A 115,343-nucleotide genomic window follows, 5' to 3' on the forward strand; every position below is an offset into this window, starting at 1 on the left:
TCACTTGAAAAACACCTATTAAGGTTAAAAACTCACCCAAAAATCCTGAAGTTCCAGGGAGACCGACATTTGCCATCGTGAAGATTAAGAAAACAACAGCATATTTGGGCATATTATTCACTAAACCACCAAATGCTGAAATTTCACGCGTATGCAAGCGATCATAGATCACCCCAACACAAAGGAATAAAGCTGCGGAAACAATTCCGTGCGATAGCATCTGATAAATAGCCCCTTGTATTGCCTGTTCATTCGCAGCAAAAATACCCATCGTTACATATCCCATATGCGCTATTGAGGAATATGCAATAAGTTTTTTGATGTCACTTTGAACAAGTGCAACCAATGAGGTATAAATAATTGCAATAAGCGATAATGTGAAAACAAAAGGGGCAAAATCTGCTGAAGCAATAGGAAACATAGGTAAAGAAAAACGAAGAAAACCATACCCACCTAATTTGAGTAAGACACCAGCTAAAATAACAGAACCTGCTGTCGGTGCTTCCACGTGAGCATCAGGGAGCCAAGTATGAACTGGCCACATCGGCATTTTAACAGCAAAAGAAGCAAAAAATGCAAGCCATAACCATATTTGCATATGGGCAGGAAACTGATAATTGAGTAAAGTTGGTATATCAAGTGTTCCTGCCTGCCAATACATAGCCATAAGTGCAACCAGCATAAGCACTGAACCAAGTAAAGTGTATAAGAAAAACTTGATACTTGCATAAACACGACGTGAACCACCCCACACCCCTATAATGATAAACATTGGAATGAGGCTACCTTCAAAAAAAACATAAAATAATATTGCGTCAAGAGCACAAAAGACTCCAATAATGGCAACTTCAAGAAGAAGAAAAGCAATCATATAAGCTTTTAATCTCTCTTTAACATTCTCCCAACTTGCTAAAATACAAAAAGGCAAAAGAAAAGCTGAGAGAACAACAAAAAGAATAGAAATACCATCAACTCCCATATGATAGCTAATACCATCCCCTAGCCAACTGAATTTTTCAACCATTTGAAAATTCGGGTTTCTAGAATCAAATCCTACCCAAATAATTAAAGAAATAATAAAAACAAATATCGTCGTAAAAAGTGCAACATTGCGTATATTATGGCGCGCAGCTTCACCATCATCTTTGATAAATAAAATAAGCAGTACACCCACTAGTGGCAAAAATGTAACCGTAGAAAGAATAGGCCAATCGGTCATTAGTTCACGCCCCCGATCATCATCCATGTAATCAGCAATGCAATACCTATCAGCATCGCAAATGCATAGTGGTAAAGATAGCCTGTTTGCATCCGAACAACTCTATTTGTAATATCAACAACACGCGCTGCGATACCATTAGGACCTAGACCATCAATAATTTTACCATCTCCAACTTTCCAAAGAAAAGAACCAATCTTAAAGATAGAACGAACAAACAAAAAATTATATAATTGATCAAAATACCATTTTTGGTAAAGAAATTGATATACTCCTGGCATAACACGAGCCATTTTCTTGGGAAGAGATGGAAAAGAAATATAAAACAAATAGGCAAACATAAACCCAAAAACCATTGCTATAAATGGCGACCACTTTACCCAATTAAAAACATGGTGGGCATCATGAAGAATATGATTGTGGCTGCTTATAAACAATGCTCCCTTCCAAAAAGTATCATATAAGTCACCAAAAAAATAAGGTTGAAAAATAACACCAGCAAATATCGCCCCAAAAGATAAAATAAATAGTGGCATTAACATAATTGGCGGTGATTCATGCACATGATGCATAACATCAACTGTAGCTCGTGGTTTACCATGAAATGTCATAAAGATAAGCCGCCATGAATAAAAACTTGTTAAAAACGCTGCAAAAACAAGAAGATAGAAAGCATATCCTGAAGCAATATTATGCGATGCAAAAGCAGATTCTATAATCGCATCCTTAGAGAAAAAACCAGCTGTCCCCAAAACTGTTCCTGGAATTCCAACCCCTGTCAAGGCAATGGTACCGACCATCATCATCCAATAAGTTATCTTTATATGTTTGCGTAACCCGCCCATTTTTCGCATATCTTGTTCATCGGAGACAGCATGAATGACAGAACCTGCACCAAGAAATAATAAGGCTTTAAAAAAAGCATGGGTAAAAAGATGAAAAACAGCTGCTCCATAAGCTCCAACACCAAGGGCGACAAACATATACCCGAGTTGTGAACATGTAGAATAAGCAATAACACGTTTAATATCATTCTGCACCAATCCTACAGTTGCTGCAAAAAACGCAGTTGTGGCTCCAATAATAACAATCACTGTCAAAGCAATCGAAGAGAGTTCAAAAATTGGTGACATACGCGCAACCATAAAAACACCAGCTGTGACCATTGTAGCAGCATGAATAAGAGCTGATACAGGCGTTGGTCCTTCCATAGCATCAGGCAGCCAAGTATGTAAAAGAAATTGTGCTGATTTTCCCATCGCACCAATAAATAATAAAAGACATGTAACAGTAATTGCTGCTTGTCCATCAAGCTGCCAACCTAAAAATGTCATATTTTGTATAAAGCTATTGTCTGCGGCTTTTGCAAAAATAGAAGCAAAATCAACCGATTGGAATAAAACAAAAACACTAAATATTCCTAAGAGAAAACCAAAGTCTCCAACACGATTGACCACAAAAGCTTTCATTGCAGCTTTATTCGCAGAATCTCTCTGAAACCAAAAACCAATAAGCAAATAAGAAGCAAGTCCTACACCTTCCCAGCCAAAAAACATCTGGATCAAATTATTGGATGTCACCAACATCAGCATCATAAATGTAAAGAGAGAAAGATAAGAAAAAAAACGCGACCTTGAAGGGTCATGATGCATATAACCAATTGAATAAATATGCACTAATGCCGAAACACTGTTTACCACAATAAGCATAACAGCTGTTAATGTATCAATATGAAGAGCCCAGTCAAAGCTTAAATCACCAATGGTAAGCCAATGTAATACGAATACATCAATCGCTAAAGTATAACCAAGTGCAAGATTGAAAAATGCTATCCACGACAATATGGCAACAATCACCATAAAGCTACATGTTATCAACTCGCTTGCACGTTCTCCTATGGTTTTTCCACCTAATGCTGCAATTAAAAAACCCAAAAGCGGAAGAAAGACAATCGTATAATACATCACGGGTTAGCCTTTCATTACGTTAACATCTTCAACCGCAATGGAACCACGATTACGGAAAAAAACGACAAGAATTGCTAAACCAATAGCAGCTTCAGCAGCTGCGACGGTTAAGACAAATAAAGCAAATATCTGACCAACGAGATCATGAAGAAATGCCGAAAATGCGACAAAATTTATATTAACGGAGAGTAATATAAGCTCAATAGACATCAAAATGATAATCACATTTTTTCTGTTGAGAAAAATTCCAGCAATACCAATTGTAAACATCAAAGCAGAAACAGTAAGATAATGCGCAATATCGATATACATAACCATAGCCCCCTTAAATACCTTTACCTGATTCAACTTGCTTGATTTCAATAGCACTTTCTACTGTTCTAGAAACTTGCTCTGCGATGGATTGTCGTTTAACTCCCGATCTATGACAAAGTGTTAAAACAATAGCACCAATCATTGCAACTAATAAAATTATTCCAGCAATTTGAAAATAGAAAACATAATCCGTATAGAGAATATCTCCTAATGCTTGTGTATTTGTTCGCTGCCCTAAATCTGGCATTGGCTGTGTAACATGCGTTTTAAGAACTGGAGAAAAATGGCTACTCACAAAAACAACAATCAATTCTACAGCGATAATAACGCCAATAAGAGCTCCAATAGGCGCATATCGAAGAGCGCCACTCTTTAACTCAGCAAAATCAACATCGAGCATCATAACGACAAATAAAAATAAAACAGCGACAGCTCCAACATAAACAACAAGCAGAATCAGTCCCAAAAACTCTGCTCCTGCAAGCAAAAACAAAGCTGCAGCATTAAAAAATGCCAATATTAAAAATAAAACAGAATGTACAGGATTGCGTGCTGTAATAACAATCACTGCACTTGTTAGCATAATAAAAGCAAACAAATAGAAAAATGCCGCCGCTAGATCTGTTAGCATGGGCTTCTCCTTAATTATTTAAATAATTGGTACAAACTTCATACCAGATTACAATTTATCGGAAAAATTATCCGATACCTCAAATGATACACTTAACGGTAAGGTGCATCCATCAATATATTACGAGCAATTTCTCGCTCCCAGCGATCTCCATTGCTTAAAAGCTTTTCTTTATCATAATACAGTTCTTCTCGCGTTTCTGTGGCAAATTCAAAATTTGGCCCTTCTACAATAGCTTCAACTGGACAAGCTTCTTGACAAAAACCACAGTAAATACACTTAACCATATCTATATCATAACGGACAGTCCTCCGTGTACCATCATTACGCCTCGGTCCTGCTTCAATGGTAATTGCTTGTGCAGGGCAAATTGCTTCACATAATTTACAAGCAATGCAGCGTTCTTCACCATTTGGGTAACGACGAAGTGCATGTTCTCCACGGAAACGCTCAGAAACAAAACCCTTCTCATAAGGATAATTAATCGTAGGCTTTGGTGCAAAAAATTGACGCATAGCTAAGAAAAAAGCACTCATAAACTCTAAGAGAAGAAGTGACTTTGCTGCCTGAAAAAAAACTGACATCATAAAAACTCCTCTTAAGAAAAACCACTATACTTTAAAAAAGCAGCAGTTATGACAACCATTGCTAACGAGAGAGGAAGAAAAACCTTCCAACCAAGCCGCATGAGTTGATCATAACGATAACGTGGAACAAAAGCTTTGACCATAGCGAACCCAAAAAATACAAAACAAACTTTTAGAACAAACCAAATGATACCGGGAACCCAATTAAGCCACCAAACATCTAAAGGAGGGAGCCAACCGCCTAAAAATAAAATGGTTGTTAATGCGCACATTAAAACAATAGCAACATATTCACCAAGAAAGAAGAGCATATATGGCGTTGAAGAATATTCAACCATATGACCAGCAACAAGCTCAGATTCTGCTTCCACTAAATCAAAGGGAGGACGGTTTGTTTCTGCGAGCGCAGAAATAAAAAAGATAATAAACATTGGAAAAAGAATGAGCCAATTCCAATCGAGAAAACTATTAAAAGGAAGACCTAGAGTTGTACCAAGTCCATGATTTTGTTTAAGAACAATGGTTGTGAGATCCAACGAACCACTTACTAAAATAACAGTCACAAGAACAAAACCAATAGAAACTTCATAAGAAACCATTTGTGCTGCTGAACGAAGAGCTCCTAAGAAAGGATATTTTGAATTTGATGCCCATCCCCCCATAATAACACCATAAACTTCAAGAGATGAAATGGCTAAGATATAAAGCAATCCAACATTAATCTTTGCAACTTCCCATCCCTCATTGACAGGGATAACAGCCCAAGTTGATAAAGCAAGTGTTGCTGAAACAAAAGGAGCTAAAAGAAAAACCCCCTTATTTGCACCTGCTGGGATAATAGGTTCTTTCACAACAAATTTAATTAAATCTGCAAAAGACTGTAGTAATCCCCACGGACCAACAACATTGGGACCACGTCGCAATTGTACAGCAGCCCAAATCTTTCTATCTGCATAGAGAAGATAAGCAACTAAAATCAACAGAACGACCAAAAGAAGAAGCGTTTTTCCAACGACAATAAGTAATGGCAACAGCCAAGTCATAAAGAAATCATACATCATTATTCCTTTTCCTTTGCCCTTACTCTACAGCTTGCATAGCACGGCTTTTTGCAAGAGATGAACATTCAGCCATAACGGCAGAAGCACGTGCTATCGGATTTGTCAAATAAAAGTCTTTAACCATAGAAGTAAATGCTTGACTTTCTAGGGAAACCATTTTTGAACCAAGCGCCTTAAGACCACTTATATCAGAAGGCATTATATCATCAATGGCACAAAGATGTGGGTAATCATTAAATAAGCATTGTCTTAATTGAGAAAGAGAATCAAAGGGGAGTCTTTGTCCTAAAACATCCGATAAGGCACGCAAAATAGCCCAATCTTCTTTTGCTTCACCTGGAGCAAAACCAGCCCGATTTGTCATTTGAACACGCCCTTCTGTATTCACATAAAGTCCTGATTTTTCAGTATAAGTTGATGCAGGTAAAATAACATCAGCCGCATGCGCACCATTATCACCATGGCTACCAATATAAATTTTAAACGCTTTTATATTGGTCAATTCCACTTCATCAGCACCAAGCAAAAATAAAACTTCACAGGTTTTAAGAATATTTGCAACCCCAAGCTTAGAAGTAAAGCCTATATCTAACCCTCCAACGATTGACGCTGCATTATGAAGAATCCCAAATCCATTCCATTCTTCACTAAGAGCACCAATATTATCCGCTAATTTAGCAAGGTTTTTTAAAACAGATAACCCTTCATTTCCGCAAATCGCCCCCTCTCCGATAAGAATAAGAGGTCTCTTTGCTTTTTTTAAAACATTAAAAAAAGCATCCTCTCCACCAATAAGTGTATTTAAAGCATCACCCCCAGATCCAAGATAAGAATAAGGATAACGTAAATCCACTTCCTCTCCAATGAGCGCAACAGGAAAATTTCCCATCCGTTGGCGTTTTAAAATACGCGCATTTAAAACAGCAGCTTCATGGCGTGGATTAGAGCCCACAATGAGCAATGCATCAGCTTGTTCAATCCCCGCAATTGTAGGATTAAAAATATAACTCGAACGTCCAAACTCTGGCGACAAAGCAACTCCTTTTTGACGACAATCAAAAAGCTTTGAACCCAACGAGATCAGTAATGCTTTAAGGGCATACATTTCTTCAACAGAGGCAAGATCCCCTGCAATTGCCCCTATTTTTTCTGGCAAGGTTTTAGAAACCACCATTTTAATCTTTTCAAAAGCTTCTACCCAACTTACAGGCTGAAGTTTTCCATCTTTGCGTACATATGGTCTATCAAGACGCTGAGTTCGTAACCCATCCCAAATAAAACGCGTCTTATCAGAGATCCATTCCTCATTTACATCTTCATTCGTACGCGGCATGATCCGCATCACTTCACGGCCGCGGCTATCAATACGGATCGCACTGCCAAGCGCATCCATAACATCAATCGATTCTGTTTTAATCAACTCCCAAGGACGTGCATGAAATGCATAAGGCTTTGAAGTTAAAGCTCCTACTGGACAAAGATCAATAACATTGCCCTGTAACTCAGATGTCATAGCTTTTTCAAGATATGTCGTAATTTCAGCATCTTCACCACGACCGATCAATCCAAGCTCAGAAATACCTGCTACTTCTGTTGTAAAACGGACACAACGTGTACAATGAATGCAGCGTGTCATAACCGTTTTGACAAGAGGACCAATATATTTATCTTCTACAGCACGCTTATTTTCTGTATAGCGAGAACAATCACGTCCATAGAGCATTGCTTGATCTTGAAGATCACATTCTCCTCCCTGATCACAGACAGGACAATCCAAAGGATGATTGATGAGAAGGAACTCCATCACACCTTCACGGGCTTTCTTTACCATCTCTGTATTGGTAAAAATTTCTGGTGCTTCACCATTAGGCCCTGCACGCAAATCACGAACCCCCATCGCACAAGAAGCCTGAGGTTTTGGAGGTCCTCCCTTAACCTCAACCAAGCACATGCGACAATTTCCAGCAATTGATAAAGTTTCATGAAAACAAAAACGTGGTACTTCAGCACCAGCTGCCTCCGCTGCCTGAAGCAACGTATAGTAATCAGGGACTTCAATCTCTTTACCATCAACTTTGATATTTATCATCACTCATCCAGCCTGCGGATAATCCACTTAAACTTGCATTTCATTGCTCTTAAAACAAAAATCTCTATCCAACCGCTTCCAAAGCAATATTTTTCCTTTGCACAACATTTCGTGTATAATCATCAATTCTACGCTCAATTTCTGGGCGAAAATTTCGTATCAATCCCTGTATAGGCCATGCTGCTGCATCACCAAGAGCGCAGATAGTATGACCTTCAACCTGTTTAGACACTTCAAACAAAAGATCAATTTCACGTTTTTGAGCTCTTCCCTCAACCATACGCCCTAAAAGACGCATCATCCACCCCGTACCCTCACGACATGGCGTACACTGACCACAACTTTCATGTTTGAAAAAAGCTACTATACGCCAAATTGCCCTGATAATATCCGTTGATTTATCCATAACAATAACACCACCGGTACCAAAAGAAGACCCGACATCGCGCATCCCATCAAAATCCATGATCGCATCAACCATATCCTCTCCACGAACAACTGGACAAGAAGCACCACCTGGAATAACTGCCAAAAGATTATTCCAACCTCCACGAATACCACCGGTATGTTTTTCAATTAACTCACGAAAAGAAACACCAAGAGCTTCTTCAAATGTACAAGGTGCATTCACATGCCCAGAAACCATAAACAATTTCGTTCCAACATTATTTGCACGTCCAATTGATGAAAACCAGGAAGCACCCCGACGCAAAATCGTTGGAACAACGGCAATAGATTCTACATTATTAACAGTCGTTGGACATCCATAAATTCCCATATTTGCAGGGAATGGTGGTTTAAGCCGAGGTTGTCCCTTTTTTCCCTCAAGACTCTCAAGAAGAGCCGTTTCTTCACCACAAATATAAGCACCCGCACCATGATGAATAATAATATCACATGCATGACCATATTTTGTTTTTTTACCTAGTAAACCGGCACTATAACACTCATCAACAGCCGCTTGCAGTGCTTCACGCTCACGAATATATTCACCGCGAATATAAATAAAAGCAACATTTGCTCCCATGGCAAAAGTAGCAATTGCACATCCTTCAATGAGAGTATGGGGATCATGGCGTAAAATATCACGGTCTTTACATGTCCCAGGCTCTGATTCATCAGCATTTACAACCAAATAATGAGGACGACCATCACTTTGTTTGGGCATAAATGACCATTTCATTCCTGTAGGAAAACCAGCACCACCACGCCCACGTAAACCTGACGCTTTCACTTCATCGATGATCCAATCACGACCTTTATCAATAATCTCTTTCAGACCACTCCAATGCCCACGCAACATCGCAGCCTTTAACGATTTGTCTTTTAAACCATAAATATTGGTGAAGATACGATCTTTATCAGCGAGCATACCCCACCTTTTTCTCTATTACCCGTAGCATTTTTAGCTTTTCCTCAAATGCAATTTTTTTAAATTTCTTAAAAACTTTCTACTTTTAATTAAACATTGTTATAATGTGGATAAAATAATGAAATATCTTTTCAAAAAAATATCTCACTCACCCCCCATTCCTTTATGATCCTTTTTTCTTTGAAGATTTGAGAGATTTCCTTTTTTCTTCATCCTCAAGAAGAGAGGTTAAACCACTAATCGGCTCCGATGATTGACGACTGTTTTGTGGACCAACCGCTATTTCAGAACCTTTTCCCGCTTCAAATGCATCAATAATTTCTTCAAGACGCTCAGCTGTAAGATCTTCATAAGTATCCTTGAAAATCATAACCATGGGAGCATTAACACAAGCGCCAAGACACTCTACCTCTTCCCATGATAATGTTCCATCCGGATTAGTAACGAAAGGATCATGATGAATTTTTTTCTGACAAACTTTAATCAATTCATCAGATCCACGTAACATACAGGGAGTTGTACCACACACTTGAATATGTGCTTTTGTCCCTACAGGTTTAAGTTGAAACTGAGTATAAAAAGTTGCAACCTCTAGAACTCGAATATAAGCCATAGAAAGAATTTGGGCAATATGCTCAATTGCAGCACGCGTAACCCAACCATCTTGCTCTTGTGCACGCATGAGTAATGGAATAACAGCAGACTGCTCGCGCCCTACAGGATATTTCTCTATGGTATTCTTCACCCATATCTGATTTTCCTTTGTAAAAGAAAACTCTGCGGGCTGTGAGATATCATCTGCAAGACGGCGCACGGACATTAGCGATCAACCTCCCCAAAAACAATATCAATTGAACCCAAAATAGCGGTAGCATCCGCCAACATATGCCCTCTGGTTAAAAAGTCCATAGCCTGAAGATGAGCAAACCCAGGAGCACGCAACTTGACACGATAAGGCTTATTGGTTCCATCAGAAACAAGATAAACTCCAAACTCACCCTTTGGAGCTTCCACAGCAGCATATACCTCACCAGGAGGCGTATGAAAACCTTCTGTATAAAGTTTAAAATGATGAATAAGCGCTTCCATCGAACTTTTCATTTCGCTTCGCTTTGGGGGTACAATTTTACGATCTAAACTCGAAACTGGTCCATTTTTTTCAGTACTAAGCAAACGATTCACGCATTGGCGCATAATTTTTGCTGATTGCCGCATCTCTTCCATACGAATCAAATAACGGTCATAACAATCACTATTCTTACCTACAGGAATATCAAATTCCATTTCATCATAACACTCATAAGGTTGGCTCTTACGCAAATCCCATGCTACACCGGCTCCACGAATCATAACCCCAGAAAAACCACGCGCCCAAGCCTCATCAATACTCACCACACCAATATCTACATTACGCTGTTTGAAAATCCGATTTGGTGTTATAAGTGCATCCAGTTTACCCAGAGCAACAAGAAACGGATCAATAAAATTACCAATATCCTCAATTAAGGATTCTGGTAAGTCTTGATGCACACCACCGGGGCGAAAATAATTGGCATGAAGACGTGCCCCGCACGCACGTTCATAAAAAATCATCAATCTTTCACGTTGTTCAAATCCCCAAAGTGGTGGAGTCAAAGCACCAACATCCATCGCCTGTGTCGTTACGTTAAGCAAATGATTAAGAATACGTCCAATTTCAGAAAACAAAACACGTATTAATTGCCCTCGCTTTGGAACTTTAACCCCTAATAATTTTTCAATAGCAAGTACAAAAGCATGCTCTTGGTTCATAGGAGCAACATAATCTAAACGATCCAGATAAGGGCCAGCTTGAAGATAGGTTTTTGTTTCCATTAATTTTTCGGTACCGCGATGCAATAATCCAATATGCGGATCTACACGCTCAACAACTTCACCGTCCAATTCCAAAACCATGCGCAAAACCCCATGCGCTGCAGGATGCTGCGGTCCAAAATTGATATTAAAGTTCCGAACATTGACCTCAGCCACAATCAACCCCTTGCTTTTCTAAAAAACTTGATATCAAACGTTAACAAAAACTCTCATTATACCTAAAACTGGTATTTTTAAAGACCCACACCCTAACCTAAAGATTTATCAGCCCCCATATCATTTCTTGACATCTCCTTTTTCATCACATGGCAAAACATATTGTGCTCCTTCCCAAGGAGAAAGAAAGTCGAAACTGCGCATCTCTTGTCGCAAAACAACAGGCTCATAAATCACTCTCTTTGCTTCATTATCATAACGACATTCAACAAATCCAGTTACGGGAAAATCTTTACGTAAAGGATGCCCTTCAAATCCATAATCCGTTAAAATCCGCCTTAAATCGGGATGCCCTGAAAATAAAACCCCGTACATATCGTACGTCTCACGCTCATACCACTCTGCTCCAGGATAAATAGAACACGCAGAAGCAACAGGAGTATTTTCATCTGTACGAACCTTAACACGTAAACGTAAATTCTCACGAGGAGACAATAATTGATAAGAGACATCAAAACGCTTATCGCGAGATGGGTAATCAACTCCACTAATATCCGTAATATTAATAAACTGACAGCGAGAATCATCACGAACAAACATTAACACATCTGTAATTGCATCAAGACGCGATATAATCGTTAATTCACCAAATGCAAGAATGGTTTCTTCAAGCTTATCGCCTAATTTGTCTTTCAAATAGGTAGAAAGTTCAACCAATGATTCATTCATCATAATAATGAACCCCCTATCGCTCTATGGAACCCGTACGACGGATTTTTTTCTGCAGCAATAATATACCGTACAGCAACGCTTCCGCTGTAGGAGGACACCCTGGAACATAAATATCCACAGGCACAATACGATCACACCCACGTACAACTGAATAAGAATAATGGTAATATCCACCACCGTTTGCACACGATCCCATAGAGATCACATAACGCGGCTCCGGCATTTGATCATAGACTTTTCTTAGAGCTGGTGCCATCTTATTTGTTAGAGTACCTGCAACTACCATCACATCTGATTGGCGGGGCGAAGCGCGTGGGGCATACCCAAAGCGCTCATTATCGTAGTGGGGCATGGAACACTGCATCATTTCAACAGCACAACAAGCTAAGCCAAAACTCATCCACATGAGAGAACCAGTGCGCGCCCAAGTAATCAAAGAATCGGCTGAGGTAACTAAAAAACCCTTATCTGATAATTCTGCATTAATATCACAAAAAAACTTATCATCTGATCCTATCAATTCACCGGTATTGGGATCGATGATTCCTTTTGGTTTTGGAGCTGTAATCGTTGAATTATTAGATATTAATTCCATTCAAGCGCTCCTTTTTTCCATTCATATATAAATCCAATAGTCAAAATCGCTAAAAACACAATCATAGACCAAAAGCCAAATATACCTATCGATTCGAATGAAACGGCCCAAGGAAAAAGAAAAGCAACTTCAAGATCAAAAATGATAAACAAAATTGAAACCAAATAGAAACGAATATCAAACTTCATGCGTGCATCACTAAATGAATTAAATCCACATTCATAAGCCGATAACTTTTCAGGATCGGGAGAACGGTATGCTACAATGTACGGTGTAATCAACAAAACCCCAGCAATAACTGCTGAGACAATAATAAAAATCAAAACTGGTAGATAAGAGCTCAATAAATAAGCCATAACCCTCTTCCATCGTAACAAAATACCTGAACTTAACACAATGACTCAATATTGCGAGGTCAAACAGATAAATTCAAATAATCGCTCTATTCATTCTACTCATAATGCTTAAAAGGTATACAGAGCGATACTTTTCTTATCGGCATAGGTAACGCAGAGCAACGAAAGACGCAAGCCCTATTCTTATAAACCATGTAAAAAGGAAGAAAAAACATATCCCCCAAAAAGTAGACACTTCACTACCTAATCCATAGCACATGAATATCTTAAAAAGAAATCCCATAAGGAAACAAGAAATGGCGCGAGTGACGGGGCTCGAACCCGCGACCTCCGGCGTGACAGGCCAGCACTCTAACCAACTGAGCTACACCCGCGCATTCTTTACACCAACTTATTCTTGGTACAAGCGGTCGTGTAAGGGGTTCACACGTTTATGTCAAGAAGGATTATGCATTTTTTTAAAAAATTATCAAATACCATCTTTATTCTTGCGTTTAGAAAATTTTTTCCTTAAAGAGGGCCCATCCAATTGCTGATCATTGCATTGGGCGATTAGCTCAGCTGGTAGAGCGCCTCGTTTACACCGAGGATGTCGGGAGTTCGAGTCTCTCATCGCCCACCATATGCTTTCACCTTTTATGTAACTTATTTATTTTTCATATGTTTTTTAGGGTTAGGGGAGCTAGAATAAAGGTGAGGGAATAGGATTTTGCAACATGCCTCTCAATTATTGCGAATCAGAACTTCTTTTCTAGGTATTTTTTATGAGAACTTTAGAATAAAAAATCTTACGATATTTCTCTTTTCCTAAATTAAGAGGAAAACTAGTATCATAATTTTTGGCTTTATTTTTTCTACTATAATGATGACTACCTAGAAGAAGATCATTTAAAATTTCTTGCCATTGAAGATTCGTTCCTGATGTTAAGAGGCTCTCCTGTGCTAAGCTTGTATCACCATTATGATGAGTTTTTAAAAATCTAATTCTATTAGGAATATCAAACATAAATCTTCCTTAACTCTTCGTGAGCCACTTTTTAAAGTGTGAGAAGCTATTTTCTATGGCATCGATGAAACGGGACAAATCCATTACAAAGATAAAGATAATGAAGGTAATCCACCTCATAATGCCTGACATCATCTTTAAGCCTTGATAGGTTTCTATCATCTCGTGAAGCAGCCGTCGTTCTGTTTCCGAAAGGTTTTTTCCCCGCTTACTTTGATTGCTACTCATTTTGCCACCCACATAAGCGTGCTCCCTGTTGAGTATGCTTTAAAATATCTCTTGCTAAATTGGGACTGAGAGCGTTCAGATCTTGCTTGTCTAAATAAATGGGCAACCAACCAACACAAGAAACAGACCTATTGGCCGCACATCCAACGAGACAAAGCAGCACGCACACCAGCATCACTTTTTTGATTAATTTCATTTTCTACCTCAAGGCGTGTTCTCGCTTTCTTTAATGCTGTCTCTGTTTGTTTTTGCCGCTCGCTTTTCTTGCCAAGCTGAAAAGCTTTGCCTAAAATCATAAAAAAAAACGGCTAAAGCCGCTAACAGAAGAGACAGATTTCTTTACGGATAAGGTTACGGATTGCCTCTCCGGTACCACCACGAGTTCTTTGATCTTTTGAAAAGTTTCCATTGTTTCCACCATTGTTGTTTGTGTTTTTTGTTTTTTCTAAATCATCAATCGCCTTGCGTACCCAGTTACGCCATTGTTGCTTGCCAATCGATTTTGATTGCATTTGCACCGGCTTTTGAACGCCAGTAGTCACGAAATTTTGCCATTTCGACTTTGATACGCTCTGGAGGCAAGCCCTCTGCAAGTGCAAAATCATAATTGGGTTCAAAATCAGCAGGCAATCGACAACCTCGATCAGTGTTAACCTGCTTGGCTTTTTTCGGAACGTTTTCTTGCTCGTGAATGGGAGGTGGGGGTTCTGATGATGTTGTGTTTTGTTCTGATTGGCTTTGGAGGGTATCAACCTCTGTTGGCTCTTGAACCAAATCGTTTGTTTCTAAATTTTCAGAATTAATTTCTTTTTTGCTAAAACGATAGTTTTAGTTTTTTTATATATATTCTTATTCTGGTTCTTTATAGCTTGATTTTGCTTGCGCACCTTTTTACCAGCTTCACTACGAACTTGCGATATGTTGTCTTTTTTATCAGCAAAATCGTTCAGCTCTTCTTCAACGCGCGTATTCCACAATCCATTATCTGTCTCAACAAGTTTATCATTCCTCATTAGTATTCAACAATAGCTGCAAATTTTTTCTGCGAACAATAACAAATGCGTGCAAGCGTTTGAAAGTCTGTTTTAAGTGGTTCTTTTTTTCATACATGCAAACGAGAAGGGTTATATAAACGCCCCGTTGTTCAAGTGTCATTCCATTTGTACCACTTATCCAGTCATACAAATAAAATCTTACCCATGGCATACCATTAGACATGTGTACCCCCCCCTTCTTTCATTAAATATAAAATTGCCAAAGCATCTGCTTCATTATCATCTTTAGGCGCGCGCCCTTTTGCACAAACCGCTTTAATCATTTCTCCTTTTGAAGCATTACCCTTCCCTGTTGTCGCTTTCTTAATCGTACCAACTGGAATACCTTCGTACGGTATCTGATGATGTTCACACCAAGCCGTTAAAGTTGCTAGAAAGCCACCGTAAACATGCGCTGCATCAGTCCCCACATGCCGGCGTACTTCTTCAAAATACACCGCGTCAATTTCATCAACAGACCTCTTTAGTTCAGAAAGCCACTTCTTAAAGCGCAGATAACGCATACCACCGCCTTCAAAACGGCGTGATTGAAAATGTTCTGTATCGCTTGTTATGTGACCATCAGCACCGCATATAGCCCAGCCAGTCTTGCTACCTAGATCAAGACAGAGAATCGTGTTAGTCATTTTAATGTTCCATTAGTTATTTTTTAAATGAGGGGGGGAAATGTTAACGATATTTGAATACTTTTCTACAATATCTCTCGCTGCTATTGCTATTCATGCTAGTGTTTCAGTTTGGACAGATATGAAAACGCAAACAACAATCTCTAGGGCCTAAATTACAAATTAATTATACAAAAACGCTAGCAAATGTACCTTACGATTCAAATGAAAATCCCACATTCAAAGTAGATTTAACCTTCTACAATCCCACAAAACAAGCAATTAAGATAAATAATATCTGGCTAGATCCCCAAAATCCGTTTCAATTTGTTGAAGCTCTCTATCCCAGTCCAAATCACAAAATTATTAAAGAACAAAGCGTCAATATCCCTATAAAACCTAAACACATCAATTTAATAGATCCTCAGTTAAAACCGGAACCAGAGAGTACATTTGACCTGTTTAATGTAGAGAGTAAGAAGGAACTTACAATTTTATTGACTATTCAAGCTATGCAACCAGATATAGTAACTCCTATAAATATTATTGTAGAACATACTTTCTCTAACTATCCCAATAAAACACTTAAAGCTTTTTATTGCATTGGCTTTTTTCGTTTTTCAGAGACGCAAAGATTGAATTTTTGGGCTAAGATATCCAAGACAGAACGCACTCTATATCGTTCCCTCACTCGCGATGAATAAAAGATTAAGTAAAGAGTTATACACTAAAAACAAGCTGTAAGGTCTAAGTCTTTAGTTATCTTATTTTCTTCTCCTATCTGTTATTGTACCAATGAAAAAATACAATAATATTCAAAACCATAATCGATATGGACAGTAATGATATTGCTAAACCGTAATCCATCTTTATTTCCTTTCTTCATATTGAGGTTGTACCATCTTATTTTGTTCACACGGCTTTTCACTCAAACTGAAACCGTTGACAAAAGAAGACGTTGGAGGTGATTGTTTATTCCATAACGCTTCGAGAAGATATGCAACGGCTCCCCTTGAAAGAACACCATATTTTCCCAACGCCATACTGTTGATATTTGTTGACGCCTAACCGTTCTGCCATTTCTTTCAGAGTTAAATTCAGATTTTTACGTAACTGTTTTACTGCTATTTTTCCCATAAAAAATAATATGCATTATGACTACTTAAAAGTCAAGTCGAAATGCATACCGATTATATGCAATATGAATATATTAAGGAGATAAAAATGCTTAGTAACACGATAGACCAATCTGCTAGATTAATAAAAGCGCGTTTAGCGCGTGGTTTTAGGAGTGCAAAAGAAGCAGCTAGATATTTTGGCTGGAACTACTCTAGCTATATACAGCACGAACAAGGATTAAGAGGAATATCACGGGCATCTGCAAAATATGCAAAAGCATTTAGAATTAGTGAAGGGTGGTTATTAACCGGAGAGGGAGACGGTCCCTCCTTTCCAATCCCCGCGACAAAACAAACCGTTGATGAGCAAATTATTAATCTACTACAAAAAACAACTCAGCCAGATAAAGAAACAATTCTTCACCTTTTAAATCGCCTGCATGCAAAAGAAAAAAAATAAAAGCTTTTTTCTTTCATTACTAAATGTAGAAACCAGCTGCATAATTTTGTTATCTAATTCTATATCACTTTTTATTGTTTTCATAACCATTCACTTTCTCCTTTCATGAGAATCGTCATTTAGAAAAAATCTTCTTACAAGATTTTTATATCGTTAAAAATAAAATATACATAATGCATATTTTATTGTTGATATGTATGCATTATGCGTATTGTATATATTCCATAAACCACGCACAAACAATTACCAAGAGGTGTTAGGGAGGAGAAATTATGGAAAATCCAATTCTTATAAATTCTGATGAAATTTTATTAGTTACCTACGATGATGATCAAAACATTGCAGAGTCTGGACCACTTGATGAAAGCCAAATTCTAAGCATTGTTGATGAGGGAGATGATGCAATCCAAATCTTTCGTATAAATCCTTCTGAGAATAGTTGTGAAGACATTTCTGAAGATATCGCGGAATTTTATCTTAGAGAAAGTGAAGAACAGTGTTTCAACGAAAACATATCTCACGACTTTATTTTACACAGCACAGCATACGGTTTTTTTTAGACGATATAAAACAGCGTGAATATGACGATGCAATGTACGGTTCTTACGAACAACAACACCGTTTGCGTACTTGTGATGTGCTTTAAATTCTGAAGGGCGCATTTAAAAGCGCCCCTTTCATTCATCAAGTCCCGTCAATATGAGGTTCGTAATGGAAAAGCCTATTGCTATCCAACAAAATACAATCAAACACGAAACCGTTCAAACGGTCAACGCACGTGAATTGCATGCATTTTTGGAAGTTAATTCCAATTTTAGAGATTGGATTAAAAATCGTATTAAAGAATATAATTTCCAAGAAAATCAAGATTTTATAATTTTCGCTAAAATTTTAGCGAAATCCTTAAGAGGGCGTCCAAGCATGGAATACCACCTTACCTTAGACATGGCAAAAAAACTTTCCATGTTAGAGCGTAACGAAAAAGGTAAAGAAGCCCGTCAATATTTCATTGAATGCGAGCGGCGTGTAAAACAATTCCCTCAATTAAATCTTGCAAACGCTCTAGAAAATCCTCTCTTTGTGAAAAAACTGCTTTTAGAAAGCGTCACACAATTAGAGACCTTAAAAAGTGAAGTGGTACCCTTAAACCAAAAGCAGCTGCACTTGAAAGTTTACAGCGCCATGATGGGCTCTTTGGTCTTACAGAAGCCGCGAAAATACTCGAGATGCAACCAAAACAGTTCATTCAATTTTTACAGAAAAAAGGTTGGGTTTACCGGCGTGCAGCAGGTGGAAATTTACTTCCTTATCAAGACAAAATCCAAAAGCAACTGATGGACTGTCCAACCATCACACTTCCAAACCGCCAGTGGAATAGAAAAAGTCATTCCTTGCGCAAAAATCACAGCAAAAGGAATTGGTGTGCTGTCTCAAGAGCTTAAAAGACAAAGCATGCATTAAGAGGAGGTTATCATGATAAAAAAGAAATACGAATTTACTGATGAGACAACTTGGATATACGGAAATAAGTTAACTTATCGTATCCGTGCATTGAGAGATTTTGCTTATATCAAAGCTGGTACCTTAGGTGATTTTATTGAAAAGGAAAGAAACTTATCACATGATGGCAATTGCTGAATATATGATAATAATGCTGCTGTTTATGATGATGCTGTAGTTTATGACAATGCAGAGTTTTTTGGGAATGCTAAGATTTTTGGTGATCACTCATATAAAAGTATAGAAAAACAACATATTCTTGATGCTGTAGACAGAAGGCGTGATACTCCCGCAGCAGCAAGACACTTTTTAACTTCTCTAAACGGTCTTTTTAATTGGGCGGTTAATAATGCCCTTTTAAATAGAAATCCTGCCTTTAATATAAAAGCACCAAAATCTTTGAACAGAGAGGGATTACTGCCATGGCTAGAAGAGGACATAGACAGATATTATCACCATTGCTCCCATGGTACACATGAACGTGTATGGATTGACGTCCTTTTGTATACCGGCTTGCGTCGTGGTGATACAGTTCGTATCGGCTGGAAAGATGTCAAAGATAATATCATCCATCTTAAAACAGAAAAGAGCCAATTTAAAACAGACGTTTTTTTACCAATTTTACCTGAATTAGCAGAAATTCTTAAAATTGGTCCTATTGGTAATGAAACATTCATCTGCGGAAAAAATGGAAATAAACTCGTAAAAGAAAGTTTTGGCAATCTATTTCGTAAGGCGTATAATGCGGCGGGTATTAAAAAATCAGCGCATGGATTGCGAAAATTAGCGGCCACCCGCGCAGCTAATACCGATGCTACGGTTTCACAAATGAAAGCGCTTTTTTTGGCTGGACAGAAGATAAAATGGCATCCCTTTATACCAAAACAGCCGATAGTAAACGCCTTGCAATAGAAGCAATTAAAAAACTTCAAAAAAACTAAGGCAATGGATAGCAACTACAAATAAAGCAAAGCATTAGAAAATTATGAATAAAATCAAATAGTTGTTTGATTATCATCAGAAACTAGAGGAGAAATAGGTGGTTGTGCTTGTTGCATTGTTTGCCATAAATTATAGTTTGTTTGCATATCTAACCAAAATTTTGCTTTACTAAAACCAGCCAACTCTAATTTAACTGCAAGCTCGGTACTCATAGAAGCATGTCCGTTAATCACTCTTGAGAGAGAAGCTCTTGTCATATGGAGGTGATCAGCTAATTTTTGTATTGATAGCCCCATTTCTTCCAAAAAAGCTACTTTTAGAACTTCGCCTGGATGTGCAGGATTATGCATCATTTGTTTTTGCTCCTTTCATCAATGGTAGTCTTGATAATCAACAAGCTCCACATCTGTTCCTATAAAGCGAAAAGTAACACGCCAATTTCCATTCACCCATATGGAATAGTATTCTGTAAGTTCACCTTTAAGAGGATGCATTTTAAAGGCAGGTGCTTTCAACATTTCAGGCGTCGTAGCACTTGTTAAAGCTGTCAAGATAACGCGTAATTTTCTACGTGATCTGGTCGAATCGCTTTTGTGGAACCTGTTGTATAAAATAATTTTAAGCCCTTATGTTTGAAACTCACAATTGCCATTACCGCCCCTTATCGTATATCATAACTATACGATTAATAAAAAATAAGAGTCAAGCAGCCTGCTAGTAAATCCAGTTATCTAGATAAAATGATTGAGAATAAACTATAAAAGGTTTGGGATAGACAGAAAAACAAGCTAATAAAATCAATAACCATAAAATTCCCTAACCTTTATATAACTTATTGATTTTATATAAACACAGCATCCTCCCCATCACAGCTTAAAGTACTTTTAGGCTGGATAGAAAACAGCATGGCATCATTTTATACACAAAATTTTATACACAAACAACCAATAAAAAACGGCAATAGCATTAATAAAAAACATGAAAAGACTCAGGGGGGAGACATAAAATAAATTAATAGAATGAAAGGAAAACTCTTGAATACTTCTATCTATTAATTTTCTTAAATATGGTGATCCCGACAGGATTCGAACCTGTGACCCACGGCTTAGAAGGCCGTTGCTCTATCCAGCTGAGCTACGGGACCAAACACCCAACTGATTATTTTCCCAATCTAAAATAGCATCTCTAACTTAATGTGTCCAAGATTGCTGCCGATTACTGCGAAAATTATCAGAATAAGAAACGGCACGCCGAATCGACATATGTGTTTTTTCTACACGATAAGGGATAGCATTCTTGCGTGCAAAAGCAATGGCTTCTTCCTTTCTATTAAATTGGATTCTTACCTGACTATTCATATCAGATGTCGCTGTGTAACCCATAAGAGGCTCTAGCATTTTTGCTTTTATCGGCTCATACTGTAGAATCCAAAAGCCTGTATTCCCCTTACCTGACTGCATAGCTGTTTTAGCAGGACTATAAATACGTGCGACCATGCCTCTTCCCTTCAGATTATACAATATTTTAATGATTGCTTTTCACCACACGTACCCAATTGGTTCATCCTCATACACCTCATCAAATATGGTCGGAGCGATAGGATTCGAACCTACGACCCCCTGATCCCAAATCAGGTGCGCTACCAGACTGCGCTACGCTCCGCTATCTAACATCTATTTGATGCACATTTCCTAAAATTTTCACAATAGAAGTGCAAGAGAAAAAACGTACTTTTTTTCAATTTTGTTGCATTTCTTTACAAAGAAGAATGTTTTTAAATTTTTTTCTCCTCAATAACACATTTATTCGCAAAAATAGAATCCGTACAAAAATCTAACCGATGTAAAAAATAATGCACCTCTTATAAGGGTTTCATAATTTTATTCTGCTTTAAGGAAACTATCCACTGTATCAGAACACATTCTACAGATAGAGTTTAAAAAACGACTTAGATATTACAAAAAAATTTCCTAAAGAAAATATAATATTTCCACTGTACTTACTATAAAATCCATCTCTATTAAGCATTTTTCTCCCTTTTCTATTCTTCCAAAGATGAAAAAACTCTCGCTTTTCCTATAATTCAAGTCCATAAACAATAAACATTTTTTCAAATGCAAAAATATATAGCTTGTAAAAGTGATGAAAAAAATACTCATCCAATAAAATCTCAAAGCCATTTCTTGCACGCATGAAAAAGTAAAAATAATATCCTTTACTTTTAACAGATATTAAAAGCAGAAAACTTAAATGACGTGTCCTTCCTTATATTCAAACAATAATAAAAGGAAGAACATGTAAAGCCATGATAAGAAGTATTTACGTTTTTTTTCTATTCAAAACTTCGGCAATCACAGCACGCGTTATTTTTCTTTTTCTTTGTAACGCCAATTGATCAACAGAATCAATAACATGTTTCAATGAAAATAAAGAACGTTCACAACGGCTGATAAGATAATAAACTGTATCTGGATGTACAATAAGCTGTCTATCGGAAAAAAGCTTAAAGGCAACAGCTGTTAACAATGCATCATCAGGCTGATTAATTTCAACTAACATCACCGAATTAAGACGACTTTTTAGATCATTTAACTTTAGATTCCAAGTAGAAGGGAGTGTTCGTGCCGTCATCAATAAAGTAGCTTGTCGCGCATCAACATTTGTTTGCTTAACACTGTTAATTAAATGAAAAAGTTCTGTTTCACTAATTTCACCAGAATCAATATCCTCTATTAAAAATGATCTACCTAAAGAAGCCATAGCAACAGCTTGATCAATTTTATTATGCTGAATCCTAAATGCATTTGCTTTTTGCAGCCATATACTCGAAAAGTGCGTTTTTCCAGCTCCTTCTTTTCCAACCAAAACGGCAATAGGTAAGCGCCAATTGGGCCAATGATCAATAAGCTGAAAAGCCATACGATTGCTATCCGTCACGACTAAATCATCAAATTGAAAAATCGGTTCATAAGGAAAATTTAAAGATAATTGCGTTTCTCGCCCATTCATTTTAGCGGCTCCGACTTTCCACTTCGCGAATACATCTGAGAACTAAGATAAGTATGTAGGGCAAAACGAACTAAAACACCCACAGCCGCCGCTGCAGGAACAGCAACAAGCATACCAGTAAAACCAAAGAGTGAAGAAAAAGCAAAAAGCGAAAACATCAACCACACGGGATGTAATCCCACTGATGAACCAACAAGTTTTGGTTGAAGAATATAACCTTCAATAAACTGACCAATTAAAAAAAGTACCATCACAATAATGATTCCCCCCCAATTATTGGGATAAAACTGGACCCATGCAATCCCAACAGAAAGGAGAAAACCACTCATTGTTCCGATATAAGGAATAAAGCTAATAAGGCCAATAAACATACCAACCAAAAGACCAAAATTGAGCCCTGCAATCGTTAAACCAATAGCATAATAGCCCCCCAATATGAGGCAAACGGTTCCTTGTCCACGAACAAAGCCTGCTATAGCTCTGTCCATTTCATGAAAAATACTTCGAACGGTTTCAAGATGATCACGTGGTATTAACGAATCAATTGCTGTCACCATACGTGGCCAATCTAATAACATATAAAATGTTACCACAGGTGCCACAACAAATAGACTAACGATATTAACGATAGACTTTCCTGATTTCAAAAGTGAATTCAAAAGAGATGTAATAAAATCAGAACCTTCTCCTAAAAGCCCTTTAATATTACTCCGTAATTCATTTGGATCACTTCCAAAATAGTGCCTTATCCAATCAAAATCATGTTCAACAAAAAAGGTTTGAATACGATTAATATAAACAGGTAAGCCATCACTCACAAATTGCTGTATTTGCGAACTAATAATAGGAATCAGAATAACTAAAGCAGCAACAAAGATAATAACAATAAATAAGGTAATGAGGACAGTACCAAAAACACGACGAATACCAAACTTTTCAAGCAATTGAACAATGGGATTAAGAAAATAAGCCAACACAATTCCTGCTACAAAAGGAAGCAAAATTGATCCAAAAACGAACATAAAAAGAATAAAAAAAATCAGCGCTCCCAGCCAAAAAAAGATTTGTCTTTTCATATTATTCGGCAAAGGTAATTGCGTATATGCAGGCACATAAGTCTTATAACGGTTACGGGATGTGTTCTCACTCCCTTTCTTTTTCATAAGTTCCCACGAAGACTGTCCATGATTATCTGATATCTTGCTCATAAAATATCCTAAAAAAAATTCTTCACAAAAATTATAAACATCTTCAAAATAAGGTACAAGTAAAGTTGCTTATTTTCTTTCCAATATCTCTTGCAGAGAAAATTCTATCATGGCATTGAATAATATTAAAACCTGATTTTCCACTAAAGGAAGGCTCCAATGAGCAATCAAGATCTTACAAATAATAATCTTACCTACGCAAAAGCCGGTGTAAACATCGATATGGGTAATGCTATGGTAGAAAAAATTAAACCCTTTATACGTGCGACAAAACGAGCCGGAGCAGATGCAGAAATTGGTGGTTTTGGTGGCCTTTTTGATTTAAAAGCAGCCGGGTTTGCAGATCCTATCTTAGTCGCAGCCAATGATGGAGTGGGAACAAAACTAAAAATTGCCATTGAAGGTGGACACCATAATACTGTTGGTATTGATCTGGTCGCTATGTGTGTCAATGATTTACTTGTACAAGGGGCGGAACCTCTTTTTTTTCTGGATTATTTTGCAACTGGAAAACTTGATCCTGAACAAGGTGCGGCAATTGTTTCTGGCATTGCAGAAGGATGTAAACAAGCCGGTGCTGCTCTTATTGGGGGAGAAACCGCAGAAATGCCAGGCATGTATGCAGAAGGTGATTATGATCTAGCAGGTTTTGCTGTAGGCGCATGTGAACGCAGCATGCTGCTCCCTTCAAAAGACTTGACAGAAGGCGATATTATCCTAGGTCTAAGCGCCTCTGGAATTCATTCCAACGGCTTTTCACTTGTTCGACGAATCATTCAACAAAGTCATCTCAAATGGAATGACCCTGCCCCTTTTGCCCCCCAAAACAGCCTTGGTACAGCACTCCTGACACCAACACGCATTTACGTGAAATCGCTTCTTCCCATCATGCGAGAATACAAAGGAATTAAAGCTCTAGCGCATATTACGGGTGGAGGCTTTCCTGAAAATATTCCACGTGTCATTCCCTCTTCTCTTTGCGCTGAAATTAATCTTTCTAATATCAATGTTCCCTCCGTATTTTCATGGATTGCCAAACAAGGTAAAATAGAAGAAACAGAAATGTTACGAACATTCAATTGTGGTATTGGCATGATCATTATTGTAGCACAGCATACCGTTGAAACAATTACGCAAGCTCTTGAAAAAAATGGAGAGACTGTGACACCTCTTGGCACTTTAACAAAACGCGAAGATCAAAATAAGGGAATACTTTATAAAGGGGTACTGCATTTATGAAAAAACAAATCGTCGTTTTCATATCTGGTAATGGGTCCAATATGGTCGCCCTTGCCCAAGCAAGCCAACAAAAGGGATATCCTGCTGAAATCGTCGCAGTTATTTGCGATAATCCACGCGCAAATGGTATTGAAAAAGCACAAAATCATAACTTACCTATTCATATTATTGATCGTAAAATCTACAACACAAAAGAAGAGCATGAAGAAGGTATTTTCACGATTTTAGATCAATATAAACCGGATTTTCTCTGCTTTGCGGGGTATATGCGCCTTATCTCATCGCGTTTTGTAAAACTTTATGAGGGACGAATTTTAAATATTCATCCTTCTCTTTTACCTTCATTTAAAGGCTTAAACACACATGAAAGAGTTTTACAAGCAGGCGTAAAAATTACAGGTTGCACTATTCATCTTGTTACAGAAGACATGGATGCTGGAAAAATCCTTGCCCAAGCAGCTGTTCCGGTCTATCCTGATGATACCTCTGAGTGCTTAGCGCAAAGAGTTCTTAAAGCAGAGCATAAACTCTATCCAGAAGCCTTAAAAGCATTTATTGAAGGAAAGAGTGGTATAGCTGATACGCAACAACAACTCTTATCCTTTTAAGGATATTAGCGATCTATAACATTTTTTAACGTTGTAAATAGAGTTTATCTTTAGATCTATAATAAAAAACTTTAAAGTTTACCAGGTGAAGTCTATTTCTTCATAAATTCTTGCGTAGAATGTGCAATCTTCTTTGAGTTTTATTTAAATTTCCAAATCGTTCTTCTTGATTTCGTTTTCTGGACATTACCATGCGCTCTCTATTGATCAAAATACTCTCTATTTTTCTTAAAAAATCTTAAAACATCAATTTTTTTATTGCATCTATTTTTGTGTCATGATGAAAGTGTTTCTTTAACTGTTAGAGCTAACTGTTTGAGTGTAAAAGGTTTAGATAAAAAACCAAAAACAGCATCTTTGGGAAGATTCTTAGCAAAAGCATCTTTTGCATATCCAGAAACGAAAAGAAACTTGATATCAGGATAGTTTTTACGGACTTCCTTCAATAAAGTGGGCCCATCCATTTCTGGCATCACCACATCGGAAACAATAATATCAACAATGCCTTTTTTTTCCTCAAGAATAGAAAGGGCTTCCACCCCACTTGCCGCCTCTAAAACTGTATATCCTCTCATTTGAAGAGCTCTTACCCCCCCCATTCTGACCGCATCCTCATCTTCAACCAATAAAACAGTCGCAGATCCTGTTAAGTCTATATCTTTCTCTTCCTCTTTTTCAATATTTTGAGAAATTTCTCCTTTTATATCTGGGATATAACGGGGTAGAAAAATATGAAATGTTGCTCCTTCTCCCTCTTTACTTTCACAATAAATATACCCACCACTCTGCTTGATTATTCCATAAACCATGGATAAACCAAGGCCTGTTCCTTTTCCAACTTCTTTGGTTGTAAAAAAAGGCTCAAACATTTTTTCTTGTATAGCAGCAGATATCCCAGTTCCTGTATCTGAAATAGTCAATTGCACATATTCACCAATTGCTAAACCAAAATGATTAAATTCAGCACTTTGTTGTTTTGTAACATTGTTTGTAGCAATCGTAACAATACCTCCATCAAACATGGCATCACGCGCATTAATAATCAAATTCATAATCACACGCTGGAAAGATGCCTGATCGACTTCAACGCTCCACAAATCTCTTCCATGGATAATTTTTAGCTGAATATTATTCCCTAAAAGTGGTAAAATCAGATTGCGAATATCTGATAAAAACTCTGTAAAATCAACTTCTTCAGGTCTAAGTGTTTGCTTTCTAGAAAAAGCGAGTAATTGTTGGACAAGAGCAGCTGCACGATTAGCATTATTTTTAATATTGATCAGATCAGCATGAGCAGGATCAGAGCTACGATGCGTATTTAAAAGAAGATCACATGACATTAAAATTGCTGTCAAAACATTATTAAAATCATGAGCAATGCCGCCTGCCAATTGTCCAACAGCTTGCATCTTCTGACTTTGCATCATTTTATCTTCAAGTGTTTTTTGTTCTGTTGTTTCAATGACAGAGATAATAACTAAATCTTGTAGAGTATCACCATGATAGGGTGGTATAGACATCACATGGAGGCGTAAATGGCGTTCTTCATTCTTTTCTAGAACCGTTTCCAAAGAAACAAAATAATTTTTATTGGTCGCAATTTTTTGAAAGGCACGCTCTAACTGTATACAATCACGACGAGAAATAATATCATAAAAATTGATAGTCTTATCCATAGATTCCGTAAGTGATGAAAAAGCATTATTCATGTGAATCAATTGCCCCTCCTGATTTACCACAGCTATTGCAAAAGGACTCGCATCAAAATATTCTTCTAATATGCTAGGTAATTTTGATTGATCATCCTCTTCTTTTTTTATTTGTTGTGGAATAATCACAATACGATAAACGGCTTCCTCCTCTAAGAGAGAAGAAGCAGAAATAAAACAATGAAATATTTTCTCTCCTATCGTCTGTGAATTTAAACATAATGAAAATCTATAAGGTAAAGAGTAACCTGAGTTTTGATATCTGTTGGTTTGTAAACAAATATCACTCCATGAACTCTTAGCGCCAACGCTCTCAAATAATGGATCAAAATGATATTGACCAACCGAAAAATTTGCTAAATCAATAGAGAACCATTCAGCAAAAACCGCATTGGCATAAAGAAGTGTACCTTGTGTATTAATGGATATAAAACCAACAGGAGCTTGATCTAAGTGATTAATCGCCTCTTGAAGGTTAGAGAAAAAAACTTCTCGGGTTTGTTGTAAATGCGAAATATCGCTAATGCGCCAAAATAAAAGCTTTTTTTTCTGTTTTGTAATAGGTTGAACAGAGATGTTATACCAAACAGATTTTTTTTGTGTAGAATCGGTAAAAATTGGTTGCTCTACTCTTAACTCTTCTTGTGCTGAAAGATTATTACAGGCTGCAACTTTTAGGCGATAGGAAAGTGCACCAGCTCCTGGAAGATCAGCAATAACCCTATAACAAGACCCTTCAGGCTTATAGGTTAGAATTTTTTGATAGTTTTGATTAGAATAATAAACAAAACCAGAAAGATCAGAGATTACAACTGCATCATCGCCCTTATTAAAGATGTTAAAATCAAAATCCTCATGCTGCCACGATGCGTGGTACCTTAAAATTCCCATTCCACTTAAAATGAGTGTTGCAACACCGATCGTTGCTAGAATCAAAAAAGATGCTACCACAGCCTTTTGCAAATAACTTTGTGGATAAAAAAAGTCTAAAATGCCCACAGTGAAAAGGAAAACGAAGATAAAAATAATACCTAAAATCACAACTCTCCGACGCACAGAAAACGAAGACGCTGATCTTTCATTATTCTCAAAATCTTTATCCATCTCTCTTTGCCTTAGATTTAACTGTTTCTTATATCAAGAAACTTCCTTTATATTCATTGTTATAAAATATATACTATGATATCATCTTTCTAAGGAAGCTCACTTAATGTTAAAAAGTTTATTTCTTGTCTTTAAGTGGATCTTTTAAGGGTGTGTTTATAAATTTATCTCAATAAAAAACGGTAGTTTACATACCATAATGGGAGAAAATCTATGGTTATCTGGTTATCAGACCAAATAGGTGTATCTGCTGCAAACATAACGATAAGTTTTTTGTTTTTTATAATAACAATCATAGCTCTTATGGTAATTATATTGTTTTTACGCCGTTTAAATATGAGAAGGTTCAACACTAATAGAAAAAAAAGTCTATCACGGTTAGCATTATGTGAATCAATTTCTATAGATCGAACACGCCGCCTTGTTTTAGTCCGTTGTGATAATAAAGAACATTTACTCCTTATTGGTGGATTAACAGATATGGTTGTAGAATCCGATATTACCAGCACATCCAGAACAGAAAAGAGAGAAATCCCCCCCCATCCTATTCCCTCTCTTACAGAAGGAAACGATACGCCAGATAAAGTCTCCTCTTCTTTTACGAATCAAGCAGTAAAAGATTCAGCCATCACAGCCGAAATTGAAGGGAGGCAAGAGCCATCTTTGTTTATTCCCACCACTCCAAAATAAAATATACAATTTGATTACTCACGTAACTTCATTCGTTTATCGTTCTCATGATTTTAATCATCAATCATCACGATAAACTTTTTCACGTCGTTCGTGACGCTCTTGTGCTTCCAGTGACAAAACGGCAATCGGCCGAGCCTCAAGACGCTTTATACTAATAGGCTCGCCTGTTTCTTCACAAAAACCATATGTCCCATTATCAATTCGCTCCAAGGCAGCATCTATTTTTGCAATAAGTTTCCTTTGACGATCACGAGCACGTAATTCAATTGTACGATCAGTTTCACAAGATGCCCGATCAGTTAAATCTGGTTGACCAACATTCTCTTCTTGCAAATTTTCCAAAGTCTCACGCGCTTCTTTTAAGATATCATTTTTCCAAGAAACCAATTTAGCTCGAAAATACGCCTTCTGACGTTCATTCATAAAAGGCTCATCTTCACTAGGGCGATATTGACCATCAATCTCTTCGCTCATGCAATAAAAAAAACCTCCACATCTGCTCTGTGGGGTCTATATATTGTGCAATACTCCTCAACACAAGAGTAAAATGTTTTTTCATAACAATCTACAAATATGTTCAAATGCTCTTATTTTATCTTGATTATTTTTTTGTCTAAGTTTGGACTTTTGATCAAAGATCATCCCAAAATCATCTTTCTCATTTATTGAGAAACCTCAAAAGAAGAAAAATTAAAGTTCAGAACCATCCCCCCTCCTCCTTCTTCAGTGCACTAAATTTAAATGGAATACCAATGAATCATTTCATCCATGCAAAAAAAATAAAAATCTTTATAAAGGCAAAGTGTGATATCCACGCTTCAAATACATCAAAGCATCTTTTTCTTGACTACGATTGATTGCAACAACTTCACCAATCAATACACAATGGGTTGCATGTTCATGCCAACAAATTAAACGACAGTCAAAAGATGCTAAAGCATCTGAAAGACTAGGTGCCCCTGTTTGCAAAGTTCTCCATTGAGCCATATCAAAACGCTCATTTTGTGTAACATTGCAACGCCTCGAAAAAATATCTGCTAATGGACGATGTTTTCCTGCCAAGCTATTAACACAAAAAATTCCATTCTCCATAAACACATGATTCTTCATATTATGGCGCATGAGACAAACAAGAAGAGTTGGAGGATCATCTGATAAAGAGCAACACGCTGAAACAGTCACCCCACGCTTTCCTTTAATGCCATCTGTTGTCACAATATGCACAGCGCCTGCAAAATGGCTCATAGCATCTCGATATTCTTGCGAAGAAACGGTAATATTATCTTGAAGTTCAGGCTTCAAACATGTTTTATGATTCGACATATCTTTCACTTATCAAACTTTAAAATTTCAAGCGATCTTTGTATAAAAAAATCTATAATACGTATTTTTCTTTTTCGTCATAACACAAAAGATATTTGTGTATACACAGCGACATGATAAAACAGCCAATCAAGGAGATTTTTATGCCCCATTCTCATCTCATTTCACCTTCGCTCTTGGCGTCTGATTTTTCTAAACTTGGGCAAGAAATATTAGATGTTGTTGATGCTGGTGCAGATTGGCTCCATCTCGATATTATGGATGGACACTTTGTTCCTAATATCACCTTTGGCCCTGAAATCGTCAAGGCTCTGCGTCCATTAACTAAAGCAATATTTGATGTCCACTTGATGATTAAACCGGTTGATCCTTATTTGGAAGCTTTTGCAAAAGCGGGTGCAGATATTATAACCATTCATGCTGAAGCAAGTCCCCATATTCATCGTTCACTCCAAACAATCAAAGCAATGGGTAAAAAAGCAGGAGTTGCACTCAATCCAAGCACTCCTGAACATGTCCTTGAATATTTGCTTGATCAATTAGATCTCATCCTCATCATGACAGTCAATCCCGGCTTTGGTGGACAAAATTTTATTCCAGAAATAAAAGATAAAATTAAGCGCGTTAAAAGTATGATTGCAAACCGCCCTATTGATCTTGAAGTTGATGGTGGTATCACCGTTGATACAATTGGAATAACTGCAAAAGCTGGTGCAAATGTATTTGTCGCAGGCTCTGCAATTTATAAAAACGGAAACAAAGAGCTTTACAAAACACGCATGAGTGCATTACGCCAAGCCGCACTTCTCTCACAATAAGGAAAAAATAATGATCGCACGTTATTCCCGCCCTGAAATGGTAGCAATTTGGTCCCCCGAAACGAAATATCGTATTTGGTTTGAAATTGAAGCCCATGCCTGTGATGCTCTTGCTCAACTGGGAGTTATTCCGAAAGAAGCCGCTAAAGTCATTTGGGAAAAAGGAGCGTCCGCTGAATTTGATGTCAATCGTATTGATGAAATTGAAGCCATTACCAAACATGATGTTATTGCTTTTTTAACCCACCTTGCTGAATTCATTGGACCCGAAGCACGTTTTATCCACCAAGGCATGACATCATCTGATGTTCTTGATACAACGCTGAGCATTCAATTGATGCGTGCGAGTGATATTTTGCTCAAGGATATAGACCAACTTCTTGAAGCCTTAAAAAGACGTGCTTTTGAACATAAAGAAACCATTACTATTGGGCGAAGTCATGGCATTCATGCTGAACCAACAACATTTGGAGTCAAATTCGCTCTCGCATACGCTGAATTTTTCCGTTGTCGCAAACGCCTTCTTGCAGCACGCGAAGAAATTTCTACTTGTGCGATTTCAGGCGCTGTAGGAACTTTTGCTAATATCGATCCACGCGTTGAAGAATACGTTGCAAAAGCCTTGAGAATGCGTGCTGAACCCGTTTCCACCCAAGTTATACCACGGGATCGTCATGCGATGTTTTTTGCAACACTTGGTGTTATTGCGTCCTCTATTGAAAGGTTAGCAATAGAAATACGTCATTTACAGCGAACAGAAGTTCTCGAAGCAGAGGAACATTTCTCACCAGGGCAAAAAGGCTCATCAGCAATGCCACATAAACGCAATCCAGTTTTAACAGAAAATTTAACGGGATTAGCCCGTATGGTCAGAGCATTTGCACTCCCTGCTATGGAAAATGTAGCACTTTGGCATGAACGCGATATTTCTCATTCATCTGTTGAGCGTTACATTGGCCCTGATGCAACGATTACACTTGATTTTGCTCTTTCTCGCCTCACATCCGTCATTGAAAATTTAATTGTCTATCCAGAAAATATGCAAAAAAATCTCAATAAATTCCGAGGTCTTGTTCACTCACAACGAGTACTTTTAGCACTCACACAAGCAGGAATCAGCCGCGAAGATTCGTATCGGATTGTACAACGAAATGCGATGAAGGTTTGGGAACAAGGAAAAGATTTTTTAGAAGAACTGCTCAACGACAAAGATGTTAGCAAAGCTTTAAGTGAGGCAGAGCTTCGAGAAAAATTTGATCTTTCTTACCACACCAAACATATCAACACGATTTTTAAACGTGTTTTTGAACAGCAGGAGAACAACATGGAAAGCCCAAATCTATTCCCTCTATGATCAAAAAAACTATTGTAACAAAGAAAATAATAATTCATGAAAGCAAATCAACTCGATATTCTTATTATTCCTGGCTACAAAGGATCTGGTCCTGATCATTGGCAAACACGTTGGGAAAAAAAACTGTCGACAGCCCGCCGTATAGAACAAGCCCATTGGTCAAAACCTGTTTGTGACGAGTGGGTTAATGAAGTTAAAACCGCCATTGCACAAGCTCAAAGGCCCGTTATGATTATTGCTCATTCATTAGGCGTTCCTACCGCACTTCAAGCAACTGTACAAAATGCAGAAAAAATTTGTGGCGCTTTCTTTGTGGCGCCTCCCGATGTCGCTAATGAAAAAATACGTCCCAAACATTTAATGACATTTGGCCCTTATCATCGTCAAAAGTTACCTTTTCCTTCTATTATCATAGCAAGCCGCAACGATGAATTTTGTCAATTTTCAGTAGCAGAAAAAATCGCCCATGACTGGGGTTCACTCCTTGTTGATGCTGGCTATTCTGGCCATATTAACGCCGAATCTGGACACGGACCTTGGCCAGAAGGGCTTATGGTTCTTTCTCAATTTCTTGCAAAAATCTGATCCAAAACTTGCAGAAATTTGATCTCAAAAAAGGTATCCTTTTTCTCATTGCTCTGTATCTCTCTCTTTGAGTCGATATACTATGACAAAAATTATAAAAATATCATAGCAATATCATTGAGAATTTCGATCAATTAGGATACTATCACTTAACTAATGTTATTAAAAACCTCTCAAGATAAATAGAGAATTATAATGAATCGTCGCCACCGTATTTATGAAGGCAAGGCTAAAATTTTATATGAAGGGCCTGAACCAGGGACTTATATTCAGTTTTTTAAAGATGACGCCACGGCCTTTAATGCAAAAAAACATGAAATTATTGACGGAAAAGGGGTTTTAAACAACCGAATTTCGGAACATATCTTTAGCCATCTTGGACGTTTGGGAATCCCAACACATTTCATCAAACGCATAAATATGCGCGAACAGCTTATTAAAGCGGTGGAAATTATTCCATTGGAAGTTGTTGTTCGCAATGTCGCGGCTGGCTCTCTTGCAAAACGTTTAGGACTAGAAGAAGGGACCCCACTTCCGCAGTCTATCATTGAGTTCTACTATAAAAATGATTCTCTCGATGATCCAATGGTGACAGAAGAACATATCACTGCTTTTGGGTGGGCTGTCCCACAAGAGCTAGAAGATATCATGCAACTTTCAATTCGTATTAATGATTTTCTTTCTGGGCTTTTTGCCGGTGTCAATATCCAGTTAATTGATTTTAAAATGGAGTTTGGCCGCCTGTGGCAAGATGAAACAATGCGCATTGTTCTTGCTGATGAAATTTCACCTGATTCTGCACGACTATGGGATATGCAAACACGAGAAAAGATGGATAAAGACCGTTTTCGTCGTGATATGGGAGGACTTATTAATGCCTATCAAGAGGTTGCCAAACGCCTTGGTATTATGAATGAAAATGAACCAACACGGCCAAGTGGTCCTGTCTTGGTAAAATAAGAAAACGAATCAAGATAAAATAATTACTCCCTTCTATCAATACACCTCTCTTCAAAGAAAAGGTTCTTTTAAAAACAGGAAACAAAAAATGAAAGCACGCATTACAGTTACTTTAAAAGAAAGCGTCCTTGATCCACAAGGAGAAGCAATCGTCGGTGCTTTAAAAAGTTTAGCTTTCGAAGGTATTCACTCCATTCGTCAAGGAAAAGTTTTTGATATTGTTCTTGATGATCAGCCCTCTGAAATAGCAAAGAAAAAACTTGAGAAGACGTGTGAAGAATTACTCGCAAATACTGTCATTGAAAATTATACTATCGAACTTCTTTAAGTAGAACACCCATGAAAACTGCCATCATTCAACTTCCTGGATTAAATCGCGACCGAGATATGATTGCAGCATTGCATCATATAACAGGAGTTGAGCCGTTAAAAATTTGGCAAACAGAAACAACAATTCCAGATGTAGATGTTATTATTATTCCAGGTGGTTTTTCTTATGGCGACTATTTGCGATGTGGGGCTATTGGAGCGCGAACCCCCGTCTTAAAAGCTCTTCGTGAAAAAGCACAAAAAGGGATTACGATAATAGGTGTTTGTAATGGATTTCAAATTTTGTTGGAAGCTGGATTATTACCGGGAACTTTAATGCGTAACGCTTCCTTAAAGTTTGTTTGTCGTAAAGTCAAACTTGAAGTCGTTAACGCCAAGACAAAGTTTTCTCGATATTATTTTAAAGGACAAATTATTCGTTGTCCTGTTGCCCACCACGATGGAAATTACTTTGCTGATAGCGAAACATTAAAACAGATGGAAGATAATGAACAAATTGTTTTTCGCTATACAGAAAATACAAATCCTAACGGTTCGATAAAGGACATTGCTGGTATCGTCAATAAGGCTGGTAATATTCTTGGTATGATGCCTCATCCTGAAAACTTTATTGAACCTGCTCATGGAGGGATTGACGGTCGTTTACTTTTTCAAAGTGCTTTAGAATTAGTCAATAGGTGATGCTAAAAAATCCTTGTGCTCGATAACTTAAAAAAACAAACGTCTATATCCTTTCTCGTGTTGTAAACTTATAAACAGAAATTCTATACAAATAACAATGGATATTATTCTCTCAAAACATAATTATTTAAGATTGTTTTTGGTTTTGAAACCCATCCAACCTAACGAACGAGATCTTCAGCTTATAGATGAATATTTTTTATTAAACCACATAGTTTTCCATAATCTAAGCTGCTAGATTAAAAAAATTAAAATGCTAAATTTCGATTAATTTGACGGGTAAATACTCATGAATCCTTGTAATAACATTATAATTACACCAAAGCTCATTGCACAACACGGCTTAAAAGAGGATGAATATCAACGTATCCTGACATTAATCGGAAGAGAACCAACATTTACTGAACTGGGAATTTTTTCTGCAATGTGGAACGAGCATTGTTCCTATAAATCCTCTAAGAAATGGCTCAAAACGCTTCCCACAGAAGGAAAGTGTGTTATTCAAGGTCCTGGTGAAAATGCTGGTGTTGTTGATATTGGTGAGGGGCAATGTGTTGTTTTCAAAATGGAAAGTCATAATCATCCTTCTTATATCGAACCTTATCAAGGGGCTGCGACAGGCGTTGGTGGTATTTTACGTGATGTCTTTACAATGGGTGCCCGTCCTGTTGCTGCGATGAATGCATTGCGTTTTGGTGCTCCTGATCACCCTCGAACACGCCATCTTGTCTCTGGTGTTGTGTCTGGAATAGGTGGTTACAGCAATTCTTTTGGTGTTCCAACAGTTGGTGGAGAAGTCAATTTTGATGAGCGCTATAATGGCAATATCCTCGTTAACGCTTTTGTTGCCGGTATTGCAAAGACAGATGCTCTTTTTTATTCCAAAGCACAAGGAATCGGACTCCCTGTTGTTTATCTTGGTGCAAAAACAGGGCGCGATGGTGTTGGTGGAGCAACAATGGCTTCTGCTGAATTTGATGATTCAATCAGTGAAAAACGCCCAACCGTTCAAGTTGGTGATCCTTTTACAGAAAAATGTCTTCTTGAAGCATGTTTAGAGCTCATGGAACTTGGAGCCGTGGTTGCTATTCAGGACATGGGGGCCGCAGGTCTCACCTCTTCTGCCGTTGAAATGGGTGCAAAGGGAAATCTAGGCATACAGCTTAATCTCGATAAAGTTCCCGTTCGTGAAGAAAACATGACAGCCTATGAAATGATGCTTTCTGAAAGTCAAGAGCGCATGCTCATGGTCCTTAAACCAGAGCTAGAAAAACAAGCAGCAGCAATTTTTCATAAGTGGGGGCTTCATTTTTCCATTATAGGAAAAACCACTGATGATTTACGTTTCCGTGTATTTCATCAAGGAGAAGAAGTTGTTAATCTTCCCATCAAAGAACTTGGTGATGAAGCACCTGTTTATGATCGTCCTTGGAGTGAACCTGCAAAAAAAACACCTCTGAAAGCAGAAGACGTCAAAAAAGTTGAGAATCTTGGTGATGTGCTTTTGACTTTATTGAATTCTGCTAATCAAAGTTCACGACGATGGGTTTATGAACAATATGATACGCTTATCCAAGGAAATAGCCTTATTTGTCCAGGAAGTAACGCAGGCGTTATCCGCGTCAGTAATAAGAGTAAACGAGCTCTTGCTTTTTCTTCTGACGTAACACCGCGCTATTGTGAAGCAGACCCTTATGAGGGAGGAAAACAAGCTGTTGCAGAATGCTGGAGAAATATTAGCACGACAGGTGCAACACCACTAGCTGCGACAGATAATCTCAATTTTGGAAACCCTGAAAAATCTGAAATCATGGGACAACTCGTTTTTGCAATTAAAGGCATCGGAGAAGCTTGCAGAATCCTCGACTTCCCTATCGTTTCAGGCAATGTTTCTCTTTACAACGAAACAAATGGAGAAGCTATTCTTCCTACCCCCACAATTGCTGGTGTAGGCCTTCTAAGTGATTGGTCAAAAATGGTAACAATAAGTGGTATGCAAAATGGAGATAGTATCATTTTAGTGGGAGATTGCGGCTCTCATTTAGGACAATCAATCTATGCACGTGACATTTTAAATATTGATGCAGGAGCCCCTCCCCCTGTAGATTTACAACTTGAAAAAAAGCATGGTCAATTTGTCCGCGATGTCATTCATAACGGTTTTATTCATGCCGCTCATGACATTTCTGATGGAGGACTAGCGATTGCGCTTGCAGAAATGGTCATTAAAGCAGGTAAAGGAATCAAGGTAAAATTAAGCAATAAATCTCCCCACCATGCAGAACTTTTTGGAGAAGACCAAGGGCGTTATCTTTTAGCCGTCAAGCCTGATGCTCTCAACAGTCTTAAAGAGCATGCACAAAACCATGCCGTTTCTTTAATAGAGCTAGGTCACGTTGAGGGAGATTCCCTTAATATAGATGAGATATTCACACTTTCAGTAAAAAATCTTACACAAGCTTATGAAAACTGGTTTCCACAGTTTATGGGTGAAGCGTAAAAAATTATTCTTTCTCTTAAAACAACTCTTGCAAAAAATGAACGACATAGGAGAATAACGATGGCAATGAGTGCCCATACAATTGAAAAGCTTATTCTTGAAGGTATTCCTGATGCTACTGTAACAATTCGTGATCTTGCTGGAGATGGGGAACATTATGCTGCAGAAGTTATTTCTGAAAGTTTTCGTGGTAAAACCCGTGTTCAGCAACATAAAATGGTCTATGATGCCCTTAAAGGTAATATGGGAAATGAACTTCACGCCTTAATGTTACAAACAAATATCCCAAAATAATCTAAAATTTCTTCTTGCATTCATTCATTCAATAAGATTAAAAAATAGTACTAACATTATGCACTTATAAAAATCTGAAATATTGAGGGATAAAAATGACCACTATTCGTGATTTTATTGACAACGAAATTAAAGCAAACGACGTCATTTTATTCATGAAAGGAACACCTGATGCTCCACAATGTGGTTTTTCAGGGCAGGTTGTTCAAATCCTTAACTATTTAGGATTAAATTATAAAGGGATTAATATTCTGACTTCCGACGAATTGCGTCAAGAGATCAAAGACTATTCGAATTGGCCAACAATTCCACAGCTTTATATCAAAGGTGAATTTATCGGAGGCTGTGATATTGTTAAAGAAATGTTTCAAAACAATGAGTTACAGAAAATTTTGAAAGAAAAGAATATTCCTTGTAATCAGTCATAGGTATCTTTCATTTTATTCAGACTCTTAAAAAGAGCTGTTTTCAGAAGAAATTTTTTTATTTCAAGGATGCCATATGTCATATTCAGTTGATGAACAAACGCATAGTGATGCGATTAGAAAAAAAATTGGTTATAAAGAATTTGTTATTCTAATTGCTTCACTCATGGCTATTAACGCTATAGCTGTAGATATCATGTTACCAGCTATGCCCAATATTTTAGAAGGTTTAAATGTTCTCAACGAGAATGATCAACATTATATCATTTCGAGTTATCTTATTAGTTATGGTATTGCTCAAATATTTTTTGGTCCAATAAGCGATCGATATGGGCGACGTAAACTTATGCTTATTGGGCTTGCTTTTTATTCATTTACAGCGATTGGTTGTGCCTTTGTAACTGATTTTTCTCTCTTACTTATTTTGCGTGTCTTGCAAGGCATTGGAGGAGCCTCTATGCGCGTTCTTACAGTTTCTGTCGTCCGTGATCTTTACAGTGGTCGTAAAATGGCAGAAGTCATGTCTATTGTTATGATGGTTTTTCTTGTTGCGCCAATGGTTGGTCCCGCAACAGGACAAATCATTTTACTGCTCGGGCACTGGCAATTTATTTTTGTTTTCATGGCAATGATTAGTTTTGGGTTGATGATTTGGATTCTATTTCGCTTGCCTGAAACACTCCATGAACAACGCCCTCTTTCCTTTTTTTCAGTCAGACATAACTTATGGATTGTTGTGACAAATCGTACAACACTTTGCTACACACTCGCAACGTCCATCATTTTAGGCTGCATTTTTATTGCTGTTAATACATCACAACAAACCTATGAAGGAATTTATAATTTAGGCTTTTGGTTTCCGATAGTATTTGCCATCGGTGCTGCATTTCAGGCTTTTTCATCATTCATGAATTCTCAACTTGTCGGACGTCTTGGAATGCGGCGTATTGCCCATACGATGCTTTTGCTCTTTTGTGCCACTTCATGCATTTGGTTTATTGGATCTATCTTAGCAGGTGGCGTTCTCCCTTTTCCTTTTTATATGACGTTATATTGTATATTAATGTTTACCTGCGGTGGTATTATGGCCAATTTCAATACACTTGCTCTCGAATCTGTGGGAGAAATTGCTGGTACAGCCTCTTCTGTCTCCGGCTTCCTCCAAACATCTATCGGTGCAGGACTGAGCTTTTTTATAGCCCAACAATTTAATGAAACAACCATTCCAAACTCAGCAGGATTTTTCTTTCTCAGTCTCGTTGCTATCCTTCTTGTCTTATGGGCTGAACGTGGTCATCTCTTTAGGCAATATCATCATAATCCTAACGAATAATCATGCTTAAGAGAAAATTAATAAAATCTTTCTTGAACAAGAAAGATACGCCTTTCACACAAAACAGAATGCCTCCAAATAGGACCCCCTTGATTTAAATATTTGTATATTTTTATTTATAGATAATACACTTCTCAAAGCATCAAATCATTTCACGACAGCCTTTATGAATGATATAAACTTTCTATCATTCTCACACTTATGAAGCGTGTAAACCTATTGCATTTATATTTCAGTTCCCAATCTTACAACAGCTCTTTGTACTTGAAACAAGTCATAAAAAAATTTAATACTTTTCTTTATAAATTTCTATTTACAATAATACCAATTCATTTATGGTGTACAAACAAATCATTTTGATTGTTTCAACATCAAGAAGGTTTAAATAACAAAACCTATAGATATTAGAGCCTCTTATTTGAGATAAGAATAATATTATTATAAATTAATATATTATCATATAATAAAAACATTCTATTATTTAATTGGTAAATTTTCCTGATTTTGGAAATCCTTTTGGAACCAGACGTCCGACACCCGCACGTGTTCCCATCCATTCAATGAGATCACCAGCTTGACGGTTAAAGATTCGTTCAGCGGTATCCTGCCAACTTAAGCCTTCTGATAAATTAAAAGTCTTGGCATCAACAATACCACCCTCTTTGTAACGTTGTAAACGAACCCCTTTACCACGATTCATTTCCGGTATTTGTTCAATAGAAAAAATAAGCATTTTGCGGTTTTCACCAACCACGGCAACATGATCACCATTGACCGAAACACAAAGCTTTACCTTATCAGAAGACTTCACATTCATCACTTGCTTTCCTTTTCGTGTATTGGCAATCACTTCTGTAGCAGGAACAATAAAGCCATTGCCCTGAGAGGAAACTAAGAGCAATTTTTCTTCTGCATGATGCACAAAAGCTGTAAGAACATCATGCTCATCATCCATATCAACGACAAGACGAATGGGCTCACCATGTCCTCGTCCTCCAGGCAAACTATTTACACCAAGCGCAAAAAACTTTCCACCAGTACTTATCAGCACAATCTTATCAGTCGTAAATGCAGGAAATGCTAACTTTAAACGGTCTCCTTCTTTAAAAGAAAGCGCTTTATAGTCGTTCAAATGTCCCTTCAAAGCACGCATCCATCCCTTTTCAGAAATAACAACAGTCACCGGTTCTTTTTCGATCATTGCTTGTTGAATATCGTCAAGATCATGTCTTGGCGCTTCTTCAAATGTCGTACGCCTTTTCCCTAAGAGCGTTTCAGGACCAAAAGTATTGCGAACTTTTTTAATTTCTTCTGAAATCATTTTCCATTGTTTTATAGGAGAACTTAACAAATTCTGTAGTTTTTCTTTTTCAACCTTTAAATTTTCAAATTCTTTACGAATTTCAAATTCCTCAAGCTTACGTAGAGAGCGCAAACGCATATTAAGAATAGCTTCAGCTTGATTTTCTGTTAATTCAAAACGCTTAATCAACTCCTTTTTCGGCTCATCTTCTTCACGAATAATCTGAATGACCTCATCGAGATTCAAATAGGCAATAAGATAGCCATGAAGAGTTTCCAATCGGCCATCAATTTGATCAAGCCGATAGTGAGAACGTCGAATGAGTACTTCTTGACGATGTGCAAGCCATTGTTGCAAACTTTCTCGCAACGAGAGAACATTGGGTCTTTTTCCCAAAGATAGAACATTAAGATTAAGAGGAAACCTTACTTCAAAATCAGTCAATTTAAAAAGGGATTCCATAAGAAGTTCAGGATCAACCGACCGATTTTTAGGAACAAGCACAATGCGGATATCTTCTGCTGATTCATCTTGAATATCCTCAAGCATTGGTAAGCGTCGCGCAAGCAACAATTCCGCAGTTTTTTCAATAAGACGTGACTTTTGAATTTGATAGGGAATTTCAGTTACAACAATCACATAAGAACCACGGCTACCAGTTTCCTGATGCCAACGTGAACGTAATCGAAAAAAACCCCGCCCTATACGATAAGATTCCTCAATACTCTTTTTAGCTTCAACCAAAATACCACCGGTTGGGAAATCAGGTCCCAGTACAAATTGATTTAAATCCTCATCACGCGTATCCGGATGCGCAATCAAATGCAGCGCCGCATCACAGAGCTCAGCAACATTGTGAGGAGGAATAGATGTTGCCATACCAACAGCAATACCTGAAGAACCATTGGCTAAAAGATTAGGAAAAGCACCTGGTAGAACAACAGGCTCTTCATCTTCTTCATTATAGGTCAAACGAAAATCAATAGCATTTTCATTAATTCCCTCAAGCAACAATGCAGCTACTTCAGTCATGCGTGCTTCGGTATAACGCATAGCCGCAGCATTATCACCATCAATATTACCAAAGTTGCCTTGTCCATCAACCAACGGATAACGAACCGCAAAACTTTGAGCCAAACGCACCAAAGCATCATAAATAGAAGCATCTCCATGAGGATGAAATTTTCCCATGACATCACCAACAATCCGCGCACATTTCGCATAAGATTGTCCAGGGTTCAGTTTGAGAAGACGCATCGCATGAACAATCCGACGATGGACAGGTTTCAATCCATCACGCACATCAGGCAATGCACGATGCGTAATCGTAGAAAGTGCATAAGCTAAATAGCGTTCCTGTAAAGCAGAACGTAATTCTATTGGCTCAATATGTTCATCATCAAAAGGTAAATTCATTTTATCAGACATAATGTTAGAACAAAAATTCCCACAATAATAAGAAATTATCGTGTAGGATTTATTTAATGAAAACTTTTATGAGTAAACTTTTTTATTAAAAGTCAACAACATAAAAATAAACGTTGTAATTAGAACATGAACAGAAAATTATATCAATTTGAAAAATTTATACATATCTCTTCCCTCTTGTTCTAAACAATATATGAAAATATTTTCATTGTTAAGGAAAGCAACAAGTCTTTTTAAATAAATAAAAATCTAAAAAACTGTGCTATTATTACTAAGCAAACTGGAGTTACGATATAACTTTTCAAAACGATGTGAAATAAAATTTTATCATTTTTTCGACAACAACAATTTCTTCCAAAAAATATTTTGCACACAGATTATTCTCAACAAAAATCTTATCGAAAGCTTTACTAAATCCAATGATATAATTTAACGGCTATAAAGAGCTATTCCATCCTTTTAGGGCTAACAAAAGCACCTTTTAAAAATCATCTTTTAATATAAAGGTGGATTGTATAACAACTTCATCCCGTTTTTCTATGAAAAACTTAAAAAATATTCAAAGCTTATAGAGTGCTTAAGATTAAGTTAATAAGAAGCTAAAATGCATTATTTTCATAAACACAAAGAGAGATAATTATCTTTTATAATCTTGTAAAAACTTCAACAAAATACAGATAAGGTATTGATATATAAAGATAATTTATTCATTTACAACTTAAAATAAAATCCCAAGTATTCTAAAGTTTTCTCATTTCCAATTTATTCATAATAAATCAATCACAATCACTTTCCTGTTTATCACAAAGGAAGGAGCGACTATCTAAGAAAGGAACCAAATACTGAGACCCTTTGCATACAAAAACCACCAGCAATATAAAAACCTAGAAAGGAAAATGACGAACTTATCCTTTATGAATAAAGATGGCAATGGCTTTTATATCATTCATGAGGTTTTCAATTATATTCTTTACGAGCGAGCATCATAACACAAGATCGACTACATTGAGAGATATTTTTTATAAAAAATGCCTCTTGAAGGATTAATATAATAGCATTTTTTACCTCTCTAAGTCCATAAACAACAGATATTCTCTTGAGATGCATCAAAGTTTTGCACTACTGAGAAAGAGACGACAACAATCTATAAATCGATTTTATGAATTATTTTTGTGAGGAGGAGCCATGCGGATTCCTAAATCACGTAATTGTATAGAAGAAACATCAGATGGCGCACTCATCAAAAGATCAAGTGCCTGTTGATTCATAGGAAATAAAGCAACTTCACGTAAATTTTTAACACCTTGCAACAGCATAATGATGCGGTCAATTCCCGCAGCCATACCGCCGTGAGGTGGAGCTCCATAATGGAATGCGCGATAAAGACCACCAAAACGATCTTTCACAACTTCCTTAGAAAGTCCTACAAGTTCAAAAACTTTAATCATCATTTCAGGTAAGTGATTACGAATTCCACCGGATGCAATCTCATAACCATTACAAACAAGATCATATTGAAAAGCTTTAAGCGTAAGAGGATCTTGACACTCAAGAGCATTTTCTCCTCCTTGAGGCATAGAAAAAGGATTATGGGCAAAATCAAGCTTTTTCTCATCTTCATTCCACTCAAAAAATGGAAAATCAACAATCCACGCTAAAGAAAAACTCTCTCTATCAACAAGGTTTAATTCTTCTCCTACCCGTGTGCGAGCTGCTCCAGCAAAAGATGCAAATTTTTTGGGATCTCCAGCTACAAAAAAACAAGCATCACCACTTTCAAGTCCAAGTTGCACACGAAGCGCTTCAGTTCGCTGTTCACCAATATTTTTGGCAATAGGCCCTGCTCCTTCATATTTTCCTTCCTCTTCACGCCAGAAAATATAACCGAGCCCTGGTTGCCCCTCACCTTGTGCCCATACATTCATACGATCACAAAAAGCACGGCTTCCACCCGTTTTAGCCGGAATAGCCCACACTTGTGCATTTTCATCATTCGCTAAAATCTGAGCAAAAACTTTGAAACTAGAATTGTAAAAATGCTGAGAAACATCTTCCATAATAATCGGATTACGCAAATCAGGTTTATCAGAACCGTATTTCCGCATTGCTTCATCATAAGAAATGCGAGGAAAGTTTTGTGTCACTGTTTTTCCATTTGCAAATTCTTCAAAAATAGAACGCATAATAGATTCCATAGTTGTTAAAACATCTTCCTGCTCAACAAAACTCATTTCAACATCTAATTGATAAAATTCACCAGGAAGACGGTCAGCCCGTGGATCCTCATCTCTAAAACATGGTGCAATTTGAAAATAACGATCAAAACCTGACATCATCAACAACTGTTTATATTGTTGTGGTGCTTGCGGTAGTGCATAAAATTTTCCCTGATGAACACGACTTGGAACCAAAAAATCACGTGCACCTTCCGGCGATGAGGCTGTCAAAAGCGGTGTTGTGAATTCCGTAAAACCATTATTTTGCATAGCCCGTCTCATAGCCGCAATAATTTCAGTCCGACGCATGATATTTTTGTGCATAGTCTCCCGACGCAAATCAAGAAAACGATATTTTAATCGGATATCTTCTGGATAATCAGGCTCACCAAAAACCGGTAAAGGAAGCTCTTCAGATTTTGAAAGAATTTCTACCTCTTGTGCAAAAATTTCAATCTCACCTGTTGGAAGCGTTGCATTAATAACCTCATCAGACCGTGCGCATACCTCCCCATCTACACGAATAACCCATTCAGAACGCACTTTTTCAATAACTTTAAAAGCCGGAGAAGCTGGATCCGCAACAATTTGTGTGATTCCAAAATGATCACGTAAATCCACAAAAAGAATTCCTCCATGATCACGAACACGATGAACCCATCCCGAAAGACGAACTTGTGTTCCTACATCACATCTACGAAGGGTCGCACAATGATGACTACGATAACGGTGCATGTTTTTTTGCCTTTGATTATAATATTCACATGCGTTACAAACGCTTTTTAATAACCATTTGTCAAGATATGAGAATAAAAACGCGAAAATAAAGTCAATAAAAGACAAATTTAAATTTATTGAATTATAATAGAATGATGAATCTTATTACACAAACAACAGATCTTGAAATTGCACTTAACACTCTACGTACCTCTGACTTTGTAACAGTTGATACTGAGTTTATCCGCGAAACAACTTTTTGGCCTCAACTGTGTTTAATTCAGCTCGCATCACCAGATGTTACAGTTCTCATTGATCCCATAGCGCCAGATATTGATTTACAACCCTTTTTTGACCTTATGATCAATAAAAAAGTTGTCAAAGTTTTTCATGCTGCTCGCCAAGATATTGAAACAATTTATCATCTTGGAGGTGTTATTCCTTCCCCTCTCTTCGACACACAAATAGCAGGATCAATTTGTGGATTTGGTGATTCTATCTCCTATGATCAAATTGTACAACGCTGCACAGGACATCATCTTGATAAATCCTCCCGCTTTACAGACTGGAGTTGTCGCCCGCTGTCTGAAAAACAACTGCTCTATGCCCTTGCTGATGTCACTCATCTAAGAGATGTTTACCTCCTCTTAAAAAAGAGGTTAGAAAAAAATCAACGTGTTCACTGGATGGACGATGAAATAACAGTCCTTTTGAATCCTAAAACCTATGATATGCCAGAAGATGAAGCATGGGAAAAGGTGAAAGGAAAAGTTAAAAAACCGCGTGAACTTGCTGTATTACAAAAAATAGCAGCTTGGCGTGAACGTGAAGCACGAAAATACAATATGCCCCGTCGCCATATCATGAAAGATGAATGTCTTATAGAAATAGCAACCCAACAACCAAAAGATGAAACTGCATTAAAACGATTGCGCAGTCTTAATAAAAATTGGGATAAACGCTCAATTGCACAATCATTAATTAAAGCTATCCATGAAGGTTTAGAGGTCGACCTTTCTACTTTACCTCCCATCCCCAAACATAGTCCACTCAATGATACGACAGCCGCTGTTATTGATCTGCTTAAAGTATTATTAAAACTTGTTGCAAACGAAAACAGTATTGCCCCTAAAATTATTGCAACATCTAATGATTTAGAAAAAATTGCTAATGGAGGAACGAAGAAAAATATCCCCGCTATGAATGGTTGGCGCTATGAAATATTTGGTCAAAAAGCCGAACAACTCCTAAAGGGGCAGATAGGTTTTTACTTTAATGATGGAAAAATAAGCACAAAACAGCTTTAATGGGCATTTCCCCCACATTCTAAGATTTCTATAAAATCTCCTAAAGAGGGCCCTATTCTATATTACGATGAGCGGAAACTCAAAAGAGAAAAATTTGTAATCGTACTTTATGAAATCAATTTTATTTGAAATAATATAAAAGAACTTTTGAGTAAATTTGAAATATTCTCATTTAAAAAATCCTTTACGCTCCTTATTATCTACATCGACTGGTATGCTCATAGGATAACACAAATAGAATAAATAAAATCTGCTGCTGACAAATTTAAAAACTTAAATAATAAACGCTTGCTAAAGAGGACAGCTTAATCTTTGTCAGATCAATCAAATAACAACCTTATTTAAAAAAAATCTAAAAAACACAAAGCTTTTCATAAAAGTTTTAAAAAGAAAAATTCTTAATCAAAATTGCAATCCAATAATTAAAAATGAGTGAGCATAAAAAACTTAAAATACCTAATCTTTTAAGATCTAAAACGAGAATAAATTAGGAGAAAAAATCAAGAAACTTCAAAAGCAAGAGGTTGATTTATTATTTTTGATAACTTCTTTAATCGTCCAAGAGGACGTTCTCCTAATAATCCAGCATAATTTTTTGGAATCTGCAAAACAATATGATCTTCTTTTTTAAGCCACAATAAATGAGGTAAAATCCCTGCAACAGAAGCGCTAAACAGATGAGCAATACGCATGGTTTCACCAAGAATACGTGCTTTCTCAATGAGATTTTGCTTTGCTAATTGAAAAATAGGAAGAGATTCTTTATCAATCAGTACACTGGTATTGCGAAAAAAAACAGCAAGCGCTGCATAAAGGCGCCCTTCATGAGAAATTCCCGGGTAAGACCCTAATGCTATCTGATTGGCTGCTTCATTACCCCGATAATCTGGATGTATACGCCAACCAATATCAGCAAGAAGACAAGCCGCTTGACGATAACGGCATTCATTCTCAGTTTCTGAAATTCCAAAAACATCAAAGGCATTCGTCGTAAAATTAATAAGCTCTTCTGCTTGTTTTGGGGAACGTGCCCGTAAAATAGCCATTTCTGTACAGGCAGCAATGAGAGGGTCTGAAAGTCGAATCGCCTGTGGCAAGCGTGAATAAAGAAAACCTTCACGAACGCCAGCACCAGAAAAGATTATCTTTTCAAACTCCATACACTGAATGAGTTCAATAAGGACAATTGCCCCATACGATAAAAGTTTCCGACGATTCTGTGAAACCGCCGCAATCCCCCTCATATTATCAATATTGCCGCTTGCTACAAAACGTAAAAAACTCTCCATTTCCATGGCATCAACTTCATAGCCATGCATAACAGGGAGTCGATAATGTTTCATTGCCATATGGAGTTTCGCCAAATTACGCCATGTCCCCCCTACTGCATAAAAATGACGTGCCATACCTTTACACGGACGTGAGACAGAAGATTTATAAAATTGCTCATGTACAATTTTTGCAGCAACAGCACTATCATTATTTGACATATACTGTAGTCGTAAACCACCCAATGGAAGCGTTATCCCTTCACCGACATCAGAATGATCAATATCAATAAGTTCTAGACTTCCACCCCCAAGATCTCCAGAAATACCCTTTGGCTGATAAAAAGTAGAAACAACCCCATAGGCTGAATACATCGCTTCTTCACTTCCTGAAAGCAGATATATTTTATTTTGTATAATATCTTCAGCACTTTGAATAAACGTGACACCATTTTTTGCATCTCGTGCTGCTGCTGTTGCTAAAGTATAGACCTCATCAGCTCCAATTTGTCGACAAAGCGTACGAAATCGCTTGAGCGTTTGCAACGCCAATTTCATCGCTTTTTCTTCTAAAAATCCCGTTCTTGCTACACCATGACCGAGACCACAAAGGATCTTTTCATTAAACAAAACCGTTGGTGAGCGAACAAGCCCCTCATAAATAACCAACCGAACAGAATTTGATCCAATGTCAATAACAGCAACAGGCTTACGCCCTTTTAACCGGCCTTGAGCATCTCTATATGTCATTGGATTTCAGTCTTTATAGATTTCAGCTCGTTGCCGGTGCAATGCAACCAAGCGTGAAATGGAAGATTCAAAAGACTCATTCTCCCCCGCGAAACCTGTATTGGCCATAAAATACTCCTGCGCATTAAACGGACTTTCACCTCTCTGCGGTGTGATACGTTTTGATGTTCCATCCTTGAGTATATCAAAGCTTTGTTGATTATCAATGAGATTAGCCACCATAATTTGTAAAAGAATCTGCCGCCGCACTATTTTATTAAAAACAGGAACCAATATTTCAACACGGTAGTTTAGATTACGAGGCATCATATCAGCAGAGCCTAAGTAAACAAGTGCATTTTCGTTAGGCAAATCTTGACCATTCCCAAAACAAAAAATACGACTATGTTCAAGAAAACGCCCAACGATTGATTTTACACGAATATTATCCGAAATTCCTGGAATACGAGGACGTAAACAACATATCCCCCGCACAACCAAATCAATCTGTACCCCTGCTTGACTAGCTCGATATAAAGCATCAATAATTTCAGGATCAACCAATGCATTTACTTTCATCCAAATAGCAGCAAACTTTCCTTGTTGGGCATGAGCAATTTCTTCTTCAATATGTTGAAGAATACGACCACGCAAAGTTAAGGGTGAAAACGCAATCTTCATTGTTTCATGTGGACGCTCATATTGCGCAATATAATTGAACAATAACACAACATCATGAGCGATATCATCGTTCGTGGAAAAAAAAGAAAGATCTGTATAAGTTTTAGCATTAACGGGATGATAATTTCCTGTTCCAAGATGAACATAAGAACAAAGACGTTTTCCTTCACGTCTCACAACCAGAGACATCTTGGCATGTGTTTTTAAGGTAATAAAACCAAAAATAACTTGAACTCCAGCACATTCAAGATCCCGTGCCCAACGAATATTTGCTTCCTCATCAAAACGTGCTTTAAGTTCTACCAAAGCAGTCACAGACTTTCCCCGTTTAGCAGCTTCAATCAAAGCACTAACAATTGGGCTATCATTTGATGTGCGATAAAGTGTTTGTTTGATTTCCACAACATCAGGATCGTGGGCAGCTTGACGTAAAAATTGGACAACAACATCAAATGTTTCATAAGGGTGGTGAATCACAATATCATTTTCACGAATAGCCGCAAAACAATCCCCATTATGTTTACGAAGAGATTCCGGAACACGAGGAATATAGGGGATAAATTTGAGCTCATCACGGGGAATAGAAACAATTTCTGAAACCATATTAAGTGCCAAAAGCCCATCAAGAACATGAATACAGTTATCAGGAACAGCAAGACAATTCGCTATAAATTGGCGTAAATTCTCTGGCATTTTTGCGTCAAATTCAACACGAATAACCTGCCCACGCCGCCGCCTTTTAAGTGCCTTTTCAAAAAAATGAACAAGATCCTCCGCTTCTTCTTCTACTTCAATATCGCTATCACGAATCACTCTAAATATACCAATTTCATTAATCTCATAGTGAGGAAATAGATATTTGATAAAAAGATAAATAACATCTTCAGATGCAATAAAACGAAAATCATGCCCTTCTTCTTGAGGAAGAAGAATAAAACGCCTCAAAAGCTTTGAAATGGGCAATAAAACTGTACATGTGTATTGATCTGCCTCTTCGGACAATTGAAACGCAAGACAAAGCCCTAAATTAGGGATAAAGGGAAAAGGATGTGTGGAATCAACAGGCAAAGGTTTTAAAACAGGCAAAATTGTATCAAGAAAATATTTTTCAAGCCATGATTTTTCAATTTCTGAAAGATCATCAGAACAAATAATTTCAATATTATTCTTTTTTAATTCACCACGTAAAACATTCAATTCCTGTAATTGATGAGCCTGCAACTGTGAAGTCTCAGCTAACACAACATCAAGTTGTTCCTGTGGAGTATACCCATCTGCACTGCACGCTGTAATATGAGCACGAATTTGAGCTACAAGACCAGCAACACGAACCATAAAAAACTCATCAAGATTTGTTGCTGAAATCGAAAGAAATTGTAAGCGTTCTAATAAAGGATGTTTCGAATTAGCCGCTTCCATCAAAACACGATTATTAAATTGTAGCCATGAAAACTCTCGATTAATAAACCGCACCGGATTTTTCATTGTTATATCCGATATAGAAATTTTATCTACCACCCTCTGTTCCATATATGCTCATTAATCTTATTTTATACTTTCTAAAATCCTTGATAAAATACCGCACATAACACTCTATAATATGTTATCATTTTCATAATACATCAATGTCTCATTTTTATTATTATGTTTCCATTTAATATTTAAAAATACTTAGAAACAAGTTACATACGCAAAGTGCTAAACACATGACAATTATTCTATATAGCATAAAAGAAGAGCACTTTTCCTTAAAAAGAATCTTGCATTATTATAAGCATTATTACAAACTCACGCTTGTAAAATAGAAGAGCCTTATCATAGCTGATGAAACAATTTATTCTGGAGTTTATACACCATGGCTGATCATAACATCCCCCATTTCCAAAATGATCTTGGATATAAAATAATTGAAATTGGTGTGAAAGAATTTATGTGTGTAGGGGCGACACAACCATTCGATCATCCCCATATCTTTATCGATATGGGAGCAGCAGATGAGAAAATCTGCCCTTATTGCTCAACCCTTTATCGTTATGTTTCTTCACTCTCCTACGATCAAACAAACCCAACAGGATGTCTATATCATCCAGAAGATCTAGTATAATGCGTTATCGGGCTTTTGACCACTCTTTTAGTTTTGCTTATTTAATATGAAATCATTTGTGGAGAAATCACCCATCATCGTTGGAGGAGGAATTGCTGGTTTAAGCACTGCTTTAGCACTTGCTCATAAAGGAATTGCAAGCACCATTCTCGAAAAGTGTAAGCAACTTGAAACGATAGGTGCTGGTATTCAACTCACTCCAAATGCAACGTCTATTTTTGCTCACTGGAACCTTCTTAACAAACTCACTGAAGTCGCAATAATCCCAGATTTTCTTGCGTTAAAAGATGGAATATCTTTAAAAACACGTCTACATGCTCATCTTATCAATCTAACAGAAAAATATTGGAAAGCCCCTTATATGACCATTCATCGTGCGGCTTTACAAAAAATTTTATATAATGCAGTAATTGAAAACCCTCTCATTAAATACAAAGCAGGCGAAACAATCATATCTTCTACCCACTCTGCAACCAACATTAAAATAACGACAATAAAAGCAGATACAGCAACAAAACAGCTTTATTCAACGCCCCTCCTGATCGGGTGTGATGGCGTTTGGTCAACATTACGGCAACAATCTCCTTTTCATGAAAAAGCAAATTTTAGTGGCTTTATTGCTTGGCGTGCAACAATAGCATCTGATAATCTTCCCCAAAACTTTCGTTCTTCGTTGCAAAATACGAAGACAATCACAGCGTGGATGGGCCCCAACAATCATCTTGTTGTCTATCCCCTTCAGTCATCAGAAAAAATTTTTAATTTTGTTGCCATCACGAATGGAGAAAGTTCAAAAGAAGGATGGGCCCATAAAGGAGATAAAGAAAAACTCAAATCTCTTTTTAAAGGTTGGAATTCAAAAATATTACAAATCTTTGATCATATTGATGAATGGAGATATTGGCCGCTCTTTCACATGAAACGAAATCGTTTTCTAGGCTTAGAGAGACAAGTATTTGTTGGCGATTGTGCGCATGCAGCTTTACCTTTTGCAGCGCAAGGGGCTGCTATGGCAATCGAAGATGCTGCAACATTAGCAGAAGTACTTTCATTGAAAGATCTTTCATTAACAAAAGCACTTTTGCTTTACGAAGCAACACGTATCCCCCGCATCACAGCAGTCAAAAAACGTGGAGATTTTAATATGTTAGCTTATCATGCAATCGGCCCCATAGCAATAGCCCGTAATCTCATGATGAAAATTCGTACACCTGAGAGCATTATGTCAAGCCTCCATTGGCTTTATATGTATGATGCGATGAATTCCATAAAAAGTAATGATAAAAATTTATAAAATTCTTTCAATACTTTGAATATTACCAAAGAAAGAGACTTTTTGACTTTATGACACTAAAAGTCCATCATAATTTACCCAAATAAAAGCAAGATCTTTCGAAATCACCTATCTGATTTTTAAAGCTCAACTTTCAACTTTTCCAAAAGCAAAAAAATTCCCCCAATAGCCTCTATCTTTAATCTCATTTTAACTCAATTCCACATCGACAATACCCTGAATTAATTTCATAGCATTTGCAACATGTGAATTGACCTTATATCGCTTTGGAAGTGCAATTTCCACTTCTCGCAATCCATCTTCTTGAATTAAAATAAGCCCAACCTCTCCATGTCCCCCAAGCTTTAAATTTTGTTCAATTTGTGGAAGCATATCAACTGTTTTTATAAAAAGACGCATCATTTTATGCTGCTGTAATGCTTCCTTTTCCAAAGACTGAATTGTCTCAATTCGCAAACTAATCCCTTCAGAGCGATTTTCTGCGCTCACCGTAATAATAAAAGATTTTCCAGGTTCTAACATCTCCTCATAATCCGAAAGTACTTCAGAAAAGAGAATAGCCTCATATTGTCCACTTGTATCAGAAAAATGAATAATTCCCATTTTTTTACCAGACTTTGTTTTACGTATACTTTTTGCTACAACGGTTCCAGCAAGCCGTGCAGCCGTTGCTCCTCCTTTAACAGCATTGGCAAAATTACTCCAAGTCTGAACACGTTTTTTGGTGAGAATAGCTTGATATTCATCCAATGGATGAGCAGAAAAGTAAAAGCCTATTGCTTGAAATTCTCTATAAAGTTTCTCAGCTAACAACCAAGGAGTCGTTTGGGATAAAATTAATGGTTCTTTTAATCCGCCTTCCATTCCAAATATATCAAACTGCCCACTAGAATTATCATCGAGAATACGAAGTGCCCGCGCATGAAGTGTTCCAAGATTGGCTAATAAAACCTCACGTGTAATATTAAAGCAATCAAAAGCACCAGCACAAACTAAACTTTCCATTGCACGCTTATTAACAATACGAAGATCAACACGTGCACAAAAATCTTCCAAATCCTTAAAAATCTTATTTCCACGACAAGTGACGATATGATCGACAACTGTTTCTCCCACCCCTTTAATGGCAGCAAGAGAATAATAAATACAATTATCAGCAACCTCAAAAATACGATGAGATGTTTGTATAGAAGGTGCAATAACTTCAATACCCAGCCTTAATGCCTCACGCCGAAAATCATTGAGCTTATCGGTATTCATCATATCATGCGTCATTGAAGCAGCTAAAAACTCAACGGGATAATTGGCTTTCATATAAGCTGTTTGATAAGAAACAATTGCATAAGCAGCAGCATGCGATTTATTAAATCCATAATCAGCAAATTTCGCTAAAAGATCAAAGATAATATCAGCTTGCTCTTTATCAACTCCACCAGCAACGGCTCCATTGACAAAACGTGTACGCTGTTTTTGCATTTCTGCATGAATTTTTTTTCCCATAGCACGACGTAATAAATCAGCTTCTCCAAGCGAATAACCAGCCAGCACCTGAGCAATCTGCATCACCTGTTCTTGATAAACTATAACACCTTGTGTTTCTTTAATCAGATGATCTATTTTAGGATGAATAGAAGCAATTTCCTCTTCCCCGTGTTTGCGTGCATTATAGGTTGGAATATTCTCCATGGGACCAGGACGATAAAGCGCAACCAGCGCAATAATATCTTCAATACAATCTGGCTTCATTCCAATCAGCGCTTTGCGCATGCCAGAACTTTCCACCTGAAACACACCAACCGTTTCACCCCTCGCCATCATAGCATAGGTTTCTTCATCATTCAGAGGGATATTTGACAAATCTATTTTGATCCCTTGTCTAGCAACAAAGTCAACGGCCATTTTTAAAACAGTAAGCGTTTTTAACCCAAGAAAATCAAACTTTACCAGCCCTGCCTGTTCAACATATTTCATGTTAAATTGTGTAACAGGCATATCAGAACGAGGATCACGATACATTGGGACAAGCTCCCAAAGCGGACGATCTCCGATAACAATCCCTGCAGCATGAGTGGAAGCGTGACGATAAAGTCCCTCCAACTGAAGTGCTATATCTAATGCGCGTCCAATGAGCGGATCTTTTTTCTTTTCCTCTTCAAATTTAGGTTCATCCTTAATCGCATCCGCTAATTCTACCTGACTTCCTGGCGTTGCAGGAATTAATTTTGTAAGATAGTCTACCTGACGATAAGGAACTTCTAAAACACGCCCTACATCACGTAAAACTGCACGGGCTTGCAACTTACCAAAGGTAATAATTTGAGCAACTTGATCACGTCCATATTTTTTTTGAACATATTGAATAACTTCTTCACGCCGCTCTTGACAAAAATCGATATCAAAATCTGGCATCGAAATACGATCTGGATTGAGAAAACGTTCAAAGAGAAGAGAAAAACGCAATGGATCAACATCGGTAATCGTCAATGCATAAGCAACAAGTGAACCAGCACCAGAACCCCGCCCTGGACCAACAGGAATATCATGAATCTTCGCCCATTTTATGAAATCTGAAACGATAAGAAAATATCCAGAAAATTGCATACGCGTAATAACTGAGACCTCATAATCAAGCCTCTGTTCATAATCTGCGATCGTATACCCTTCAGCCAATCCAATTGTTTCAAGTCGCATCTTCAAACCACTTTTAGCTTGATTTAATAACTCACTATCTTCTGCTTCTAAAGTAACTTCTGAACTAGCAGATTGTTCTATAAAACGAGGCAATATCGGTTTTCGAAGAGGCGTGGCAATATGACAACGCAATGCAATTTCAACACTATTTTCTAAAGCTTCTGGAAGATCAGAAAACAGTGCAACCATTTCATCTTGTGATTTCAAATAATGATCTGGGGTTACCCGTTTGCGATCTGGATTAGAGACGATTTGTCCTTCTGAAACAGCCATTAACGCATCATGGGCTTCATACCCTTCCCTATTCAGAAAAAAAGCTTCATTCGTTGCAACAAGAGGAACTTCATGCGCATAGGCTAATTCAATAAGATCTGCTTCTACCCCTTTGTCATAAGAGCCATGCCGTTGTAATTCCACATAAAGACGGTCAGAAAAAGTTTTTTTCAAATAAATTAAGCGCTCAACAGCGCGTTCTTTTTTTTCTTCTGCCAAGGAAAGATTAATAGGTCCTCCCTTACCGCCCGTTAAAGCGATTATGCCTTCACTGTGTGCCGCCAACCAATCAGCTTTAATATGAGGAGGATCAGTATCACATTTATCAAGATAAGCACGGCTTACAAGACGAACCAAATGAGCATAACCGGTTTTACTAGCAGCCAACAGAACGATCGAACAAAAATCAAAAGCATTCTGTCCTTTAACCAAACGTGAATGATTATTTTCATCACAAAAATCAATGGTAAGCTGACAACCAATAATAGGTTGAATCCCATGAGAAAGACAATACTGCGAAAATTCCAAAGCCCCAAATAAATTATTGGTATCACTAATAGCAACCGCTGGAGCATGATCTGAAATCGCCTGTTGAATAATTTGCGGGATTTTTAAAGCCCCTTCAAGCAAAGAATAAGCTGAATGCACTCTTAAATGAATAAAGCGAGGAAGAGAATTTTTGTCTTTTTGCAGTTTATTTTTATCTTTGATCACTCTCACAATTTCCTATTACAAACTAAATGCAAAACAGCACCCCTTAAAGAAAAAATTTCACATTAACATAACGTTAAAGCTATAAATTTATCATCCCACATAGGAAAACATCCCAATTTTACTGATCTTTATAAGAGAGTTCCATCAAGAAAAGACCTCTATTCACAGCAAATAAACGCCTAAAATAAAAAGAAGAAAAATATACCTCATATAAGCCCTTTAATTTTAGTATTCTTTTATTGTATTTCTCATTAAATATTCATTTTTCTTCCTAACACTCAATAAAGTTAATAAAACAATTTTCTCTTTATGAATTTATCCCCAAAAAAGCTCTTCTAAAGGTCTAGAAAAAACAAAAAGAGCAGGTTAAATTTCCTCATGCCTCCAAGTCTTCTTACCCCTCTTTTTAATTCTATTCGAACCCTTTCTGGTATTACACCTAAAGTCTATGGCTTACTGACAAAACTTTTAAATATTAATCCAACACAACGTGAAGCAACCCTTATTGATCTTCTTCAATTGATGCCCCATTCTGTTATAGACCGCAGAATGCGTCCCAGCATTGCTCATGCAAAAGAAGGAGAGACTGTTACGCTAGAAATTGTCATTGATCAACACCAGCCTCCACCCCGTGGTCATAATCGAATTCCCTATCGTGTTATTGCCCATGATCAAACAGGAAAAATAAATTTAGTCTTTTTTCATGCTCAGCCTCTTTGGCTCAAAAAACAACTCTCTGAAGGAAAAAAAGTCATTGTATCAGGAAAAGTTGAATGGTTTAATGGGCAACTTTCAATGGCCCATCCCGACCATATAATCCCGAGCGAACAATCAAATCAGATTCCTCTCATTGAACCTGTTTACCCCTCTACCGCCGGACTCGCCCCAAAGACGTTAAGACGTGCTATACAAAACGCTCTCGATTTTATTCCTCTTCTTCCAGAATGGATAGATGAAAATGTTAAAAAACAGCAAAATTTTTCTTCCTTTTCTGTTGCTTTACGCCGTATCCATGCCCCTATTAATCCCGATGATCTAGCTCTAGAAAGTACAGCACGTAAACGTCTTGCCTATGATGAACTCCTCGCTTGCCAATTGGCGCTAGGTCTTGTGCGTTTGAAAACCAAATCTCTTGTTGGAATTCCTCGACCATCAAAGGAAATTTATACGAAAAAATTGCTTAATGTTCTCCCCTTTCAGCTCACAAAGGGACAGATAAAAGCAGTGGAAGACATTGCCAATGATCTTTCTTCACCAGAACCGATGCTAAGATTACTTCAAGGCGATGTAGGCGCAGGAAAAACAGTCGTGGCACTGATGGCAATGGCACAAATTGCTGAAAATTCAGGGCAATCAGCTTTAATGGCCCCCACAGAAGTGCTTGCTCGGCAACATTTTGCCACCATTGCCCCTCTTGCCGAAAAGATAGGCTTACAAACAACACTTTTAACAGGACGAGAAAAAGGAAAATTGCGGACAAATATTTTGAATGATATTTTGTCAGGTCAAGTTTCTATTGTCATTGGAACCCATGCTCTTATACAAGACAGCGTTACTTATAACAATCTCGCCTTAACCATTATCGATGAACAACACCGTTTTGGTGTGCATCAACGTATTGCCCTTACAGAAAAAGGCAATAAACCGGATATGCTGGTCATGACCGCCACGCCCATTCCCCGCACACTTGTCTTAACAGCTTTTGGTGACATGGATGTATCCAAAATTACAGAAAAACCAATGGGACGACAACCCATTACAACAGCAATGCTTTCTTTAAAACGTATGCATGAACTTATAGAACGAATCGCAATTGCACTCGAAAAAGAAGAAAAACTCTATTGGATTTGTCCTTTAGTGGAGGAATCGACAGCTCTTGATCTCACTTCAATTGAAAATCGTTTTGCGTTTCTTCATGAGCGCTTTGGAGCACGTGTTGGGATGATCCATGGTAAAATGTCTACAGCAGAAAAAGAAGCAGCTATGGCATCTTTTAAATGCGGAAATACACGTATTTTAGTTGCAACGACCGTCATTGAAGTAGGCGTGGATATTCCAGATGCTTCGATTATTATCATCGAACATGCAGAACATTTTGGCCTTTCACAATTGCACCAATTGCGTGGACGTGTAGGACGAGGCGATAAAAAATCTTCCTGTATTTTGCTCTATAAAGATCCACTCACCAAAACAGCGGCAAAACGCCTGAATATTATCCGCAATACAGAAGATGGTTTTGAAATTGCCGAAGAAGATTGGCGCTTGCGAGGCGAAGGAGAACTTTTAGGAACAAAACAATCTGGAGTTCCTGAATTTCATATAGCAAATCTTGCTGTTCACAGTGATCTTTTGTCAATAGCAAGAAAGGACGCACGCTTATTTTTACAACGTGATCCTCATCTTTCTTCTGAGCAAGGACAAGCTTTACGGTTACTCCTTTATCTTTTCGGACACAACAACGCTACACGCCTCTTACGAGCAGGATAATGATAGAAAAGAACCTTTGGTAAAAAATAAAAATACTTCCCATGCAAATAGGCTACTCTTTCTTAGGATCATTCATAAATGATCTAACACACTCCCTACAGCATTTATGCTTCATGAAAGAATCAAAAATCAACAGCAGCATCTTCTCTCACAATCTGGATGACTCTTGCATTAAAGGAAGAGAAGCATAATATGTCCTTTTGAACTTCGTCTTCATACATCTAATCCATTTTTTGATCGTTTAAGAAAATATTTTTTATTCTTTTATTAAGGATTTGGAATGAAAAATCCTATCTTTGGTATTTTCTTTCAACTGAGAAAAATGGAAGAAGAAATTATCATTATAAATCAATTTATTACACATGATTATTTTCTTAAAGTTCAGAAATATACAATCTATTTTTATTCAACGGTGACTGATTTTGCTAAATTACGCGGTTGATCAACATCTGTTCCTAATAAAACAGCCGTATGATAAGCGATTAACTGAATGGGGAGCGCATAAATAATAGGAGCAATAAATTCTGGAACAACGGGCAAAGTAATCGTTGATAAAGTCTTAAGAGAAGCTGATTCTGCTCCTTTTTTATCGGTTATCAAAATAATACGACCATTGCGCGCTCCTACTTCTTGCATATTAGACAAAGTTTTTTCAAACCAGCGATCATAAGGAGCTACAACAATAACGGGGATTGTCTCATCCACCAGTGCAATTGGTCCATGCTTCAACTCTCCCGCCGCATAACCTTCAGCATGAATATAAGAAAGCTCTTTCAGTTTAAGGGCTCCCTCCAAAGCAATCGGATAAGAAGTTCCACGTCCCAGATAAAGAACACTTTTTGCATTCACCAAATCACGACAAAGAGCTTCAATTTTTCCTTCTAATTTTAAGACCTCATTTAAAATACGAGGAACTTCTGCCAATTGTTGAACCAGTTTCTGTTCCATTTGAACCGTGAGAGAGCCACGTTGTTTAGCGGCGCTAAGTGCGAGTGAAGCAAGTGTTGCCAATTGACAGGTAAAAGCTTTTGTTGAAGCAACACCAATTTCTGGTCCGGCTAGTGTTGGGAAAATAAAATCAGCCTCTCTTGCCATTGTGGATTGCTCAACATTCACAATTGTTGCTGTTTTTACACCCCGCTCACGACAATAACGTAAAGAAGCTAATGTATCTGCTGTTTCACCAGATTGAGAAACAAACAGCGATAACGCATCAGAGGTTATAGGAGGCTCACGATAACGAAACTCCGAAGCAACATCATTGTCAACACTTAAAGCGGCGTATTTTTCAAACCAATAGCGTGCAACTAAAGTTGAATAATAAGCCGTTCCACAACTCGCAAAAAGCAGTTGATGAATATTTTTCCAATCAATCAAATTTTCAAAAGATCGAACGGTATAATTTCCAAGATCAAGATAATGCGCCAAATTATGAGAAATCACTTCAGGTTGTTCAAACATTTCCTTGTGCATAAAATGACGATGATTACCCTTAGAAATCAATAAAGCCCCTTCAAGTAATGTTGTCATAGAACGTTTTACCGGTTGATTGTCTCCATCATAAATTGTGACGCCTTCTCGTGTGAGAACAGCCCAATCTCCATCTTCCAAATAGCTAATATGATCAACGAATGGAGCCAAAGAAATAGCATCTGATCCCACAAAAAATTCATCTTTTCCATAACCAATTGCCAACGGTGGACCAGACCGAGCCGCAATCATAAGGTTATCTTCACCTTCGAAAATAAGAGCAAGTGCAAAAGCCCCCTGCAGCCTTTTCCAACTGGTACACATAGCTTCTTGCGGAGAAAGACCACTTTTTAATGCACGCGTTATTAAATGTGCAATAACTTCCGTATCCGTCTCTGTTTCAAAGATATAACCATCTTCGATGAGTTCTTTTTGCAATTCTACAAAATTTTCAATAATACCATTATGCACAACCGCAAGCTTTTCGGTTATATGGGGATGTGCATTGCGTTCAACAGCAACGCCATGTGTTGCCCAACGGGTATGCCCAATCCCTAAATTTCCCTTCAGGGGTGTTTTTTTTAATTTTTCTTCTAAATGAACAAGCTTACCCTCAGCACGTACACGATAAAGATGCCCATTATAAACTGTTGCCACCCCAGATGAATCATACCCTCTGTATTCAAGACGTTTTAACCCCTCAAGCAAAGAAGATGCAACACAGCTCTTTCCAAGAATTCCAATAATTCCACACATTCAAAAGCTCCAACCCATATATCTTAAGGATTTAAATCTCATAAAACAATCTAACAGCCTTTATTTAAACGATAAATAATAAAATAATTTAAACATGGAGTACGGCAATCTTTAAGAATAATGCTCCTCTCCATCGTTAGATCGTACAAAACAAAGAAATAAACTGAAAATGGTCACTTTTTCTGTTTGTTTTTTGACAAGTTGTTCTCTAACAAACGCGCCCGAAATTTTGTTGCATAGCCTTCTTTTATAACCTGTCGTGCACGCCCAAAAGCCATACTGTTCATAGAAATATTTTCAGTAATAACACTTCCTGAAGCAACATAAGAACCATCCCCTATCACCAATGGAGAAACAAGCGCCGTATTAGACCCAACAAAAGCATGATCACCAATCGTAGTTTTATATTTGTTAAATCCGTCATAATTGCATGTAATCGTACCGGCCCCAATATTAGTATGTTCACCAATTTCGGCATCACCAATATAACTTAAATGATTAATTTTAGAAAATTCTCCTACCTTAGCTTGTTTGATTTCACAAAAATTTCCAATCTTTACGGATTTAGCCAACTCTGTTCCAGGACGCAAACGTGCATAGGGACCAATCTGTGCATCTTGACCCACCACAGCACCTTCGAGATAACTAAATGCATGAATCACAGCACCAGATTGTACTTTCACGCCCAATCCAAAATAAACATTTGGTTCTATAACCACCCCCGGTTCAATTTCTGTATCATAAGAAAAATAGACTGTTTCTGGTTTTAAGAGTATAACACCTGATAACATTAAATCACGCGCTTTACGTTTTTGCCACAAAGAATCAGCCTCAGAAAGCTCAAAACCGTTGTTAATTCCTACAATATTTTCAAAAGGAACTTCAACAACACGTACATCTAATCCTTCACGGGAAGCAAGAGAAGCAATATCGGTTAAGTAATATTCCTTTTTCATATTGTTATTATCAACCTTCTCTAAAAGAGGAAGTGCATGTTTTCCACGTATAGCGAGTATTCCCCCATTGCAAAAAGAAATCTTTTTTTCTTCATTGCTCGCATCTTTTTCTTCAACAATTGCGATCAATTGACCATTTTTCTCGAGAAGGCGCCCATAACCTGTTGGATCTTGAGTATGAAAACCTGCAAAAACAACATCTGCTCCATCAGCAAGCTGTGCACGCATTTGACGCAAAGAATCTTGCTGAATGAGAGGCGTATCCCCAAAAACAATGAGAATATCATCCACTCCCTTTTGCAAAGCTAAACGAGCTGATAAAACAGCATGCGCCGTTCCTAAACGCTCTTTTTGCTCAAAAATCATCACATCTTTTACAAATGACTGAACAATATGTACAACCTCTTGAGCACCAAATCCCACAATGACAGCCAATTGTGAAGATCCTGCCAATTCTATTTGTTTTAGAACATGGCATATAAGAGGCAATCCAGCAATTTTATGAAGCACCTTAGGGAGAGACGACTTCATACGCGTTCCCTCACCTGCAGCAAGAACAATAGAAAGACAACTTCTAACCATAAAAACACATAAAACTAACGAGAAAATCCAAAAAAGTTCATAATATCGTAGAAACGAATATCTTCAACATAACTCAATGAAGGGTAATGTTCTAAAAGCCAAAACGAAAGGTCCTGCATAGAGCCTGTTAAAAACAAAATTCCAGTAAGAATAAGAAAAACACCAATAATTTTTTCAACTTTCCCTAAATGAATACGAAAAGCTGCTAAAAACCGCATAAAACGACTGGAAAATAAAGCAGCCAATACAAAAGGAACAGCAAGACCTAATGCATAAACTGCTAATAGAATAGCGCCCTCACCAACAGTTTCTTTTGTTCCAGCAAGCGTTATAATAGGCCCTAAAATGGGGCCAATACACGGTGTCCAACCAAAGGCAAAAGCTAACCCAATAACATAAGCTCCTAAAGGACCAGCAGGTGTTTTATGAGTCTGAAAACGCGCTTCACGAAATAAAAACGAAATTTTGAAAAGCCCTAAAAAATTTAAACCAAAAATAATAATGATTACCCCAGCAGCAAGTGCAAACCAATCACGATAATAACCAATGAATTTACCAATTGTACTTGCACTAGCACCTAAAGCAACAAAAACAGTGGTAAACCCAAGAACAAAAGCGATAACAGAAGACAATAAAGCCCACCGTATAAAGACTTTCTCATCACGTTTTTCTGACCGAAAATCATCAATACCAATCCCGGCCATATAGCATAAGTAAGGAGGAACTAATGGCAAAACACATGGCGACAAAAAAGAGAGAGCCCCCGCAAAAAATACACCAACTGTTGAAATTTCAATCAAAACGCACACCCCATCTTTCATCACGGTTTAGTTCTATGAACAACGATCAATCTATATCTTCATCAATTCGTTGCATATTTTGTTCATTCGCCACCACGCTTATATCTTCATCATGACCAGAAACGACAGAAAAAACCTTTTGATAAATTTTATCTTTATTTTTAGCAATGGCAATATACTCTCCCTCGGCTAATACGAGTGAAACATAAGCCCCAACTGTTTCATAAACAATATCACCAGAATCATTAGCAAGAGACCAACTTGTATCTGCAAGCGCTTCTCCTCCTTCTTGTCGTACCAGTTTTAATACAATTTGAGCGGCCTGATGTTCAAGAGTAACTTCCGTTATTTTACCAGCCTCTACTTGAATATCCGAACGCACCGTCGCATTAATGGAGCCATAATGAGAAGCAACATGGTAGCGGCCAGCTTTTAAACGCACAACAGATTGAGGTTTAACGTTTGATAAAATTATCCCCGTATCATCATTTTCTTTTTCATCCTCATAGATCGTGAAACGTAATTCCTTTCTATTGATTTCACCATTGAGCAGTGTCGCATTTAAAATAAGTCCACCTGCCTCAAGATAAAAACTTTTCACAAGACTCTGCCCATTTTCTAGACGAATATAGCGCACAGCACTCATATGACCAAATGAAACATGAACAAGGTAGCTTCCTGATTCGAGATCAAAACGCGCACTTCCCCCCTTATAGCTTGCCACTAATGGTAATTTATTATCAATCCCTAAAATAGGGGCATAAACCCGCCACACAAGCCCTTTTTCAATATCTTGACGGCTATTTGTTAATCGAGCATTCAAAATGAGTTGTGCTTGAGATGCTAAACTCTCTTTTTCCTGCTCTTGGGGCTTTAGAATGAAACTCCGTGATGGTCCCTGCTGCTGATCTACTCCTTCTTCACAAAAAGCATAGTGGCTCCAGATCAATAAAGTAAGCACCACGCATAACCGCACACATCGGTGCACTGTTTTTATAAGATTAGCCATTTTTACATTGTTGACCAACATGATATTTTTTTCAAGAAACAATATAACAAAGTCCCCACTCTCAAATTGAAAAACTTACACCACAACCACATGATGAAACAGCATTGGGATTATGAATCTGAAAAGACTGCCCCATAAGATCATCAACAAAATCAATCTCAGCTCCTTCCATGAAGGGAATCGATAGTGAATCAATAAGTACAATTGCCCCATCTTTTTTGAAAACGAGGTCATCTTTACCCATTTCAGAAACCAAATCATATTTATAAGAAAAACCAGAACACCCCCCTCCTTCAACAGAAATACGTAAGGCTATTTTATCGGGTTCACGCAAAAGTATCTGTACAATTTGCTGAGCAGCAGCATCTGAAATTTTCACATTCATTTTATATATCCTTGCATTAAACCACCAAGAAAGAGTATCTCACACTATTAAAGAGAAAATTTATTCATCATAAACCACTCTCAATTTTAAGATGATAATGGACAGCTTGCAATGGATATAGGCACGATCAACTTCAATTACCAATCTCGAGCGCTCTACAGTGCTCACCCGCAAACAAGCCGTGGCCGATTATTCCATGAAATGATGAGCTCTACACGTTCACCCTTTCAACGAGATAGAGATCGTATTATCCATTCTAATGCATTTCGACGTCTTAAACATAAAACGCAAGTTTTTATTGCAGATGAAAGCGATCATTATCGTACCCGCCTTACCCATTCCATAGAGGTTTCCCAAATTGCACGAACCCTTGCTCGGGCTCTGTATCTTGATGAAGATCTTGCCGAAGCCATTGCTCTTGTACATGATTTTGGGCACACACCCTTTGGCCATGCAGGAGAAGAAGCTCTCAATGAAGCCATGGCTCATTATGGCGGCTTCGACCATAATGCACAAGCCTTACGTATTGTTACAAAACTAGAACAGCGCTATGCAAATTTTGATGGACTTAACCTTACATGGGAAACCCTCGAAGGACTTGTAAAGCATAACGGGCCTCTTTTAGGTCCTCACGCGAAGAATAAAGAAGTTCCCACCGACATTTTACAATACAATGCAAAGCAAGATCTTGCACTCGATTGTTTTGCAGGACTAGAAGCGCAATGTGCTGCGATTGCAGATGATATCGCATACAATGCCCATGATATTGATGATGGTTTACGATCGCAATTTTTAACCCTCGATCAATTTGAACAAGTTTCACTAACAGCAGCCATCTTAAAAGATATAACCGATGAGCATCCCCATCTCGACCAAGCACGACGCAGTTACACACTTGTACGAAGACAAATCACAACCATGGTCGAAGATGTTATCAAACAATCACATAAAAACTTAGCACGCATCAAACCAACCAGTATAAACGATATTTACCAAGCAAAACAAACTATTGTTACCTTTTCACCATCAATGACCGTTTACGAAAAAGAACTAAAAAACTTTCTTTTTAAAAATCTTTATTATCACGAACAAGTTCTTAGTCGTCGCAATACAGCAAAATGCATTGTACAAAAATTATTCAATTGTTATTATGAAAATCCAAATACAATGCCTGAAAGTTGGTGCAAAAAAACAGTGCACTTAAAAAATCAAGAGTTAGCACGTCTGATTGCTGACTTTCTTTCAGGGATGACTGATCATTATGCTTTACGTGAATATCACCGTTTATTTGACCATACAGATCATTTCGTTTAATGGCTTTTAGCATCATTATGGAAGCTCAATATGAACATCTTTAAAAACTTCGAAAAAAAAATTAAAAAATCAATTGAATTATCTGATATAAAAGAAAAAAGTAGAGAAGATCTAGATTTAACAAAAATCACCGTTGATCCCCCACGTGATCCCTCCCATGGTCATTTATCAACCAATGCTGCTATGGTGCTTGCAAAATCTATTGGGATGGGGCCCCGCGCTCTTGCCGATAAAATCATAGAACTGCTTAAAAATGATTCCTCTATCGAGAATATTGATGTTGCCGGTCCTGGTTTTATCAACATCAAGCTTACAAAATTATTTTGGCAAGATGCTGTAAAATCCATGCTTGAATTAGGTCTTTCTTATGGTCGCATCCCTATAGGACAAGGAAAACGTGTCAATGTTGAATATGTCTCAGCAAATCCGACGGGCCCTATGCATGTAGGACACTGTCGCGGAGCTGTTGTTGGGGATGTTCTCTCTAATTTGCTACAATTTACGGGCTATAACATCACGAAAGAATATTATATCAATGATGCTGGTCAACAAATCGAAGTCCTCGCTCACTCCGTACTGTTGCGCTATCGTGAAGCTCTTGGACAAAAAATTAATGAAATTCCAGAGGGGCTCTATCCTGGAGAGTACTTGATACCATTAGGTCAATCATTGGCTCAAGAGTTTGGTGATCAACTCCTCATCATGGATAAAGATAAAGCCTTATCTATTGTGAAAGAACAGGCAATTCAGGCAATGATGTTCATGATTCGCGAAGATTTGGCGGCTCTTAATATTTATCATGATATCTTTTTTTCTGAGCGAATGCTTTACGCAGATAATGCCCGCGCTATTCGTAACACCATTAACGACCTCACTTTAAATGGTTATATCTATAAAGGAAAACTCCCCCCTCCCAAAGGACAAAATATAGAAGATTGGGAACCAAGCGAACAAACTTTGTTTCGTTCAACAAATGTTGGTGATGACCAAGACCGTGTTTTGATTAAATCCGATGGTTCTTACACTTATTTTGCTGCTGATGTTGCTTATTTTCGGGATAAATTTAATCGTCATTTTGATGAAATGATTTATATTTTAGGTGCAGACCATGCTGGCTATGTAAAGCGACTAGAAGCCATGGCAAAAGCAATTTCTGGGGATAAAGCCAGACTAAGTGTTTTCTTATGTCAATTGGTAAAACTCTTTCGCAATGGTCAACCTGTGCGCATGTCAAAAAGAGCAGGATCATTTGTCACTCTAAGAGATGTTGTTGAGGAAGTTGGTCGTGATCCAGTGCGTTTTATGATGTTATACCGCAAATGCGAAGCTCCTCTTGATTTTGATTTTGCAAAAGTAACAGAACAATCAAAAGATAACCCTATCTTTTACGTACAATATGCAAGTGCACGTTGTCACTCAGTCTTTCGTCAAGCACAAGAAGTGCTTCATATTGAGAGTTTTTCAGAGGACATATTGATCCCCCATCTTCATCGACTAACAGATGACAATGAAATATTATTAATACGCAAACTTTCTGAATATCCGCGTATCATTGAACAAGCGGTCATTCATAAAGAACCCCATCGATTAGCGTTTTATCTTTATGATCTTGCCTCCTGCTTTCACACACATTGGAATAAAGGGAGCGAAAATCTCAATTTACGCTTTATTCAGCCTAATGATAAAGAGTTATCCTTTGCAAGATTGGGCTTGATACAAGCTGTTATCAATATTTTATCATCAGGACTTAGCATCATAGGAGTCGAGGCCCCAATAGAAATGCGTTGAAAAAGTTCTATAAATACATACAATAGATACTTTATTGGTAAACTTTTTCATGTATCCTTGCATGAGAGGGGGAAAATTTATAATTTTAATATAACAAATCAAAATTAACCATTGATTGCACGTGAGTGCAAATCATTATGTGAGAAAAGCTATGAGCGATAACGATCGCAAAAATCCGCACGAAACAAAACACGATCATGAACACCATGATCCTTTAGAAAGACTTACGCGCATTTTTAATCCGACCAAACAAAGCGGAAACCAAAATGAGCACTCTTCTTTACAGACAGATCGCTCGACATCTCATTCCAAAACATCATCCCCTGATGATGATTTTGATTTGTCTTTCCTAGAAGAAGAACTTGAAAATAATTTAACACACGACTTACCGTTTGATGATCAAAAAAAGCAATGGAACTTGCATGCAACCAGCGACGCAAGAGCCTCAGATATTGCACAAACTGATTCTTTCAACCATTCAAAACAAAATAATTTATCTGAAGAAAAATATTCTTCACCGACCAGTCATGATGAAGAACAAATTTTAGACGCGCTTTCTCCATTACCAATCCAAAAGAATCACCAAAAGAATCAATTGTCTCAACAGAAAAAAACAGCAACAAGTGCTCATTCTTTTTTTGAAAAAAGAAATTTTATCTCACAATCAGAATCAGAAAATTTCTTTTTTAATGAATCTGAAAGACTCGAAAATAAGAAAGATGAGACAGAAACTGTTGAAAGAACCAATCGTTTTTCACAAACGACCTCACAACAACCTGAGACTTCGAATGTACAAAAAACTTATGATGATAATCAAAACTTCTATGATCCTTCCAGAAACCATCCCTATAACATTTCAGCGGATCAAGAAAATTTACCCCAAAAAAATTATACGGATGTTTCCTCTTCTCCGGAAGCAAATAAGTCTTTTTCATCTTCTAACCTTGTGTCAGAAAGACAAAACACAGCAAAAAATCAGACAACAAGTGGCTTCTCCTCCCCTTTGGATTCAACACACGTTGACAGACAATCTTATTTAGAGGGATCTTCACAAGAAGATCATACAAACAATTATCCCCATTTTTTTGAAGAAAATCCTTCACAACAAGAAGCTTACAGTGAAAAAGTTCCAACATATAATGAAGCTCAAACCCAATACATCAATAAGCCTGAAAATGTCTCTAACCCAAACAGAGAAATTTCATATAACCAAAATAATTTAGACGAGTTTTTTTCCTCATCAAAACCTCTTAATACAAAACAAACAGAGAGCTTTTTTGCCCATAACTATACACACAGAGATACTCCCCCACCCAATGTTGATACTTATAAATTTTCGGAAGAAATCGTAGAAAAAACTGGTCCTATTATGGTTCCAGAAGTCCCGTATGAAGCCCCAGAATATGATGTACCAACAGGTGGTTTGGAAGAAGAATTTGCAGATGTACTCAATGTAGGACATGTTCCAACAGATAATTTTTCTCAAAAACAACAGAAAAATGAAACTTTCAACGAAGTTTTTCATCAAACTATGCAAAATTCAAAAGAAGGGATTTATATAAATTCTAAAGAGCAAAATGCCGACTATTTTTCTGATGCCAATATCGAATATAATTCTCCCTCTTTGAGTGAGAATTCACTATACACAGGGTCAGATGGAATCCCTACGCCTCCATCAGCACCTCCTCCCCTTAAAAGTTCTATTTTGAGTAAAGTTTTCATCAAAGGTATTTTTCTTCTTATTTTAGTAGCCATTGGGTTTACTGGTTATTATTATTTTTTCATGTCATCACAGAAAAATGAAGAAAGGGTCATTATCCACGCTGATAATACACCTTTTAAATTCAAACCAGAAACAACTGAAACGAAAAATGATGTTGCCCATAATTTAGATGTCTATAAACAAACAACTGGGCAGAATGACAAACAAGAAAATACACAACAATTTCTTATCGATAGCTCTGAGCAACCTGATAACTTAGAGGGATTAAATCCAGAAGAGTCTCCAAATGTTTCATCATCTTCTTCGACTAAATCTGATGTTGAGGATGCAGTCACTGAAGCTATCCATCATACTATTCCAACGCAAGAAGTAAAAACCGTTATTGTCAATCAAGATGGTACAATTACACTGGCTCCTGTACATCAAACAGAGAGTAAAACTGCTGCTCAATCCATTGATCAAATTCCTGACGATCTTCAAGAGTCATCCGCTGTTTTGTCGCATAATTCCGATAAAAAAGACCAAGAAAGTGATTATGATCTCAAAAATAATATTGATAAAATAATCGCTGAAAATACTTCTGATGCGAATATTGAGAATATTGAAGAAAAATTTATCCCAATTCCTTCCCATGCAGAGAGAAATGCAGAAGTCGAAACGCACACCGCCACTCGCCCCACATCAGAAAATAGAGTTTTACCACAAAATTCAGAGAGTTATTATGTACAACTTTCCTCTCAACCAACGCATGAGTTAGCTAGAGATTCTTTGAAAAATATGAAATCCAAATTTGGATTCATTATCGGGTCTCGTCCTTTAAATATTCAGTCGGCTTTTATACCAGGAAAAGGAACCTATTACCGTGTCCGTATTCAAACGCAGAACCGTGATGAAGCTATAATCCTTTGTGAAACCATTAAAAATTCTGGTGGAAATTGCTTCGTAACACGCTAAACCAATCATGTAACGGTTGTTAAAACCGTTACATGATTTATTTCAATGATTTATCAGAAACTTCAGAAATTAAAATCATCTCCATCTTTTTGGTTTATGTATTTACCTCAACTTTATTCTTTAATCTGCATCAATTTTCGCCTTATTTAAAAGATTATGTTTCAAAAAAAATCACTGCGTACTCTTATAGGTATAAGGTACAGGAGGGGTTGAATTTAAATCTTTTTGAGGCGTTGTTATGCTCTGACTTGTTTGTGGAGTATTATAATGTGAACTATGTTCAGGAGGTCTTGCAAAAAAAGATCCTAAAAAACCAAAAACAAACCAAATAATAACCAGAGCAAGAAGAATAGCAAAAATACCCTTAGCGATTGAAACACGCTGTTCATGATCTTTTCTTTCTTCAGCCATACGTTCTTCATATGTGTGATAATTTTTATCAATCATAGTGGATTCCTTTTCTCAATCCCCTTAACCTTAAAATTTTTAGAAAATATGCATATATGAAATCATTCAGATACTTATTTTGAGAAAACGATAAAGAAAGATAAAGGTTCCAGATACCTTTATTAAAGTGAGGAAAGAGAACCGAGAATAGAATTAAAATATCTACCATAACCTTTGAACGCTATAATAAAACCCTTTGCGTTCTACAATAAAACATTGACACAAAGGATTTGCTAATAATAGAGTTATGAGCGAAATATCTCGTTATTTTTATTAAATAAAAAATAAAACAGTCTCAAAAGGTTTTTCTTATGAAATCTCCCATATCATCACTTCCCTTTACAATAGAAAAGAACCCATCACCTCTATCAGAAAAAAAACGTGAAGAAATTTTAAAAAGTCCCGGTTTTGGTCAATTCTTTACAGACCATATGTGCACTATTCAGTGGACAGAAGACAAAGGCTGGCATAACGCCGTTATTTCTCAATACAAAGCTTTAGAAATTAACCCTGCAAGTACCGTTTTGCATTATGGACAGGAGATTTTTGAGGGTTTAAAAGCATATCGTGCAAAAGATGGACGCATCTTGCTCTTCCGTCCTGATGCTAATGCACAAAGATTTATAGAGTCAGCACACCGGTTAGCGATGCCAGAATTACCAAAAGATATTTTTCTGGATGCCGTTCATCAATTAGTAAAAATTGATCAAAAGTGGGTTTCTGATCATCCTAACGTAAGCCTCTACATTCGTCCATTTATGTTTGGTAATGAAAACTTTTTGGGCGTTCGCCCTTCTCAAGAATATCTTTTTTGTATCATAGCCTCTCCAGTTGAATCCTATTTCAAAGGAGAGGAAAAGTCTGTCAGCGTCTGGATTGAAACAGAGTATAGTCGTGCAGGTCCAGGAGGAACAGGTGCTGCTAAATGTGGTGGAAACTATGCAGCCAGCTTACTTGCACAAAAAAGTGCGATTGAAAACAATTGTAGCCAAGTGCTCTTCCTTGATATGGTTGAACATACATGGATTGAAGAACTTGGCGGTATGAATGTCTGCTTTATTATGGACAATAATACACTCGTAACCCCTCCCCTTAATGGAACAATCCTTCCGGGAATAACACGTCATTCAATTTTACAGTTGGCTAAACAAATGGGATTAACGATAGAAGAGCGTCCTTATTCTTTTGCATCGCTTCAAGAAGATGTAAAGAGTGGACAACTTAAAGAAGTTTTTGCTTGTGGTACAGCTGCCGTTGTCACATCAATCGGCCGTTTTAGATATAAAGGAGGAGAATTTATTATTGGAAATGAAACAGTTGGAGAAGTCACAAAGCAACTTCAAGCACAATTGGTTGGTCTTCAAAAAGGAAATATAGAAGATAAAAATGGCTGGGTTTATTCTGTCCAGCTCTCATAATAAGACGATATTCTCATATCTATAAAGGCTTCCATGAAGATATATCGGCCTTCATGGAAGTGTTCGTGCTAAAAGTAATCTCTCTATTTTTTAGGGATGACAAAAAGGAAAACATTAATCAAATTTCGAATGATCTCTATGCTTTGCTTTAATATTGCGAACTGTCCCCGTATGAGAACGCATTACAAGAGTTTCCGTTTGAATGTAGCGAGGCGTGAATTTAACACCAGACAGCATGTTACCATCTGTCACCCCTGTCGCTGAGAACAAAACGTCACCCTTTGCCATTTCTTCCATTGTATAAACCTTATTGGGATCACTAATCCCCATTTTGGCTGCACGAGCAATTTTCTCTTCTGTATCAAGCAACAAACGACCTTGCATCTGTCCTCCAATGCAGCGTAAAGCAGCAGACGCTAAAACACCCTCTGGAGCACCACCAATTCCCATATAAATATCAATACCTGTTTCTTCTGGATCAGTTGTATCAATAACAGCAGCAACATCTCCATCACCAATCAAGCGAATCGATGCCCCTGTCTTTCGCACTTGCTCAATCAGTTTTTCATGACGAGGCCTATCCATAATACAAACAGTAATCTGATTAACAGCCACACCTTTAGCCTTTGCAAGAGCATGAATATTATCGGTAGGACAAGCATCTATATCCACCAATCCCTTTGGATAACCAGGACCAATAGCAATTTTGTTCATATAAACATCAGGAGCATAAAGGAGGTTACCTTTTTCAGCAATAGCAATCACTGCCAAAGAATTGGCAAGATTTTTAGCACAAAGTGTTGTTCCTTCCAATGGATCAAGTGCAATATCGATCGCCAGTCCATTTTGAAGACCTACTTTTTCTCCAATATAAAGCATGGGCGCTTCATCCCGCTCACCTTCGCCAATCACCACTGTACCCTCAATAGGCAATCGATTAAGTTCCTGCCGCATTGCATCTACAGCAGCTTGATCGGCTGCCTTTTCATCGCCACGTCCGCGCCAGCGCGCAGCAGCAACAGCAGCACGTTCAGTGACACGTACCAATTCAAGTGTCAAAATACGATCAAGTCCATTTAAAGTCTTCTGAGTTGTGGGCATATGAAAAAATCCTACCGAATAAATACCAGAAAAAATATGAGTTCTTAATTAAGCTCTAAAAATAAAGCTTTTGACAAAGATGAAAACTTTCCACAAGAGATAAAAATATTCCAGCTTGTCTTATCAAGATAAGTTATCAATTCTCTGCCATACGTTCAATACGAATGAATTGAGATTTTGCAACAAGATGTCCATCTTTTTCAATTTCTGCAAGTGCCTGTCGTACATTCACTTCTGTTGTTTCATGTGTGATTAAAATAATCGTTTTTTCAATCTGATTTTCTATAAAAGGTCTTTGAACAATCGACTCTAGCGAAATATGATTATCAGCCATATGCCTTGCAACCGCGGCAAAAACACCAGCACGATCATGAACATTTAAACGTATAAAATAGCCCCCTGCATGATGTGAAATGCGTGCTTTTTTATGAGGAGAAAGCTTTAAAGCTGGACGTCTTAAAACAGGTGCATAGTGAAAACCAGAACGTGCTTTTGCTATATCAGCCAAATCACCAATAACAGCTGATGCTGTTGCCATTCCTCCAGCGCCAGGACCAGAAAATAATAATTCACCTAATAAATCACTTTGAATAGAAAGAGCATTGGTTACACCATTGATCTGTGCAATCATTGAGGATGTTGGGACCATTGTTGGGTGAACGCGTTGCTCTATTCCAGAATCCGTTTTTAAAGCAACCCCTAAAAGCTTAATTCTATATCCCAATTCATCAGCCGCCCGAATATCAATTTGCGAAATATTATGAATTCCTTCAACATAAACATCATCCAACGAAACAGCTGTTCCAAATGCCAAGCTTGTTAACAAAGCTAATTTATGAGCGGTATCATTTCCCTCAATATCAAAAGTTGGATCTGCTTCAGCATACCCCAATCTTTGTGCATCTGCTAAACAATCTTTGAATGAAAGGCCTTCTGTAAACATGCGTGTTAATATATAATTACAGGTTCCATTGAGAATACCATAAATCCGCGATATATGATTGCTGACAAGCGATTCTCTCATCGCTTTAATGACAGGGATTCCCCCTGCGACAGCTGCTTCAAAATGAAGAAAAACGCCTTTTTGTTCTGCAATTATAGCTAGCTCTACCCCATATCGAGCGAGAAGAGCTTTATTGGCTGTTACAACATGATGTCCTGCCTCAAGCGCACTCTTAACAGCAGTATATACAATATCCAATTCACCACCAATTAACTCGACAAAAACATCAATCTCGTCAAAGGCAGCCATCTCCACAGGTGAATCAAACCATCTCATATTACTGAGATCAACTCCACGATCACGGCCTTTATCGCGCGCACTAACAGCAACAACTTTGATGGATCGCCCACACTGACAAGCCAAACTATTCGCTTTTTCACATAGAGCTCGAACAACTGAGGTACCAACCGTACCAAGTCCCGCAATACCAACTTTTAAAGCTTCTGCCATTATCTAACCATTGATCCTTATCCATATTGAAAATATCGTTTAAATGATGTGCCAATCAATACAAAGAATACTGGCAATACAAAGAATACTGGCAACAAAAAGAATATTGATATCCATCAGGACAAAAGAAATCCCCTGCTCCCTCCATACTTTTTTCTAATAGCATTATCCCCGCTTGTTCAATCAAAATTCCTAAAAATACAAATATTTATTTTCTTTTAAAATTTTAAAACCTTTATAAAAGATCTAATTCAAAATGAAAATCTACAAAATTGATAAATGCAAATTACCGTAAAAAAAATTGCTTTGTTTTTAAAAAGTAAAAGCCTTCTCATAAAAACTAATCTCTATCAACAAGGGATAGAAAAAATCTCTCAAAAAATAATCAATAATACGCAAAAGAATATCGAATATTTGGTAAAAAATACAAACATATCTCTTCCAAATCAACAAGTATTAAACAAAAAACATTCTTTCATAGGATACGTAAAGAGAATGGACAAAATATAAAGTGGATTATTAAATAATAATGCATTCCTTCCTACCATTATATAGCTTGAATTGTCGTTCTTTAATGTAAAGAGCTTAACATTCTTCTGTATAAAAATAGAACATTACATTAAATGTAAAAAACAAAAACTCATTTGTGTACAGCATAATTCTGAAAAATTATAAATATGGAGAATAAATTTGCAAAGTTTAAATATTTTACCTTAACTTATTGCCAATTTTTTTAAAAACGAACAAATTGCAATGACAAAAAACTCCATAAATCCTTTACCTGCACTGATTCATTTTCAAATAAAGAACTTTCTAAAGATGTGAGAGAACAAATAAAAATCCTTTAAATTTTTCACATCCATGTAAAGGTATAGTTGAGAAAAATAATTTTTAAAATATTTCTAAAAATTTCCTCAATATTTTTTATTTTTATCATACATATTTTCTTCTTGTGAAATTGAAAGAAATCTACAGCTTATGATTTGAAAAAACTTTTGTATGATTCGCACTCTTTGTTAACTTACTCATAAATATTTCTTTCTCTTTCATAAATTATATAAACTTTGCTTTATGATAAGCTTAAATAAGCAGCCTTCTGTATAAAGGCTCTCTCAAGTAAGTTAAAGGATATTCACATGTACAAGCATGAGACAAAAATGAGTAAAATACGTAAAAAATAAATATCTTTAAAATGCTTTTATGATCATTTTTATATAGGCATCAAACTGAAAGTAAACAACAAATATCATTCACTAAATATGATGTTCGCAGCAAAATTTTTTATCCATCATGATAACTCTATATTTTTTCTATAAAAAAACTTAGAAAATAAAATGATTTAAACAAAAGTCATTTAAAAATTATTCAATAAAACACATTTTTTTCAAAAAAAATGACACAGAGGGCTTGCGAAGTAAAAAGATCCTCTCTATAAGCCTCATCATTGGTTTGCGCCCATCGTCTAGCGGTTAGGACATCGCCCTTTCACGGCGGAAACAGGGGTTCGATTCCCCTTGGGCGTACCAATTTTTCTTTTCTTCTGTGTAAGATATTGATTTTACTTATGTTTTAAATATCATGGATCATAAATAAAAATCAAGGAACAGACTTTTAAAGAGGTCTTTTCTTAGAAAAGGTGTAAAAGTCATCTGATGATTCATTTGTCGTTTTTCCTCATAGAAAGAAGTCTAGTGTAGTCCTTAGTATCAATTAAAAAATTAATAAAATATAAGTTAGAGGATTTCTCTAGTGATACGGTGATTTTGTAAGCGGTATTTGTACGTATGCTATTAATTTTTAAATAAAAACCAACCACACCCTTTATATATTTCTTTCAACTTTTAAAACTGAAATTGATTACCAAGAAAGCATTTTAGATGAATCATCCCTCATTACAGGGCTTTTTATATCACATTAAATTTTTATAAACAAACAGTCCGTAATTTTAGATTAAATGGCGATATAAAAATAGATGCTTACTCACGAAAAAAACTCAAGAAACCCTCATTGAGAATACAATCAACTTATCAAAACGTTAAATAGGAAATTTGATGATAAAAATATATATCCCTATTCCCCAGAAACATCCTTAATTTATTAATTAAATTATGCTTTTTTCAGTTACACAATGATAATAGATTTGCAAACACATCACTTCTTTTCAAAAATTAAACTCTTCAATAAAGTTTTATACTCTATTGATCATATATTCCCTCCCCCACACACATTTACATGCCCCTTTGCCCCTTGTTTTTACTTTTCATTATAAACCTGAAAGTGCTATAAGGTAATATCACTTAAAAGAAAAAGGACTTCTAATGGCAAAGATCAAAGTAGAAAATCCCGTTGTTGAACTCGATGGGGATGAAATGACCCGTATCATCTGGAAATATATCAAAGATAAATTAATCCATCCCTATCTCGACATTGATCTCAAATATTATGATCTTTCCGTCGAAAACCGTGATGCAACCAATGATCAGGTAACGATTGATTCTGCCAATGCTATCAAAAAATATGGGGTTGGTATAAAATGTGCAACCATCACACCTGATGAAGCACGTGTTAAAGAATTTAACTTAAAAAAAATGTGGAAATCACCCAATGGCACTATCCGCAATATTTTAGGAGGCGTTATTTTTCGCGAACCCATTATCTGTAAAAATGTCCCTCGCCTTGTTCCTAACTGGACAAAGCCAATTATTATCGGACGTCACGCTTTTGGTGATCAATATAAAGCAACAGATTTTAAATTTCCAGGCAAAGGGAAACTAAGTATTAAATTTGTTGGTGATGATGATCAAGTTATTGAGCATGATGTTTTTGATGCCCCAAGTGCAGGGGTTGCCATGGCAATGTATAATCTTGATGAGTCAATTCGTGATTTTGCCCGTGCAGCTTTTAATTATGGACTACAGCGGAATGTTCCGGTTTATCTTTCAACAAAAAATACCATCCTAAAAACTTACGATGGTCGTTTTAAAGATATCTTTCAAGAAATATTTGATACGGAATTTAAAAATGAATTTGAAAACCGTAAATTGTATTACGAACACCGTCTCATTGATGATATGGTAGCTTCGGCACTTAAATGGTCAGGCGGCTATGTCTGGGCATGTAAAAACTATGATGGTGATGTTCAGTCTGATATTGTTGCCCAAGGTTTTGGTTCTCTTGGTCTTATGACTTCCGTTCTCATGACACCGGACGGTAAAATTGTTGAAGCAGAGGCCGCACACGGCACCGTAACACGCCACTACCGTCAATATCAAAAGAATGAAGAAACATCAACAAATTCTATTGCATCTATTTTTGCATGGACTCGTGGACTAGCGCATCGGGCCAAACTGGATAACAATAATAAATTAAAAAACTTTGCCACAACATTGGAAGAAGTTTGTATTAAAACCGTTGAAGAAGGTTTTATGACGAAAGATCTCGCGCTTTTGATTGGACCTAAACAAAAATGGCTTTCTACAACAGGTTTTCTCGACAAAATTGATGAAAATCTCAAAAAAGCAATGGACAATTAAGCAATAATTTAATTAAAATTCAAAGCTCTAAATAGAGCTTTGAATTTTTCTTGGTGAATTTAAAGAACTGCCTTATAAATAAAAAGAAAATAAACTTTTATTAAATAGCAAAAACAGTGAAAAAACAAAGCTGGTCTACGCTTCTATTGAGTAAAAATGGTCCTTGCTTTTTAACGTTTACAGGCGGAGTTGTGCTGCACGCCACCAACGTTTATATCGTTATTACTATTTTACCCTCCCTTATGAATCATATTGGCAATGAAATATATTATTCTTGGGTTGCTACTGTCTTCATTACAGCTTCTCTCGTAGGAACTTCCCTTGCAACAAAAATATTAGGAAAACTAGGTCCCCGTAACGCTTATGTTATCTCTGGAGTTATCTTTACCCTAGGGACTTTCCTGTGCAGCATTTCTTCATCTATGCCATTATTTTTAATAGGACGCTTTATTCAAGGATTTGGAAGTGGTTCTTTGTTATCCCTATCCTATTCCATGGTGCGTATTTTTTTTAATCCATCTTTATGGTCACACGCATTAAGTGTTATTTCTGGAATGTGGGGAATATCAACCTTATTAGGACCAGCGATCGGAGGGCTTTCTATATATTATGGCCTATGGAGAGCATCCTTTTGGATCATTGGTGTATTTGCTATATTCTTCTCACTCATCGCCTTTAAATTTTTACCAAAAAAGAATGAAAGTGATATTCCAACATCCCCTTTTCCTCTTCTCCAGCTTTTCATACTCACCTTATTGATTTTTATCATTTCGGTTGGAGGGGCTATGGAGTCAACAATGGCAAAAATCTGCGGGCTCGTTATCGGACTTAGTCTTCTCTTTGTTCTAGCAAGAATCGAATCATCTAATCTTCACCCTATGTTGCCGCATAAATCCTTTTCCTTTTCTTCTGAAATTTTTCCTGTTTACGCATTGATCCTCGTTATGACAACAGTCGTCTATAGTATAGAACTTTATTTTCCACTTTTTCTTCAAGAGCTTCATGGGCAAGCTCCACTTATTGCTGGTTATATAGCAGCACTCATGAGCCTAGGGTGGACATGTGGAGCCCTTTCAAGTGCTGGTATCTCCGCAAGAAAAATTCGCAACATCATTGTATACTCCCCCTTATTAAAACTGTTAGGCATCACTATTCTTTTATGGCTTATTCCAACAGAAGTTTCCACAGTTGAATATATTTTTATTATTTGCTTAGCACTATTTTCTATTGGGGTCAGTGCAGGTATAGCGTGGCCACATTTACTCACAAGGATATTACAATGTGCAAATGATGAAGATGCTCTGCGTGCAAGTGAATCCCTTACCTTTGTGCAACTATTTTCAGCGGCCTTAAGTGCAACTCTAGCAGGAGTCATCACTAATCTTGCAGGCCTCTTTAATCCTGGAGGAACAATAGGAATGATCTTAGCAGCAAAAACACTTCTTATCGTGCTTATGGGGCTTTTATTTTGTTTTGCTATTCCATTAGCGTTGCGCATTTCCTACTGCATATTTAAAAATCCAACAGGACATTCTAATAATAACTAAAAATAAATATAAAAATTTCTTCTTTACTTAAAAAAATATTAAGAACGCTTCTCCATAAACCATGAGATGCAAAAAACCATTAATCCGCAAAAAGTTAGAATACTTCCTAAAATGGCTGTATATTCATAACTATAGCCCAATTTTAAAACCAATGCTCCAGCTTCTGCACCAAGAGCGTTGGCAATATTAAAAGCAGACTGCATTAATGCTCCTGCCAAAATCTGTCCCTGTAGTGCAACATCCATAATTTTTGTTTGTATAGAAGGCATAGCCGCAAAAGAAGTCCCAACCAAAAAGCATCCTATTGCAGCTGTTAACGGAGCATAAGATAAAAAGAAAAAAACAAAAAAAACAAATACGCTCCAAAGCATAGAAAAAAATATCATCGGCGAAATGCCTATTTTAGTAGCCAATTTAGGCCCCAAGAGATTTCCTAACACCATCCCCAATCCAACTAAGGGCATGATAAAGGGTATCCACTCAAGTGAAAAACCAGAAATATGCATTAATGTTGACTTAATATAAGTAAAAACAGAAAATAATCCTGACGCTCCCACCGAAACCATTGTTAAAAGAAGCCACACCTGCTTTTGCTTTAATGCACCCATTTCGTGTAAAGGGCTCGTTCTTTTACTCCTTAAATCGCAAGGCAAAAAATTCCAAATAAGAAAACAACATAATAAAGCAATCATACCCACAAGGATGAAAGCAATCTGCCAACCAATAAGTTGACCAATCCAAGTTGCACTTGGTGCTCCTAAAACGGTTGCAATAGTTAAGCCAAGCATAACAGACCCAACAGCTTTAGAACGTTCATTCATTTTCACCATTGAAGAGGCAACCATAGCCGCAAGTCCGAAATAGATTCCATGAGGAAGACCACTGAGAAAGCGTAATACGACTAACATGCTAAAATCAGAAAAAAAAGTGCTCGCAATATTTGCTAAGGCATAAAAAAACATCAACCCTATCAAAACAGTTTTACGTGAAAATTGAGCAGTTGCAACAGCCAAAAGAGGAGCTCCAATCACAACACCTAATGCATAAGCAGAAATATATTGACCCGCAGTAGGAATATCAACATATGAACTTCGTGCCATCTCTGGAAGAAGCCCCATTGCAACAAACTCTGCAGTCCCAATAGAAAAACTCCCTACTGCAAGAGCTAAAATTGCTAAATGACGTATTTTCGAATCAATTTCCAACGCAAGAATATTTTGTTTATGAGAATCGATCATATCATCATTTCTGGATAAGATTTTTTGGATAAGATTTTTTGCTGTAGATATCTGTAATACGTAAAACTAAAAATTCAAAATATTGTTACATGCATGCTAAATCGTCCCCAACAAAGTTTTAAAAACATTTTGACATATAAGCATTTTATGAAATTTTTAGTAAGATTCTTTAATTAAAGATCTTTTAAAAACCTAACGGTTATAGATATATTCAACTATTTTTATGAGACCAGCCAGATAATAAACCCAAGATAATAAACTATGTCTCCTTTTTTCAGCAGTTTCAATTTTACCCTAAATCTTTATTTAGAATGATGTAGCACACGCTATAAACAATTCTAAAATTTATCGAAGAATACATTCCAAACAGATGAGCAATATCTCATCATTATCTTGATACAAATATAAAAACCTCTGCCTAATTTATTATTTCTTCGTTTTTATGACCTAAATCCCCCCCTCCAAATTGATAAGCTATAATTTCAACGCATATGCCATCTTATTATGGGTTATTATAGAATCTTTTAAAAATTCTCATGATAATCGTGCTTGATTTCTCCATTGATTAAATAATCCTATTCTCGAGATATTTATCCCTATCTCATCTTATAGATAAATAGCATAAGATCTTTTTTGATCTAATTCACTATCTGTAAATTTGAAATATCCATATAATATATTATGATTTTTTATATAAATATAATATTACTTTAATTTTCTAAGAATTTATCTTTCCTTTTGCATGTAATATATTCTTTACCTTAATCAATAAAAGAATACAAAAGAACTCATAAAAATACAATTTTCATACTTCTTTAAGAGTTCGCTAACGCCTCATTAACATTGTTGTTTTAAACACTCATCAGAAACAGAAATAAACTGTTTTTCTCCGGATCAGGTAGCGCGTACCGGAGTAACAGTTTCTGTTTTGCATGATAATTACAAAAAGAATATATGCCCCGTAAAATAATACCTTTACGTTTTAAGATAGTGCAATTTTATATTTTGGGAAGATATTTCTAATTTTATTTTTTGAGTAAAATTTGTAAGTAAAAAATAAAACACTATATTGAGATGAATGTTTTAGCGTCCTTGTGCCCATAGAGCACGCGTTTCAGCGCAAAAATCAGCATAACAGCCCTCTTCAATGGCATCACGAATTCCTTGCATCAATTGTTGGTAATAAAAAAGATTATTCCAGGTCAACAACATACCACCAAGAGATTCACCAGATTTGATCAAATGATGTAAATAAGCGCAACTATAATCATTTGCTGCTGGACAAAGTGACTGTGGATCAAGAGGATGGGGATCTTCTGCATAACGCGCATTCCGTAAATTAATTCTACCAAAGCGTGTAAAAGCTAAACCATGACGTCCTGCACGTGTTGGCATAACACAATCAAACATATCAATACCACGCGCAACACTTTGTAAAATATCATCAGGTGTCCCTACTCCCATAAGATAGCGCGGTTTATCCTCTGGCAAAATCGGACAAGTCGTATCCAACACTGCTGTCATAACATTCTGCGGCTCACCAACAGCAAGACCTCCAATCGCGTACCCTTTTAAATCCATTTCTTTTAATGCTTGAGCAGAACGTTCACGCAGTTCCATATTATCACCCCCTTGAACAATCCCAAACAATGCTTTATCTGGCTGTTTCCCAAAAGCTGTTTTACAACGTTGTGCCCACCGCAATGAAAGTTCCATAGCTTCTTCCATCTCTTTTTCACTTGCGGGTAAAGCAATACATTGATCCAACTGCATCTGAATATCCGCATCAAGAAGTCCTTGAATTTCGATAGAACGCTCTGGACTCATTTCATAGTAGGCTCCATTAACATAAGAGCGAAAAATCACACCTTGTTCGTTAATTTTACGGATGCCCGCCAATGACATAACCTGAAAACCACCAGAATCGGTTAAAATAGGTCCATTCCAGCGCGAAAATTTATGTAATCCCCCCAAACGGGCAACACGTTCAGCTCCTGGACGCAACATTAAATGATAAGTATTCCCCAAAATAATATCCGCCCCAAGATCACGTACTTGATCCATATACATAGCCTTAATGGTTCCTGCCGTCCCCACAGGCATAAAAGCAGGTGTGCGAACACACCCACGTCCAGTAATAATTTCGCCTCGACGAGCACATCCATCTTGAGCAATTTTTCTATAATGAAATGTCTTTATCATCACTCTTATTTTCTTGATTTGATTTCATCAATACATACTTCTATAGAAAGAAAAAATATCTCCCTTACGAGCATTGCCATAAATTTTTATGAATTAATTTTTGATTCGCTTAAACCAGTATAAAAAGATAAACGAGATAAAAGAATATTTACTATCAAGAAACCACCATAATAAAGAAATAATCTAGCTCCAGAAAAATAATAAATATCGATACTTAACGTACCAAACCTTAATAGAACTATGAAATTACTATCTCAATAATCTCATCTTTACGTACTTTCATAAGCGATGTTTTTGTAAGAATAGAAAAAATTTTAATCACATTTACTTTCGATATTTTTACTTTGAAAGATAATTTTTTACATATTATACAACATATTAATTTATAAAGATAATTTACTTTTTACATATTGTAATGAAAGGCCCAAATAGCGTAAGTTTCTCTTATTTCAAACCTATACCATATTGAATTACCCAAAATCATTTACTTATACGTTATAAACGACTAGGCCATGTGGAATGAAACTGTACAAGAAAAGACTAAAAAATACTTCTTGTGAGACTCTCAAGTGCCAAAAGCTGTCTCAACCTTAGGGTCTAGCACTGTGGTCTAATGGCGCCAGTTTGCTCTTTTATTAAACTATTAAGCATAAAAATGGTGTAGCTTAATGAATTTTATATGATTCATAGGGGTTTTACCGTGAGACCATTCAAGAAATGAACTTGGATGTGCTAAGAGATGTTTTTTTAAAACAAAAGCGTAAATATGCAACACAAGTGTAACAGTTTAAAGCATTTCTCCATAAAAAACGAAAGCGTAAGGCCATGCATAATCTTTATCATTTAAAAGATACTGCCTTAAATGATTTTGAAAAAGTAAATCTGAATTAAAAAGGAAATGGTAAGATTAATTTTTGTGTTTGCTTTTACGTCTTTATGTTCTTTCCAAATTAGGTCATCTTCCTATTTTAGAGATTACGCCAATAAGGATATACACAATACGCTCATACTTTCACCTTGTATATGAACACTGAAACAGCCAAGCTCTTATCCATCACAATATATATTTCAAACATGCTGCTGCATTAGGATTAGATTTTTCTATACAAACAGCAACAAAAGCACGTTCTTTTTTCAGAACAGGAGCAAAACCATTAGGAGACCAGCAATTGATCGAAGAGGAGTGTTGTTTTTTTTATAAAACACTTTGCCCCCCCCTAAAACAACTGGCTTTGCATTTTTTATCCTGACAGCTTTTTGTACAAATCCTTGGCGCCAATTCTTGTAGATCAGATTGAAAGAAATAATGGAGAGTTCTTAGCTTAAAAATGCAAAAGAAAAGCATGATACTACAAAAAAAATTCACATACCCTTATTGATCAGAAAAGAGTATTTTCTTTCAGACAGTTTATAATTGAAACGCATATGATTTATACTATTCTGCATCAGCAGCAATAACAGCTTTGGTAATTGTATCAGGATCATCGACAACAGGTTCACCGCGCTTAATTTTATCAACATTTTCCATACCCTCAACGACTTTCCCCCATATGGAATATTGACGATCAAGCCACGGAGCATCTGCAAAACAAATAAAAAACTGCGAATTAGCGGAATTTGGATTCTGACTCCGCGCCATAGAAACTGTACCACGCTTATGAGAAAGATTTGAAAACTCTGCGGCTAAATCTGGTTTTTCTGAACCACCCATCCCCGCACGTGATAAATTAAATTTTTCACCATCCTTCTTTCCAAACTGCACATCACCAGTCTGCGCCATAAAACCATCAATAACGCGATGGAAAATAACATTATCATAAGCACCTTCACGAACAAGTTCTTTAATACGTGTAACATGGCCAGGCGCTAAACCAGCAAAAAGTTCAATAACAACTCTGCCTTTCGTCGTGTCAAGAATTAAGATATTTTCTGGATTTTTATTCTCAACCATATGAAAACTCCTTTGATTTATCTTTCAATTTGTAAAGTAGCAGCATGAATAACATCAGGATTTGTTACAGATCCATTATTACTTGCAGTCCCTTTTTTAATTTTATCAACAATATCCATCCCCTGTATGACTTCTCCAACAATCGTATATTGACCATTTAAAAAAGGAGCATCATCAAAACAAATGAAGAATTGAGAATTAGCAGAATTTTGATCTTGTGAACGAGCCATCCCAACAGTACCGCGCTTAAACGACTGCTTTGAAAATTCAGCCGGTATATTGGGATAACTTGAACCTCCCATACCAACGCGTTTCAGATCAAAACTTTTACTGCCTTTTTTTCCAAACTTTACATCACCAGTTTGTGCCATAAAGCCAGGAATAACGCGATGAAACACAACATTATTATAAGCTCCCTCTTCTGCTAGTTTTTTGATTTGCTCAACATGTTTTGGCGCCAAATCAGGACGCAGACGAATAAAAACATCACCGTCTTTGAGAGATAAAACAAGCAGGCTTGCATCATTTGCTGGGTTTGCTGAGCTAAAATTATCAGCAACAGCGCGCAATGAAAAAAAACAAAATACACATATCAAAACGGCAAAGAATCTACGAGACACAATTATTCACCCTTATAAAGACTGGAATTTCAAACGTAAAGCTTGTGCAATATTGAGCGGAACAAATGGTGTCACATCCCCTCCCATAGAGGCAACTTGACGGACCAATGTAGATGTTATCGCACGTCCAGAAACGCTTGCCGGCAAAAAAACAGTTTGCAATTCAGGGGCCATAACAGCATTCATCCCTGCCATTTGCATTTCATAATCAAGATCAGTACCATCACGCAACCCACGAATGAGAAATGAAGCACCAACTTCACGCGCCTTTTCAATGAGAAGGTTATCAAATGAAAGAACCTGCAACCGATCAGAATCTGTACCAAACAAATCTTTCCCTACCTGCGTAATAAAACCAACGCGCTCTTCAAAACTAAAAAGTGTTTTTTTGCTCGCCTGTAATCCTATAGCAACGACCACCTTATCAGCTAACACAAAACACCCTTTCAAAATATCAAGATGACCGTTTGTAAGAGGATCAAAAGAACCTGCATAAAAAGCAATTTTCATAGATTGTACTCCACCCTCTTCAAAATTACTTTTCTTCGCTCATATCAACTGTATCAGAATGATTCTCACTTTCATCCTCTAATGAGCGCGTTTCATCTTCAGGTTCAGAAATACGCTCAACCGATACGACTCTTTCACCTTCAGCTGTATTAAAAATTGTCACCCCCTTAGTTGAGCGCCCTGCCATACGAATTCCCTCAACAGGGACGCGAATTAGCTGTCCCCCATCTGATACCAACATAATTTGATCTTGCGCCTTCACCGGAAAAGCCGCTACTAATTTACCAATTTCAGCAGTTTTAGATGGATCTGTTGCACGAATTCCTTTTCCACCACGTCCCGAAATCCGGAACTCATAAGAAGAAGAGCGTTTACCATAACCAAACTCACTCACGGTTAACAGCATCTGTTCGCGTGCATGGAGTTCTGTGTAGCGCTCCTCTGTTAACTCTGTCTCAGTACCCCCATCTTCTTCATCAAGAATGACAATATCTTCAATATCAGCATCTGAACCAGCAGCACGGCGTTCATTTATCACACGTTTAATATATGTAGAACGCTCAATGGACGTCGCTTCAACATGCTCTAAAATTGTCATCGAAATAACTTTATCGCCTTTAGCCAAATTGATACCACGAACCCCTACAGAATTACGCCCCGCAAAGACACGAACATCCACAACTGGAAAACGAATACATTGCCCATTCGCTGTTGTGAGAACCACATCATCATGTTCTGTACAGGTTTCAACAGAAAGAATTTCATCTTCTTCATCAAGTTTCATGGCAATTTTACCATTACGATTAACTTGAATAAAATCTGATAACTTATTACGGCGCACAGTCCCACGTGTTGTCGCAAACATGATATCCAGCGCACTCCAGCTTTCTTCATCTTCAGGCAAAGGCATAATAGTTGTAATACGCTCACCTTGTTGTAAGGGAAGCATATTGATCAAAGCCCGCCCACGCGATTGTGGTGTCCCCAGTGGTAGTCGCCAAACTTTTTCCTTATAAACAATCCCACGTGATGAAAAGAAAAGAACTGGAGTATGTGTATTAGCGACAAATAAACGTGTTACAAAATCCTCATCTTTCGTCGACATACCAGAACGCCCCTTACCGCCACGACGCTGTGCACGATAGGTATTAAGAGGGACGCGCTTAATATAACCACTATGGCTCACCGTTACCACCATATCCTCTGGTGCGATCAGATCTTCACTCTCCATCTCAGCGCTACCAAAACCAAAGACGGTACGTCGCGGCGTTGCAAATTCCTCACGAAGAGCACTCAACTCGTCTTTAACAATACCCATAATGCGTACACGCGATGCCAAAATATCAAGATAATCAGCAATATCCACGCCAATTTTATTCAATTCATCAGCAATTTCATCACGCCCAAGGGCTGTCAACCGTTGCAAACGCAATTCTAAAATAGCACGCGCCTGCTCTTCAGAAAGATTATAAGTACTATCCTCATGAATAATATGACGAGGATCATCAATAAGTTTAATCAAAGGTGCTACATCCGCAGCAGGCCAGCGTCGCTCCATTAATTGTGTACGTGCTGTCTGTGGATCAGGTGCTTTCCGAATAAGCGCTATGATTTCATCAATATTAGCAACCGCAAGGGCAAGACCAACCAAAACATGGGCCCGTTCACGGGCTTTACGCAAAAGATATTTTGTTCGCCGACTAACAACCTCTTCACGGAAAGAAACAAATGCACGAAGCATATCAAGCAACGTCATTTGTTCAGGTTTTCCCCCATTCAACGCAACCATATTACAACCAAAAGAAGTTTGCAGCGGCGTATAACGATATAATTGGTTTAAAACAATTTCCGCAACAACATCTTTCTTCAACTCAATAACAACACGATATCCATCACGATCAGATTCGTCACGCAAATCAGAAATTCCTTCAATGCGTTTATCGCGCACCAATTCGGCCATTTTTTCAATCATTGTTGCTTTGTTAACTTGATAAGGAATTTCACTCACAATAATTGCCTGTCGACCACTGCGAATTTCTTCAATATCAACTTTAGCACGCATAATAATCGAGCCACGCCCTGTTTCATAAGCTGAACGGACACCAGAATGCCCGAGGATAATTCCCCCTGTAGGGAAATCTGGACCAGGAATAATTTCAATTATTTGATCAAGTGTGATATTGGGATTATCAATTAGGGCGATACAACCATTAACAACTTCGCCAAGATTATGGGGTGGAATATTGGTTGCCATTCCCACAGCAATGCCCCCTGACCCGTTAACCAAAAGATTAGGGAAGCGCGCTGGTAAAACAACCGGTTCACATTCACGCCCATCATAATTATCCTGAAAATCAACCGTATCTTTATCAATATCAGCTAAAAGCGCTTCTGAGACTTTTTCTAAACGACACTCAGTATAGCGCATTGCCGCTGGTGGATCACCATCAACAGAACCAAAATTCCCCTGACCATCGATCAACGGATTTCTCAAGGAGAAGTCCTGTGCCATACGCACCAAAGCATCATAAATAGAAGCGTCACCATGGGGATGGAATTTTCCCATAACCTCCCCAACAACACCAGCAGACTTACGATACGGCTTATTAAAAACAAGCCCCATCTCATTCATAGCATGAAGGATACGTCGATGAACAGGTTTAAGACCATCACGGACATCAGGGAGTGCACGTGAAACAATGACACTCATCGCATAATCGAGATAAGAACGTTGCATTTCATCAATTATGCTGATTGGTTCAATACCAGTCAGCACATCACGTTCTGGTTGTGGAGTAAGATCAGTCACAATTTCAAAACTTTCAAAAAAGAATCATTTTACTTTGTTTATATCGAAAAATACACCCAAATGCTAATCTCTCTCCCATAACAAAGGAGAAATTTAACAATATTTTTCAAGATGTTATTAATTCCTAATAAAAATTATCAATAACAATAAACAGCTTCCACTTCGCTAAACTTCAAAAATCTGAAACAAACAAACCATAAAGAACGTGTAATACTGTCTTGTAAAGACTCTTAGAAAGGTACATCGTCATCTAATTTATGAGAAAAACTTTCTCCCACTTTGCTATCAGTTTGACCAAAAGTATTTTTCTGATTTGCGTTAGTATCTGTAAAACCCCCACTGTAACTGCCTCCTTGACCGGCACCTTGCTCCCCACCAGCTCCCCCACGCCCATCAAGCATTTGTAATTCCCCACGGTATTTTTGCAAAACAACCTCTGTTGTATAACGATCATTTCCATTTTGATCTTGCCATTTCCGTGTCTGTAACTGCCCCTCGATATAAATTTTACTGCCTTTTTTTAAATATTGCTCTGCAATTTTGATAAGATTCTCATTAAAAATAACAATATTATGCCACTCGGTGCGTTCTTTTCGTTCATTTGTATTCCGATCACGCCAACTTTCCGAAGTAGCAATACGCAAATTTGCCACTTGATCTCCAGAATTCAAACGGCGGATTTCGGGATCTGACCCGAGATTACCAATCAAAATAACTTTATTAAGGCTACCAGCCATCGCATAAACTCCAAAATTTTAATTCGTAAAACACTGTTATAGAACAGTTATAACCATCTTGACCTTCAATTTACACGTTTGCAATTGACCTTCAATATGGATATTGCTACCCTTTCCCAACATTGGATCCAATGTAATTATAACAAAATATGATAACAACGCATAGTTTATTCCATCAATAGAGAATAAAAAGCTGCTCATTTGTGTTTTCTTTTCATAAAACTTATACTTTCTTTTTGCGTTAAGGCAGTTAAGCACGTTTTAATTCTAAAAAAACAGTTTTATGCCATTTCAGAGGCTTAATTTCTGTCACATATGCCAAGGATAAAAGATGACTCATCAAAAATATATCTCCATTCGCGGTGCACGTGAGCATAACCTTAAAAATATTGATCTTGATCTGCCTCGTGATAAACTCATTGTTGTAACAGGACTTTCTGGATCAGGAAAATCATCTTTAGCTTTTGATACAATTTACGCTGAAGGACAACGCCGCTATGTCGAAAGCCTTTCGGCTTATGCACGCCAATTTCTCGAAGTCATGCAAAAACCAGACGTCGATCGCATAGATGGCCTTTCTCCAGCTATCTCCATTGAACAAAAAACCACCAGCCGCAACCCGCGCTCAACAGTCGGTACCGTCACTGAAATCTACGACCATATGCGTCTCCTCTTTGCTCGTATTGGTATTCCCCATTCCCCTGCTACAGGACTTCCTATTGAAAGCCAGACAGTAACCCAAATGGTTGATCAAATTATGTCCTTACCAGAAGGAACACGAATTTTTATTATGGCCCCCTTGGTGCGAGGTCGAAAGGGAGAGTATAAAAAAGAGCTAAGGGAACTTTTAAGAAAAGGATTTCAGCGCGCTAAAGTTGATGGAGAATTCTATGAAATCTCTGATATTCCACCTCTTGATAAAAAATATAAACATGACATCGATGTTGTGGTAGACCGCATTGTTGTACAAAATGATATCACCTCTCGCTTGGCTGATAGTATAGAAACCTGTTTACAGCTAGCAAATGGACTTGTCATTGCTGAAATGGCGGACCAACCCTTAGCACAAAAAGAAACGACAAAAGAAGCTGCTTATAAATCAAAAAACGACACACACAAACGGCTTCTTTTTTCAGAAAAATTTTCCTGCCCTGTATCAGGTTTTTCTATCCCTGAAATTGAACCACGACTCTTTTCATTCAATAATCCTTTTGGAGCCTGTCCTCTCTGCGATGGACTGGGAATCAAAAAGGCAATGGATCCTCAAAAAATTGTACCAAATAAAAATCTTACCTTAAAAGGCGGAGCCATTGCTCCTTGGGCTAAATCAGATTCACTTTATTATAGCCAAACCTTAGAAGCATTAGGAAAAGCTTACGATTTCAAACTCACAAATCAGTGGTGTGAACTCTCTAATGAAGCACAACAGGCTATTCTCTACGGTACAAAAAGAAATGAAATTTCTTTTATCTATAAAAATAATTCTGGTTCGCATAAAACGACCCAACCTTTTGAAGGAATCATCCCTAATATGGAGAGACGCTGGAAAGAAACCGATTCTGCTTGGTCTCGAGAAGAAATCGAACGTTATATGTCTTCTTCGCCCTGCCCAGCTTGTCACGGTTATCGTTTAAAACCAGAGGCACTTGCTGTAAAAATCAACGGAATGCATATTGGGCAAATATCAGATCTTTCTATTCTAAAAGCAGATGATTGGTTTGCCAATGTTCATCAATATCTCACAGAAAAACAACGTAATATCGCCGTACGTATTTTAAAAGAAATTCGCGAACGTTTGGCTTTTTTAAATCATGTAGGATTGGAATATCTTACCTTGTCTCGAAATTCAGGAACGCTTTCAGGTGGAGAAAGCCAACGCATTCGGTTGGCATCTCAAATTGGTTCTGGTCTTACAGGCGTTCTTTATATTTTAGATGAACCATCCATCGGTTTACACCAACGCGATAATGAACGTCTTTTGGAAATGCTATGCCATTTACGCGATCTTGGTAATACAGTTATTGTTGTTGAACATGATGAAGATGCCATTCGCGCAGCAGACCATGTTGTTGATATGGGCCCTGCGGCAGGGGTTCATGGTGGTAAAATCATAGCGCAAGGGACACCACAAGAAGTTATAGAGAATCCAACCTCTCTCACAGGCCAATATCTTTCAGGGAAAATGGCTGTTAGACTGCCGACAGAGCGACGCAAAATATCAAAATTGAAAACCCTTAAAGTCATTGGCGCCAAAGGCAATAACCTTAAGAATATCAGTGCAAATATCCCTCTTGGAACTTTCACATGCATAACCGGTGTTTCTGGAGGAGGAAAATCAACATTTCTTATTGAAACGCTTTTCAAAGCAGCATCACATCAGATCATGGGTAGTCATCATAGCCCTGCCTGCTATGATAAAATTGAAGGATTAGAATTTCTTGATAAAGTCATTGATATCAACCAGTCCCCTATTGGACGCACCCCACGCTCTAATCCCGCAACCTATACAGGCGCTTTTACACCGATTCGTGACTGGTTTGCCGAACTCCCAGAATCAAAAGCTCGTGGTTATAAAGCAGGGCGTTTTTCATTTAATGTTAAAGGAGGACGCTGTGAAGCTTGTCAAGGTGATGGAGTCATCAAAATTGAAATGCACTTTTTACCGGATGTCTATGTAACTTGTGATGTCTGTAAAGGAAAACGTTATAATAGAGAAACACTAGAAATAAAATTCAAAGGGCAATCTATCGCCGATATTTTAGATATGACAATCGAAAAGGCTGAGGAATTTTTCCAGGCTGTTCCCGCTATTCATAATAAAATGGAAACCCTCATGAAAGTAGGATTGGATTACATAAAAGTGGGACAGCAAGCAACCACACTTTCTGGTGGGGAAGCACAACGTGTAAAACTTGCAAAAGAGCTTTCACGCAAAACAACGGGACGTACACTTTATATTTTGGATGAACCGACAACAGGTTTACATTTTCATGATATTTCTAAACTTCTTGAAGTGCTTCATGAACTGGTCGAGCAAGGCAATACTGTCATCGTCATTGAACATAACCTTGATGTTATCAAAACAGCCGACTGGATTATTGATTTAGGACCAGAAGGTGGAGATCGTGGGGGGGAAATCGTTGCTATTGGGCGTCCTGAAGACATTATTAAGGTTCCCGCTTCTTATACGGGAAAATTTCTAAAAGATGTTTTACAGCGCCAATCTCTCTACAGTTCCAACTCTTAAAAAGGTTTAGTCTTAAAGGTTTAGTCTTAAAGGACTTACCTTGTAAGATACAGTATACGAACAAAGACGGTGTTTTTATTGTTGCCTGTAAATTAAATCTCATTCCAGTGCTGCGGTATGTTTAAAACAAGGGCTGAAACGATTTTTCGCGCTTTATAAGCTATTTTATCTTTCGTATTGCCTAATAAGAGAACGTGCGCATAATTGCGTATCTTTCCTCTATTTGTTTATATCTGAAATGACTAGATAGCCTAATTTTAGAAAAATACAAATTTTAAAGGTATAAAAAGTTTTCCTCTTTTCCATCTGCTTTTAATTCATCTTGATCTTGACGATTTTCAAAAGCATCTACAGCAAGATCTTATCAGAAAGGCTGCACATTGCTTCACACTTTTATTTATCGCGTTCCTTAACGGGATTCATTCCTCACGAAGGGACAGAATGTCCCAAACGGAATAATTGGCGTTGCCAATTCCAGACACTTGTTTTTAAAGAGATATTTCTACAATGCTTTAAAGCCCATTTCACGACATCCCCTGTAAATACTATTTTGATACATCGATTATTATACAGCAGCATCTTTAACTTATTGGCGGAAAAAATCGCCGCTATCATGATATTTAACTAATACTTACAGCTTCCCATTGCTATTCAGAAGCCCTTGCATTTAATATGCTATCCATTATAGGTATTTTATTTCCCTCTTAACCGTTTTTATCCACGCACTCGTATGGCTTATGATATACACTTAAATAATATACAAAAATATTGTTTTAATTGCTTGAGAATAAAAAGATCTAAAGTGAAAAAATCTCATGCTATTAGAGTTTCTTATTCGATATGAGAAACATTTAATTATCCTTATAAATCAAGGTATTAATAAATAAAAAAAGAAACATAACACTCTTATTATATTATTTTAATTCTGTACAAAGAATTGTAATTTTTTCCAAAAAAACAATATTTCACTTCATTGTACAAGAAACTCTCCTCCTAGAGCATAGACTATAATTATTTTCGAGTTTTTGTGTACAAAGTATCTGTTGGACATCTTAGAGTTGTCAATATAATGTGATGCGGTCTAAAAAGACAAAATAACGTTGGAGATAATTTCAGCATGAAAAAAATTGAAGCCATTATAAAACCTTTCAAACTTGATGAAGTAAAAGAAGCGCTTCAAAAAATTGGACTACACGGTATTACAGTAACAGAAGCGAAAGGTTTTGGCCATCAAAGAGAACATACAGAACTTTATCGTGGTACGAAATATGTTGTTGACTTTCTACCTAAAGTAAAGATTGAGATTGTTGTATCCGATGAAAAACTGGAACAAACTGTTGATGCAATACGCAAAGCAGCGCAAACAAAACATATAGGAGATGGAAAGATATTTGTTTTTTCCATTGATGATGCCATTCGTATAGGCACTGACGAAACTGGGATCGATGCTCTTTAATAAACAACGAAAAATTCGCCTTTTATCACCCTCAACGCCATATTAAGGAAATTGAATATGACAACCGCATCAAATATTATCAAACAGATTGCAGACAACGAAATCCGTTTTGTTGATTTACGTTTTACTGATCCACGAGGAAAATTGCATCACATTACAATGGATATCGCAGAGATCAGCGAAGATACCTTTAGTGATGGTGTTATGTTTGATGGTTCTTCAATTGCTGGTTGGAAAACAATTAATGAATCTGATATGGTTTTAATGCCTGATCCCAAAACAGCACATATTGATCCTTTTTTTGCTCAATCCACTTTGGTCATATTTTGTGATATCCTTGACCCTGTCTCTGGTGAGTTTTATCGTAGAGATCCTCGTTCTATCGCCAAAAGGGCTGAGGTTTATATGAAATCTTTAGGTATTGGAGATACAATCAATATAGGACCAGAAGCAGAGTTTTTTATCTTTGATGATGTGCGCTATAAAACGGATCCTTACAACACAGGATTTAAACTCGATTCAAGTGAACTTCCTTCCAATGATGATACAGAATATGAAACAGGCAATCTAGGACATCGTCCACGAATGAAGGGAGGCTATCTTCCTGTTCCACCGGTTGATTCCTGCCAAGATATGCGTTCTGAAATGCTCACAGCACTCAAAGATATGGGCGTGCAGGTTGAAAAACACCATCATGAAGTCGCAGCGGGTCAACATGAATTGGGGATTCGTTTTGATACGCTTGTTCGCGAGGCTGATAAGATGCAAATTTTTAAATATGTTGTGCATCAAATAGCAAACAGTTATGGAAAAACAGCAACTTTTATGCCAAAGCCCATTTTTGGTGATAATGGCTCAGGAATGCATGTCCATATGTCCATTTGGAAAGATGGAAAACCCATCTTTGCGGGAAATGAATATGCCGGACTCTCAGAAACCTGTTTATTTTTTATCGGTGGTGTTATTAAGCATGCAAAAGCAATTAATGCTTTTACCAATCCATCCACAAACTCCTATAAGCGTTTGGTTCCTGGTTATGAAGCTCCTGTCCTTCTTGCCTATTCGGCACGTAATCGTTCTGCATCTTGCCGTATTCCAATGAGTTCTTCGCCAAATTCAAAACGCGTAGAAGTTCGTTTTCCAGACCCAACAGCAAATCCCTATTTAGCATTTGCAGCCCTCTTAATGGCTGGTCTTGATGGCATAAAAAACAAAATTCACCCTGGACATGCTATGGATAAAGATCTTTATGATCTTCCCTTAAAAGAACTCAAAGAAATCCCTACCGTTTCAGGAAGTCTGCGTGAAGCACTTGAAGCGCTCGACAAAGATCGTAGCTTCCTTAAAGCTGGCGATGTTTTTGATGATGATCAGATTGATTCCTTTATTCAAGTAAAGATGCAAGAAGTCTTACGTTACGAAACAACGCCTCATCCTGTTGAATTTGATATGTACTATTCTGTTTAAACAATAAATACGCATTATCTTGATTTTTAAAATGGAGGCGAAAGCCTCCATTTTTGTGGATATCCGTCTTGTGCAAGAGTGCAAAAGACTTTTTGCTTATCTACTTTTCCTTTATAATCATTTTGAATCTCTTCAAATTAATTAACAAGGTTTCTAATGCCGCGAATTTGTTTTCTCATTTCTATTCTTTTATGCATTGTCCTTATCCCATCAACAACTCTAGCGCATACAATTAGAAACCAAAAACTCATAACCCTTGAACTTGAAAAAGCAACATCTGCTTATAGTAAAGCACTTAAAAATGCCGATGCAGATGCCATTTTAAACGCTATTCCCCCCAAAATTATTAACAGCTTAACAGCTAAAAAAAATCTTAGTCAATCGCAATTTCAACAAATCATGAAAAGCCAAATTGAACAGTTGGCAGAAAATTATAAGATTGAAAGTATCCATATTGATCAAAAACAAAAACGTGAAGGTAAACTTGATAATGGCATTCCTTATTTTGTTATCCCCGTAGAGCTTGTAACCACAACAAATGCTGGAAAAAAATGTTCTATTCAAACTGAAATTATTGCCCTACTTCATGATAACCAATGGTATTTTATCCGAGGTAATGACGAAGCAATCGTAAATATAATTGATGAAGTGTTTCCTGGACTTGAAAAAGTAAAAATCAATCCTCTAAAAATTACAAAAATACAATGATCGAAGAGAATATATATAAATAAAGGCTTTAACCTTATAAGCAAGTTGTAACGATTGTAACAGCTGCATTAAATTCAATTTTTTTATGAGCACGGCGTACCATTGTCTCTTTATCCATTCCCCACTGTTTCATCATCCAATCTTCATCTAAATGAGCAATAGACCAAGCATGATCCGCATCAATTTTTCCCACAGCGACCGCAAGAGCAATAAGAGCAGATCCCGTTAAAGTTGTCATCACATGGAGTGCTGCAAGCATATAAGGAGACTCAACGCTACGTAAATAATGACTCACGGCTTGAAGTGCTTCTGGTGATTGTTCCACATGCATTAGCCCTTCTGTCAAATAAAAGCGTGCTCCTAGTTTTTCTTCTGCCCAATCCAATAAAGGATCCCATTGTTTACATTGCCGTTGTACCAACTCTTTAGGAGTTTGTGCACGATAAAAGATCATATCACAAGCAACAAAACGCAATAAATCCTCAAAAACAGCCTGCATATCATCAGCAATACCATCAATAACAGTATTAACAAGACGCGTCATCGGCATTATTGCTGGATTAACAACATTCTTTTGGCTCTCAAATTCCTGAGCAATGAATTCAGCAAACGCTTGCGTTGGCACAAGAAAATGACGCTTTGCGGGCGTTTTAACGGGACGTTCATCTAATAAGATCGCAAATCCTCCCTCCTCACAAGCAATCTTTACTTCTCTATAAAATCGTTTAGGATGTGGTTGGCATGAAAGATTTTGACTCTTCTGGACAGAACTATTTTTATTCGAAGGTCTATCAAAATGATTCAAAATTTCACGCATATTGTTTTACCTCTGACATTTCAAAAAAATGACTTGTTTTCAAAGCTCTATATATCTGATTTAAGATTTAAATTTATCTCTTTCTCTATCTTACAAGAAAAAAATCTTACTAATCCAAACTGATTTTAAAATATATCCTTTATTGAACACACAAGACAATAATGATTGCCTTTCATATATTCAATACAATCACAACTATAAAACAATTTTTAAAAGTATTTATCTTAATTAAAAAGCTAAATATATTGAATTTTATGGCAAAAATGTTCACGCTTTATCACTGTGCTCATTATCCACCCACAATAGCATTATTGATATGAACAGTTCAAAAACGCTGCTCATCCCCAAAATGATAGAGCAGTACGGTTTACTATCATCCGCCTTCGCTTAACCATTTTAATCATTCTCTAACATATCCAATAAATACCCCCTGCGTAGAATTTTTTCTGTTCAATGTCTACCCTAAACGACCATGTTTTATGGCATGATAGGATAATAACAAGACTAAATTGTATCGTAAATTTTCTTTCACATATACATATATTTTATAAAATACTAAATTAATTAGTTTATTGTGCTTGATATACTCTACATATTGCACTAGTTTAAATTTATTCGCATAATTAAAAGAATAGAGATCGTGCAATCTGAAAATAATATTTTTATATATACACTTGGCCCTGCAGATACTAACTGTGCAGCTGCAGCAAAATGGTGGCTTGATAATCACAATCAAAATATTTTATCCACTGACTTAAGATCCCGTATTATCTTATACGCAACACTTGAAGAGGCATTCAATGAACTTTCTCAGAAAAAAGATGGATATCTCCTGAGCTGTGCTGCTTACCCCAATTTGCATACACTCATATTTACGCGTTTAGATGATATGCAATTATTTGACAGTTTTATTATGCCTACCCACTCTATGGTTTTAGCTAAACGCAATAACTCTGATAAAATTAAAACCGTAGCTACTCATCCTGCCCCTCAATCTTTGGTAGCGAATCAATACGACAAAATATTTGCCAACAGCAATGCTGATGCGGCCGTTCTTTGTAAAGCTGAAAAAGCAGATGCTTGTATCACAACATCAGTTGCGGCAAACCGCTATAAGCTAAATATTGTGGAAAATTTTTGACAAGTGCCAATGGCCTTTTTGCTCCACTCGCTAAAGTCAGCTAATCATGAAACAATCTGAAGCACTTCTTTCCATTGTTAACTTGGTTGACAAATTCCGTATACGCCAAAAACTAGATGGTAGCATTAAGAAACCAACTTCAGCAGATATTAATATGATCAATGAATTGATCACTCTGCTGAACCACCATGTAGATATTATTGACGGATTATCTTCAGAACTTTTAGCTACCACTTCTGATGATCTTCATCAGTGGATGCTTAGTGGTTTAACTATCCCTCCTAAATTTGATAACACTTTAGCTGCTTTTAAAGCACCATTACCAGATGCTCCTTTGTTTTTCTTGGCTCCAATGCGTACAACTAATGGCTCCGCTCCAGAAGGATTCCGGCTGGAATTAATTACAGGATATCGTCATGAAACGGCCTATCTTGCAGACGCCTCAAAATATACAAATAATTATGTATCACCTTTTCAATGTATAAAAATGGGAATAGCATCAAAGGGTTTTTTAGAAGGCAATTGCATTGTTTTATTCCCAGAATCTGTAGCGACTGCTAAGAAAATTGATAAGCAAGCATTTGCTTTGTTTTTTTTCAGCAAATTCTTTGATATTTACAATAAGCAGACAATTGTGGAAGCTGAACGTTTACTCGGTCAAGATAGTAAATTCCTGTTTGGTCAATTGCATAGCCGTAACTTATCTAAAGAAGACATTTACGATATTCGCTGTTTGTGGGGCTATTATCATGACTATGCACATCATATCGGCCCGCGTCCATTGGATAAGAATCTATATATAAAATTAAATTGGTTCACAGGCCTTCTAGAAGAAACTAAAGTTGATTTAATTACAGTGCGTATTATGCTACAAAAGCATCCAAAATTTTGGAAAGAAATAACAGAGTTTGTCCTATTAGAACGCATATTTCGTTATCCAAAAGATTCTGATCAACATATGACTTTCGATGCTGGTACAGGTATCTTGCTTTTTGAAATATTCATGCGTAACAAAGCATTGATTGAAACCAATGAAGGTTATCTTCAATTTGATTTGAAACGTCTTGAAGAAGTAATAACATTGATGATCGAAGATATAGAAGCGCTTGAAGCATTTGATGATGACGCTTATTTGGTAGGAGCTAAGAATTATATCCAAAATAATCTTGGAAAACCGGAAACCTCACAGTTACGATTTAATTTTTCAACATCAAACTATGCACAGCGCGTTATTGGGGGATTAAATCGTTGAATTTCTTAAAAGGACGGTTATTCTTATTTACCTTTGCCATTCTCGCATTGTTTTCCATAAGTTGGTTATTATCTAAGAATTTGGTGAGCAATATACCAGTAATGCATGCGGTTGGACTGAGGTTGTGTGCAACTGCCACCGCTTTATGGTTGATTGCAGTCTTTCGTGAAAAAACTGTTTTCAGATCTCTATCATTGCTTTCCATGATACCTTCTTTTTTTATTCTATCTGTATTAGGATTCTCGTTATATTTTGTATGCAGCTTTGGTGCATTAAAATCACTCAAAGCCAGTGATTTAACCATGGTTTTAGCAACCATTCCAGGGATTACCTATATATTGGGTACACTGACGAATAGCCTTATGTTTTCGTGGTTCAAGTTTATCGGCATGATCATTGTCAGTGTAGCGGCTATAACATTCAATATAAACAGTATAGAGGGTGCATATTACAGTTTAACAGGAATAACTCTTGCTTTAACAGCAGCGCTTTCTTACTCTACTTATGGCTTATTGTCTAAACGTTACCTTAAAAATTTACCTTTGCTCACCTCACTGGCTTGGATCACAACAATTTCTGCAGCATCGTTTATACCATTATTCATTTTTGATCCTGCCCCACTCTTATATCTTCAGTTAGAAGATATATTTAAGATATTGATTTTAGGAACTGTTTGTTCGGCACCAGTTTACGTATTGTATCAAAAAGTTTTAGCCGAGGGAGGCGTATTATACGCCAACACTATCGGCGTATTATCTCCTTTTGCAGTGGTTACATGTGAATGGATAATAGGCTCGAGCACTTCTTTCAATATTATCAAAATAATTGCTATGATGATGGCTGTTATAGGGATGACACTCTTATTCATAGATGCATCAAAGGTATCTGGATGGCAACGAAAACACCGTTCCCAAAATTCCAAATTTAATGAGGAAACAAAGTGAAAAAACTCGCATTAGTTTGCCAGCGCAATGCAAAACTACCATTTATATTTGAAGCTGCAAAAGCAGCTAATATCGAATTAGTAATGATCTATGATACCGCTGAAAGTGCTCCTACTCAACGACCTACAGCAGTTACTTCAACTTGGCAACTTCCTGTTTTTGATAATCCAGAAGCAGCTCTAGACACTTTTTCAGCCGAAGTAAAAGAACGCAATATTTCTGGGGTCATAACCCTTCGCGAAGAAGCCATCCTATGGACAGCTTTGGCTGCAAAAAAAATCAATACTCCAAGTATTGAACCAGAAGTAGCAGCATTAACCCGCAACAAATATCTTATGCGTCAAGCTTTTGCTAAAGCAGGGCTTAGAACACCAAAATTTTTTTATATAGATAATCCAGAAGACCTTTCACAAGCACATTCCTTGGAGTATCCGCTAGTCATTAAACCCGTCTCTGGATGGGCTAGTACAGGCGTAATGTTAGCTAAAAATTCCGCCGAACTTCCTGATCTCGTCAAAGCAGTATGGAATGTTCAGCATAAAGACATGGCACGTTTTAACGATACAAAGAAGCCTTTAGGCTTAGTAGTAGAACAGTATTTGCCAGGAAAAGAGTTCGTCGTAGAATGCTTTGTTGATACAGCAGGTGTACATGTTCTAGCCGTTGGTGACAAAGGACAACCTGAAGGACCATGGTTTGAAGAAACAATTTATCGTCAACGCCGTGATATAGAAGAACCTCTAATTCTTGCTTTATGTGAAGTTGCATGCTCTGGAGTAAAAGCTCTTGGTATAAATATGGGGGCAGCCCATGTAGAGCTACGCCTAGATGTCAATAACTTGCCTTATATCATTGAGATCGGTGCTCGTATAGGTGGATCTGGTGTCTCCCATTTTATTGTAGAGCAAGGTACAGGAATTTCATTTGCAAAACTCTGTATGAATGCCGCTTTAGCTGAACCAAATCCAAACCTTCCCGATATATTCCCAGCTAAAAAAGTTGCTGCAAATTATATTATTCCTCTTTGTGGTCATGGGCGCTTTTGTGGATTTTCAGGTCTAAATAAGGTTGCACAACATCCTCAAACCGCTAGAACTATAATTTTCTTTGAAACCGATCATTTTTCACTACCTCCACCAGCATTTGGGGGATATCCTGGTTTTATTTTCTCTGTTCATGCCTCAGATCAAGAAGCACGCGATTACCACAAATGGCTTGATGACACCTTAAACATCATATGGAAAACCGATATTTAAATAACCTGGATAGAGATATTTCTACTTACTCTTAATGTTGATATGAATCTTATCAATACAGGCAAAATCACAATGCACTTTCCTAAAATTTTGCAAAAGCCTTCTCCTTAAAGAAGATGTTGAATTTTATAGTGATAATTGATCCATAACTTTGCACACTCTCCATCTTTAAAAGAGGTATTTACACACACACTCACATGTTTTTAAAATGCTTCTTACAGTCTATAAAGCGAAGTGGAAATATGAAGTTGTGTATTTTACGCATGACCCTTCTTTGCTTAACGGCAAAAGCTCCCAATTAAAAATCAATATCCTCCTTCATGTTATACTTGATATTCACCTCCTCAAACAACGGTGTTTTACAGCATAATAGGATAACAGTGCTGCTATTTAAAAAGCCGATGACGAATGATCTCATATATTTGTAACCCAAAAAAAGCACAAACAGATAAAAAAATAAAATCAAAGTGATCCTTTTATATTTATCAAAATACATGGATTATTTTGAAAAAAGATTTATTAAAAATGATAACGCAATCCACCAGAAAAACGAACGCCAGAAAAACCAGCCTTGGTTAGCTTATGCTGATAGCTAAAATCACTGTAAAGTGTAACTTTAGAAGAAAATTGTGCATTAATCCCCAAACCTGTTTCTAAAGAAGAACCAAAAGCCCCTAACTGGAAAACATCTTTTAGATGAACAAATTGTTTTTCACCAAAACGATGGGTAAGATGAATATTGCCATTTAAAGAAATAATACGATCTTTTTCATATGCCGTAAATGTTTTACTTAAATACCCTCCAATACGCATCAACCATTGATCTGCTTTTTTCATCTCAACATCAATCCCATCAATATCACAAAACTTATCAAATTGAAGATATTGATAAACAAGCTGAATCTGCGGATCAAAAAAAAGACCTTCCTGTCCTATCATAAACACTTTACCAGCAGACAACGAAACGCTCAGAGAATTTGCTTTTAATGTCGCCGTCTTACCCCATGAATGAGTAAGTACATCACCCTTAAACAAACCATAAGATAAAAGACCATCTCCATAAAAACCCGTATTGTGTTTCATACTACCGTATGCCGTAAATGTCCATTTATTAAACGGACTCTTTTGACTTTGTTCCACGTTACGAGGTTGTAAGGAAAGCTTTCCATAAGCCCCCATAATCCCAAAAGATATCGTACTATATGCCCTCTCTATTGTTTTGAGTAAAATATCTGTTTCTATAGCGTTATAATCAACATTTCCATCGTACCCATATTCAATGAGAGACAAATCTGAGACATAACGATAACTCCCCCCATAAGCATGAACAGATAAAGAAAAATTATCTTTAACTTTTAATAACTTACCAGAAATAGACCGCATAGCTTGCAACTGCTTTTGTTGATTACTAATACCCATCATCCCCACATGAAACAAAGCATTTTGTAACAGAAGATAGGTTGGAACTTGTGGAACCACTTCTCTGATCTTTAACTCAGAATGAGGGATAACAGACATCCCTAAAGCAGGCTGAATATATTTACTTTCAAGGCGAAAATCCCAAAAGTCACCCTTTCCTTCAACCAATCTTTGAGAAGCTTGTGCTTGTCCAAAAGAAGAAGCTGGACCATAGCCATTAAGATAATATTGATAAGGCAACCCCTCTAATGCGATATAAGCACGATTTAACTGAAAAGAATCTTCAGCTGCTTTTCCAGAAACCTGAATAAGTGAAACACTATGAACATTTTCACCGGTCGCTATTTCCCCCTGATTTTCTGCAATAAATTGCACATAAACTGTCGTTTTTCCAGAAACATCACCATGTATTAAAAGGCGATCAGTCTTTTTATTATCAAGCAACCCATCACGCCTGAGATAGGTATTAAGATAAATATCCGCACTATCTTGCGCACTATAAACTTCTTTCTCTCCCTTCCCAATATGAAGTGTCTGATATTCGTGAAACATTGGTGTTTCAAAAGCGATGAAACTATCCGAAAGTTTTACAAATGAAATAAATGAACTGGTAAGGTTTGAAACTTGCGAATCTATCTCTCTTCTTCTTGTCAAAAACCATTTTGATCCTCTTGTTAAATAAAGCTCAGCAATAGAATCATCGGTAACACGAGTGCTTCCCATCAATGAAGAAGAATCAGCTAAAATCGCGACAGTCCCTCCTTTTTCAACTGTTAATAATAAATCACCAGAAATTTTAGTATCTTCTGTTACAGCAATATAACTCCGACTATTATTATTATAAATCGCTGTTCCAGCTGGAGTTTCAAAAACCGTCTTTTTCAAAAAAACGAGTCCCTGTTCATACGCATGATTCTCCCCTCCCATTTCAAAATGCATACCATGATTGTTCCCTATTGCCTCAATAGTTGAATCTTCAATATTAATCCGCGAAATTAAAATATTTTCTTCCCCACCGACAGCAGATTGTGTGTTAAAATCTTGTCCAACTGTTAAAACATGCATATTCGTAGAAACAATATTCGTATTTTTTAAATAAACAGAACCCTGCTGTTTTACATTCAAAGCTGTATACGTAACTCTTTCATTTGTATTTTCTCTATGTTTTGTTTTTTGACGTTTTGAAGTAATGGTAACACTATCTAAAGTTGCACGCCCACCTCTCTCGACATAAAGCGCAGCGGCATCATTTACATCAATAAATCCACCTTTCATCTGAATACCTGCATTAGTACTAATGAAAAGAGCGCTCTCTTGACCAATACCCTGACCTTCCACTTTAATTTTTGTATTCATTAACGTAACAGATGCCCCTACTTTCTCTGCATAAGCAGCGACCTGAGAAGCTTCAATTATTCCACGATTAACTTCAATTATTCCATGATCAGCTTTAAGACCTACTGACACATTTTTAAAAGCTGAATCGCTCAAGACAATTTTTCCTCCTCTTGATACAACAGCACCATAAATATCTTCTATACCTGCAGTACCTTCAATCTCTATACGCATTGCCTGAATAACTGTATTTGGCTCCTGTACTCCTATAGCGGCAGGAAAAGCGAAAGAGCTTCCCTCCGCATTTTTTTGTTTAACAGCTGCCGTAAACTTATATATTTTATCACTAATTGTATGCTTTACACCATCACTGCATTCATAAGGTAATTTGTTTTCGTCACATGACAGTGATACAAATGAGCGAGAATGTGCCTCAATATTTATATTTAACAAAAAAGAAAAAATAACTGCCGTAAAAACACACGAATACAAGCGATTGTTAGATACTTTGATTATCATTGCTTTTCAAAACTTTCTTTTTTTCAACAAAAACAAAAAATGCTGACAAAAAATAAACTGTAAAAATTAAATACAATAAGAATAAAATAAACAAATTTATTTTGTTGTTTTTTCTGATAAATGACAGAGTCTAATAGTATGTTTTGTATTTTATGTAAAGAAAGAACAAAAAAATTAAAAATATCATTGAAGATGAAAGTCTTTTTAAAGACCCATACCACAAATGCTGAAAGCTAAAATACAAAGCACCAGGAAATTGATCTCAAAAAAAAACGCAAAGAAATACGAATTTTAAAGAAATATAATATTCAATTTATCTTATTTCTAAAAATAAAAATATCACACAATGAGATACAGTAAAATTTATAATCGCATGATTTCTTCAACCACAACAAAAAACCAAGAAAACTTTCCCTGAAATGTAAGCGAATGTACACAATTTCTACATTAAAGTTGCAGATATCTAGCAAAAAAATTAAATTAACAAACAAAGGTTTTCTTAATGCCGTATTATCAATGAGTTGAATGAATTAATAAAAAACTTTAGAAGATATGATTTAAAAAAGATCATAAAATAAAAAGCTATTTACATCAAAATCACTTGCATAACATTTTAGATCACCAGCTAAGAACTAAAATGCAGTAAAATATTTGTTCTCCTAAAGTTGAAAAACATCAAAATTAGCTTTATGAAAGCAATCTGGTCATTATCGTTAAAGTAGCTGTATTAACAAAGCTATTTTTTGCCACTTTTTATATCAAATAAATTTCTAAATGTTCCCCAATATTATCATCTGATAATAACACTATTGCAAATCTCAGATTTTATGAATTGGAGGTGAAAAAGAACTGTATTTCTCCCCTTTTCTCCTATAATATTTTTATTCAATTATTGCTTTAAAGATAAATATTTCACTTTTTCAAAGTTTTTTTTATTTGCTGTTTCTTTTTATCATTCTCAAGTCGTAACATCAAATCTTGCTCTTGCTTTGTCGAATTAGTTACACCAAAAGTATCATTATCCATCACCTGCTGATAACCTGCTATCATTAAATTGACTAAAAATGAATCACTTCGTGGCGCTGGTGAAAAATAGATTCCTTTTGAATCTTGCAATTTGTAGCGATAACCTGCTTTAGTCATGCACTCATAAATTGCTGCAAACTCACTTGCACGTGAATCCATATTTTCAGAAGAAGCATAGATTGGTTTCCAGCCACATTTTGATAGCGCTTGTTGGACCATAGACTTATTGACGCCTGGGCTTTTCCCATAATTCTAGCGTCGATGAAGGAGGTTTGTTAACACATCCAGCAGAGTTTAATAAAACTACAGCACTTAATAATTTTAATATTTTTTTCAATTCCCCCTCCTTTAATATTTACAATAAAAAGGCTGATAAGTCTGCCAATATTTTTCTCGTACGCAGGACAACTCTGAAGAGCATATAGACCATACATTGAAAAAGCAACCGCACCCCCTCCTGCGAGAATAAAAAAATATGAGGATTATTGATTACAGCAACCTCAACTTAAGGCTGACATTCGGGTTGTTCTTTGTTCTCTTCACAATGAGGACTATTCAAACGCCTCTCTACACTTCGCTGAGGAATAACAGCATTAGACTGACAAATGGGAAGATTTTCATATTTTTCACACCACTTAACCCTTCCCAATTTATCCTGAAAACCTGCTTGTATCATGCATGCATTCACAGACTCCTCTGTATTGAATTTCTCATCGGTACTTACTTCTGTATCAAGACGACCATCCAGATGCTGCATTCCGCACTCCAACAGAGCTTTTTTGATCTCAAGTTGATCTGCACCAGCCTTTCCCCATGTATCTACAGCCGTTTGAGAAGGCTGTTCTGGGTAACACCCAGCCATAACAAATAAGGCTATCCCGCTTAATAATTTTAAAATTTGCTTCACTTTCCTATCCTTGAATAAATTTAATATACAAAAACAATCTCTAAATTATTTCACATGCTGTTTTTTCATTTTCAAAATAATGACGTACATTATCACTTTTTATTATCGCTTATCTTTTCCAATGATTATTCTAAATGGCATTGTATCAAAAATACAGCAAAATTACTACTAAAATCATATCCTATAACGTTATATTTAAATATTATTTTCAATATTTTGATTACAATTGAAATAGATATTTTTATAAATGTTGTCCTACATTTGTATACCTCATGGATAAACAGCATTAAAGTGATTAGAGGAAACAACCCTACATGAGTATGAGAACACATGGCTGTGGAGATTGTTTCCATCAACAGTAAAATTTAAGGATAGCATTCATATTGTTCTAGATGCTTTTTACAAAACGGGCTGTTTAAGCGCCTCTTGACACTTCCTGTGGAATGATAGCGTCAGGACGACAAATCGGAAGGTTTTCTTCTTTAAAAGGATAACATCATCCTCCTGCTCTCGAAAGTTCCTCATGTTTATAGCGAATTTATAGCGAAAACCTGATTGAACCATGCAAGCATAAATTGTTGCTTTTGCATTAATGCTTACCTTTCTATTTTCTGAATCCTCATCATAAGGAGTTGGCATGCCACATTCTAAAAGGGCTTTTCCTACTTCAGTAAAATCTGCTCCGGACGTACATATACCCTGGAGAAGGCTTAAAAAAATTACACCCAGCTATAATAAACAAGACTATCACACTTAATAATTTTAAGATGTACTTCATTTCTTGCTCCTTGGTTTAATTGAATCAATTTGTATACGGTGAGATGAACCATAGAACGAAATACACACATCACTTCCATGACCATAACAAGCATGAACAGTAGGATAAGTCGTAAATATTCTCCATGCCTCGTTCCAGGGACCGCTGCCAGAAGGGATCTTATCAAAAGTAGCGGGATTTTTGCCAAACACAATACCAACAAAGTCATCTGCGTGGTTTTCCAAGCCAACAGAGGTTTGCTTGCCATCACTTAAATAATCAAGCGTATTCGCCATCGATTGAGCATTATAAGCAGGACCAAAAAGATTGATACTCGTGTTACCTGCTATGCCGTGAATACCACGTTTTTCAAAATCAAGCATCCCCTTTTTGCCTGCTGTCATGCTACCACGGCTGTGCGCATCAATATTTAACCCGTCATTGTCATAGGGAAACAAGATGTGCACTACAAGGTCAAGTTCACTGTCTGTGTAGACAAAGGAGCATAATCACAGATGATTTGATTTATATTTTGGCTATGATTCCACTCAAGAATATCTGCACAAATCTGTTTGCTTTCACCCACTTCAACAAGAGAATCTGTATAAATCTCTTCTGCCATTTTGAGAGTAATATAAGTGTTATATAGTTGAAATAATAAGGAAAAAATTATCACAATGAACCGTGAAAAAACAAGTGTCAAAAGCGAAGATTTGAAGGTAATTGTTGGCTTTTTTTCTTTTGTATCAAGGCTGTACATTATAGTAACGAAACATTGTTTACTTATAAAATAAACATTGTGATTGCAGTTTCTATCATGATTGGCTGTTTCGTCAATCATTTTTAATTTTTCAGAAACTAGATTAAGGAGAGCCAAATCTTGTAAATCAACGCGTACCTCTGCTGCCTCTCACTTCTTTCAAATCATCAGATATTCTTCCGCATACGGCATAGTTAATATATTTCTCTCTTTGAAATAGCACTTGGAATGCCCTATGAACTGATATTGTACGAAACGAAGTGAACGATAACTGCAATTTAAATGTACTGTTTATGATTAAAGAGAAAATATTTTTAATTTAACATTCTTTTTCAAAAAGATGTGGGCTTTCAATAATAAGCTTTTCTCGCGCTTTTTGTAACTGTTTAATGATTTCATCAATTTTTGATGGAGAATAAAGATATTCTTCGTTATTCAACAAATGCAACCTCTCCTTCCCTTCATATAAACATTGTATCTGAGATTGTAGTATTCTAATTTCTTGAAAGAAAAGACGTCCAGTTTCCTTAAAACCATTGTTAAGTGAAAAAAGTTGATCGGAAATGGAAAGCAAAATTTGTTTTAAAAAGCGCTCATTTTCTTGGCGTTTACGATATTCTAAAATAAGAGCATGGCTTATTTCATCTAATTGTTTTTTTGTAGAATCAATTTGACGCAATAAATTTGGTTTTTCCCCCATATCACCTTTTCTCACCTTCACAAGCATAGCATGAATTTCTAACAACTTAATTGCGGAATGAGATAAATAATCAACAATTGCAGGGGTATTGACATAGCTTTTCCGCGCAATCATCATAAATCCACCAAATAATAGCTTTTTACACCTCATCTCGCTATTTCGTTTTATTTTACAAAGCCATTCTAAAGAAAGTGCTAAAAAATATTCCTCCAATACATTATTTGATAGTTACCGCTCCTCTTTTTTTGCTATCGACCTGGAATCCGTGGAGAGAGAAAACGTAAAGGCGTATAAAGAATAAGATGTGTCGTTTTCTCTAATACACTGCTACTATCAGCAAGAAGCGCCTGACTAGGTGATAACTCTGTACCCTGCATAATTGTTGAAGCCAAAGACCCCTCTCGAGAAAGAGCCATCAACGTCGGTGAAGAAGCAAAAACATCATGCGTTCCACCATCAACATGAGAGAAATCAAGAACAGCTATGCCATTTTTACGTAACATTTCAATGTCAGAACCATCTCCCACCCGATGATGTCCACCGGTAAGACGTCCTGAAACAGCGAGTGCTTTATCCGCACGAGATACTAAAATGGCGGTTGGTTGAGGTAGTTTTTTAATATCATTAAGTTGGCGTTCAAATACATCAATATCAATGTCTGGCGCTGCCATTAAAAGACTTGTAATATGACGAATAGGTTCATATTTTCCCTGTAATGCTAGGGTCCTAAATGCCTCCATGATAACGAAGTTACCCATAGAATGGGCAATAACAGAAATTTGATCCGCCTTGGTTTTACTGATAAGTGTTAAAAGCTCTATGAGTCCATCCCGAGCAAAATTGGCGCTATCACGATCATAAATATAAAGAGGGACAGATCCAGCAGAAGGCCACGAATAATGCACAGTAACAACATCTAAAGAATAATCATATGTAAACTGAGCAGTACGAAATGTGCCATCTGCAAAATTGTTATTATAACCATGGATAAAAAGAAAAATTTCTCTTTTTCCTTTTGGTTTTTTTTCTAAAGCAGCATTTAATTGTTGTTTAAACTGTTCTTTATTATCATATTTTTGCAATGAGACTGCTGCAAAATACTTATCATGGGTAGGTTTATACGCATTTATTTCAACAAGTCCCTTTACATGTTGCTGAGGAATTCCGACATCAACGCGATTATAATGTACTTTATTCGATCGCTCTGAGCCATAAGGCTGAGCGTAATTATTTTGCATCATACGACTTGTTGCAACATACACCGGAACAATAGCTTTCGGAAGAATTGGTTTGCTTTCAACTTCCTTTTGCACTGCAATCATAGATGGGGTTGCATGTACCCCATGCCACAGGACGGCACGGGAATCACTACATGCTGATAATAAAGCAATACAAATAAGAAGTGTAAAATATCTTAGAATCACTCTACTTCTCACAGTAACTCTACCCCACCTATAAAAAATATAACGCTTTAAATGTACAAATAAAGTAATAAAAGATGAACAAACTATGAAGAAAACACCAAAAATAACACACAAAGAAATATTTCTCTATAATGGGAAAAAGTTTTCTATAATTTGCATAGACCACCTCTCTATATAACTTCTTCTCGTTACAGAGAAATTAATCGCCGATGGTGCGGTCGAGAAGACTCGAACTTCCACGGGTTGCCCCACAGCGACCTCAACGCTGCGCGTCTACCAATTCCGCCACGACCGCACGTGGTTAAGCAAAAAGTTCTGGCTTTCAGCCTTTAACAAATCACAAAGAAAGGTACAAGACAATTTTCTCTTTCCCATAATTTATTTTATTCAAACGATTTATAACTTAATAAAGATTACACGAAATATGGGCGTTACGATGATTTTTGAACCATCATCATAAAATGAGCTTGTGCAGTTTGATCTTTTTCATAATAACCATGAAATTTTTTTGTAATTGTTGTGGATCCCTGCTTTTGGATTCCTCTCATAGCCATACACATGTGCTCAGCTTCGATCAATACGGCTACACCACGAGGTTTCAGGTGCATTTCTAAAGCATGAGCCACTTGTGCTGTCATCGTTTCTTGTGTTTGTAAACGATGAGAAAAAATATCTACAATACGCGCAATCTTTGAAAGACCAACAATTTTTGCATCAGGAAGATAGGCTATGTGCGCTTTTCCAATAATCGGAATCATATGATGTTCACAATGCGAATAAAAAGGAATATTTTTTACGATTATCGATTCATTGTATCCTGAAACCTCTTCAAAAACCGTTCCTAAGGTTTCTTCAACTGATTGGTGATAACCATTAAAAAGCTCGCGATATGCCTTGGCTATACGTTTTGGGGTCTCTAAAAGCCCTTCTCTCCTTGGATTTTCCCCTACCCATAAGAGTAATGTACGAACCGCTTCTTCCACCTCTTCAATATTCGGACGCTTTTCTTCAGATAAAAAAGAATCTTTTGCGTCTTCTTTAACAACATTACGCATTCAAAAACTCCAACCTTACTCTATACAAAAACATTTGCAACAGACCTATTTCATTTTGTATAATCTCTATATAAGCGAATTAAAAGTTTAAACAATCACGTCTCTCAAAATTTCAGGCAATAGCGCATGAGTGGCAATATCTATAGTGATAAAATACTTGAATATGCTGCACATATAAGCAGAATTGGGCGTCTTAATAATCCTGATGCAACATCAAAAAGATATGCACATCCTTGCGGCTCAACAATCACTGTAGATTTAAAAGTGAAAGATCATATCGTGATAGATTTTGCTCATGAAATACATGCATGTGTTATAGGGCAAGCCTCAGCGTCACTTTTAGCATCTCATATCATCGGACAAACAACACAAGATCTTAAAATATTACGTAAAGTTATCTATCAAATGCTAAAGCAGAATGGACCTTCTCCTCAAGCTCCCTTTGAGGATTTTTCTTGCTTAGAGCCCATTAAAAACTATAAAATACGTCATGCTGCAACACTACTACCCTTTGATGCAACGATAGACTGCATTCAACAAATTGAAGAAGAAAGAAGAACATAAATGCTCAAATCACAGTTTCGACAAAAAAAAATAACTCGAAATTACACAGGGACTTGGCAAAAAACACCTGGACGATTACTGGGCATTTTTTTAATACGTTTCTATCAAATAACACTTTCGAGTCTTATAGGCAACCAGTGTCGCCATGCCCCAACTTGTTCAGAATATATATATGAAGCAATCGCACGCCATGGGCTTTGGGCTGGTACATGGATGGGTCTCTTTCGTGTCATACGTTGTGGTCCCTTTGGAACAGATGGCTTTGATCCAGTACCTCCTTCGCTTGGAAATTCTTGCTGTTTTTATAAACCTTGGCATTACTGGAAAATTTCTGAAAAACACAACAAATAATCCTTTTCTTTTTTCGTATGTATTGATAAAAAAATTAATCTATAAGCTTTTTGTTCAGTTTTCACGAAACCATCCGCAATCGTTGGCGGAATTGGATTAAAAGGGTGTTTTTATGTCTTGCTCTATTTCTCTTTCTTTTCCCGATGGTTCAAAACGTAATTACCCTGCCGAAATGACGGGCTTGGAATTAGCAGAATCCATTTCTAAATCACTCGCAAAAAAAGCAGTCGCCTATAGTCTTGATGGCATCATGCGAGATCTATCAGATCCATTAGGACAATCTGGTCAAATAGAGATTATTACCCGAGAAGATTCACGGGCTCTTGAGCTCATAAGGCATGATTGCGCCCATGTCCTTGCTGAAGCAGTGCAAGAACTCTTTCCTGAAACGCAAGTGACAATAGGTCCTGTGATTGAGAATGGTTTCTATTATGATTTTGCGCGCCAACAACCTTTTACGTTAGATGACCTCAGCGACATTGAAAAGAAAATGCGTGAAATTATTCAACGCAATGAACCTTTTAGAAAAGAAATTTGGTCTCGTGAAAAAGCAAGACAAGTTTTTTTTGAGAAAAAGGAATTTTATAAAGTTGAAGTTATTGACAGCATCCCTGACAATCAAGATTTAAAAATCTATTATCAAGGAAAGTGGTTTGATCTTTGTCGCGGACCGCACATGCAGTCTACAGGGCAAATTGGAAATGCTTTCAAATTAATGAAAGTCGCAGGCGCTTACTGGCGTGGCGATGCCAATAATCCAATGCTTACGAGAATTTATGGAACAGCATTTGCAAATGAAAATGACTTAAAAGCCTATCTTCATATGCTAGAAGAAGCTGAAAAACGTGATCATCGCCGCTTGGGACGTGAAATGAACTTATTTCATTTCCAAGAAGAAGGGCCTGGAATGATTTTTTGGCACCAAAAGGGCTGGAAAATGTTCCAAAATTTGATCAATTATATGCGTAGACGCCTTGATGATCACCAATATGCCGAAGTAAATGCACCACAAGTTCTCGATAGATCACTTTGGGAAGTATCGGGGCATTGGGGCTGGTATAAGGAAAACATGTTCAAAGCAATTCCAGCAGCAGAAGATTCAGACCATGGGAATGTTTATGCCCTTAAACCAATGAATTGTCCTGGTCATGTGCAAATTTTTAAACATGGTTTAAAATCTTATCGTGATTTACCTATTAGACTTGCTGAATTTGGTCTTGTTCATCGTTATGAGCCTTCCGGATCTTTGCATGGTCTTATGCGTGTGCGTGGTTTTACACAAGATGATGCACATATTTTTTGTACTGATGAACAATTAGCTGATGAATGTCTCAATATTAATGATCTTATTTTATCAACTTATGCTGATTTTGGTTTTAAAGAAATCAGTCTTAAGCTTTCAACACGTCCAGAAAAACGAGTTGGATCTGATGCATTATGGGACCATGCAGAAACTATCATGCAATCTGTCCTTAAAACAATTGAAACAAAATTTGCGGGACAAATCAAAACAAGTATCCTTCCAGGTGAGGGAGCCTTTTATGGTCCCAAATTTGAATATACATTAAAGGATGCTATCGGTCGTGAATGGCAATGTGGAACAACACAAATAGACTTTAATCTTCCTGAACGTTTTGGTGCATTCTATATTGATAAAGATTCAGAAAAACGCCAACCTGTTATGATCCATCGCGCCATTTTT

86 protein-coding genes, 6 tRNA genes and 9 pseudogenes (2 of these 101 only partly in view) are annotated in these 115,343 nt (G+C 37.0%); 42 read left to right on the forward strand and 59 right to left on the reverse strand.

Features of this window, described 5'->3' with window-relative positions:
• The 14 genes from PVV59_RS01800 to PVV59_RS01865 form a co-directional block, all read right to left on the reverse strand.
• A protein-coding gene (locus PVV59_RS01800; protein ID WP_273754342.1) for an NADH-quinone oxidoreductase subunit M crosses the window boundary here: on the reverse strand, positions 1–1,219 show its 5' portion. It extends 251 nt beyond the left edge of the window; only the first 1,219 of its 1,470 coding nucleotides appear in the window; the start codon lies at positions 1,217–1,219; its stop codon lies beyond the left edge, outside the window.
• Positions 1,219–3,183: an NADH-quinone oxidoreductase subunit L gene (nuoL, locus tag PVV59_RS01805; protein ID WP_273754344.1), complete on the reverse strand. Its 1,965-nt coding sequence runs from the start codon at positions 3,181–3,183 to the stop codon at positions 1,219–1,221. Before nuoL ends, PVV59_RS01800 begins: the two co-directional genes overlap by 1 nt.
• A 6-nt stretch (positions 3,184–3,189) precedes the next feature.
• Positions 3,190–3,498 carry an NADH-quinone oxidoreductase subunit NuoK gene (gene nuoK / locus PVV59_RS01810; protein WP_120102367.1) on the reverse strand — a complete coding sequence of 103 codons (309 nt, stop codon included), beginning with the start codon at positions 3,496–3,498 and terminating at the stop codon, positions 3,190–3,192.
• A 13-nt stretch (positions 3,499–3,511) separates the two neighbouring features.
• Positions 3,512–4,132 (reverse strand): NADH-quinone oxidoreductase subunit J, encoded by a 621-nt coding sequence (locus PVV59_RS01815; RefSeq protein WP_273754209.1) that lies wholly within the window; start codon positions 4,130–4,132, stop codon positions 3,512–3,514.
• Positions 4,133–4,224: 92 nt separating this feature from the next.
• Positions 4,225–4,716, reverse strand: a complete 492-nt coding sequence (gene nuoI / locus PVV59_RS01820) for an NADH-quinone oxidoreductase subunit NuoI (RefSeq protein WP_273754345.1) — start codon at positions 4,714–4,716, stop codon at positions 4,225–4,227.
• Positions 4,717–4,730: 14 nt separating this feature from the next.
• Positions 4,731–5,777 (reverse strand): NADH-quinone oxidoreductase subunit NuoH, encoded by a 1,047-nt coding sequence (nuoH, locus tag PVV59_RS01825; protein ID WP_273754347.1) that lies wholly within the window; start codon positions 5,775–5,777, stop codon positions 4,731–4,733.
• A 22-nt stretch (positions 5,778–5,799) separates the two neighbouring features.
• Positions 5,800–7,869 carry an NADH-quinone oxidoreductase subunit NuoG gene (gene nuoG, locus PVV59_RS01830; protein WP_273754210.1) on the reverse strand — a complete coding sequence of 690 codons (2,070 nt, stop codon included), beginning with the start codon at positions 7,867–7,869 and terminating at the stop codon, positions 5,800–5,802.
• A gap of 64 nt (positions 7,870–7,933) precedes the next feature.
• On the reverse strand, positions 7,934–9,241 hold the full coding sequence (gene nuoF, locus PVV59_RS01835) for an NADH-quinone oxidoreductase subunit NuoF (protein WP_273754211.1): 1,308 nt from the start codon (positions 9,239–9,241) through the stop codon (positions 7,934–7,936).
• Positions 9,242–9,404: 163 nt separating this feature from the next.
• The gene (nuoE, locus tag PVV59_RS01840; protein WP_273754212.1) at positions 9,405–10,061 is read right to left on the reverse strand and encodes an NADH-quinone oxidoreductase subunit NuoE; all 657 of its coding nucleotides are present in this window, start codon (positions 10,059–10,061) and stop codon (positions 9,405–9,407) included.
• On the reverse strand, positions 10,061–11,251 hold the full coding sequence (locus PVV59_RS01845) for an NADH-quinone oxidoreductase subunit D (RefSeq protein WP_273754213.1): 1,191 nt from the start codon (positions 11,249–11,251) through the stop codon (positions 10,061–10,063). The genes nuoE and PVV59_RS01845 overlap by 1 nt, the downstream gene beginning before the upstream one ends.
• A 120-nt stretch (positions 11,252–11,371) precedes the next feature.
• Complete coding sequence (locus tag PVV59_RS01850; protein WP_273754348.1) at positions 11,372–11,980, reverse strand: NADH-quinone oxidoreductase subunit C; 609 nt, start codon at positions 11,978–11,980, stop codon at positions 11,372–11,374.
• Positions 11,981–11,996: 16 nt separating this feature from the next.
• Complete coding sequence (locus PVV59_RS01855; protein WP_273754214.1) at positions 11,997–12,578, reverse strand: NADH-quinone oxidoreductase subunit B family protein; 582 nt, start codon at positions 12,576–12,578, stop codon at positions 11,997–11,999.
• Complete coding sequence (locus tag PVV59_RS01860) at positions 12,569–12,934, reverse strand: NADH-quinone oxidoreductase subunit A (RefSeq protein ID WP_273754215.1); 366 nt, start codon at positions 12,932–12,934, stop codon at positions 12,569–12,571. The genes PVV59_RS01855 and PVV59_RS01860 overlap by 10 nt, the downstream gene beginning before the upstream one ends.
• Before the next feature lie 297 nt (positions 12,935–13,231).
• Positions 13,232–13,308 (reverse strand) — tRNA-Asp (locus tag PVV59_RS01865).
• Between the two features lie 172 nt (positions 13,309–13,480).
• Here PVV59_RS01865 and PVV59_RS01870 point away from each other — a divergent pair.
• Positions 13,481–13,556: transfer RNA gene (locus PVV59_RS01870), tRNA-Val, on the forward strand.
• 129 nt (positions 13,557–13,685) lie between these two features.
• Here the strand turns inward: PVV59_RS01870 and PVV59_RS01875 are convergent.
• The 5 genes and pseudogenes from PVV59_RS01875 to PVV59_RS01905 all read right to left on the reverse strand — a co-directional run bounded on the left by PVV59_RS01875 (position 13,686) and on the right by PVV59_RS01905 (position 15,849).
• The gene (locus PVV59_RS01875) at positions 13,686–13,940 is read right to left on the reverse strand and encodes a hypothetical protein (RefSeq protein ID WP_273754216.1); all 255 of its coding nucleotides are present in this window, start codon (positions 13,938–13,940) and stop codon (positions 13,686–13,688) included.
• 9 nt (positions 13,941–13,949) lie between these two features.
• On the reverse strand, positions 13,950–14,180 hold the full coding sequence (locus PVV59_RS01880) for a hypothetical protein (protein WP_273754217.1): 231 nt from the start codon (positions 14,178–14,180) through the stop codon (positions 13,950–13,952).
• A gap of 116 nt (positions 14,181–14,296) precedes the next feature.
• Positions 14,297–14,501: pseudogene (locus PVV59_RS01890) on the reverse strand (hypothetical protein).
• Positions 14,502–14,512: 11 nt separating this feature from the next.
• Positions 14,513–15,386, reverse strand: a pseudogene (locus tag PVV59_RS09835) (DUF1376 domain-containing protein); the annotation flags it as partial.
• Positions 15,379–15,849 (reverse strand): crossover junction endodeoxyribonuclease RuvC, encoded by a 471-nt coding sequence (locus PVV59_RS01905; RefSeq protein WP_273754220.1) that lies wholly within the window; start codon positions 15,847–15,849, stop codon positions 15,379–15,381. The pseudogene PVV59_RS09835 and the gene PVV59_RS01905, both read right to left, overlap by 8 nt.
• Before the next feature lie 1,203 nt (positions 15,850–17,052).
• On the opposite strand from PVV59_RS01905, the gene PVV59_RS01910 reads away from it, so the two are divergent.
• The 5 genes and pseudogenes from PVV59_RS01910 to PVV59_RS01930 all read left to right on the forward strand — a co-directional run.
• Positions 17,053–17,406 carry a helix-turn-helix domain-containing protein gene (locus PVV59_RS01910; protein WP_005773900.1) on the forward strand — a complete coding sequence of 118 codons (354 nt, stop codon included), beginning with the start codon at positions 17,053–17,055 and terminating at the stop codon, positions 17,404–17,406.
• Positions 17,407–17,678: 272 nt separating this feature from the next.
• Positions 17,679–18,052, forward strand: a pseudogene (locus tag PVV59_RS01915) (hypothetical protein).
• 65 nt (positions 18,053–18,117) lie between these two features.
• A pseudogene (locus PVV59_RS01920) lies at positions 18,118–18,867 on the forward strand (antA/AntB antirepressor family protein).
• A 12-nt stretch (positions 18,868–18,879) separates the two neighbouring features.
• On the forward strand, positions 18,880–19,044 hold the full coding sequence (locus tag PVV59_RS01925; protein WP_273754221.1) for a hypothetical protein: 165 nt from the start codon (positions 18,880–18,882) through the stop codon (positions 19,042–19,044).
• Positions 19,045–19,131: 87 nt separating this feature from the next.
• Positions 19,132–19,847 (forward strand): annotated as a pseudogene (locus tag PVV59_RS01930) (tyrosine-type recombinase/integrase); the annotation flags it as partial.
• A gap of 54 nt (positions 19,848–19,901) precedes the next feature.
• On the opposite strand, the gene PVV59_RS01935 reads toward PVV59_RS01930, so the two are convergent.
• From PVV59_RS01935 to PVV59_RS01965, 7 genes and pseudogenes are all read right to left on the reverse strand, one after another.
• Positions 19,902–20,201, reverse strand: a complete 300-nt coding sequence (locus tag PVV59_RS01935; protein ID WP_273754222.1) for a HigA family addiction module antitoxin — start codon at positions 20,199–20,201, stop codon at positions 19,902–19,904.
• 18 nt (positions 20,202–20,219) lie between these two features.
• Positions 20,220–20,500, reverse strand: a pseudogene (locus tag PVV59_RS09840) (type II toxin-antitoxin system RelE/ParE family toxin).
• Positions 20,501–20,915: 415 nt separating this feature from the next.
• Positions 20,916–20,992, reverse strand: a tRNA-Arg gene (locus PVV59_RS01945).
• Between the two features lie 46 nt (positions 20,993–21,038).
• Entirely contained in the window at positions 21,039–21,344 is a 306-nt protein-coding gene (locus PVV59_RS01950; protein WP_273754224.1) for an ETC complex I subunit, read from the reverse strand.
• Between the two features lie 89 nt (positions 21,345–21,433).
• Positions 21,434–21,510 (reverse strand) — tRNA-Pro (locus PVV59_RS01955).
• A gap of 657 nt (positions 21,511–22,167) precedes the next feature.
• Positions 22,168–22,857, reverse strand: coding sequence for a DnaA regulatory inactivator HdaA (gene hdaA, locus PVV59_RS01960; protein WP_273754225.1), 690 nt, complete (start codon positions 22,855–22,857; stop codon positions 22,168–22,170).
• On the reverse strand, positions 22,854–24,065 hold the full coding sequence (locus tag PVV59_RS01965) for an AI-2E family transporter (protein ID WP_273754226.1): 1,212 nt from the start codon (positions 24,063–24,065) through the stop codon (positions 22,854–22,856). The genes hdaA and PVV59_RS01965 overlap by 4 nt, the downstream gene beginning before the upstream one ends.
• A 159-nt stretch (positions 24,066–24,224) precedes the next feature.
• Here PVV59_RS01965 and purM point away from each other — a divergent pair, with 159 nt between their 5' ends.
• Positions 24,225–25,304: a phosphoribosylformylglycinamidine cyclo-ligase gene (gene purM / locus PVV59_RS01970; protein WP_273754227.1), complete on the forward strand. Its 1,080-nt coding sequence runs from the start codon at positions 24,225–24,227 to the stop codon at positions 25,302–25,304.
• The gene (purN, locus tag PVV59_RS01975) at positions 25,301–25,912 is read left to right on the forward strand and encodes a phosphoribosylglycinamide formyltransferase (protein ID WP_273754228.1); all 612 of its coding nucleotides are present in this window, start codon (positions 25,301–25,303) and stop codon (positions 25,910–25,912) included. The genes purM and purN overlap by 4 nt, the downstream gene beginning before the upstream one ends.
• A 275-nt stretch (positions 25,913–26,187) precedes the next feature.
• On the opposite strand, the gene PVV59_RS01980 is transcribed toward purN, so the two are convergent.
• On the reverse strand, positions 26,188–28,725 hold the full coding sequence (locus PVV59_RS01980; protein WP_273754230.1) for a response regulator: 2,538 nt from the start codon (positions 28,723–28,725) through the stop codon (positions 26,188–26,190).
• A gap of 213 nt (positions 28,726–28,938) precedes the next feature.
• Between PVV59_RS01980 and PVV59_RS01985 the strand changes: the two genes are divergently transcribed.
• The gene (locus PVV59_RS01985) at positions 28,939–29,415 is read left to right on the forward strand and encodes a flagellar biosynthetic protein FliO (protein WP_273754231.1); all 477 of its coding nucleotides are present in this window, start codon (positions 28,939–28,941) and stop codon (positions 29,413–29,415) included.
• A gap of 60 nt (positions 29,416–29,475) precedes the next feature.
• Here the strand turns inward: PVV59_RS01985 and dksA are convergent, their stop codons facing one another.
• Both dksA and PVV59_RS01995 read right to left on the reverse strand, forming a co-directional pair.
• Positions 29,476–29,892: an RNA polymerase-binding protein DksA gene (gene dksA, locus PVV59_RS01990; protein ID WP_273754232.1), complete on the reverse strand. Its 417-nt coding sequence runs from the start codon at positions 29,890–29,892 to the stop codon at positions 29,476–29,478.
• A gap of 315 nt (positions 29,893–30,207) precedes the next feature.
• Positions 30,208–30,741, reverse strand: coding sequence for a flavin reductase (locus tag PVV59_RS01995; RefSeq protein WP_273754233.1), 534 nt, complete (start codon positions 30,739–30,741; stop codon positions 30,208–30,210).
• A 143-nt stretch (positions 30,742–30,884) separates the two neighbouring features.
• Between PVV59_RS01995 and rpe the strand changes: the two genes are divergently transcribed.
• The 10 genes from rpe to PVV59_RS02045 all read left to right on the forward strand — a co-directional run bounded on the left by rpe (position 30,885) and on the right by PVV59_RS02045 (position 40,021).
• Positions 30,885–31,559 (forward strand): ribulose-phosphate 3-epimerase, encoded by a 675-nt coding sequence (gene rpe, locus PVV59_RS02000; protein WP_273754234.1) that lies wholly within the window; start codon positions 30,885–30,887, stop codon positions 31,557–31,559.
• A gap of 10 nt (positions 31,560–31,569) precedes the next feature.
• Positions 31,570–32,913: an adenylosuccinate lyase gene (gene purB, locus PVV59_RS02005; RefSeq protein WP_273754235.1), complete on the forward strand. Its 1,344-nt coding sequence runs from the start codon at positions 31,570–31,572 to the stop codon at positions 32,911–32,913.
• A 36-nt stretch (positions 32,914–32,949) separates the two neighbouring features.
• Positions 32,950–33,498 carry an alpha/beta hydrolase gene (locus PVV59_RS02010; protein WP_273754236.1) on the forward strand — a complete coding sequence of 183 codons (549 nt, stop codon included), beginning with the start codon at positions 32,950–32,952 and terminating at the stop codon, positions 33,496–33,498.
• Between the two features lie 195 nt (positions 33,499–33,693).
• On the forward strand, positions 33,694–34,458 hold the full coding sequence (purC, locus tag PVV59_RS02015; RefSeq protein ID WP_273754237.1) for a phosphoribosylaminoimidazolesuccinocarboxamide synthase: 765 nt from the start codon (positions 33,694–33,696) through the stop codon (positions 34,456–34,458).
• Between the two features lie 88 nt (positions 34,459–34,546).
• Positions 34,547–34,786: a phosphoribosylformylglycinamidine synthase subunit PurS gene (gene purS / locus PVV59_RS02020; RefSeq protein ID WP_273754238.1), complete on the forward strand. Its 240-nt coding sequence runs from the start codon at positions 34,547–34,549 to the stop codon at positions 34,784–34,786.
• Between the two features lie 11 nt (positions 34,787–34,797).
• Positions 34,798–35,469, forward strand: a complete 672-nt coding sequence (gene purQ / locus PVV59_RS02025) for a phosphoribosylformylglycinamidine synthase subunit PurQ (RefSeq protein ID WP_273754239.1) — start codon at positions 34,798–34,800, stop codon at positions 35,467–35,469.
• Positions 35,470–35,758: 289 nt separating this feature from the next.
• The gene (gene purL / locus PVV59_RS02030) at positions 35,759–37,969 is read left to right on the forward strand and encodes a phosphoribosylformylglycinamidine synthase subunit PurL (RefSeq protein WP_273754240.1); all 2,211 of its coding nucleotides are present in this window, start codon (positions 35,759–35,761) and stop codon (positions 37,967–37,969) included.
• 60 nt (positions 37,970–38,029) lie between these two features.
• Positions 38,030–38,263, forward strand: a complete 234-nt coding sequence (locus tag PVV59_RS02035) for a BolA family transcriptional regulator (protein ID WP_273754241.1) — start codon at positions 38,030–38,032, stop codon at positions 38,261–38,263.
• Positions 38,264–38,358: 95 nt separating this feature from the next.
• Entirely contained in the window at positions 38,359–38,691 is a 333-nt protein-coding gene (gene grxD / locus PVV59_RS02040) for a Grx4 family monothiol glutaredoxin (protein ID WP_273754242.1), read from the forward strand.
• A 73-nt stretch (positions 38,692–38,764) separates the two neighbouring features.
• Complete coding sequence (locus PVV59_RS02045; RefSeq protein ID WP_273754243.1) at positions 38,765–40,021, forward strand: multidrug effflux MFS transporter; 1,257 nt, start codon at positions 38,765–38,767, stop codon at positions 40,019–40,021.
• Between the two features lie 481 nt (positions 40,022–40,502).
• On the opposite strand, the gene parC is transcribed toward PVV59_RS02045, so the two are convergent.
• A complete protein-coding gene (parC, locus tag PVV59_RS02050; protein WP_273754245.1) occupies positions 40,503–42,752 on the reverse strand; it encodes a DNA topoisomerase IV subunit A in 2,250 nt (749 codons plus the stop codon).
• Between the two features lie 1,157 nt (positions 42,753–43,909).
• Positions 43,910–45,703 (reverse strand): aspartate--tRNA ligase, encoded by a 1,794-nt coding sequence (gene aspS / locus PVV59_RS02055; RefSeq protein ID WP_273754246.1) that lies wholly within the window; start codon positions 45,701–45,703, stop codon positions 43,910–43,912.
• Between the two features lie 134 nt (positions 45,704–45,837).
• Between aspS and rnd the strand changes: the two genes are divergently transcribed.
• A complete protein-coding gene (gene rnd / locus PVV59_RS02060; protein WP_273754247.1) occupies positions 45,838–46,992 on the forward strand; it encodes a ribonuclease D in 1,155 nt (384 codons plus the stop codon).
• Positions 46,993–47,492: 500 nt separating this feature from the next.
• Here the strand turns inward: rnd and ppx are convergent, their stop codons facing one another.
• Together ppx and PVV59_RS02070 are read right to left on the reverse strand one after the other, a co-directional pair.
• The gene (ppx, locus tag PVV59_RS02065; RefSeq protein ID WP_273754248.1) at positions 47,493–49,010 is read right to left on the reverse strand and encodes an exopolyphosphatase; all 1,518 of its coding nucleotides are present in this window, start codon (positions 49,008–49,010) and stop codon (positions 47,493–47,495) included.
• Positions 49,011–49,016: 6 nt separating this feature from the next.
• A complete protein-coding gene (locus PVV59_RS02070) occupies positions 49,017–51,200 on the reverse strand; it encodes an RNA degradosome polyphosphate kinase (RefSeq protein WP_273754249.1) in 2,184 nt (727 codons plus the stop codon).
• Positions 51,201–51,525: 325 nt separating this feature from the next.
• Here PVV59_RS02070 and PVV59_RS02075 point away from each other — a divergent pair, with 325 nt between their 5' ends.
• The gene (locus PVV59_RS02075) at positions 51,526–51,774 is read left to right on the forward strand and encodes a zinc-finger domain-containing protein (protein ID WP_273754251.1); all 249 of its coding nucleotides are present in this window, start codon (positions 51,526–51,528) and stop codon (positions 51,772–51,774) included.
• Between the two features lie 46 nt (positions 51,775–51,820).
• Positions 51,821–53,068: an FAD-binding protein gene (locus tag PVV59_RS02080; RefSeq protein ID WP_273754252.1), complete on the forward strand. Its 1,248-nt coding sequence runs from the start codon at positions 51,821–51,823 to the stop codon at positions 53,066–53,068.
• 189 nt (positions 53,069–53,257) lie between these two features.
• Here PVV59_RS02080 and dnaE read toward each other — a convergent pair whose 3' ends face one another.
• Positions 53,258–56,746 carry a DNA polymerase III subunit alpha gene (gene dnaE, locus PVV59_RS02085; protein ID WP_273754253.1) on the reverse strand — a complete coding sequence of 1,163 codons (3,489 nt, stop codon included), beginning with the start codon at positions 56,744–56,746 and terminating at the stop codon, positions 53,258–53,260.
• 378 nt (positions 56,747–57,124) lie between these two features.
• On the opposite strand from dnaE, the gene recG reads away from it, so the two are divergent.
• Complete coding sequence (gene recG, locus PVV59_RS02090; protein ID WP_273754254.1) at positions 57,125–59,233, forward strand: ATP-dependent DNA helicase RecG; 2,109 nt, start codon at positions 57,125–57,127, stop codon at positions 59,231–59,233.
• A gap of 402 nt (positions 59,234–59,635) precedes the next feature.
• Here the strand turns inward: recG and glmS are convergent, their stop codons facing one another.
• The 5 genes from glmS to PVV59_RS02115 all read right to left on the reverse strand — a co-directional run bounded on the left by glmS (position 59,636) and on the right by PVV59_RS02115 (position 65,191).
• A complete protein-coding gene (gene glmS, locus PVV59_RS02095) occupies positions 59,636–61,459 on the reverse strand; it encodes a glutamine--fructose-6-phosphate transaminase (isomerizing) (protein ID WP_273754256.1) in 1,824 nt (607 codons plus the stop codon).
• Positions 61,460–61,632: 173 nt separating this feature from the next.
• Positions 61,633–62,997 (reverse strand): bifunctional UDP-N-acetylglucosamine diphosphorylase/glucosamine-1-phosphate N-acetyltransferase GlmU, encoded by a 1,365-nt coding sequence (gene glmU / locus PVV59_RS02100; protein WP_273754258.1) that lies wholly within the window; start codon positions 62,995–62,997, stop codon positions 61,633–61,635.
• Between the two features lie 14 nt (positions 62,998–63,011).
• Complete coding sequence (locus PVV59_RS02105) at positions 63,012–63,818, reverse strand: cytochrome c biogenesis CcdA family protein (protein WP_273754349.1); 807 nt, start codon at positions 63,816–63,818, stop codon at positions 63,012–63,014.
• A 25-nt stretch (positions 63,819–63,843) separates the two neighbouring features.
• Positions 63,844–64,827 (reverse strand): carboxypeptidase regulatory-like domain-containing protein, encoded by a 984-nt coding sequence (locus PVV59_RS02110; RefSeq protein ID WP_273754350.1) that lies wholly within the window; start codon positions 64,825–64,827, stop codon positions 63,844–63,846.
• Between the two features lie 40 nt (positions 64,828–64,867).
• On the reverse strand, positions 64,868–65,191 hold the full coding sequence (locus tag PVV59_RS02115; protein WP_273754259.1) for an iron-sulfur cluster assembly accessory protein: 324 nt from the start codon (positions 65,189–65,191) through the stop codon (positions 64,868–64,870).
• A 111-nt stretch (positions 65,192–65,302) separates the two neighbouring features.
• Here PVV59_RS02115 and PVV59_RS02120 point away from each other — a divergent pair, with 111 nt between their 5' ends.
• From PVV59_RS02120 to PVV59_RS02130, 3 genes are all read left to right on the forward strand, one after another.
• Positions 65,303–66,505: a deoxyguanosinetriphosphate triphosphohydrolase gene (locus PVV59_RS02120; RefSeq protein WP_273754260.1), complete on the forward strand. Its 1,203-nt coding sequence runs from the start codon at positions 65,303–65,305 to the stop codon at positions 66,503–66,505.
• A gap of 30 nt (positions 66,506–66,535) precedes the next feature.
• Positions 66,536–68,293 carry an arginine--tRNA ligase gene (gene argS, locus PVV59_RS02125; protein ID WP_273754262.1) on the forward strand — a complete coding sequence of 586 codons (1,758 nt, stop codon included), beginning with the start codon at positions 66,536–66,538 and terminating at the stop codon, positions 68,291–68,293.
• A 151-nt stretch (positions 68,294–68,444) separates the two neighbouring features.
• Positions 68,445–70,970 carry an SPOR domain-containing protein gene (locus tag PVV59_RS02130; RefSeq protein WP_273754263.1) on the forward strand — a complete coding sequence of 842 codons (2,526 nt, stop codon included), beginning with the start codon at positions 68,445–68,447 and terminating at the stop codon, positions 70,968–70,970.
• A 171-nt stretch (positions 70,971–71,141) separates the two neighbouring features.
• On the opposite strand, the gene PVV59_RS02135 is transcribed toward PVV59_RS02130, so the two are convergent.
• Complete coding sequence (locus PVV59_RS02135) at positions 71,142–71,417, reverse strand: hypothetical protein (RefSeq protein WP_273754266.1); 276 nt, start codon at positions 71,415–71,417, stop codon at positions 71,142–71,144.
• A gap of 311 nt (positions 71,418–71,728) precedes the next feature.
• Here PVV59_RS02135 and PVV59_RS02140 point away from each other — a divergent pair, with 311 nt between their 5' ends.
• Positions 71,729–72,835 (forward strand): branched-chain amino acid aminotransferase, encoded by a 1,107-nt coding sequence (locus tag PVV59_RS02140; protein WP_273754267.1) that lies wholly within the window; start codon positions 71,729–71,731, stop codon positions 72,833–72,835.
• A 114-nt stretch (positions 72,836–72,949) separates the two neighbouring features.
• Here PVV59_RS02140 and glpX read toward each other — a convergent pair whose 3' ends face one another.
• Both glpX and PVV59_RS02150 read right to left on the reverse strand, forming a co-directional pair.
• Entirely contained in the window at positions 72,950–73,936 is a 987-nt protein-coding gene (gene glpX / locus PVV59_RS02145) for a class II fructose-bisphosphatase (RefSeq protein WP_273754268.1), read from the reverse strand.
• A gap of 136 nt (positions 73,937–74,072) precedes the next feature.
• The gene (locus PVV59_RS02150; protein WP_273754269.1) at positions 74,073–75,389 is read right to left on the reverse strand and encodes a homoserine dehydrogenase; all 1,317 of its coding nucleotides are present in this window, start codon (positions 75,387–75,389) and stop codon (positions 74,073–74,075) included.
• 1,451 nt (positions 75,390–76,840) lie between these two features.
• On the opposite strand from PVV59_RS02150, the gene PVV59_RS02155 reads away from it, so the two are divergent.
• The 3 genes from PVV59_RS02155 to PVV59_RS02165 all read left to right on the forward strand — a co-directional run bounded on the left by PVV59_RS02155 (position 76,841) and on the right by PVV59_RS02165 (position 80,469).
• Positions 76,841–76,915 (forward strand) — tRNA-Glu (locus tag PVV59_RS02155).
• Positions 76,916–77,707: 792 nt separating this feature from the next.
• Positions 77,708–78,922 carry an NADP-dependent isocitrate dehydrogenase gene (locus tag PVV59_RS02160; protein ID WP_273754270.1) on the forward strand — a complete coding sequence of 405 codons (1,215 nt, stop codon included), beginning with the start codon at positions 77,708–77,710 and terminating at the stop codon, positions 78,920–78,922.
• A 116-nt stretch (positions 78,923–79,038) separates the two neighbouring features.
• Positions 79,039–80,469, forward strand: coding sequence for an MFS transporter (locus PVV59_RS02165; protein ID WP_273754272.1), 1,431 nt, complete (start codon positions 79,039–79,041; stop codon positions 80,467–80,469).
• Positions 80,470–80,507: 38 nt separating this feature from the next.
• Here PVV59_RS02165 and PVV59_RS02170 read toward each other — a convergent pair whose 3' ends face one another.
• The 7 genes from PVV59_RS02170 to ssb all read right to left on the reverse strand — a co-directional run bounded on the left by PVV59_RS02170 (position 80,508) and on the right by ssb (position 90,536).
• Complete coding sequence (locus tag PVV59_RS02170) at positions 80,508–81,707, reverse strand: MFS transporter (RefSeq protein ID WP_273754273.1); 1,200 nt, start codon at positions 81,705–81,707, stop codon at positions 80,508–80,510.
• Between the two features lie 1,083 nt (positions 81,708–82,790).
• On the reverse strand, positions 82,791–83,909 hold the full coding sequence (gene tgt / locus PVV59_RS02175; protein ID WP_273754274.1) for a tRNA guanosine(34) transglycosylase Tgt: 1,119 nt from the start codon (positions 83,907–83,909) through the stop codon (positions 82,791–82,793).
• Positions 83,910–85,344: 1,435 nt separating this feature from the next.
• Positions 85,345–85,860: a peptidylprolyl isomerase gene (locus PVV59_RS02180; RefSeq protein ID WP_273754275.1), complete on the reverse strand. Its 516-nt coding sequence runs from the start codon at positions 85,858–85,860 to the stop codon at positions 85,345–85,347.
• Between the two features lie 17 nt (positions 85,861–85,877).
• Positions 85,878–86,480, reverse strand: a complete 603-nt coding sequence (locus PVV59_RS02185) for a peptidylprolyl isomerase (RefSeq protein ID WP_273754276.1) — start codon at positions 86,478–86,480, stop codon at positions 85,878–85,880.
• A gap of 12 nt (positions 86,481–86,492) precedes the next feature.
• A complete protein-coding gene (gene coaD, locus PVV59_RS02190) occupies positions 86,493–86,990 on the reverse strand; it encodes a pantetheine-phosphate adenylyltransferase (protein ID WP_273754278.1) in 498 nt (165 codons plus the stop codon).
• Between the two features lie 25 nt (positions 86,991–87,015).
• A complete protein-coding gene (gene gyrA, locus PVV59_RS02195) occupies positions 87,016–89,799 on the reverse strand; it encodes a DNA gyrase subunit A (protein WP_273754279.1) in 2,784 nt (927 codons plus the stop codon).
• Positions 89,800–90,029: 230 nt separating this feature from the next.
• Positions 90,030–90,536, reverse strand: a complete 507-nt coding sequence (ssb, locus tag PVV59_RS02200) for a single-stranded DNA-binding protein (protein ID WP_273754280.1) — start codon at positions 90,534–90,536, stop codon at positions 90,030–90,032.
• Between the two features lie 331 nt (positions 90,537–90,867).
• Here ssb and uvrA point away from each other — a divergent pair, with 331 nt between their 5' ends.
• From uvrA to PVV59_RS02220, 4 genes are all read left to right on the forward strand, one after another.
• Entirely contained in the window at positions 90,868–93,783 is a 2,916-nt protein-coding gene (gene uvrA, locus PVV59_RS02205; RefSeq protein ID WP_273754281.1) for an excinuclease ABC subunit UvrA, read from the forward strand.
• A 1,117-nt stretch (positions 93,784–94,900) separates the two neighbouring features.
• On the forward strand, positions 94,901–95,239 hold the full coding sequence (locus PVV59_RS02210) for a P-II family nitrogen regulator (protein WP_273754282.1): 339 nt from the start codon (positions 94,901–94,903) through the stop codon (positions 95,237–95,239).
• Between the two features lie 57 nt (positions 95,240–95,296).
• Positions 95,297–96,706 (forward strand): type I glutamate--ammonia ligase, encoded by a 1,410-nt coding sequence (gene glnA / locus PVV59_RS02215; protein ID WP_273754283.1) that lies wholly within the window; start codon positions 95,297–95,299, stop codon positions 96,704–96,706.
• Between the two features lie 156 nt (positions 96,707–96,862).
• The gene (locus tag PVV59_RS02220) at positions 96,863–97,414 is read left to right on the forward strand and encodes a hypothetical protein (RefSeq protein ID WP_273754284.1); all 552 of its coding nucleotides are present in this window, start codon (positions 96,863–96,865) and stop codon (positions 97,412–97,414) included.
• 34 nt (positions 97,415–97,448) lie between these two features.
• Here the strand turns inward: PVV59_RS02220 and PVV59_RS02225 are convergent, their stop codons facing one another.
• Positions 97,449–98,231 carry an ATP12 family chaperone protein gene (locus PVV59_RS02225; RefSeq protein WP_273754285.1) on the reverse strand — a complete coding sequence of 261 codons (783 nt, stop codon included), beginning with the start codon at positions 98,229–98,231 and terminating at the stop codon, positions 97,449–97,451.
• Between the two features lie 640 nt (positions 98,232–98,871).
• Here PVV59_RS02225 and PVV59_RS02230 point away from each other — a divergent pair.
• From PVV59_RS02230 to PVV59_RS02250, 5 genes and pseudogenes are all read left to right on the forward strand, one after another.
• Entirely contained in the window at positions 98,872–99,372 is a 501-nt protein-coding gene (locus PVV59_RS02230; protein ID WP_273754287.1) for a prephenate dehydratase domain-containing protein, read from the forward strand.
• Positions 99,373–99,418: 46 nt separating this feature from the next.
• On the forward strand, positions 99,419–100,624 hold the full coding sequence (locus PVV59_RS02235) for a DUF6421 family protein (protein ID WP_273754289.1): 1,206 nt from the start codon (positions 99,419–99,421) through the stop codon (positions 100,622–100,624).
• A gap of 83 nt (positions 100,625–100,707) precedes the next feature.
• Positions 100,708–100,980: pseudogene (locus PVV59_RS02240) on the forward strand (EamA family transporter); the annotation flags it as partial.
• Between the two features lie 6 nt (positions 100,981–100,986).
• Positions 100,987–101,568, forward strand: a complete 582-nt coding sequence (locus PVV59_RS02245) for a DMT family transporter (protein ID WP_273754351.1) — start codon at positions 100,987–100,989, stop codon at positions 101,566–101,568.
• Positions 101,565–102,824: an ATP-grasp domain-containing protein gene (locus PVV59_RS02250; RefSeq protein WP_273754290.1), complete on the forward strand. Its 1,260-nt coding sequence runs from the start codon at positions 101,565–101,567 to the stop codon at positions 102,822–102,824. Before PVV59_RS02245 ends, PVV59_RS02250 begins: the two co-directional genes overlap by 4 nt.
• Before the next feature lie 519 nt (positions 102,825–103,343).
• Here PVV59_RS02250 and PVV59_RS02255 read toward each other — a convergent pair.
• From PVV59_RS02255 to folE, 9 genes and pseudogenes are all read right to left on the reverse strand, one after another.
• A complete protein-coding gene (locus PVV59_RS02255) occupies positions 103,344–106,097 on the reverse strand; it encodes an autotransporter outer membrane beta-barrel domain-containing protein (RefSeq protein WP_273754292.1) in 2,754 nt (917 codons plus the stop codon).
• A 912-nt stretch (positions 106,098–107,009) separates the two neighbouring features.
• A pseudogene (locus PVV59_RS02260) lies at positions 107,010–107,460 on the reverse strand (hypothetical protein).
• A gap of 168 nt (positions 107,461–107,628) precedes the next feature.
• Positions 107,629–108,030, reverse strand: a complete 402-nt coding sequence (locus PVV59_RS02265) for a hypothetical protein (protein WP_273754294.1) — start codon at positions 108,028–108,030, stop codon at positions 107,629–107,631.
• Between the two features lie 365 nt (positions 108,031–108,395).
• Positions 108,396–108,808, reverse strand: a pseudogene (locus tag PVV59_RS02270) (hypothetical protein).
• The gene (locus PVV59_RS02275; protein WP_273754296.1) at positions 108,805–109,191 is read right to left on the reverse strand and encodes a hypothetical protein; all 387 of its coding nucleotides are present in this window, start codon (positions 109,189–109,191) and stop codon (positions 108,805–108,807) included. Before PVV59_RS02275 ends, PVV59_RS02270 begins: the two are co-directional and overlap by 4 nt.
• A 675-nt stretch (positions 109,192–109,866) precedes the next feature.
• Positions 109,867–110,361, reverse strand: a complete 495-nt coding sequence (locus PVV59_RS02280) for a hypothetical protein (protein WP_273754353.1) — start codon at positions 110,359–110,361, stop codon at positions 109,867–109,869.
• A gap of 134 nt (positions 110,362–110,495) precedes the next feature.
• Positions 110,496–111,683 carry an alpha/beta hydrolase gene (locus tag PVV59_RS02285; RefSeq protein WP_273754297.1) on the reverse strand — a complete coding sequence of 396 codons (1,188 nt, stop codon included), beginning with the start codon at positions 111,681–111,683 and terminating at the stop codon, positions 110,496–110,498.
• A gap of 198 nt (positions 111,684–111,881) precedes the next feature.
• A tRNA-Leu gene (locus tag PVV59_RS02290) sits at positions 111,882–111,966 on the reverse strand.
• A gap of 136 nt (positions 111,967–112,102) precedes the next feature.
• A complete protein-coding gene (gene folE, locus PVV59_RS02295) occupies positions 112,103–112,726 on the reverse strand; it encodes a GTP cyclohydrolase I FolE (protein ID WP_273754299.1) in 624 nt (207 codons plus the stop codon).
• 126 nt (positions 112,727–112,852) lie between these two features.
• On the opposite strand from folE, the gene PVV59_RS02300 reads away from it, so the two are divergent.
• The 3 genes from PVV59_RS02300 to thrS form a co-directional block, all read left to right on the forward strand.
• Entirely contained in the window at positions 112,853–113,290 is a 438-nt protein-coding gene (locus tag PVV59_RS02300) for an iron-sulfur cluster assembly scaffold protein (protein WP_273754300.1), read from the forward strand.
• Positions 113,291–113,641, forward strand: a complete 351-nt coding sequence (gene yidD, locus PVV59_RS02305; protein ID WP_273754301.1) for a membrane protein insertion efficiency factor YidD — start codon at positions 113,291–113,293, stop codon at positions 113,639–113,641.
• Between the two features lie 112 nt (positions 113,642–113,753).
• On the forward strand, positions 113,754–115,343 hold the 5' portion of the coding sequence (gene thrS, locus PVV59_RS02310) for a threonine--tRNA ligase (protein ID WP_273754302.1). The gene runs 387 nt beyond the window's last position; 1,590 of the gene's 1,977 nt are visible here — the first part of the coding sequence; its start codon is at positions 113,754–113,756; its stop codon lies beyond the right edge, outside the window.

Source organism: Bartonella sp. MM73XJBT.G, from assembly GCF_028618435.1.
Taxonomy (GTDB): Bacteria; Pseudomonadota; Alphaproteobacteria; order Rhizobiales; family Rhizobiaceae; genus Bartonella.

What these genes read in the sequence shown, in the direction of transcription:
- nuoL (WP_273754344.1), bottom strand. Translation starts at nt 3,183, where the DNA reads ATGTATTATACGATTGTCTTTCTTCCGCTTTTGGGTTTTTTAATTGCA.
- nuoK (WP_120102367.1), bottom strand. Translation starts at nt 3,498, where the DNA reads ATGTATATCGATATTGCGCATTATCTTACTGTTTCTGCTTTGATGTTT.
- PVV59_RS01815 (WP_273754209.1), bottom strand. Translation starts at nt 4,132, where the DNA reads ATGCTAACAGATCTAGCGGCGGCATTTTTCTATTTGTTTGCTTTTATT.
- nuoI (WP_273754345.1), bottom strand. Translation starts at nt 4,716, where the DNA reads ATGTCAGTTTTTTTTCAGGCAGCAAAGTCACTTCTTCTCTTAGAGTTT.
- nuoH (WP_273754347.1), bottom strand. Translation starts at nt 5,777, where the DNA reads ATGTATGATTTCTTTATGACTTGGCTGTTGCCATTACTTATTGTCGTT.
- nuoG (WP_273754210.1), bottom strand. Translation starts at nt 7,869, where the DNA reads ATGATAAATATCAAAGTTGATGGTAAAGAGATTGAAGTCCCTGATTAC.
- nuoF (WP_273754211.1), bottom strand. Translation starts at nt 9,241, where the DNA reads ATGCTCGCTGATAAAGATCGTATCTTCACCAATATTTATGGTTTAAAA.
- nuoE (WP_273754212.1), bottom strand. Translation starts at nt 10,061, where the DNA reads ATGTCCGTGCGCCGTCTTGCAGATGATATCTCACAGCCCGCAGAGTTT.
- PVV59_RS01850 (WP_273754348.1), bottom strand. Translation starts at nt 11,980, where the DNA reads ATGAATGAATCATTGGTTGAACTTTCTACCTATTTGAAAGACAAATTA.
- PVV59_RS01855 (WP_273754214.1), bottom strand. Translation starts at nt 12,578, where the DNA reads ATGGAATTAATATCTAATAATTCAACGATTACAGCTCCAAAACCAAAA.
- PVV59_RS01860 (WP_273754215.1), bottom strand. Translation starts at nt 12,934, where the DNA reads ATGGCTTATTTATTGAGCTCTTATCTACCAGTTTTGATTTTTATTATT.
- PVV59_RS01875 (WP_273754216.1), bottom strand. Translation starts at nt 13,940, where the DNA reads ATGTTTGATATTCCTAATAGAATTAGATTTTTAAAAACTCATCATAAT.
- PVV59_RS01905 (WP_273754220.1), bottom strand. Translation starts at nt 15,849, where the DNA reads ATGACTAACACGATTCTCTGTCTTGATCTAGGTAGCAAGACTGGCTGG.
- PVV59_RS01910 (WP_005773900.1), top strand. Translation starts at nt 17,053, where the DNA reads ATGCTTAGTAACACGATAGACCAATCTGCTAGATTAATAAAAGCGCGT.
- PVV59_RS01925 (WP_273754221.1), top strand. Translation starts at nt 18,880, where the DNA reads ATGATAAAAAAGAAATACGAATTTACTGATGAGACAACTTGGATATAC.
- PVV59_RS01935 (WP_273754222.1), bottom strand. Translation starts at nt 20,201, where the DNA reads ATGATGCATAATCCTGCACATCCAGGCGAAGTTCTAAAAGTAGCTTTT.
- PVV59_RS01950 (WP_273754224.1), bottom strand. Translation starts at nt 21,344, where the DNA reads ATGGTCGCACGTATTTATAGTCCTGCTAAAACAGCTATGCAGTCAGGT.
- hdaA (WP_273754225.1), bottom strand. Translation starts at nt 22,857, where the DNA reads ATGAATGGGCGAGAAACGCAATTATCTTTAAATTTTCCTTATGAACCG.
- PVV59_RS01965 (WP_273754226.1), bottom strand. Translation starts at nt 24,065, where the DNA reads ATGAGCAAGATATCAGATAATCATGGACAGTCTTCGTGGGAACTTATG.
- purM (WP_273754227.1), top strand. Translation starts at nt 24,225, where the DNA reads ATGAGCAATCAAGATCTTACAAATAATAATCTTACCTACGCAAAAGCC.
- purN (WP_273754228.1), top strand. Translation starts at nt 25,301, where the DNA reads ATGAAAAAACAAATCGTCGTTTTCATATCTGGTAATGGGTCCAATATG.
- PVV59_RS01980 (WP_273754230.1), bottom strand. Translation starts at nt 28,725, where the DNA reads ATGGATAAAGATTTTGAGAATAATGAAAGATCAGCGTCTTCGTTTTCT.
- PVV59_RS01985 (WP_273754231.1), top strand. Translation starts at nt 28,939, where the DNA reads ATGGTTATCTGGTTATCAGACCAAATAGGTGTATCTGCTGCAAACATA.
- dksA (WP_273754232.1), bottom strand. Translation starts at nt 29,892, where the DNA reads ATGAGCGAAGAGATTGATGGTCAATATCGCCCTAGTGAAGATGAGCCT.
- PVV59_RS01995 (WP_273754233.1), bottom strand. Translation starts at nt 30,741, where the DNA reads ATGTCGAATCATAAAACATGTTTGAAGCCTGAACTTCAAGATAATATT.
- rpe (WP_273754234.1), top strand. Translation starts at nt 30,885, where the DNA reads ATGCCCCATTCTCATCTCATTTCACCTTCGCTCTTGGCGTCTGATTTT.
- purB (WP_273754235.1), top strand. Translation starts at nt 31,570, where the DNA reads ATGATCGCACGTTATTCCCGCCCTGAAATGGTAGCAATTTGGTCCCCC.
- PVV59_RS02010 (WP_273754236.1), top strand. Translation starts at nt 32,950, where the DNA reads ATGAAAGCAAATCAACTCGATATTCTTATTATTCCTGGCTACAAAGGA.
- purC (WP_273754237.1), top strand. Translation starts at nt 33,694, where the DNA reads ATGAATCGTCGCCACCGTATTTATGAAGGCAAGGCTAAAATTTTATAT.
- purS (WP_273754238.1), top strand. Translation starts at nt 34,547, where the DNA reads ATGAAAGCACGCATTACAGTTACTTTAAAAGAAAGCGTCCTTGATCCA.
- purQ (WP_273754239.1), top strand. Translation starts at nt 34,798, where the DNA reads ATGAAAACTGCCATCATTCAACTTCCTGGATTAAATCGCGACCGAGAT.
- purL (WP_273754240.1), top strand. Translation starts at nt 35,759, where the DNA reads ATGAATCCTTGTAATAACATTATAATTACACCAAAGCTCATTGCACAA.
- PVV59_RS02035 (WP_273754241.1), top strand. Translation starts at nt 38,030, where the DNA reads ATGGCAATGAGTGCCCATACAATTGAAAAGCTTATTCTTGAAGGTATT.
- grxD (WP_273754242.1), top strand. Translation starts at nt 38,359, where the DNA reads ATGACCACTATTCGTGATTTTATTGACAACGAAATTAAAGCAAACGAC.
- PVV59_RS02045 (WP_273754243.1), top strand. Translation starts at nt 38,765, where the DNA reads ATGTCATATTCAGTTGATGAACAAACGCATAGTGATGCGATTAGAAAA.
- parC (WP_273754245.1), bottom strand. Translation starts at nt 42,752, where the DNA reads ATGTCTGATAAAATGAATTTACCTTTTGATGATGAACATATTGAGCCA.
- aspS (WP_273754246.1), bottom strand. Translation starts at nt 45,703, where the DNA reads ATGCACCGTTATCGTAGTCATCATTGTGCGACCCTTCGTAGATGTGAT.
- rnd (WP_273754247.1), top strand. Translation starts at nt 45,838, where the DNA reads ATGATGAATCTTATTACACAAACAACAGATCTTGAAATTGCACTTAAC.
- ppx (WP_273754248.1), bottom strand. Translation starts at nt 49,010, where the DNA reads ATGACATATAGAGATGCTCAAGGCCGGTTAAAAGGGCGTAAGCCTGTT.
- PVV59_RS02070 (WP_273754249.1), bottom strand. Translation starts at nt 51,200, where the DNA reads ATGGAACAGAGGGTGGTAGATAAAATTTCTATATCGGATATAACAATG.
- PVV59_RS02075 (WP_273754251.1), top strand. Translation starts at nt 51,526, where the DNA reads ATGGCTGATCATAACATCCCCCATTTCCAAAATGATCTTGGATATAAA.
- PVV59_RS02080 (WP_273754252.1), top strand. Translation starts at nt 51,821, where the DNA reads ATGAAATCATTTGTGGAGAAATCACCCATCATCGTTGGAGGAGGAATT.
- recG (WP_273754254.1), top strand. Translation starts at nt 57,125, where the DNA reads ATGCCTCCAAGTCTTCTTACCCCTCTTTTTAATTCTATTCGAACCCTT.
- glmS (WP_273754256.1), bottom strand. Translation starts at nt 61,459, where the DNA reads ATGTGTGGAATTATTGGAATTCTTGGAAAGAGCTGTGTTGCATCTTCT.
- glmU (WP_273754258.1), bottom strand. Translation starts at nt 62,997, where the DNA reads ATGGTTAGAAGTTGTCTTTCTATTGTTCTTGCTGCAGGTGAGGGAACG.
- PVV59_RS02105 (WP_273754349.1), bottom strand. Translation starts at nt 63,818, where the DNA reads ATGAAAGATGGGGTGTGCGTTTTGATTGAAATTTCAACAGTTGGTGTA.
- PVV59_RS02110 (WP_273754350.1), bottom strand. Translation starts at nt 64,827, where the DNA reads ATGTTGGTCAACAATGTAAAAATGGCTAATCTTATAAAAACAGTGCAC.
- PVV59_RS02115 (WP_273754259.1), bottom strand. Translation starts at nt 65,191, where the DNA reads ATGAATGTGAAAATTTCAGATGCTGCTGCTCAGCAAATTGTACAGATA.
- PVV59_RS02120 (WP_273754260.1), top strand. Translation starts at nt 65,303, where the DNA reads ATGGATATAGGCACGATCAACTTCAATTACCAATCTCGAGCGCTCTAC.
- argS (WP_273754262.1), top strand. Translation starts at nt 66,536, where the DNA reads ATGAACATCTTTAAAAACTTCGAAAAAAAAATTAAAAAATCAATTGAA.
- PVV59_RS02130 (WP_273754263.1), top strand. Translation starts at nt 68,445, where the DNA reads ATGAGCGATAACGATCGCAAAAATCCGCACGAAACAAAACACGATCAT.
- PVV59_RS02135 (WP_273754266.1), bottom strand. Translation starts at nt 71,417, where the DNA reads ATGATTGATAAAAATTATCACACATATGAAGAACGTATGGCTGAAGAA.
- PVV59_RS02140 (WP_273754267.1), top strand. Translation starts at nt 71,729, where the DNA reads ATGAAATCTCCCATATCATCACTTCCCTTTACAATAGAAAAGAACCCA.
- glpX (WP_273754268.1), bottom strand. Translation starts at nt 73,936, where the DNA reads ATGCCCACAACTCAGAAGACTTTAAATGGACTTGATCGTATTTTGACA.
- PVV59_RS02150 (WP_273754269.1), bottom strand. Translation starts at nt 75,389, where the DNA reads ATGGCAGAAGCTTTAAAAGTTGGTATTGCGGGACTTGGTACGGTTGGT.
- PVV59_RS02160 (WP_273754270.1), top strand. Translation starts at nt 77,708, where the DNA reads ATGGCAAAGATCAAAGTAGAAAATCCCGTTGTTGAACTCGATGGGGAT.
- PVV59_RS02170 (WP_273754273.1), bottom strand. Translation starts at nt 81,707, where the DNA reads ATGATCGATTCTCATAAACAAAATATTCTTGCGTTGGAAATTGATTCG.
- tgt (WP_273754274.1), bottom strand. Translation starts at nt 83,909, where the DNA reads ATGATAAAGACATTTCATTATAGAAAAATTGCTCAAGATGGATGTGCT.
- PVV59_RS02180 (WP_273754275.1), bottom strand. Translation starts at nt 85,860, where the DNA reads ATGGTTGAGAATAAAAATCCAGAAAATATCTTAATTCTTGACACGACG.
- coaD (WP_273754278.1), bottom strand. Translation starts at nt 86,990, where the DNA reads ATGAAAATTGCTTTTTATGCAGGTTCTTTTGATCCTCTTACAAACGGT.
- ssb (WP_273754280.1), bottom strand. Translation starts at nt 90,536, where the DNA reads ATGGCTGGTAGCCTTAATAAAGTTATTTTGATTGGTAATCTCGGGTCA.
- uvrA (WP_273754281.1), top strand. Translation starts at nt 90,868, where the DNA reads ATGACTCATCAAAAATATATCTCCATTCGCGGTGCACGTGAGCATAAC.
- PVV59_RS02210 (WP_273754282.1), top strand. Translation starts at nt 94,901, where the DNA reads ATGAAAAAAATTGAAGCCATTATAAAACCTTTCAAACTTGATGAAGTA.
- glnA (WP_273754283.1), top strand. Translation starts at nt 95,297, where the DNA reads ATGACAACCGCATCAAATATTATCAAACAGATTGCAGACAACGAAATC.
- PVV59_RS02220 (WP_273754284.1), top strand. Translation starts at nt 96,863, where the DNA reads ATGCCGCGAATTTGTTTTCTCATTTCTATTCTTTTATGCATTGTCCTT.
- PVV59_RS02225 (WP_273754285.1), bottom strand. Translation starts at nt 98,231, where the DNA reads ATGCGTGAAATTTTGAATCATTTTGATAGACCTTCGAATAAAAATAGT.
- PVV59_RS02235 (WP_273754289.1), top strand. Translation starts at nt 99,419, where the DNA reads ATGAAACAATCTGAAGCACTTCTTTCCATTGTTAACTTGGTTGACAAA.
- PVV59_RS02245 (WP_273754351.1), top strand. Translation starts at nt 100,987, where the DNA reads ATGTTTTCGTGGTTCAAGTTTATCGGCATGATCATTGTCAGTGTAGCG.
- PVV59_RS02255 (WP_273754292.1), bottom strand. Translation starts at nt 106,097, where the DNA reads ATGATAATCAAAGTATCTAACAATCGCTTGTATTCGTGTGTTTTTACG.
- PVV59_RS02275 (WP_273754296.1), bottom strand. Translation starts at nt 109,191, where the DNA reads ATGACAGCAGGCAAAAAGGGGATGCTTGATTTTGAAAAACGTGGTATT.
- PVV59_RS02280 (WP_273754353.1), bottom strand. Translation starts at nt 110,361, where the DNA reads ATGATTGCGCGGAAAAGCTATGTCAATACCCCTGCAATTGTTGATTAT.
- folE (WP_273754299.1), bottom strand. Translation starts at nt 112,726, where the DNA reads ATGCGTAATGTTGTTAAAGAAGACGCAAAAGATTCTTTTTTATCTGAA.
- PVV59_RS02300 (WP_273754300.1), top strand. Translation starts at nt 112,853, where the DNA reads ATGAGTGGCAATATCTATAGTGATAAAATACTTGAATATGCTGCACAT.
- yidD (WP_273754301.1), top strand. Translation starts at nt 113,291, where the DNA reads ATGCTCAAATCACAGTTTCGACAAAAAAAAATAACTCGAAATTACACA.